The organism is Pseudomonas sp. Z2-11 (genome assembly GCF_054161305.1).
Map to the genome: position 1 here is coordinate 1,493,949 of NZ_CP096395.1, position 112,536 is coordinate 1,606,484.

General features: G+C 60.9%; 108 protein-coding genes, 2 tRNA genes, 3 pseudogenes and 1 riboswitch (1 of these 114 cut by a window edge). Of the genes and pseudogenes, 60 read left to right on the plus strand and 53 right to left on the minus strand.

Annotated elements, in window-relative coordinates:
- The 6 genes from M1E16_RS06625 to M1E16_RS06650 form a co-directional block, all read left to right on the plus strand.
- On the plus strand, positions 1–113 hold the final stretch of the coding sequence (locus M1E16_RS06625; RefSeq protein WP_458129490.1) for a phage tail protein. The gene continues 733 nt to the left of window position 1, outside the view; 113 of the gene's 846 nt are visible here — the last part of the coding sequence; its start codon lies off the left edge, out of view; its stop codon occupies positions 111–113.
- Positions 88–294: a tail protein X gene (locus M1E16_RS06630; RefSeq protein ID WP_135846590.1), complete on the plus strand. Its 207-nt coding sequence runs from the start codon at positions 88–90 to the stop codon at positions 292–294. The genes M1E16_RS06625 and M1E16_RS06630 overlap by 26 nt, the downstream gene beginning before the upstream one ends.
- Positions 295–357: 63 nt before the next feature.
- Complete coding sequence (locus M1E16_RS06635) at positions 358–1,404, plus strand: phage late control D family protein (RefSeq protein WP_458129491.1); 1,047 nt, start codon at positions 358–360, stop codon at positions 1,402–1,404.
- Positions 1,405–1,471: 67 nt separating this feature from the next.
- Positions 1,472–2,035, plus strand: a complete 564-nt coding sequence (locus M1E16_RS06640; protein WP_458129492.1) for a glycoside hydrolase family 19 protein — start codon at positions 1,472–1,474, stop codon at positions 2,033–2,035.
- Positions 2,017–2,559 carry a lysis system i-spanin subunit Rz gene (locus tag M1E16_RS06645; RefSeq protein ID WP_458129493.1) on the plus strand — a complete coding sequence of 181 codons (543 nt, stop codon included), beginning with the start codon at positions 2,017–2,019 and terminating at the stop codon, positions 2,557–2,559. Before M1E16_RS06640 ends, M1E16_RS06645 begins: the two co-directional genes overlap by 19 nt.
- A 149-nt stretch (positions 2,560–2,708) precedes the next feature.
- Entirely contained in the window at positions 2,709–3,503 is a 795-nt protein-coding gene (locus tag M1E16_RS06650; protein ID WP_458129494.1) for a DNA adenine methylase, read from the plus strand.
- 629 nt (positions 3,504–4,132) lie between these two features.
- On the opposite strand, the gene M1E16_RS06655 is transcribed toward M1E16_RS06650, so the two are convergent.
- Both M1E16_RS06655 and M1E16_RS06660 read right to left on the minus strand, forming a co-directional pair.
- Positions 4,133–4,828, minus strand: a complete 696-nt coding sequence (locus tag M1E16_RS06655) for an SOS response-associated peptidase family protein (RefSeq protein WP_458129495.1) — start codon at positions 4,826–4,828, stop codon at positions 4,133–4,135.
- Positions 4,829–4,848: 20 nt separating this feature from the next.
- On the minus strand, positions 4,849–5,136 hold the full coding sequence (locus tag M1E16_RS06660; protein ID WP_458129496.1) for a hypothetical protein: 288 nt from the start codon (positions 5,134–5,136) through the stop codon (positions 4,849–4,851).
- 226 nt (positions 5,137–5,362) lie between these two features.
- Between M1E16_RS06660 and M1E16_RS06665 the strand changes: the two genes are divergently transcribed.
- Both M1E16_RS06665 and umuC read left to right on the plus strand, forming a co-directional pair.
- On the plus strand, positions 5,363–5,788 hold the full coding sequence (locus M1E16_RS06665; protein ID WP_043041970.1) for a LexA family protein: 426 nt from the start codon (positions 5,363–5,365) through the stop codon (positions 5,786–5,788).
- On the plus strand, positions 5,781–7,052 hold the full coding sequence (umuC, locus tag M1E16_RS06670) for a translesion error-prone DNA polymerase V subunit UmuC (RefSeq protein WP_458129497.1): 1,272 nt from the start codon (positions 5,781–5,783) through the stop codon (positions 7,050–7,052). The genes M1E16_RS06665 and umuC overlap by 8 nt, the downstream gene beginning before the upstream one ends.
- A 17-nt stretch (positions 7,053–7,069) precedes the next feature.
- Here the strand turns inward: umuC and M1E16_RS06675 are convergent, their stop codons facing one another.
- Positions 7,070–8,326 (minus strand): hypothetical protein, encoded by a 1,257-nt coding sequence (locus M1E16_RS06675; protein WP_458129498.1) that lies wholly within the window; start codon positions 8,324–8,326, stop codon positions 7,070–7,072.
- A 146-nt stretch (positions 8,327–8,472) separates the two neighbouring features.
- Here M1E16_RS06675 and M1E16_RS06680 point away from each other — a divergent pair, with 146 nt between their 5' ends.
- Entirely contained in the window at positions 8,473–9,264 is a 792-nt protein-coding gene (locus M1E16_RS06680; protein ID WP_458129499.1) for a DUF2971 domain-containing protein, read from the plus strand.
- A 94-nt stretch (positions 9,265–9,358) separates the two neighbouring features.
- Here the strand turns inward: M1E16_RS06680 and M1E16_RS06685 are convergent.
- The 12 genes and pseudogenes from M1E16_RS06685 to M1E16_RS06740 form a co-directional block, all read right to left on the minus strand.
- Positions 9,359–9,432 (minus strand) — tRNA-Gly (locus M1E16_RS06685).
- A gap of 149 nt (positions 9,433–9,581) precedes the next feature.
- Entirely contained in the window at positions 9,582–10,466 is an 885-nt protein-coding gene (locus M1E16_RS06690) for an alpha/beta fold hydrolase (protein WP_434603036.1), read from the minus strand.
- 309 nt (positions 10,467–10,775) lie between these two features.
- On the minus strand, positions 10,776–11,468 hold the full coding sequence (locus M1E16_RS06695; protein ID WP_458129500.1) for a pseudouridine synthase: 693 nt from the start codon (positions 11,466–11,468) through the stop codon (positions 10,776–10,778).
- Positions 11,469–11,503: 35 nt separating this feature from the next.
- A complete protein-coding gene (locus M1E16_RS06700) occupies positions 11,504–11,722 on the minus strand; it encodes a cysteine-rich CWC family protein (protein ID WP_434625462.1) in 219 nt (72 codons plus the stop codon).
- Positions 11,715–12,332 (minus strand): annotated as a pseudogene (locus M1E16_RS06705) (GGDEF domain-containing protein); the annotation flags it as partial. The gene M1E16_RS06700 and the pseudogene M1E16_RS06705, both read right to left, overlap by 8 nt.
- A 281-nt stretch (positions 12,333–12,613) precedes the next feature.
- Entirely contained in the window at positions 12,614–14,392 is a 1,779-nt protein-coding gene (gene atzF, locus M1E16_RS06710) for an allophanate hydrolase (RefSeq protein ID WP_458129501.1), read from the minus strand.
- Between the two features lie 22 nt (positions 14,393–14,414).
- Positions 14,415–18,095 (minus strand): urea carboxylase, encoded by a 3,681-nt coding sequence (gene uca, locus M1E16_RS06715; protein WP_458129502.1) that lies wholly within the window; start codon positions 18,093–18,095, stop codon positions 14,415–14,417.
- A 288-nt stretch (positions 18,096–18,383) separates the two neighbouring features.
- Complete coding sequence (locus M1E16_RS06720; protein WP_434625456.1) at positions 18,384–19,025, minus strand: urea amidolyase associated protein UAAP2; 642 nt, start codon at positions 19,023–19,025, stop codon at positions 18,384–18,386.
- An 11-nt stretch (positions 19,026–19,036) separates the two neighbouring features.
- Entirely contained in the window at positions 19,037–19,762 is a 726-nt protein-coding gene (locus tag M1E16_RS06725; protein WP_458129503.1) for an urea amidolyase associated protein UAAP1, read from the minus strand.
- A 13-nt stretch (positions 19,763–19,775) separates the two neighbouring features.
- Entirely contained in the window at positions 19,776–20,564 is a 789-nt protein-coding gene (locus tag M1E16_RS06730) for an ABC transporter ATP-binding protein (protein WP_434625452.1), read from the minus strand.
- On the minus strand, positions 20,561–21,376 hold the full coding sequence (locus tag M1E16_RS06735; protein ID WP_024616101.1) for an ABC transporter permease: 816 nt from the start codon (positions 21,374–21,376) through the stop codon (positions 20,561–20,563). The genes M1E16_RS06730 and M1E16_RS06735 overlap by 4 nt, the downstream gene beginning before the upstream one ends.
- 15 nt (positions 21,377–21,391) lie before the next feature.
- Entirely contained in the window at positions 21,392–22,459 is a 1,068-nt protein-coding gene (locus M1E16_RS06740) for a putative urea ABC transporter substrate-binding protein (protein WP_458129504.1), read from the minus strand.
- Between the two features lie 60 nt (positions 22,460–22,519).
- A riboswitch (guanidine-I (ykkC/yxkD leader) is annotated at positions 22,520–22,621 on the minus strand.
- Between the two features lie 306 nt (positions 22,622–22,927).
- On the opposite strand from M1E16_RS06740, the gene M1E16_RS06745 reads away from it, so the two are divergent.
- Positions 22,928–23,347 carry a hypothetical protein gene (locus M1E16_RS06745; protein ID WP_458129505.1) on the plus strand — a complete coding sequence of 140 codons (420 nt, stop codon included), beginning with the start codon at positions 22,928–22,930 and terminating at the stop codon, positions 23,345–23,347.
- A 207-nt stretch (positions 23,348–23,554) separates the two neighbouring features.
- Here M1E16_RS06745 and M1E16_RS06750 read toward each other — a convergent pair whose 3' ends face one another.
- Positions 23,555–24,667, minus strand: a complete 1,113-nt coding sequence (locus tag M1E16_RS06750) for an enoyl-CoA hydratase/isomerase family protein (RefSeq protein WP_434569501.1) — start codon at positions 24,665–24,667, stop codon at positions 23,555–23,557.
- Positions 24,668–24,798: 131 nt separating this feature from the next.
- Here M1E16_RS06750 and ung point away from each other — a divergent pair, with 131 nt between their 5' ends.
- Positions 24,799–25,491, plus strand: coding sequence for a uracil-DNA glycosylase (gene ung, locus M1E16_RS06755; RefSeq protein WP_434653366.1), 693 nt, complete (start codon positions 24,799–24,801; stop codon positions 25,489–25,491).
- A gap of 110 nt (positions 25,492–25,601) precedes the next feature.
- On the opposite strand, the gene M1E16_RS06760 is transcribed toward ung, so the two are convergent.
- From M1E16_RS06760 to M1E16_RS06775, 4 genes are read right to left on the minus strand one after another with little or no spacing between them, the layout of a single operon-like run.
- On the minus strand, positions 25,602–26,645 hold the full coding sequence (locus M1E16_RS06760) for an AbrB family transcriptional regulator (protein WP_434653364.1): 1,044 nt from the start codon (positions 26,643–26,645) through the stop codon (positions 25,602–25,604).
- Positions 26,638–28,152, minus strand: coding sequence for a tripartite tricarboxylate transporter permease (locus M1E16_RS06765; RefSeq protein WP_434603045.1), 1,515 nt, complete (start codon positions 28,150–28,152; stop codon positions 26,638–26,640). The genes M1E16_RS06760 and M1E16_RS06765 overlap by 8 nt, the downstream gene beginning before the upstream one ends.
- Before the next feature lies 1 nt (position 28,153).
- A complete protein-coding gene (locus M1E16_RS06770) occupies positions 28,154–28,615 on the minus strand; it encodes a tripartite tricarboxylate transporter TctB family protein (protein ID WP_305496223.1) in 462 nt (153 codons plus the stop codon).
- 55 nt (positions 28,616–28,670) lie between these two features.
- Entirely contained in the window at positions 28,671–29,663 is a 993-nt protein-coding gene (locus M1E16_RS06775; protein ID WP_458129506.1) for a Bug family tripartite tricarboxylate transporter substrate binding protein, read from the minus strand.
- A 420-nt stretch (positions 29,664–30,083) separates the two neighbouring features.
- Here M1E16_RS06775 and M1E16_RS06780 point away from each other — a divergent pair, with 420 nt between their 5' ends.
- Positions 30,084–30,755 carry a response regulator gene (locus tag M1E16_RS06780; protein ID WP_305496222.1) on the plus strand — a complete coding sequence of 224 codons (672 nt, stop codon included), beginning with the start codon at positions 30,084–30,086 and terminating at the stop codon, positions 30,753–30,755.
- Positions 30,748–32,139 (plus strand): sensor histidine kinase, encoded by a 1,392-nt coding sequence (locus tag M1E16_RS06785; RefSeq protein ID WP_434625444.1) that lies wholly within the window; start codon positions 30,748–30,750, stop codon positions 32,137–32,139. The genes M1E16_RS06780 and M1E16_RS06785 overlap by 8 nt, the downstream gene beginning before the upstream one ends.
- A 54-nt stretch (positions 32,140–32,193) precedes the next feature.
- On the opposite strand, the gene M1E16_RS06790 is transcribed toward M1E16_RS06785, so the two are convergent.
- Entirely contained in the window at positions 32,194–33,015 is an 822-nt protein-coding gene (locus tag M1E16_RS06790) for an HDOD domain-containing protein (protein WP_434569494.1), read from the minus strand.
- A gap of 36 nt (positions 33,016–33,051) precedes the next feature.
- Positions 33,052–33,993, minus strand: a complete 942-nt coding sequence (gene ygfZ, locus M1E16_RS06795) for a CAF17-like 4Fe-4S cluster assembly/insertion protein YgfZ (protein ID WP_458129507.1) — start codon at positions 33,991–33,993, stop codon at positions 33,052–33,054.
- A gap of 149 nt (positions 33,994–34,142) precedes the next feature.
- Between ygfZ and M1E16_RS06800 the strand changes: the two genes are divergently transcribed.
- Both M1E16_RS06800 and M1E16_RS06805 read left to right on the plus strand, forming a co-directional pair.
- Positions 34,143–34,397: an FAD assembly factor SdhE gene (locus tag M1E16_RS06800; protein ID WP_039593311.1), complete on the plus strand. Its 255-nt coding sequence runs from the start codon at positions 34,143–34,145 to the stop codon at positions 34,395–34,397.
- A complete protein-coding gene (locus M1E16_RS06805; protein ID WP_458129508.1) occupies positions 34,381–34,833 on the plus strand; it encodes a protein YgfX in 453 nt (150 codons plus the stop codon). Before M1E16_RS06800 ends, M1E16_RS06805 begins: the two co-directional genes overlap by 17 nt.
- On the opposite strand, the gene nadB is transcribed toward M1E16_RS06805, so the two are convergent.
- Positions 34,802–36,418, minus strand: a complete 1,617-nt coding sequence (gene nadB / locus M1E16_RS06810; RefSeq protein ID WP_458129509.1) for an L-aspartate oxidase — start codon at positions 36,416–36,418, stop codon at positions 34,802–34,804. The two genes, M1E16_RS06805 and nadB, sit on opposite strands and share 32 nt — an antisense overlap.
- 559 nt (positions 36,419–36,977) lie before the next feature.
- Between nadB and rpoE the strand changes: the two genes are divergently transcribed.
- The 4 genes from rpoE (at position 36,978) to M1E16_RS06830 (ending at position 40,788) form a co-directional block, all read left to right on the plus strand.
- Entirely contained in the window at positions 36,978–37,559 is a 582-nt protein-coding gene (rpoE, locus tag M1E16_RS06815) for an RNA polymerase sigma factor RpoE (protein ID WP_003172477.1), read from the plus strand.
- A 30-nt stretch (positions 37,560–37,589) separates the two neighbouring features.
- Entirely contained in the window at positions 37,590–38,177 is a 588-nt protein-coding gene (locus M1E16_RS06820) for a sigma-E factor negative regulatory protein (RefSeq protein WP_305496216.1), read from the plus strand.
- 8 nt (positions 38,178–38,185) lie between these two features.
- Positions 38,186–39,133: a MucB/RseB C-terminal domain-containing protein gene (locus tag M1E16_RS06825; protein ID WP_434569490.1), complete on the plus strand. Its 948-nt coding sequence runs from the start codon at positions 38,186–38,188 to the stop codon at positions 39,131–39,133.
- A gap of 227 nt (positions 39,134–39,360) precedes the next feature.
- On the plus strand, positions 39,361–40,788 hold the full coding sequence (locus M1E16_RS06830; protein ID WP_458129510.1) for a DegQ family serine endoprotease: 1,428 nt from the start codon (positions 39,361–39,363) through the stop codon (positions 40,786–40,788).
- A 65-nt stretch (positions 40,789–40,853) separates the two neighbouring features.
- Here M1E16_RS06830 and M1E16_RS06835 read toward each other — a convergent pair whose 3' ends face one another.
- On the minus strand, positions 40,854–42,287 hold the full coding sequence (locus M1E16_RS06835; RefSeq protein WP_434569488.1) for a M48 family metalloprotease: 1,434 nt from the start codon (positions 42,285–42,287) through the stop codon (positions 40,854–40,856).
- A gap of 98 nt (positions 42,288–42,385) precedes the next feature.
- Here M1E16_RS06835 and M1E16_RS06840 point away from each other — a divergent pair, with 98 nt between their 5' ends.
- Together M1E16_RS06840 and M1E16_RS06845 are read left to right on the plus strand one after the other, a co-directional pair.
- The gene (locus tag M1E16_RS06840) at positions 42,386–42,625 is read left to right on the plus strand and encodes a sulfurtransferase TusA family protein (RefSeq protein ID WP_025212368.1); all 240 of its coding nucleotides are present in this window, start codon (positions 42,386–42,388) and stop codon (positions 42,623–42,625) included.
- A gap of 29 nt (positions 42,626–42,654) precedes the next feature.
- A complete protein-coding gene (locus M1E16_RS06845) occupies positions 42,655–43,725 on the plus strand; it encodes an AI-2E family transporter (RefSeq protein WP_305496211.1) in 1,071 nt (356 codons plus the stop codon).
- Between the two features lie 131 nt (positions 43,726–43,856).
- Here M1E16_RS06845 and M1E16_RS06850 read toward each other — a convergent pair whose 3' ends face one another.
- Entirely contained in the window at positions 43,857–44,330 is a 474-nt protein-coding gene (locus M1E16_RS06850; protein ID WP_434653354.1) for a peroxiredoxin, read from the minus strand.
- Between the two features lie 10 nt (positions 44,331–44,340).
- Entirely contained in the window at positions 44,341–44,901 is a 561-nt protein-coding gene (locus M1E16_RS06855; RefSeq protein ID WP_003184325.1) for a glycine cleavage system transcriptional repressor, read from the minus strand.
- Between the two features lie 316 nt (positions 44,902–45,217).
- Here M1E16_RS06855 and dapA point away from each other — a divergent pair, with 316 nt between their 5' ends.
- The 5 genes from dapA to M1E16_RS06880 all read left to right on the plus strand — a co-directional run bounded on the left by dapA (position 45,218) and on the right by M1E16_RS06880 (position 48,907).
- Positions 45,218–46,096 (plus strand): 4-hydroxy-tetrahydrodipicolinate synthase, encoded by an 879-nt coding sequence (gene dapA / locus M1E16_RS06860; protein ID WP_434603051.1) that lies wholly within the window; start codon positions 45,218–45,220, stop codon positions 46,094–46,096.
- A 17-nt stretch (positions 46,097–46,113) separates the two neighbouring features.
- Entirely contained in the window at positions 46,114–47,229 is a 1,116-nt protein-coding gene (gene bamC, locus M1E16_RS06865) for an outer membrane protein assembly factor BamC (protein ID WP_434673758.1), read from the plus strand.
- A gap of 4 nt (positions 47,230–47,233) precedes the next feature.
- Entirely contained in the window at positions 47,234–47,992 is a 759-nt protein-coding gene (locus M1E16_RS06870; protein ID WP_305496207.1) for an MBL fold metallo-hydrolase, read from the plus strand.
- 28 nt (positions 47,993–48,020) lie between these two features.
- Entirely contained in the window at positions 48,021–48,734 is a 714-nt protein-coding gene (gene purC, locus M1E16_RS06875) for a phosphoribosylaminoimidazolesuccinocarboxamide synthase (RefSeq protein WP_025212375.1), read from the plus strand.
- A gap of 83 nt (positions 48,735–48,817) precedes the next feature.
- Positions 48,818–48,907, plus strand: a tRNA-Ser gene (locus M1E16_RS06880).
- A 626-nt stretch (positions 48,908–49,533) separates the two neighbouring features.
- Here the strand turns inward: M1E16_RS06880 and M1E16_RS06885 are convergent.
- Positions 49,534–49,635: pseudogene (locus tag M1E16_RS06885) on the minus strand (short-chain dehydrogenase); the annotation flags it as partial.
- Between the two features lie 340 nt (positions 49,636–49,975).
- Between M1E16_RS06885 and M1E16_RS06890 the strand changes: the two are divergent.
- The 3 genes and pseudogenes from M1E16_RS06890 to M1E16_RS06900 form a co-directional block, all read left to right on the plus strand.
- Positions 49,976–50,752, plus strand: a pseudogene (locus M1E16_RS06890) (MCP four helix bundle domain-containing protein); the annotation flags it as partial.
- Positions 50,753–50,830: 78 nt separating this feature from the next.
- Positions 50,831–51,610, plus strand: a complete 780-nt coding sequence (locus tag M1E16_RS06895) for a methyl-accepting chemotaxis protein (protein WP_458130287.1) — start codon at positions 50,831–50,833, stop codon at positions 51,608–51,610.
- 13 nt (positions 51,611–51,623) lie between these two features.
- Complete coding sequence (locus M1E16_RS06900) at positions 51,624–52,370, plus strand: phytanoyl-CoA dioxygenase family protein (protein WP_458129511.1); 747 nt, start codon at positions 51,624–51,626, stop codon at positions 52,368–52,370.
- A gap of 11 nt (positions 52,371–52,381) precedes the next feature.
- On the opposite strand, the gene M1E16_RS06905 is transcribed toward M1E16_RS06900, so the two are convergent.
- From M1E16_RS06905 to M1E16_RS06915, 3 genes are all read right to left on the minus strand, one after another.
- A complete protein-coding gene (locus M1E16_RS06905; RefSeq protein WP_458129512.1) occupies positions 52,382–52,750 on the minus strand; it encodes a cupin domain-containing protein in 369 nt (122 codons plus the stop codon).
- Positions 52,751–52,850: 100 nt separating this feature from the next.
- Entirely contained in the window at positions 52,851–53,657 is an 807-nt protein-coding gene (locus M1E16_RS06910) for an AraC family transcriptional regulator (protein WP_434569480.1), read from the minus strand.
- Between the two features lie 123 nt (positions 53,658–53,780).
- Positions 53,781–53,972, minus strand: a complete 192-nt coding sequence (locus M1E16_RS06915; protein WP_305496199.1) for a YegP family protein — start codon at positions 53,970–53,972, stop codon at positions 53,781–53,783.
- Between the two features lie 164 nt (positions 53,973–54,136).
- On the opposite strand from M1E16_RS06915, the gene M1E16_RS06920 reads away from it, so the two are divergent.
- Both M1E16_RS06920 and M1E16_RS06925 read left to right on the plus strand, forming a co-directional pair.
- A complete protein-coding gene (locus M1E16_RS06920; RefSeq protein ID WP_458129513.1) occupies positions 54,137–55,072 on the plus strand; it encodes a LysR substrate-binding domain-containing protein in 936 nt (311 codons plus the stop codon).
- A 71-nt stretch (positions 55,073–55,143) separates the two neighbouring features.
- Positions 55,144–55,509, plus strand: a complete 366-nt coding sequence (locus tag M1E16_RS06925; protein WP_305496197.1) for a 5-carboxymethyl-2-hydroxymuconate Delta-isomerase — start codon at positions 55,144–55,146, stop codon at positions 55,507–55,509.
- Between the two features lie 3 nt (positions 55,510–55,512).
- On the opposite strand, the gene M1E16_RS06930 is transcribed toward M1E16_RS06925, so the two are convergent.
- Positions 55,513–56,448, minus strand: coding sequence for a LysR substrate-binding domain-containing protein (locus M1E16_RS06930; protein ID WP_458129514.1), 936 nt, complete (start codon positions 56,446–56,448; stop codon positions 55,513–55,515).
- 494 nt (positions 56,449–56,942) lie between these two features.
- Here M1E16_RS06930 and M1E16_RS06935 point away from each other — a divergent pair, with 494 nt between their 5' ends.
- The 6 genes from M1E16_RS06935 to M1E16_RS06960 all read left to right on the plus strand — a co-directional run bounded on the left by M1E16_RS06935 (position 56,943) and on the right by M1E16_RS06960 (position 63,448).
- The gene (locus M1E16_RS06935) at positions 56,943–58,325 is read left to right on the plus strand and encodes a glutamine synthetase family protein (protein ID WP_458129515.1); all 1,383 of its coding nucleotides are present in this window, start codon (positions 56,943–56,945) and stop codon (positions 58,323–58,325) included.
- 162 nt (positions 58,326–58,487) lie between these two features.
- Positions 58,488–60,137, plus strand: coding sequence for a phosphoethanolamine transferase (locus tag M1E16_RS06940; RefSeq protein ID WP_458129516.1), 1,650 nt, complete (start codon positions 58,488–58,490; stop codon positions 60,135–60,137).
- A 72-nt stretch (positions 60,138–60,209) separates the two neighbouring features.
- Positions 60,210–60,851, plus strand: coding sequence for a class I SAM-dependent methyltransferase (locus M1E16_RS06945; protein WP_434699714.1), 642 nt, complete (start codon positions 60,210–60,212; stop codon positions 60,849–60,851).
- Positions 60,852–60,972: 121 nt separating this feature from the next.
- On the plus strand, positions 60,973–62,106 hold the full coding sequence (rnd, locus tag M1E16_RS06950; protein WP_305496192.1) for a ribonuclease D: 1,134 nt from the start codon (positions 60,973–60,975) through the stop codon (positions 62,104–62,106).
- On the plus strand, positions 62,103–62,396 hold the full coding sequence (locus tag M1E16_RS06955; protein WP_030141193.1) for a YcgL domain-containing protein: 294 nt from the start codon (positions 62,103–62,105) through the stop codon (positions 62,394–62,396). The genes rnd and M1E16_RS06955 overlap by 4 nt, the downstream gene beginning before the upstream one ends.
- Before the next feature lie 119 nt (positions 62,397–62,515).
- Complete coding sequence (locus M1E16_RS06960) at positions 62,516–63,448, plus strand: D-2-hydroxyacid dehydrogenase (protein ID WP_458129517.1); 933 nt, start codon at positions 62,516–62,518, stop codon at positions 63,446–63,448.
- Positions 63,449–63,573: 125 nt separating this feature from the next.
- On the opposite strand, the gene M1E16_RS06965 is transcribed toward M1E16_RS06960, so the two are convergent.
- Positions 63,574–64,167 (minus strand): nitroreductase family protein, encoded by a 594-nt coding sequence (locus tag M1E16_RS06965; protein WP_434695576.1) that lies wholly within the window; start codon positions 64,165–64,167, stop codon positions 63,574–63,576.
- A 160-nt stretch (positions 64,168–64,327) separates the two neighbouring features.
- On the opposite strand from M1E16_RS06965, the gene M1E16_RS06970 reads away from it, so the two are divergent.
- On the plus strand, positions 64,328–64,777 hold the full coding sequence (locus M1E16_RS06970) for a YcgN family cysteine cluster protein (RefSeq protein WP_003184256.1): 450 nt from the start codon (positions 64,328–64,330) through the stop codon (positions 64,775–64,777).
- A gap of 30 nt (positions 64,778–64,807) precedes the next feature.
- Positions 64,808–66,037 carry a hypothetical protein gene (locus tag M1E16_RS06975; RefSeq protein ID WP_458129518.1) on the plus strand — a complete coding sequence of 410 codons (1,230 nt, stop codon included), beginning with the start codon at positions 64,808–64,810 and terminating at the stop codon, positions 66,035–66,037.
- 137 nt (positions 66,038–66,174) lie between these two features.
- On the opposite strand, the gene M1E16_RS06980 is transcribed toward M1E16_RS06975, so the two are convergent.
- The 4 genes from M1E16_RS06980 to M1E16_RS06995 form a co-directional block, all read right to left on the minus strand.
- Positions 66,175–66,552: a YgaP family membrane protein gene (locus tag M1E16_RS06980; protein ID WP_434603062.1), complete on the minus strand. Its 378-nt coding sequence runs from the start codon at positions 66,550–66,552 to the stop codon at positions 66,175–66,177.
- A 77-nt stretch (positions 66,553–66,629) separates the two neighbouring features.
- Positions 66,630–67,100: an RNA methyltransferase gene (locus M1E16_RS06985; RefSeq protein WP_264432809.1), complete on the minus strand. Its 471-nt coding sequence runs from the start codon at positions 67,098–67,100 to the stop codon at positions 66,630–66,632.
- 179 nt (positions 67,101–67,279) lie between these two features.
- Positions 67,280–67,654, minus strand: coding sequence for a YajD family HNH nuclease (locus M1E16_RS06990; protein ID WP_003184246.1), 375 nt, complete (start codon positions 67,652–67,654; stop codon positions 67,280–67,282).
- Between the two features lie 47 nt (positions 67,655–67,701).
- A complete protein-coding gene (locus tag M1E16_RS06995; RefSeq protein ID WP_458129519.1) occupies positions 67,702–68,388 on the minus strand; it encodes a spermidine synthase in 687 nt (228 codons plus the stop codon).
- A gap of 76 nt (positions 68,389–68,464) precedes the next feature.
- On the opposite strand from M1E16_RS06995, the gene M1E16_RS07000 reads away from it, so the two are divergent.
- Complete coding sequence (locus M1E16_RS07000) at positions 68,465–68,752, plus strand: hypothetical protein (protein ID WP_434695573.1); 288 nt, start codon at positions 68,465–68,467, stop codon at positions 68,750–68,752.
- A gap of 139 nt (positions 68,753–68,891) precedes the next feature.
- Here the strand turns inward: M1E16_RS07000 and M1E16_RS07005 are convergent, their stop codons facing one another.
- Positions 68,892–69,365, minus strand: a complete 474-nt coding sequence (locus tag M1E16_RS07005) for a cyclic nucleotide-binding domain-containing protein (RefSeq protein WP_434569467.1) — start codon at positions 69,363–69,365, stop codon at positions 68,892–68,894.
- A 210-nt stretch (positions 69,366–69,575) separates the two neighbouring features.
- Entirely contained in the window at positions 69,576–71,630 is a 2,055-nt protein-coding gene (locus tag M1E16_RS07010) for a S9 family peptidase (protein ID WP_458129520.1), read from the minus strand.
- Between the two features lie 159 nt (positions 71,631–71,789).
- Here M1E16_RS07010 and M1E16_RS07015 point away from each other — a divergent pair, with 159 nt between their 5' ends.
- The 7 genes from M1E16_RS07015 (at position 71,790) to M1E16_RS07045 (ending at position 77,652) form a co-directional block, all read left to right on the plus strand.
- Positions 71,790–72,284: an MFS transporter gene (locus tag M1E16_RS07015; protein WP_305496183.1), complete on the plus strand. Its 495-nt coding sequence runs from the start codon at positions 71,790–71,792 to the stop codon at positions 72,282–72,284.
- A gap of 31 nt (positions 72,285–72,315) precedes the next feature.
- Positions 72,316–73,092: a class II glutamine amidotransferase gene (locus tag M1E16_RS07020; RefSeq protein ID WP_305496182.1), complete on the plus strand. Its 777-nt coding sequence runs from the start codon at positions 72,316–72,318 to the stop codon at positions 73,090–73,092.
- A 12-nt stretch (positions 73,093–73,104) separates the two neighbouring features.
- Positions 73,105–73,647: a DUF2937 family protein gene (locus M1E16_RS07025; protein ID WP_458129521.1), complete on the plus strand. Its 543-nt coding sequence runs from the start codon at positions 73,105–73,107 to the stop codon at positions 73,645–73,647.
- 284 nt (positions 73,648–73,931) lie between these two features.
- On the plus strand, positions 73,932–75,218 hold the full coding sequence (locus M1E16_RS07030; protein WP_458129522.1) for an MFS transporter: 1,287 nt from the start codon (positions 73,932–73,934) through the stop codon (positions 75,216–75,218).
- A gap of 63 nt (positions 75,219–75,281) precedes the next feature.
- The gene (locus M1E16_RS07035; RefSeq protein ID WP_434569463.1) at positions 75,282–76,034 is read left to right on the plus strand and encodes a 5-oxoprolinase subunit PxpA; all 753 of its coding nucleotides are present in this window, start codon (positions 75,282–75,284) and stop codon (positions 76,032–76,034) included.
- Positions 76,031–76,735, plus strand: a complete 705-nt coding sequence (gene pxpB, locus M1E16_RS07040; RefSeq protein WP_434569462.1) for a 5-oxoprolinase subunit PxpB — start codon at positions 76,031–76,033, stop codon at positions 76,733–76,735. Before M1E16_RS07035 ends, pxpB begins: the two co-directional genes overlap by 4 nt.
- Positions 76,732–77,652, plus strand: a complete 921-nt coding sequence (locus tag M1E16_RS07045) for a 5-oxoprolinase subunit C family protein (protein ID WP_458129523.1) — start codon at positions 76,732–76,734, stop codon at positions 77,650–77,652. The genes pxpB and M1E16_RS07045 overlap by 4 nt, the downstream gene beginning before the upstream one ends.
- Before the next feature lie 119 nt (positions 77,653–77,771).
- Here M1E16_RS07045 and M1E16_RS07050 read toward each other — a convergent pair whose 3' ends face one another.
- From M1E16_RS07050 to M1E16_RS07060, 3 genes are all read right to left on the minus strand, one after another.
- Positions 77,772–78,950: a vWA domain-containing protein gene (locus M1E16_RS07050; protein ID WP_305496176.1), complete on the minus strand. Its 1,179-nt coding sequence runs from the start codon at positions 78,948–78,950 to the stop codon at positions 77,772–77,774.
- Between the two features lie 34 nt (positions 78,951–78,984).
- Positions 78,985–79,830, minus strand: a complete 846-nt coding sequence (locus tag M1E16_RS07055) for an AAA family ATPase (RefSeq protein WP_304550908.1) — start codon at positions 79,828–79,830, stop codon at positions 78,985–78,987.
- Between the two features lie 258 nt (positions 79,831–80,088).
- On the minus strand, positions 80,089–81,165 hold the full coding sequence (locus M1E16_RS07060) for a DUF748 domain-containing protein (protein WP_434603071.1): 1,077 nt from the start codon (positions 81,163–81,165) through the stop codon (positions 80,089–80,091).
- Positions 81,166–81,291: 126 nt separating this feature from the next.
- Here M1E16_RS07060 and cysK point away from each other — a divergent pair, with 126 nt between their 5' ends.
- The 3 genes from cysK (at position 81,292) to M1E16_RS07075 (ending at position 84,759) form a co-directional block, all read left to right on the plus strand.
- Positions 81,292–82,266 (plus strand): cysteine synthase A, encoded by a 975-nt coding sequence (gene cysK / locus M1E16_RS07065; RefSeq protein ID WP_434569459.1) that lies wholly within the window; start codon positions 81,292–81,294, stop codon positions 82,264–82,266.
- A gap of 356 nt (positions 82,267–82,622) precedes the next feature.
- Positions 82,623–83,561, plus strand: coding sequence for an aspartyl/asparaginyl beta-hydroxylase domain-containing protein (locus tag M1E16_RS07070; protein WP_458129524.1), 939 nt, complete (start codon positions 82,623–82,625; stop codon positions 83,559–83,561).
- A gap of 334 nt (positions 83,562–83,895) precedes the next feature.
- Positions 83,896–84,759: a DMT family transporter gene (locus M1E16_RS07075; protein ID WP_458129525.1), complete on the plus strand. Its 864-nt coding sequence runs from the start codon at positions 83,896–83,898 to the stop codon at positions 84,757–84,759.
- A gap of 118 nt (positions 84,760–84,877) precedes the next feature.
- On the opposite strand, the gene M1E16_RS07080 is transcribed toward M1E16_RS07075, so the two are convergent.
- Positions 84,878–85,768, minus strand: a complete 891-nt coding sequence (locus tag M1E16_RS07080; protein WP_434695564.1) for a DMT family transporter — start codon at positions 85,766–85,768, stop codon at positions 84,878–84,880.
- A gap of 131 nt (positions 85,769–85,899) precedes the next feature.
- Here M1E16_RS07080 and aceK point away from each other — a divergent pair, with 131 nt between their 5' ends.
- From aceK to M1E16_RS07105, 5 genes are all read left to right on the plus strand, one after another.
- The gene (gene aceK, locus M1E16_RS07085) at positions 85,900–87,621 is read left to right on the plus strand and encodes a bifunctional isocitrate dehydrogenase kinase/phosphatase (RefSeq protein ID WP_458129526.1); all 1,722 of its coding nucleotides are present in this window, start codon (positions 85,900–85,902) and stop codon (positions 87,619–87,621) included.
- Between the two features lie 218 nt (positions 87,622–87,839).
- Positions 87,840–91,751, plus strand: a complete 3,912-nt coding sequence (gene hrpA / locus M1E16_RS07090) for an ATP-dependent RNA helicase HrpA (protein WP_458129527.1) — start codon at positions 87,840–87,842, stop codon at positions 91,749–91,751.
- Between the two features lie 334 nt (positions 91,752–92,085).
- Entirely contained in the window at positions 92,086–93,207 is a 1,122-nt protein-coding gene (locus M1E16_RS07095) for a beta-ketoacyl-ACP synthase III (RefSeq protein WP_458129528.1), read from the plus strand.
- A gap of 327 nt (positions 93,208–93,534) precedes the next feature.
- Entirely contained in the window at positions 93,535–94,845 is a 1,311-nt protein-coding gene (locus M1E16_RS07100; RefSeq protein ID WP_434603077.1) for an OprO/OprP family phosphate-selective porin, read from the plus strand.
- Between the two features lie 139 nt (positions 94,846–94,984).
- The gene (locus tag M1E16_RS07105) at positions 94,985–96,109 is read left to right on the plus strand and encodes a GNAT family N-acetyltransferase (RefSeq protein WP_434625370.1); all 1,125 of its coding nucleotides are present in this window, start codon (positions 94,985–94,987) and stop codon (positions 96,107–96,109) included.
- A 165-nt stretch (positions 96,110–96,274) separates the two neighbouring features.
- Here the strand turns inward: M1E16_RS07105 and M1E16_RS07110 are convergent, their stop codons facing one another.
- From M1E16_RS07110 to M1E16_RS07125, 4 genes are all read right to left on the minus strand, one after another.
- Entirely contained in the window at positions 96,275–98,107 is a 1,833-nt protein-coding gene (locus M1E16_RS07110; RefSeq protein ID WP_434569451.1) for an ABC transporter ATP-binding protein, read from the minus strand.
- 85 nt (positions 98,108–98,192) lie between these two features.
- The gene (locus tag M1E16_RS07115; protein ID WP_458129529.1) at positions 98,193–98,756 is read right to left on the minus strand and encodes a peptidylprolyl isomerase; all 564 of its coding nucleotides are present in this window, start codon (positions 98,754–98,756) and stop codon (positions 98,193–98,195) included.
- Positions 98,757–98,760: 4 nt separating this feature from the next.
- The gene (locus tag M1E16_RS07120) at positions 98,761–99,564 is read right to left on the minus strand and encodes an alpha/beta fold hydrolase (protein WP_434673776.1); all 804 of its coding nucleotides are present in this window, start codon (positions 99,562–99,564) and stop codon (positions 98,761–98,763) included.
- Between the two features lie 14 nt (positions 99,565–99,578).
- Positions 99,579–100,502: a LysR family transcriptional regulator gene (locus M1E16_RS07125; RefSeq protein WP_305496160.1), complete on the minus strand. Its 924-nt coding sequence runs from the start codon at positions 100,500–100,502 to the stop codon at positions 99,579–99,581.
- A gap of 50 nt (positions 100,503–100,552) precedes the next feature.
- On the opposite strand from M1E16_RS07125, the gene M1E16_RS07130 reads away from it, so the two are divergent.
- The 3 genes from M1E16_RS07130 (at position 100,553) to M1E16_RS07140 (ending at position 102,827) form a co-directional block, all read left to right on the plus strand.
- Positions 100,553–100,867, plus strand: coding sequence for a 3-phosphoglycerate kinase (locus tag M1E16_RS07130; protein ID WP_305496159.1), 315 nt, complete (start codon positions 100,553–100,555; stop codon positions 100,865–100,867).
- Between the two features lie 150 nt (positions 100,868–101,017).
- Positions 101,018–101,617 carry an FMN-dependent NADH-azoreductase gene (locus tag M1E16_RS07135; RefSeq protein ID WP_434625363.1) on the plus strand — a complete coding sequence of 200 codons (600 nt, stop codon included), beginning with the start codon at positions 101,018–101,020 and terminating at the stop codon, positions 101,615–101,617.
- A gap of 343 nt (positions 101,618–101,960) precedes the next feature.
- On the plus strand, positions 101,961–102,827 hold the full coding sequence (locus M1E16_RS07140; protein WP_434603083.1) for a carboxylate/amino acid/amine transporter: 867 nt from the start codon (positions 101,961–101,963) through the stop codon (positions 102,825–102,827).
- Between the two features lie 109 nt (positions 102,828–102,936).
- Here M1E16_RS07140 and M1E16_RS07145 read toward each other — a convergent pair whose 3' ends face one another.
- A complete protein-coding gene (locus M1E16_RS07145; RefSeq protein ID WP_458129530.1) occupies positions 102,937–104,235 on the minus strand; it encodes a mechanosensitive ion channel family protein in 1,299 nt (432 codons plus the stop codon).
- A 191-nt stretch (positions 104,236–104,426) separates the two neighbouring features.
- On the opposite strand from M1E16_RS07145, the gene M1E16_RS07150 reads away from it, so the two are divergent.
- On the plus strand, positions 104,427–105,773 hold the full coding sequence (locus tag M1E16_RS07150; RefSeq protein WP_434673780.1) for a DEAD/DEAH box helicase: 1,347 nt from the start codon (positions 104,427–104,429) through the stop codon (positions 105,771–105,773).
- 224 nt (positions 105,774–105,997) lie between these two features.
- Here the strand turns inward: M1E16_RS07150 and M1E16_RS07155 are convergent, their stop codons facing one another.
- The 6 genes from M1E16_RS07155 to puuE all read right to left on the minus strand — a co-directional run bounded on the left by M1E16_RS07155 (position 105,998) and on the right by puuE (position 111,636).
- The gene (locus M1E16_RS07155) at positions 105,998–106,783 is read right to left on the minus strand and encodes an outer membrane protein OmpK (protein ID WP_434569445.1); all 786 of its coding nucleotides are present in this window, start codon (positions 106,781–106,783) and stop codon (positions 105,998–106,000) included.
- Positions 106,784–107,157: 374 nt separating this feature from the next.
- On the minus strand, positions 107,158–108,459 hold the full coding sequence (locus tag M1E16_RS07160) for a urate hydroxylase PuuD (RefSeq protein WP_458129531.1): 1,302 nt from the start codon (positions 108,457–108,459) through the stop codon (positions 107,158–107,160).
- A 51-nt stretch (positions 108,460–108,510) separates the two neighbouring features.
- The gene (locus M1E16_RS07165; RefSeq protein ID WP_458129532.1) at positions 108,511–109,014 is read right to left on the minus strand and encodes an ureidoglycolate lyase; all 504 of its coding nucleotides are present in this window, start codon (positions 109,012–109,014) and stop codon (positions 108,511–108,513) included.
- A 120-nt stretch (positions 109,015–109,134) separates the two neighbouring features.
- The gene (gene alc, locus M1E16_RS07170; protein ID WP_434699736.1) at positions 109,135–110,130 is read right to left on the minus strand and encodes an allantoicase; all 996 of its coding nucleotides are present in this window, start codon (positions 110,128–110,130) and stop codon (positions 109,135–109,137) included.
- A 67-nt stretch (positions 110,131–110,197) separates the two neighbouring features.
- Entirely contained in the window at positions 110,198–110,713 is a 516-nt protein-coding gene (gene uraD / locus M1E16_RS07175) for a 2-oxo-4-hydroxy-4-carboxy-5-ureidoimidazoline decarboxylase (protein WP_434625347.1), read from the minus strand.
- Positions 110,710–111,636: an allantoinase PuuE gene (puuE, locus tag M1E16_RS07180; protein WP_434625345.1), complete on the minus strand. Its 927-nt coding sequence runs from the start codon at positions 111,634–111,636 to the stop codon at positions 110,710–110,712. Before puuE ends, uraD begins: the two co-directional genes overlap by 4 nt.
- A 411-nt stretch (positions 111,637–112,047) precedes the next feature.
- Here puuE and uraH point away from each other — a divergent pair, with 411 nt between their 5' ends.
- Positions 112,048–112,401 carry a hydroxyisourate hydrolase gene (gene uraH / locus M1E16_RS07185; RefSeq protein WP_458129533.1) on the plus strand — a complete coding sequence of 118 codons (354 nt, stop codon included), beginning with the start codon at positions 112,048–112,050 and terminating at the stop codon, positions 112,399–112,401.
- The last annotated feature ends 135 nt before the right edge of the window (positions 112,402–112,536 follow it).

Here is a 112,536-nt window from a genome sequence, read left to right on the forward strand (position 1 = left end):
GCCTGCTCAACATCGAGGAAGATCAAAGCAACCTGCTCGCGGGTGGCATTCCGCGTAAGCAGTCCTTTTCACTGGAGTTTGTGAGCTATGGCGACGACCTGCAGAACGTCTGACGGGGATCTCTTAGACACCGTCTGTCATCACTATTACGGCCATCTGAATGGCACCGTGGAGGCTGTGCTTGCTGCCAATCAAGGCCTGGCCGATGAGCCTCAGCCATTTCGCGCTGGGGTGATCATCGTGCTGCCGGATCTGCCAGCGCAGACGCTGGAGGATATCCAGCTGTGGGATTAATCAGCACCGTCGCACGTCACAAGCCCCGCTCCGTGCGGGGTTTCTCTTTTCTGGAGTGTCATCATGAAGCCGACCTATCGCATCGTTGCGGACGGCAAGGACATCACCGCGTTGATCAATGATCGGTTGTTGAGTCTGCGCACCTCTGATAAGCCGGGCATGGATTCGGACGACTTCGAGTTACGGATCGATGATCGTGATCAAGCGGTTGCGCTGCCTACGCGGGGGGCGGGTATCGAGGTTTACCTGGGATATACCGGCCAGGCCCTGACCCGCCTGGGGCGCTACACCGTCGACGAGATAGAGTTGTCGGGCCCGCCTGACACGTTGGTGATTCGGGGTAAAGCCAGTGACATGCGCGGCAGCGGCAAGACCGTGCGCAGCGGGTCCTGGGAAAACGTGCCTCTGCAGCAGATTGTCCGCGACGTAGCCGCTCGCAATGGTTGGCAGCCGGTGTGCCCGGTGCAAACCAAGGTGCCTCGAGTCGACCAGCTCAACGAGTCGGATTACAACTTCATCACCCGCCTTGCCAAACAATATGACTGCACGGCTAAGCTGGCCGACGGCAAGCTGTTGGTTATGCCTCGGCAAGGTGGCCAGACAGCCAGCGGTAAGAACCTGAGCCCTGTGGTTCTGAGGCGCGCTGATTTGAGCCGCTATCAATTCCGTCTCGGCGACCGCAATACGCAAAAGGCAGTACGCACCAAGCACCAGGACAAAAAGTCCGGCGCGCTTAAGGTGGTCGAGCTGGACAACGACGACCTGCCGAACAGCCTGCCAGCGGTCCATACCGACCGGCATATCTACCCCAACAAGTCAGCCGCCGAGCAAGCCGCCAAGGCGCGCTTGGCCGCCTTCAATCGCAGCAGCGCCGGGGTTCGCCTGGAAATGGCCGGCCGCACCGATGTGTTTGCCGAACGGTCCATCATTGTCCAGGGCATCAAGCCCGGGCTTGATGGTGAGTATCTGGCTGAGGCGGTGGAACAAATGTTCACCTCCAGTGGCTGGACCACCACCGTCGAGTGCAACGGTGGCAAGAAGGGCAAGGCCAATGCCAAAGGTAAGAAAAAGAAGAAGGAAGCCAAGCCGGTCAAGGTCGTCCAGCTTTAGGCGCACTGAGCACCAGCCTCAAACACAACCGCAACCCGCCATCGAGCGGGCTTTTTTTGGAGCCCCCATGCCACTCACTGAGCAGCAACTACAGCGCATCATGCCCAACGCCCGCCGCCAAGCGGGCGTTTTTGTTTCGGCCCTGAACGCCGCCATGACCCACCGACAGATTGACACGCCCAAGCGGCAGGCCGCATTCCTGGCCCAGGTTGGGCATGAGTCCGGCCAACTGCAGTACGTGCGGGAGCTGGGCGGCGATCAATACCTCAGCAAATACGACACCGGTTCGCTGGCTTCGAAACTCGGCAACACCCCCGAGCCCGATGGAGATGGCCAGCGCTATCGCGGTCGCGGCTTAATCCAGGTTACCGGTGCCCACAACTACCTGCGCTGCAGCTTGGCGCTGTTCGGCGACGAGCGCCTGTTGCGCACGCCCGAACTGCTGGAGTTGCCCCAATGGGCCGCCGAGTCGGCTGCATGGTTCTGGTGGGTCAGGGAACTGAACGTGCTGGCTGATCGTGATGAGTTCGAAATGATCACCCGGAAAATCAACGGCGGGCTCAACGGTTTGCAGGATCGCCTGCAGCTGTGGGAGCGGGCGAGGGCGGTGCTATGCGTCTCGTCGACCTGATCCCGCTGCAATACCGCGTGCTGGCTGCCGGGATCCTGCTGTTTGCGTTGGTCGCCGTTTCGGCGGCCATCGCCTGGACGGTCCAGGGCTGGCGATACGGTCAGCAGCTAGAAAAACAAGCCCGGCTCCACACCGAAACCCTCAACCAAATCACCCTGGCCTCGGCCGCGCTGCAGCGTACCGAGCAGGACAAACGCCTGGCCCTGGAGCAGCGGCTGGCCGCCAAAGATCAAACCCACTATCGAGCCCTAACCGATGCCCAACGTGATCAGGATCGCCTGCGTGATCGTCTCGCTACTGCTGATGTCCGGCTGTCAGTCCTACTCGACGCCACCGATACCGCCAGCGGCTGTGCAGTGCCAGCCGCCACCGGCACCGGCGGCGTGGTTCATGGAGCCACACGCGCCCGACTTGACCCAGCGCATGCTCAACGAATTATCGGCATCACCGATGCCGGCGACCGGGGGCTGATAGCCCTGGCAGCCTGCCAGGCTTACGCCAAAGAAGTTTCAACACCGAAGTGAAAAGGAGCGACCGGGCCGGATGCGCCAACATCCGGCCCGGTCGCCGTCCCTGCAGATGTCCCTGCAAGTCCAGCCAAGGCTCCTGCTCCGTGCACAAAGCGCGGCGAGCCTAGCACCTGTTTATCCATACAGTAAAGGTCTTGCTTTCAATGAGTTCTCCCATCATCCCTTGGATGGGCGGCAAGCGCCGCCTAGCCGACCGCCTCATTCCGCTTTTTCCGCCTCACGAATGCTATGTCGAAGTCTTTGCCGGCGGTGCCGCGCTTTACTTCATGCGACCCCAGGCCGCTCCCGTTGAAGTCCTGAACGATATCAACGGCGATCTGGTGACGCTCTATCGCGTCGTGCAGAATCACCTGGAAGAATTCGTGCGCCAGTTCAAATGGGCGCTCAGTTCCCGCCAGGTGTTCGAGTGGCAGAAAATGACCCGTCCTGAAACCCTCACAGACATCCAGCGCGCCGCCCGGTTCTTCTACCTGCAGCATCATGCCTTCGCCGGCAAGGTCACCGGGCAGACGTTCGGCACCGCGACCACTGGCCCGGCCATCAACCTGCTCCGGATCGAGGAGAACCTCTCGGCCGCATGGCAGCGACTGTCCGGCACCTACGTCGAAAACCTCCCCTGGCTTGATTGTGCTGAGCGCTACGACCGCGCTCATACGTTCCACTACATGGACCCGCCGTACTGGCAGACCGCTGGATATGGCGTGGATTTCCCGTTTGAGAATTACGAGCGGATGGCTGACTTCATGCGCCGCTGCAAGGGCAAGGTCATGGTCAGCATCAACGACCACCCGGACATCCGTCGCGTGTTTGGAGGCTTTCACTTCGAGACGTTGGACATTCGCTACAGCAACACGAACCAGCGTCAGGGCAAGGCCGAGGTCAGCGGTGAACTGGTGATCATGAACTGGGAGCCTGCAGCCCTAGGAGGATTGTTCTGAGGGGACTCCTCAGCAGCGGCTCATGTCCTGTATCGCCCGGGCTGATCGCTCAAACTCTAAAGGAGCAGGCTGTCAGCCCCCCGGTTTGAAATCAAAAAAAGAAGCCAGGGCAGCCAATGCCCCAACGTTCCAAAAGTTCAGAGATCCGGATAAGCAATACAACAGTCGCCGTCAATAAAATAATTATGTTCATTTCTTCTTCTCGCAAAGAAACTCGCCACGCTGATAAGCGTGGTGTTTGTGGGCGGTGGGGTGGGGCTGTTAATAAACTAAATGTTTATCGGCTCGGTCGTCAACGGATGTTTGAAGAAAATAATTAAATGGGGCGGCGGCATACACCTTAAGCCCTCCTAGAAACAGAGGTGGCGTGCTGGTGGAAGGGTGTATACACCTTTACCCCTAGGGCAAAGATGTCGAGTGCTGGAGGAGATGCAATAGTATAATTCCGTAAGCTGTTAACTACACTTTAAGTGGAAATTTCCTACTCTGTTTTTGCGCTTAACATTTCGCATTATGTTGTTCTACGGAGTTTTAGTTTGTTGAACTGCCCGATTTGATTGGGTGCGGTAGCAGATGAGTGTAGGAACAAATTCCGTAGGAGGGGTATTACACGGAAAGTGTAAATAACACTATTGCTGTGGATCGATGAAGGGAAGAGGTTGGATAAGGGCTGCGCCCTGATTGCGAACATTCCCCACGACCTGGTCAACCCTGAACCACTCAAAGGCCTCGCTAGGTTCGCCCTGCAGCAGAACAATTTGTTCGGCGCGCTCTGTGGATGTGGCGGGGTCGATCCATTCCCGCGCTAGTTCCGCATTCAGCGCCACGGGGCGGCGATCATAGATGTCCACCATGCCTCCCTGGCTGTCAGCGGTGATGATCACGAAGCCGTCATGGTCCAGCGGCTCCCTGGCTCCAGTCGGGTACTGCCCGATGGCAGCGCACAGAATCGGCGCTTGGTCCTTTCGGCGGATCAGGTACGGCTGCTTCTTTGGCCCGCCTTCATCCACCCATTCGAACCAACTATTGATTGGGGCCAGTGCTCGATGCGGCCAGATCGACTTGTAGTAAGGACCGTGCGCAACTTTCTCGACCCTAGCATTCACCGGGGTTCTATCCTTCGCCCAATGCGGCTTCCAGCCCCAACGTACCAGGTCGATGTGTAGAACCTCACCCTCCTGATGTAAGAGCGCGAACTGATTCGAGGGCGCGCCGTTATAGCGCCCTAAGGGCTGGTCCCCAGCAGTATTGACCATGGCATTCGGCATGCTCAGTACTCGGGTGAACTCATGGATGCCGGTGTACTGGGAGATTCGTCCGCACATATGCCACCCTCTGGTTACGGTCAGCGTAGCCCAGTGTGGTGCACACTGACGAAGCTGCTCACCCCGTCGGCATCCAAGATGCCTTGCCCTGTCCTGTATTTCTGAACCTCTCGGACAAGCGCAACTCTCTCAGCAGATAGCTGTGCGTTCATCTCGATCAGGCCTGAGATATTCCTCTGTGCGTTACGGAGCAGAACGCGCAGGTCGGCCATTTCACCCTCCAGCATGTTCACGTAATGCGCACGCGTTTCTTCGAGTGTCGGCGAGCCGAGCCAGTGGTTTGTGTCTTCGATGTCGTACGGGTCCATGGCCGATACCTGAATAGCTGTTTGGATATACAGTAATCGAGGCCGTTAGCGCTGGGCGATAGCAAGCCGACGAAATGCAGATGCCGACCAAGGCAGTTCAGGACCACGACCTGTGGCAGGACGGTGCTACTAAGCCGCTTGTCCGAATACCCTTACAAAGAAATTGACCGCAAAACTTGTACAACGTTAACTGTATATCTGTACAGGTTTTTGGAAGTCGTACGTCATGAGCTTTTCGATTTTAGGCCCTATCGCTGAAGGCGGATTAAAGCTGCCTCTATGTTCGTTTCGAGTGCCCGCCGGGTTTCCGTCTCCGGCAGCGGACCACATCGAAGCGCATATCTCATTGGATGAGGTGCTCAACATACGCGCTCCGCATGTCTACCTGGTTTCCATCGCAGGGGAGAGCATGCAGGGCGCTGGGATCTTTGAAGGGGATTTAGCCGTCGTGGACCGCGCCATGGAACCTGCGCATGGCCACATCGTCGTGGCGCTGCTGAACAACGAACCCGTATGCAAACGCCTTTGCATCCGTGGGAAGGAGGTGATTCTCCTATCGGAGAACCCAAAGTACCCACCGAGGTACGTGCTCGAGGGCGATGAGCTGGTCATATGGGGCGTCATCACCTGCAGCGTGCGCAGCCATGTCTAAAGCCCAGCCAGTTTTTGCCCTGATCGATTGCAACAGCTTCTACGCCAGTTGCGAAAGAGTGTTCCGCCCGGACCTGGCCCGTGTGCCCATCGTGGTGCTGAGCAACAACGACGGCTGTGTGATCGCCCGAAGCTACGATGCCAAGCCCTACGTAAAAATGGGCGAGCCGTATTTTCAGATCAAGCACAAGCTGCAGAAGCACGGAATTGTCCCGTTCTCCTCGAATTACGCGCTCTATGGGGACATGAGCGAGCGAGTGATGACGCTCATTGAATCAATGGTGCCTGCCGTCGAGGTCTACAGCATCGACGAAGCCTTCGCGGATTTGACCGGCATCGACGGCCGGGACGCCCTCGGCCGCAAGATCCGCAGCCATGTGCTGCGCTGCACCGGCATCCCGGTTGGGGTAGGGATCGCTCACACGAAAACTCTGGCAAAGCTGGCGAATCACACGGCTAAGCGGCTTCAAGTGCAAACGGGCGGCGTGGTCGACATCTGCGACCCGTTTAAGCGCGACTGGGTGCTACGCAATACGGACGTGGCCGAGGTCTGGGGCGTCGGCCGTAAGATGAAACTGCACCTAGATGCCATGGGCATCAAGACGGCCATGGATCTGGCCCAGGCCGACCCTTGGACGCTTCGGAAGAAATTCAGCGTGGTGATTGAGAAGACGGCCCGCGAACTCTCCGGCACGTCGTGCCTGGAGCTGGATGAGCCGGACCTGCCGAAGCAGGAGATCTGCTGTAGTCGGATGTTTGGTAAGCGGCTCACGGAGCTGGCACCGATCAAGGAAGCGGTGGCTACCTACATGATGCGTGCCTCGGAAAAGCTCAGGGCGCAGAAGTCGCTGTGCAAGAAGATCCGCGTCAGCATCCGCACCGGCATGTTCAATCCGGAGGAGGCGAAATACGCCAACGGTGTTCTGATTGACCTGCCGTATCCCACCGATGATGTGCGGCTGCTGACTAAAGCAGCGGTGGATGCGCTCGACAGGGTTTTCCGGCCGGGGTTCAAGTACAGCAAGGCTGAGGTGCTGTTGATGAATATCTGCCAGCCTGGGGAATATACAGAGGATCTCTTTGCCGTCTCTCAACCTGATGACGCTACGAGCTTGATGGCGGTACTCGATCAGATTAACGGACGCTGGGGTAGGGGGACACTCCGGCCTGCGAGCGTGCCAGTCAATCCAGGTTGGGGAATGCGGCGGGAGATGATGAGTCGGAGCTATACCACCAAACTGGATCAGTTGTGGGTAGTCAATTGATGCGCCTGTAGGTGGAACTAAGAGCTAGATCTAAATCGGATAGCTTTTTTTAAAAAAAATATTTTTCTCTCTAGGTCCCCAGTAGCTAGGGGAGAGTCCAAAAACGAGTTGGCCTCTGGGACGCTTGCCAAATATTTACTTCCAACATAAAAAAATATCAGATGGCGGAAGATGCTGTGAAGCTGATATCCGATTTGGTCGGCAATGCTAGAGCTGAAATTGCCATGTACACTTCTGTTTCTGTAAACTTTCGCTACCTCAAGGACCTGCCTGACTAGTTCTTGGTCTTTGTATAAGTAGGTGCAACGTCTGATGATGATGTCACTATTGTCATTCTGTCCCACGGTTGCTTCAAATGCACCCCAAAGCTTTATGATTAAGTAATCTTTATTGGATTCGTCGAGGGCTCTGACATATCTAATGATTCCATCCTTAATTTTTTCTCCTCCATTAAGTTTCTCAATCCGGCTAATAATTTTTCGGATATTGGACGCAATAGATTTCAAATTGTTTGGGTCGAACATAAAAGGTATGCGGGACTCATAGTCAGGCTCATACCAATAATTTTCGCTAGTAAGATCGCCATGGTCATTATGAACGCTATGCAAGCCGCCAAGGCGGATTCGGTTGATGCCCTTATTCGGGCTTCCTGATAATGAAAGCGACATGCTAGGGTTTGCGAAAAAGGAGAGAATGCCGCGTATAAAATCAATTTCATCGATAGAGGCATGTATAGCATCATCGGCGCTGTGGGCGAGAGTCTGGGCGACTACTCCGGAATAGTTAGATGGAGTGTGGGGTGTGGTTGACTTCCACTTTTCATCGTACAGTTGTCGGCTTTTAAATTTCTTAGGAAGACCGTCTGGGTAAAAAGTAGTCTGTATGTTGCTGGTTGTGAATTTTTTAATCGGTAAAGAACCGGTTGTCGATATCGATGTCGCTACGAGAAAGGTAGTTTTGGGAGTGGCTAGATAAGCTTTGAGTCTCTTGTTTATAGCGGCTAGTAGTGAATCTTTTAAATTTGTATGGTTTGATTTATGAGATTTGGCGAAATCGGCAAAGCCGGAATTAAATATGTCTTCTTCCGTCTTGGGAGAAATAACCTCCTTTCCATTAAAAAGGATCATGCTTCTAAGCATTCCTTTGTTTTCGAAATATCTAAAACCCTCATACTGTAGTACTCCCTCAGAATTTAGGGATGTGCACTCAAGAATTAATTTTATGAATATTGTTGGATTGAAGTTTTTGCTTTTGTCGCTCCACTCAGCGTTCATTTTAAACTCCTTTTTTTAGGTCCGCTGCGATTCGTATATCGAATAGTAGCTAATCGGCATCATTGGCGCTAATCTCATTGAGACAGTGGTCGTAGAGATGCATTTGTGGGCGGTGTGCGCAGGGCTAGCAATCAAAGGGGGCAGAAATGATTCTTTACAAATACTACAGTGCGGAAAATGGCTTGAAGGCTATCGAGAGCCGACGCTTAGGATTTAGAACTCCTAAGCATTTCAATGACCCGTTCGAACTCACAGCCCTATCAAACGGTGATGGTCCCGGTACGAAGCTCGACACGCTCAGGAGCTTGGTAGAGAGCCTAAAGGAGCAGGTGGTGATACTAAGTCTTACGCGAAGCCCGCAGAATCCTCTGATGTGGGCTCACTATGGGCGGGAGCATTCGGGGATTGTCGTCGGCTACGACATTGAAGGACCATTTTTGAATTCACAGGAATATAGCTTGATTCCTGCTGATACAGGGGATGTGATTTACACCCATACCAAATCCCCGTTTAAGATGACGCCAGAAACAATGAGAGCTCTTCAGAGGGTCTACCAGTGGGGGTTTGGTTCCGGTGGGTCGCCTGTGTATGAACAGCAAGCTATTGCGCGACGACTCTTTTTAACCAAGCACGCCAGTTGGGTGTACGAGGAGGAGGTTAGGATCGTGAAAATCGCGGATAGTTTTTTTGAAGAAACATGTGATTTTCAAGCGGATCCGCTGCGGGCGATAGAGCAGAGTGACAATCTACCGGAAGGGCTGCACCTGTACAGCCACCAGGTTTCAATATGCGAGATATATCTTGGGGTTAAAAACAGAAGCCTAGACGATCCACTGGGAAAAATAGCTTTGGAGCGAGCAGGCTGCCCAATTTATAAGCTGCATGTGGATGATGCTTCGTGGCAGCTTGGGGCTGAGGTTGCACAAGCTGGTGGCTAGCCAAGCAGATGTGTCGGTTGAGGGGGAGAACAGCTAACAGACACCTTAACAGACACCTAGGTGAAGCGAGGTAGGCTGGAAGCCTTGAAAATAGTGGAGCGGGTGAAGGGAATCGAACCCTCGTTATCAGCTTGGGAAGCTGGAGTAATGCCATTATACGACACCCGCTCAGAGCGGCTGACTTTGTACCAGATGTGGCCTGGGATTTGAAGTTTTTCTTTCCGGACGGCGAGGTCATCCGTCTACGCAAGACTCAAACCAGAGCGGTCATTCGCGAGCAAGCGCCATTGCTGGAGGCTTGCCCGCGATGACTTTTCTCAGATGGCCACTGCATGGTAGTCCTGTACATAGCTGTAGCGCGGTCGGCTGGCGTGGTGGGTTGGCTTGAGGAAACCCAGCAACGCCTCGCGGCTGTCGCGGCAGGCGGCCTTGTGTTCCATGTCGAGGAAGTGCCCGGTGGCTTGCAGCGTGGTGAAGCTGCTGTGCTGGACATGGTTGGCGAAGAGCCTGGCGTCGGTGGCCGCGGTGTATTCGTCCCATTCGCCGTTCAGGAACAGCACCGGCACGTTGATCTTTTTCGCCGCGTTGACATAGCACTGCTGGTCACTGTGGAGCACGTCGTTGATGTGAAAGTGCATCTGTCCGTATTCATGCTCGGCCAGGTTGCTGACGTGGCGATAGTTGAAGCGCTTGAACAGCGGCGGCAGGTGCTTGCCGATGGTGCTGTTGACCAGGTGTCCGACACGATCGCCGTCCAGGCTGCTCAAGTAGTCCACGCCACGTTCCAGGTAGTCGCGCATCGGTGCGTTGAGCACCGGTGAGAAAGAACTGATCACGGCTTTTTCGATGCGCCGCGGGCGCTGGGCCAAGGCGGTCAGGGTGGCGGCTCCGCCCCAGGAAAACGACAATACGTGATCGGCGGCGAAGTGGTCGATCAGCTCCAGCAGGATCTGGCCTTCGACTTCCTTCGTCAGCATTTTCTCGTGGCGGTTGTGAGCCTTGGACTTGCCCGCGTAGGGCTGGTCGTACAGCACGACATTGAATTGCGGGTAGAGGTTTTTGGTGGTCTGTGCAAACGACGCGGTGGTGGCCATCGAGCCGTTGACCAGGATGATGGTCTTTTGCGCGGCGTCTGCGCGATAGAACTCCGTGTAAACCCGATACTGACCCTGTATATCCAGCACAGCGATTTCTGGCCTCATGTCATAAGACTCCTGGCAAGCGGGTATGCGCGCAATTAGATTGCACGGGCAATGTGACAGGTAGGCATACGCCTGGAAGATAGGGCCCATGTCGATCCGCGCAAGCCGGTCGACGGGTGTTGTTATGGCGGGCAATTTGCCGGCGAACGAGGCGGAACCTGAGGGTTCCAGCCGGCAAAAAGTTTCTTAGAGGTATGGGGTGACTCGTCGGTCACATTTCGGCCGACGGTTTGATTCAAGCAGGGGGGAGGCCGTTGCGCAAGTGCTCTTTGAAAATTGTCCGTCACTTCTGCCCAGCGGTCGTCTGGCTCAGATCAGGCCAACTTCTTCTGGGCTCAAGGCGCGGTATTGGCCCGGTGCGAGATCAGCGTCCAGCTGCAGCGGACCCATGCTTTCACGGTGCAGGCGCAGCACCTTGTTATTGAAGTGACCAAACATGCGCTTGACCTGATGATAACGGCCTTCAACGATGCTCAAGCGCGCCGATGTCGGCCCCAGTTGGGTCAGTTGCGCCGGTTGGGTGGTGAGGTCTTCGAAGGCGAAGTACAGGCCTTGGGCAAACGTGAAGGCGTACTCGGCGGTAATGGTTTGCTCGGTCTCGACGTAGTAGACCTTCGGCAGTTTGGTCTGCGGCTGGGTCAGGCGCCGCGACCAGCTGCCGTCGTTGGTGATCAGCATCAGCCCGGTGGTGTTGAAGTCCAGGCGACCGGCGATGTGCAAGTCGTCCTTGTCCGGTTCGTCCAGCAGATCGAGGACGGTGCGGTGCTGCGGATCGCGGGTGGCACTCACGCAGCCGGGCGGCTTGTGCAGCATGAAGTAGCGCGCTGGTCGGCCCGCTTGCAAAACTTCGCCGTCGACTTCGACGCGGCTGAATTCACGCACCTGTGCCTGTGGATCGATGACGGTCTGGTCGTCGATCCGTACGCGCCGTTCCACCAGCAGCAGGCGGACCTGTTGGCGGTTGAAACGCGGCAGGTTACTGAGGAAACGGTCAACGCGCATGGGTAGTTCGGGCAGGGGAGCTGGGGGCGGGCATCTTACGCGATCGGTTGGTGCTTGGCGCGCAACTGGTCATCGACCCGGGCGCATCGCGGGCACAGGCAGGATTGGTTGCGCAGCTCGGCCGGCAAATTTTCCAGCACCGCCGGGTCGATGCTCACGCCGTAGCACCAGCAGGCACGATCAACGGTTTTCGGATTGGCCAGGGTGCAGTCGTTGGTGGCGCCGCAGGCCGGGCAGAGATCGGGTTTATTCATAACTGGAATGAGGCATTTCCACGCAGGTTCGGTTGCTTCCGGTCTGTCGGGCGCGTTGCAGCGCATGATCGGCCCGGGACAGCAGGCTGTGCAAGGTGTCTTTGTCCTGCAAGGTGGTCAGGCCGATGCTGATGGTGATCCGCAATTGCTTGCCGCTGCAAAAGTAGCGCTGTTGCTCGATGCGCTGGCGAATTTTCTCGGCGATTTTCAGAGCGTTCTGTCCATCGGTGTCCTTGAGCAGCAGGACGAAGGCATCGGCGCTCCAGCGGCAGACAATGTCTGAATGGCGCAGTGTATCGGTCAGGTCGCGAGCGAAACCAGTGAGCAACTGATCACTGGCGATGTGGCCGTGGTTGGCGTCCAGTCGCTTGAAGTCATCCACCTCCAGCAACAGCGCGCTCAGTGGCCTGGGCTCGCGTTGGGCTTCGTGCAGGGCCTGCACCGCCAGGAGGTCGAAGCCCCGCCGATTGGGCAGCTCGGTGAGGCCGTCAAGAATCGCTTGGGCGTCGATCCGCCGCTGGTAGCTGACCATCAGCCGATGCAGTACCACGAGCGCGGCCACTGTTACCAGCAGGCCGATCAGCAGATTGAAATACAGCGTCTTGAGCACGTTGTCCCGCAGCGATGTGTTGGCGGCGTAGTAACCCAGCAGCGAGGTCACCAGGAAGCCGGCGCCGAGCAAAATGGCCAGGATGAGCACCGGCGAGCGCTGGGAATACAACGGCGAACGAAGCGACATGGCGATTCCCTTGGAGTGATCCGATGGAATCAGTTTAGTGGCCCTGTAAGAAAAGACATTCGGATTTACAGCTTTGCAAGATCGTGGCGAGGGGATTTAGCGAAACGTCGCGCCGCCCAGCGGGGATAAATCCCCTCGCCACAGGGTGCTGTTTACTGACGGGTACTCAGATAAGCCCGCCATCCGCCCAGATGACTGATGTCCTGCGCGCCGTCCAGACCATACGGCTCGCAAATGAAGCCGCTTTCCCAGCGTCCGTCGGCCAGTTGCACCTTACCCAGCCCCAGCGGTGCGGGGATACCGGTGAGGAACGAACCCAGCTCGCTGCTTGGCAATTCCCAGACTTCCACTTCGATCGCCACGCCTCCCTCGCCGACCCGAAGCATGCCAGGGCGCAGTGGCGGGCCGCCGGCCAAGGCGTAGAGGCGATAATCCGCTGAGCTTCGGGTGGCCTCGATCAGGCGGGCGCCACGTTGCTTGAGCTGCCAGTTCAACGCCAGCCCATCCAGGTGCGCGCCGCACACGACCAACCGTGCCCGATCATGGCGCGCCGGGTTGGCAGGCACTGGCAGATCAGGCGCTTGCTGACGCTGCAAGGCGTCGGCCACGCTCAGCAGGTACTGATCGGTGAAGGCGCGGCCGAACAGCGTCACGCCCCAAGGCAAGCCGTTGGCCATGAATGCGCTGGGAACGGCCACGGCGGCGTAGTCCAGCAGGTTCATGAAGTTGGTGTAGTAACCCAGTTGCGAATTGCGCAGGAGCGGTTCGGCGGCGAGTTCGGCGAGCGTCACCGGGCGCCCGATGGTCGGGGTGAGGACGCAATCGAGCGCTTCCATCGCGCGGTCGCATTGGGCCTTGAGCGCCTGCAAACGGTACTGGGCACGGAAGGTTTCCACACCGGTCACCGTCGGCGCTTGCGCCAGCACGGCGCGGATCACCGGCAGTACCGCGTCGGGTTCGCGTTCCATCAGTTCCCCGGCCACGCTGTAGCGCTCGGCAACCCACGGCCCCTCATAGAGCAGGCGTGCCGCTTCGAGGAAGGGTGACAAGTCCAACTCGACAGCTTCGCCGCCCAGGTGTTCGAGGCGCTCGATGGCATCGGCGAACAGCCGTGGGCCTTCGTCGCAGTCGAAAAACTCCAGGTCTTGCCGGCGGGGCACGCCGAAGCGAAAACGTCGTGGTGCGCCGAACGCCGCGCCGTCGTTCCATTGCGGGTTGGGGCGGCTGTATTCGTCGCGCGGGTCGAGACGCGCAGTCAATGCCAACAGCTGGCTGGCTTCGCGCGCCGTCGCGGTGAATGTGGTCACGCAGTCCAGCGTACGGCAGGCCGGCACCACGCCAGCGGTGGAGATCAGGCCCTTGGTGGCTTTCAACCCCACCAGGTTGTTCAGCGCCGCAGGCACGCGGCCGGAGCCGGCGGTGTCGGTGCCCAGGGCAAAGCTGGCCACGCCCAGGGCCACCGCCAGCGGCGAGCCCGCGCTGGAGCCGCCCGCCGGGTAGTCGGCCAGCACGCTGTTGCGGCAAGCTCCGTAGGGCGTGCGGGTACCGTTGAGGCCAGTGGCGAACTGGTCGAGGTTGGTCTTGCCAACAGGAACCGCACCCAGCGCCAGCAATTGCTCGACGATGCTCGCCGAACGTTGCGGCACGTAGGCAAACGCCGGGCAGGCGGCGGTGGTGGGAATGCCAGCCAGGTCGATGTTGTCCTTGATCGCGAATGGCACGCCATACAACGGCAGGCTTTCCAGGTCGCGGTTTTCTAGTGCCGAAAGGTAAGGTTCGAGTTCCTCGGGCGAGAGCAGGTGGATGAACAGGTGATAGTCCGGGTTGAGCGCAGCGGCTTTTTCCCGCAGGGCCAACAGCAGCTGACGCGGTGTGGTTTCACCCTTGCGGTAGGCGTCGCGCAGGTTGTCCAGGCGCAGAGAGAAGGTCATGGCGTTAATCCTTTGATTGAGTTCAGTCACGTTCCAGCACCACCACGCGTTGCCCGGCGCGCACCGCTGAACCGGGCTGGACGCGCACTTCTCGGACCACGCCGGCGATGGGCGCAAGCACCGGGATTTCCATTTTCATGGACTCCAGAATCACCAGCACGTCACCCGCGGCGACCCGCGCACCCACCTCCACCTGGACCTGCCAGAGGTTGCCGGCGATGTGGCTGTCGACGCTCAGTTGGCCCTCGTCCAGCACTGAATCTTCGCTCGGCGCGGTTGCCGGTTCCTCGCTGTCGAAATGCGCCTGGCCACTGGCGATCCAGCGCTCGCGCTCGGCACGGAAGGCACCTTGCTGCTGCTCGCGGAACGCGTCGATGCTGTCCGCTTCCCGGGCCAGGAAGCGCTGGTAATCAGCGAGGTTGAGTTGGCTGTGTTCGATCGCCAGGTCGAAGCGGCCCAATGGGAAATCCCGACGGATGCGCAGCAGTTCATCGGCGCTGACCGGGTAGAAGCGGATCTGGTCGAAGAAGCGCAGCAGCCAGGGCTTGCCGTCAAATGCGGCGACGTCCCGATAACGATTCCACATCTGCAACGTGCGGCCGACGAACTGATAGCCGCCGGGGCCCTCCATGCCGTACACGCACAGATAGGCGCCGCCGATGCCCACCGAATTTTCCGCGGTCCAGGTGCGGGCCGGGTTGTATTTGGTGGTCACCAGCCGGTGCCGGGGGTCCAGCGGCGTGGCGACCGGCGCGCCGAGGTAGACATCGCCGAGGCCCATCACCAGATAGCTGGCATCGAACACCGTGCGTTGTACTTCGTCGAGGTTGGGCAGGTCGTTGATGCGCCGGATGAACTCCAGGTTGCTCGGGCACCAAGGCGCGTCCTTGCGTACGGTGGTCATGTACTTTTCGATCGCCAGCTGGCAGGCCGGATCGTCCCAGGACAGCGGCAGATGGACGATGCGCGACGGCACCTGCAAGTCTTGCGCGGCGCACACGGCGTCCCACTCGCCGGCGACGATGGCCAGCAGATCGGCCAGGGGTAATTGTTCGGGCTGGTAATGCACTTGCAGCGAGCGAATACCCGGCGTCAGGTCGATCACCCCTTGCAGGTGTTTTTGCTCCAGGGCCTGCATCAAGGCGTGGGCGCGAAAACGCAGCACCAGGTCCAGTTCGGGAGCGCCGATTTCAAGCAGCAGATGGGTGTCGCCGGACAGCCGCGCGACCAGGCGGGTGTCGTCCTGGCCGATGTCCAAAACCACAGGCGACATCAATGTCTGTGTAATTCCCAAACCTGTGGCGAGCGAGCTTGCTCGCGCTGGGTCGCGCAGCGGCCCCAAATTTTCAGCACCAGGAATATTGTCTGGCGAGCGCTGCGCACTCGAGCGGGAGCAAGCTCCCTCGCCACGGGGGAAATCCATTGCCAGTGAGCGGGCAGTCTTCAGGTCCACCGGCACAAACCGCACCTTGTCCCCCGCCTTGAGCTGTCCCAGTTGCCACAGGTCCGCCTCGATCACCGTCACGGGGCAGACGAAGCCACCCAGGCTCGGGCCGTCGGGGCCGAGGATGACCGGCATGTCGCCGGTGAAGTCCACCGCGCCGATGGCGTACGGGTTGTCATGGATATTGGACGGATGCAGGCCCGCTTCGCCGCCGTCGGCACGTACCCATTCCGGCTTCGGCCCGATCAGCCGCACGCCGGTTCGGCTGGAGTTGAAATGCACTTCCCACGCGGTGTCGAAGAACGTCTGGATGTAGCGCTCGGTGAAATATTCCGGCGCGCCGTGGGGACCGTAGATCACACGGATCTGCCGCACGGCTGGCAACACCAGGGGCGGCTCTTCGATCGACGGCATGACGACGTGCTCATCCAACGCAGCCAGGTGCAGCACGTCGCCGGTGCACAATGCTCGCCCGCCGTGGCCGCCGAACTGGCCGAGGGTGAAGGTGCTTTTGCTGCCCAGGTAATCCGGTACCTGCAAGCCGCCATGCACACACAGATAACTCCGCGCCCCGGCGCCAGTAATCGTGCCGATGGCGAGGGTGGACCTTGCACCGATCGACAGCGGGGTGTCCATCGGCACCGTTTCGCCGTCCAGCGTCAGGGCGATTTCTGCGCCGGTCACCGCCACTCGCGCAGCGCAGTTGAAGCGCAGCAGCGGCCCGCTCATGGTGATTTCCAAGGCCGCTGCACCTTCCTCGTTGCCCAGCAGGCGATTGCCCAGGCGCAACGAACGGCTGTCCATCGGTCCCGACGGCGGCACGCCCACCGCCCAATAACCGAGGCGACCGGGGTAATCCTGAACGCTGGTCTGAGTGCCGGGGCTGAGCACTTCGACGGTGTTGGCGCGGTAGGCCAGGGCCTCCAGGCAGCGGGTCCAGGGCTGGCCATCGGCGAAGGGCGCGTCGAGCAGGATCTGTTGCAGGTAGACACGGTTGGTTTCCACGCCATAGAGCAGGCTTTCGTCCAGCGCTTGATGCAGGCCCAGGCGTGCCTGCTCGCGGGTCGGCGCCCAGCGAATGACTTTGGCGATCATCGGATCGAAGTACGGCGGGATCTGGCAACCGGCCTCGACCCAGGTGTCGATGCGCAGTTCCTTGCCGTTGGCCTGCGCAAATTCCACAGCAGTAAGCAGCCCCGGGCTCGGCTGGAAATCCCGGCCTGGATCCTCGGCATACAGGCGCGCCTGGATCGCGTGGCCCTCGGCTTTCAACCCTTGGCTAAGCTCGCCCAGTGGCGGCAGTTCGCCGGCGGCCAATTGCACCATCCAGCGCACCAGGTCCACGCCCCACACCTGCTCGGTGACGCCATGCTCCACTTGCAGGCGTGTGTTCACTTCCAGGAAATAGAAGCGTCCTGCCTCGCTGTCATAGACAAACTCCACGGTGCCGGCGCTGCGGTAGTCGACCGCCCGGGCCAGCTTGATCGCGGCAGCGCAAAGCGCGTCGGCCATGCCCTCGGGCAGGTTGGGCGCCGGGGTTTCTTCGATGACTTTCTGGTTGCGCCGCTGCACCGAGCAGTCGCGCACGCCCAAGGCGATCACCTGGCCCTGGCCGTCGCCGAACACCTGAACCTCGAGATGTCGCGCCCGCTCGATATACTTCTCGATGAACACGCCAGCGTCGCTGAAATTGTTCTGCCCGAGGCGCTTGACCGCTTCGAAGGACTCGCTCAATTCAGCGGCGCTGCGGCATACGCGCATGCCGATTCCGCCGCCGCCCGCCGTGCTTTTCAGCATGACCGGGTAGCCGACCTGCGCCCCGGCCAGTAGCGCGGCATCCAGGCTGTCGAGCAGCTCCGTGCCTTCGAGCAGGGGCACGCCGTGCTGGCGAGCCAGGGCGCGTGCGGTGTGCTTGAGTCCGAACACTCGCAACTGCTCCGGTGTCGGGCCGATGAAGGCAATGTTGGCGGCCTCGCAAGCTTGTGCGAAAGCGGCGTTTTCCGAGAGAAAACCGTAGCCGGGATGGATCGCGGTCGCGCCGCTGTCCTGGGCGATAGCCAAGAGCTTGTCCACGGCCAGGTAGGTGCCCGCCGCCGCGCCTTGGCCCAGGCAGTGGGCTTCGTCGGCCTGGAGGATGTGCAGGCTGGCTTCGTCGGCCTGGGAGTAAACCGCGACGCCTTTGACGTCCAGCTCGCGCAGGGTCCGCAGGATGCGGCAGGCGATGGCGCCACGGTTGGCAATCAGGATTTTTTCGAACATGGCATTTACCCCTCAGGCCGCAATGTCAGCCTGAATCGGGATGCGGGCCGTCCCGCAGTTTTCGATGGCCGACGGGGTCGTCCCCGTGGGCGGATACCTTCGAACACCACACAACCTCTGTGGGAGCGAGCCTGCTCGCGAAAACGGTACATCAGCTGCATGAAGGCTGACTGATCCGACTCCTTCGCGAGCAGGCTCGCTCCCATAGGGAATCAGGGCGTTATTTGATGCATTGCCCCGACCGGCTCTGGCACAGCGCGAACAGCCAGCGGCGCAGGCGCATGAGTTTCAGTTCCATATCAGCAGCTCCGCAGGGGTAGGGTTGTAGGCGTTGCACGGGTTGTTCAGTTGCGGGCAGTTGGAAATCAATACGATCACATCGATCTCGGCCCGCAGGTCGACGTATTTGCCCGGCGCCGAGATCCCGTCTTCGAAAGTCAGGCCGCCGTCGGCGGTCACCGGCACGTTCATGAAGAAATTGATGTTCGGTCCGATGTCGCCCTTGCCCAGTCGACCGTCGTGGGCGCAGGCCCGAAGGTAATTGTCGCGGCAGCTGTGCATGTAGCGTTTTTCCAGGGCGTAGCGCACGGTGTTGCTTTCCTGCGCGCAGGCGCCGCCGAGGGTGTCGTGGCGCCCGCAGGTGTCCTCGACGATGGTCAGCATCGGGCGGCCAAGGTTGGAATACAGCACGCTGCCGGTGCTCAGGTAGACGCTGTTCTGCCGGCGCAGTGTGCGTTGCACGTCGTAGCGTTCCTTGGGGTTGGCCAAGCTGTAGAACAACGTATCGACCGCCTGGTTGCCTTCCAGGTCGAGGATGCGCAGGGTCTGGCCGGCCTTGACCTCGGTCAGCCAGGGTTCGCCGGCTGGAATCGTGGAACGATAGACGGCGGTCTCGGGTTGCTTGTGTGCAGTGGCGATGGCGAGTGACATGGCGACGATCCTCAGGCGAACAGGCGGTCGGTGTTGATGAAGCCGCGCTGGTTTTCCGGGCGCGATTGGCGGCAGTGTTCGGCGACGCTGGGGTTGGCGTTCATCCAGCTGAGTTTGAGCGGCTGCGGCGCGTATAGCGGGTTCGGGTCCATCGGGTGTTGCAGCGCGGTCAGCACCACCAGGGTGTCCATCGGTGTGTACAGCTCGATGTAGTCGCCGGGCTTGGAATTGCCCTCCACGAAGTGGAAATGGCCGGCCTCGTCGACATCGACCCGGCTGAACAGGTTGAGGGTCATCAGCAGGTCGGACAGACCCAACCCCCATTTGCCCAGTTCTACCAACAGGTTGTCGGTGCCGTTGCGGAAGAAGCCGTTGCGCAGTTCCTGGTAACGGCCCTGACCATACTTTTCAGCGACTTCCTCGGCGCAGAGCACGCCGCCAAAACTATCGCTCCAGCCACAGGTATCCGCAGTGATTGCCGCCAGTACCCGGCCCATGTCCGAGTACAGGCAATGACCGGCGGTGAGCTTGGCGGTGTGTTGGCATTTGAGACTGTCCGGCAGGTTCAGGCGCTCGGTTTTTTCGTTGGCATTGAGCAAGGTAAGGCTCACGTTGGCACCGCCACGCACATCGGTCAGGCGCAGCAGCTGGCCGCGCTTGAGGACGAACGAGCGATGGCCGCCACCGGGCAGCAATTCTTCGGCGAAGGGGGGAAACAGCTGGATCGAATCGGTCATGGAATTTCTCCTTTCAAGCGATACGCAACGTGCCGGCCAGTTCGGCGGGCAGGGCGTCGACGGCGGCACGGGCGGTGCGGCGGTCGCTGTTCAATGGGATGTCGTAGGTGATGCGTGCGCCATAGGCGCCGGGGGCATGGGGATCGACGCGAACCTTGTCGAACACCAGCAGGCGGGTGCCAAGGCTGAAACCTTCGGACAGGTCATGGGTCACCATGAACACGGTCAGCCGGGTTTCCCGCCAGAGCTCCAGCAGCAGGGCATGCATGTCTTTGCGAATGCCGGGGTCGAGGGCGCCGAAGGGTTCGTCCAGCAACAACACCCGCGGCTTCATGATCAGCGCCTGGGCGATGGCCAGCCGTTGCTGCATGCCGCCGGAGAGCTGCGCGGGGTATTTGTCCAGCGCGTGGCCGAGGCCGACTTTGTCCAGCAGTTGTGCGGCGTCTTCGCGGGCCTGGCGTTTGGCGCCGCCGAACAGACGCCCCAGCAGCGGCGAGCGCGGCAATTCCAGGCCGAGGGCGACGTTGTCCAGTACCGTCAGGTGCGGGAATACCGAGTAACGCTGGAACACCACTCCACGGCTGGCATCCGGCTCGCCCGCCAAAGGCTCGCCGTCCAGCAGGATCTGTCCGCGGCTGGCGCGTTCCTGGCCCAGCAGCAGCCGCAGGAAAGTCGACTTGCCGCAACCCGAGGCGCCCACCAGGGTGCAGAACTCACCCTCGGCAACGCTCAGGTTCAAGCGCTCGAGCACCACTTGATCGGCATACTGCTGCCAGACGTTGTTCACGGTAATGAAGCTCATGCCTTCGCCCCCTCGTACCAGGGAAATGCCCGGCGGGTCAGGCGCTTGAGGCCCCAATCCATCAGCCAGGCGAGCAGGGTGATCCACACCACGTAGGGCAGGATCACATCCATCGCCAGGTAACGACGCACGAGGAAAATCCGATAGCCCAGGCCATCGGTGGAAGCGATGGCTTCGGCAGCGATCAGGAACAGCCAGGCCGAACCCAGCATCAGCCGCAGGGAAATCAACAGGCGCGGCAGCAATTGCGGCAGCACCACGCGCAACATCAGGGTCCAGGTCGAGGCACCCAGCGTCTGGGCCTTGATCAACAGCTCAGGCGGAATTTCCCGGGCACGCTGCTCCAGGTCGCGAGCCAGGCAGGGGGTGATGCCGATGACGATCAGCATCACCTTGGACAACTCCCCCAGGCCGAAGACGATGAACAGGATCGGCAGGATCGCCAGTGGCGGCACCATCGACACCACGGTGAGTAGCGGCGACAACGGCGCGCCGAACAGCGGCAGCGTGCCGGCGGCGATGCCCAGGCACAGCCCGGCCAGGGCGCTGATGCCCAGGCCGATCGCCAACCGGCGCAGACTCGACGCGGTGTCCTGCCAGAGCAGGTAATCGCCGCTGCGAGCGTCGGCGGTAAAGGCCAGGCGTTTGACCGCATCGGCCATCTGCACAGCGCTGGGCAGCAGCTTGTCATTGGGGTTGTCCGTCAGCCGTTCCGCCGAGCCCATGAAGTAGGCAAACAGCACCAGCGCAAATGGCAGGATCACCAGCAACAAGCGGCTGGGGCGATCGGGGTAGCGGTTGATCAGGCGCATGCCAGTCCTCCGGTCCTACAACTTGGCGTCGGCGGCCAGTTGCACGTAGGTGGGGTCGAAGCGCAGCTTGAGGTTGGTTTTGTCGCCCAGGGTCACGCCATTGGCGAACGCCATGCCCACTGCGTCGGCATCCTTGGCGCCTTCACCCAGCAGACCGTGGCGGAACGAGAACTCGGCGACCTTGCGCAGGGTGGCGGGCAGTTGTTCGCTGGTGGCGAAGGCGAGGGCTTCCTTGGGGGTGGCGAACAGCTTGGTAGTGTCCAGTTGCGCCTGGAAACCTTTGAGATCAGTACCCGACGCCTTGGCCATGTGTTCCAGCGCGGCATTGGCGGCTGCGTTCCTGGCGTTCATCAGCGCCACCACTTCGAACCAGGCGCCGGTCAGTGCCTTGCCCAGGGCCGGGTTGTCTTTGAGGGTCTGAGTGTTGACCACCATCATGTCCATGATTTCGCCGGGAATCTGGCTGGAGTTGAATACTTCGCTGACACCCGGCTGGGCCTTGATGTCCGAGAGCATCGGGTTCCATGTCGTGACGGCCTTGACCTGGTCGGTGTTGAAGGCGGCAGAAATATCGGCGTCGGAGGTGTTGACGACTTTCAGGTCTTTCTCGGCGAGGCCGACCGAATCCAGGGCCCGAGCCAAGAGGTAGTGGGACACCGACAATTCCACCAGGTTGACGTCCATGCCCTTGAGGTCGGCGACTTTCTTGCCCTCGCCCTTGAGGACGATGCCGTCGTTGCCGTTGGAGAAGTCACTGACGATCAGTGCGGTGCTGTCCACGCCGCCGGCGGCGGGAATGGTCAGGGCGTCCATGTTGGTCATGGTGCAGCCATCGAACTGACCGGCGGTGTACTGGTTGATGGATTCGACGTAATCGTTGAGCTGCACGACATCGATGGTGATGCCGTATTTCTTCGCCCATTTGTCAACGATGCCCTGGCTGCCGGCGTATTCCCAGGGCATCCAGCCGGCATAGATGGTCCAGCAGACGCTGAAATGGTCCTTGGGCGCGGCGTGGGATGGGATGCTCGCGAGGGCCGCAAGCGCGGCGAGGAGCAGTGAGGACAGACGAAGCTTGAGCATGGTGGTTCTCCAGTTGATCAAGGGCGGACAGGAGCAACGCGGCACCGCGAACGGTGGCTTGTCTCCCGGGCTTTTGTCCCGCCGTGTAACCTCAACTGGAGGTCGCCAACTCTCGGACCAGCCACTCGCCAGAGGCGAGCCGGAACCCTAGTCAGCCATTGCAAATTGTGGTGCCGCGAACCTGTGATGACTCCTGCACAAGGTTCGTTAAAGCGAGAGCCGTGCCAAGTACGCGCAAGCCCCGGCCCAGAGCGACCGCATGCCAGGAAGGCGCGTACCTCAAACGGATTCATGCGTTGTTGTGGTGCCGTGGCGCACCGCAATGAAGCAAAAGGCTACATGTTTCGAGTTATTGCAACGTCGCACCAGATTCCGATTTCGCTGTCAGATTAATCGTCAGTCACCCAATAGATGACTGCCGCCCGTCAGCGTCGCTGATGTGGCCCATCCGCGGTCCAGGAGGCCGCCATGTATCGACGACTGCTGCTCATTGCGTTTCTCGGTTTGACTCTTTCGGCCTGCGTGCCTTACTCCGACGGAGGCTCCAGCTACTACCGTTCCGAGGTCTACACCTCACCGGCGCCGGTCTATTACAGCGGCGGTGGAAGTTACTACTCGGCACCGCGTGGCTATTACGCACCACCACGGTACTACCAGCCGGCGCCGCGTTATTACTCGGCTCCACGCTACTACCAGCATGGCCCACGCTATTACTCGCCACCGCGAGCGGCGTATCGCCCCTATCCGCATCGGGGCGGTTGGGACGGCCGGGACCGGGGCGGCTGGAATGACGACCGTCGCGGCCGGGGCGGACGTGAACGTGGGCATGATCATCGGGGACGTGGCCATGATGGACGTGGTCATGACGGACGGGGCGGTCACCGCTGACGGATCGGCAGCAAAAAGCGGCGCATTGAGCGCCGCTTTTTTTGTGCCTGCGTAAAGCTAACCCTCTAAACCCTGTGGGAGCGAGCCTGCTCGCGAAGGCGGTATCCCCGACACAGCATTACTGTCAGGGCCGACGCCATCGCGAGCAGGCTCGCTCCCACAAGGAGGCGGGTTTCACCAAAGGTATGCCCACCAAAAGCAGGTCCGTTACTCATTGGACAAATCCGCCAACGGATGCCGCCCCTCCCATACCTTATGGAAATGCGCCTCGACCGCCGCTTGCGGCACATGATTGATATCCGGCCAATGCCAGCGCGGCTTGTGGTCCTTGTCGATCAACCGCGCCCGCACGCCTTCGCTGAATTCCGGATGGCGGCAGCAGTTGAGGCTCAAGGTGTATTCCATGCGGAACACACCGGCCAATGACAAAGGGCGGGCGCGGCTGATCTGCTCCCAGACCAGGTGCGCCGTCAGCGGCGAGCCTTCGGTCATGGTCCTGGCTGCCCGGGCGATCAATGGGTCCGGATGATCCACCAGCAGGCTGAGGGCTTTCCAGGCGCAGCGCACGTCGCTGACATCCAGCCACTCATCGATTTGCTGCCGACGCGGCAACCATTGGGCTTCGGGTTGTTGCGGCAGTGCTTCTTGCTGTAGAGCCTTGAGCAGGCTGTTGAGCTGCATCTCGGTCTGTTCTTGCCAGTTAAGCTGCAACAAGCCTTCGATCAGGTCATCCTGCTGCTCATCGAGCAGAAAGCGATCGGCCAGGCCCAGGTCGATGGCATCCCTGGCGTTCATGTGGGCGCCGGTAAGGCCGAGGAACAGGCCAAGCTTGCCCGGCAGGCGCGACAGGAACCAACTGGCGCCGACGTCCGGATACAAGCCGATGCTGATTTCCGGCATCGCCAGTCGACTGCTCGGCGTGACGATTCGCGTGCTGGCGCCTTGCAGCAGGCCCATGCCGCCGCCGAGTACATAGCCATGCCCCCAGCAGATCAACGGTTTCGGATACGTGTGCAGATTGAAGTCCAACCGGTATTCGGCAGCGAAAAACTGCGCCGCCAGCGGCGGCACTTCGCCAGGGTGGGCGCGACACGCTTCGACCAGGCTGCGCACCTCGCCACCGGCGCAGAAGGCCTTGGCACCATTGCCGCGTAACAGCACACAGACAATCTGCGATTCCCGGGCCCAGGCGTCGAGGCGATCACGCAGGGCGTTGATCATCGGCAGGGAAAGGGCGTTCAAGGATTTTTCGGCATCCAGGGTGGCGACGCCCAGGCGCGCCCCGTTGATGCCGGTCAGTTCTTCGAAGTGCAGATTCATCGTGACCTCGATCGGAAAATTGAATGATCAGTATGACTGCTGTGGGGGAAAGTGCCGGATTGACGTCAGATCAATTGACAAGCCCTGTAGGCTTTCCTAGGGTGCGCCCATTGTTTCTACCGGGTGCAACCATGACCGCTGACGACCGTATCAAACTCGAACCCAGCTGGAAGCAGGCACTGCGTGCCGAGTTCGACCAGCCGTACATGGCGGAGTTGCGCGAGTTCCTGCGCAGTGAATACGCCGCCGGCAAGGAAATCTATCCGCCGGCCCCGCTGATTTTTAATGCACTCAATTCCACGCCGCTGGACAAGGTCAAGGTGGTGATCCTCGGCCAGGACCCGTACCACGGCCCTGGCCAGGCCCATGGCTTGTGCTTTTCGGTGCAGCCGGGCGTGCCGACGCCGCCGTCGCTGGTGAACATCTACAAGGAATTGAAGCGCGACCTGAACATCGATATCCCCAACCATGGCTATCTGCAGAGCTGGGCCGACCAGGGTGTGTTGTTGCTCAACACGACCTTGACCGTGGAGCGCGCCAATGCCAATGCCCACGCTAAAAAAGGCTGGCAGCACTTTACCGACAAGGTCATCGAAGTGGTCAGCGAACACCAGCCGCACCTGGTGTTCCTGCTGTGGGGCGCTCATGCCCAGAGCAAGCAGAAGCTGATCGATGCGACCAAGCATCTGGTGTTGACCTCGGTCCACCCGTCACCGCTGTCAGCCCATCGGGGCTTTATCGGCTGCGGGCATTTCAGCCGGACCAACAAGTTTCTCCAGCAGCATGGCGAGCAGCCGATCGATTGGCGGTTGCCGTCGGTTTAGTGGTCGGCAATAAGGGCCCCTTCGCGAGCAGGCTCGCTCCCACAGGGGTTTGAGGACAAACACAAATCCCATGTGGGAGCGAGCCTGCTCGCGAAGAGGGCAACCCCGGTCTACAAGTCCGGATCCGGCCTGCGAACCCAATACCTGAACAACGGCTCCGCCAGAAACAGCACGAACAGCAACCGCATCACCTGCAGCGCCGTCACCAACGGCACCGACAGTTGCAGGGTCTCCGCCGTCAGGCTCATTTCGGCGATGCCGCCGGGCATCATGCCCAGGGTCAGCGAGCGCAAGTCCAGGTGGGTCCAGGTGCTCAGGCCCAGGGCCGCAAGCGTGGCGATCAGCATGGTCAGCACCGTGCCAATCAAGGTACGACCCATGAACGACGGTGCGCGGCGGAAGAACTGCCGGTTGAAATGACAGCCCAGGCCGCTGCCGATCAGCCATTGGCCGATCTGGCTGCCGCCGTCGGGCAGGCCGATGTGCAGGTCCCAGCCGATGCTCACCGCCGCGCTGACCAACAAGGGCCCGAACAGCCATGGATTGGGTTGGCGCAAGCGCTCCCAGATCCAGGCGAGCAGGGCACCCGCCGGAAACAGAACCGCCAGCCACAACCAATCCACCGCCGTGGCGTGTTGCACCGGCGTGCCGTCACCGAGCAGATACTTGAAGGCAGCCGGCACGCACAACACCACCACCAGCACGCGCAGGCTCTGGCCCGCGGCAACATGGCTGAGCATCGCGCCATTGCGGGCGCCGAGGTTGACCATCTCGCCGGAACCGCCCGGCATGCTGGAGAAAAAGGCCGTGGCGCGGTCTTCGCCGGTGCGGCGCATCAGCCAGACACTCACGATGCTGGACACGCTGGTGATCAGCGCGCCGAAGAAGATCAGGCCGAAGTGGCTGAGGACCTGTTCCATCACCACCGGCGTGAAGTGCAGGCCGATACCGATGCCCACCACCCATTGGCCGCATTTGCGGCCGCCGGGGATTTCCATCAGTTGCCAGGGAGTGAGACAGCGCACCAGGATGATCGCCAACAGCGAGCCGACCATCCAGGGCAAGGGCCAGCCGATCAGGCTGGCCAGATAACCGCCGGCCAGACCGACCAGCGGTGTTCCCCACCATTGTCTGAAAGTTGTCGCCTCAGACATTGGCCAGGGCACGACGCTGGGCACTGCGACGACGCCAGATGCGCAGCAGCGGCAGGAACAACATGATTGCCGTCAGGACCCAGCAGCCGAAGGTGATCGGGCTGGACCAGAGGATTTCCAACGCGCCATTGGAAATCGACAATGCACGACGCAGGTTCTGCTCCATCAGACCGCCAAGGATGAAGCCCAGCAGCACGGGCGACAGCGGGAAATCCAGCTTGCGCAGGATGTAGCCGAAGATACCGATGCCGATCATCAGGAACAGGTCGAATGTGGTCGCGTGCACGGCGTAAACGCCGATCCCGGTGATGATCGCGATGACCGGCACCAGCGCCCAGTTCGGCACGGCCAGGATGCGGGTGAAGATACGGATCATCGGGATGTTGAGGATCACCAGCATGACGTTGGCGACAAACAACGAAGCGATCAGGCCCCACACGATGTCCGGCTGTTGCTGGAACAGCAGCGGGCCGGGCGTGATGTTATAGAGCGACAGCGCGCCGATCATCACCGCCGTGGTGCCCGAACCTGGGACGCCGAGGGTCAGCATTGGCACCAGCGCGCCGCAAGCCGCGCCGCCGATGGCGGTTTCCGGCGCCGCGAGGCCACGCTTGTCGCCCTGGCCGAACGTCCCACTGGCTCCAGCCATGCGTTTTTCGGTCATGTAGGCCACGGCACTGGCCAGGGTTGCGCCCGCGCCAGGCAATACGCCCATGATGAAACCGAGCACGCCGCAGCGGATGTTCACCCAGAACACCGAGGCCGCTTCCTTGAAGTTGAACATCATCCGCCCGGTGGCTTTCACCGCTTCCTGGCCGCGATGGGTTTTTTCCAGCAGCAACAGAATCTCGCTGATGGAGAACAGGCCCAGCACCAGCACGACGAACTGGATGCCATCGGTCAAATGGATGTTGTCACCCGTAAAACGGTACACGCCGCTGTTCGCATCGATGCCGACGCAAGACAGGAACAGCCCGATCAGCGCAGCGATGAAAGTCTTGAGCGGTCGGTCGCCGGCCATGCCGCCGAGGCAGACAATGGCAAACACCATCAGGACGAAATATTCCGCTGGTCCGAAGGCGATCGCCCATTTGGCCAGCAGTGGCGCAAACAACACCATACCGCAGGTGGCAATGAACGCGCCGATGAACGAACTCCACGCCGACAGCGACAACGCCACCCCGGCCAGGCCTTGGCGGGCCATCGGGTAGCCGTCCAGGGTGGTCATCACGGTGGAGGCTTCACCCGGGATGTTAAGCAGGATCGAGCTGATGCGTCCGCCGTATTCGCAACCCAGGTACACCGCCGCCAGCAGGATCAGCGCCGACTCCGGCGGCAGGCCCAGTGCAAAGGCAATCGGGATCAGCAGCGCCACGCCGTTGATCGGGCCCAGGCCCGGCAGCAGGCCGACCACGGTACCGATCAGCGTGCCGCTCAACGCGGTGACGAGGTTGTACGGCGTCAGCGCAACGCCAAAACCCTGGCCGAGATAATTCAGGGTATCCATATCAATTCTCCAGGACGCCGAGCAGGCCCAGGGGCAGCGGCACGTCCATCAGCTTGTCGAACAACAGATAAAGACCAATGGCCATGAGGCTGATGATCACCACGCTCGGCACCCAGCGGCCGCCGTACAGACGTGCCATCGGCACGCCGATCAGAATGCTGGCGAGGATGAATCCCAAGGGCTCGAAGGTCCCGGCGAATACCAGCAGCAGCGCCACGCAGATACCGATCTTCTGCAGGGTTTCACGGTCCAGGTGCGGATCGTCTTCGCTGTGCACGACGGGCGTGGGACGAAACAGCATGTACAGCAGCGCCAGCCCCATCAGCCCGAGTATCAGCAGGGGAAAGGCACGCGGGCCAACCGGTTCATAGGAAAAGGCAGCCTGATAGGGCCAGGCCATCAGTGCCAGGCCGATGCAGGCCAGCAGCAGCACCGCGGCAATAATACGTTGGATGACGAGCATGACTAACTCCTGGGCGGCGCCGACTGTGCCGGTGCCGCCGCGAGAACAGAGGCGATTACTGGATCAGGCCGAATTCTTTGGCCAGCATCTTGTAGTCGGCCACTTGCTTCTTCACGTAGGCGTCCAGCTCCGGACCGGTCATGGCGAACGGGAACAGTTCCCGTTGGTCGCGCAGCTTGGCGAACTCTTCGGAGGCCAGCAGCTTGTCAAAGGCGTTTTTCCACCATTCGTATTCTGCATCGGTGACCTTCGGGCCCAGGTAGAAGCCACGGACTACCGGCCAACGGATGTCGTAGCCTTGTTCCACGGCAGTCGGGATGTCTTTCATCTCCGGCTCGTCCAGGCGTTTATCAGAGAACACCGCCAGCAAACGCATGTCGCCGCTCTGGATGTGTGGCATGGAGTCGGAGATGTCGGTACTGCCCACCTGGATATGGCCACCCAGCAGGGCGGTCGCGATTTCGCCGCCGCCTTCAAGGGCCACGTAACGCAGTTTGCGCGGGTCGATACCGGCGGCCTTGGCAATCAAAGCGGTCTGCATCCAGTCCTGGCTGCCGACGGTACCGCCGGAACCGATCACCACCGAGCCCGGATCTTTCTTCAGGGCCTGTACCAAATCGTCGAGGTTTTTGTAGGGCGAATCGCTTTTCACGGCGATGGCGCCATAGCTGGTGCCGACGGCAGCGAGCCAGCGGACATTGGTTTCGTCAAAACGGCCAAATTTGCCTTGCGCCAGGTTCAGCAACGAACCGCTTGACCAGGCCACCAGCGTGCCGGCGTCGGCCGGGCGTTGTGCGACGACTGCGTTGTAGGCCACCGCGCCGACACCGCCGGGCATGTAAGTGACGCGCATCGGCTTGGTCAGCAGTTTTTCGTTGACCAGCGCGCTTTGCGCCAGTTTGCAGGTCAGGTCGAAACCGCCACCTGGAGCGGCAGGGGCGATGCACTCGGGGCGCTTCGGCTCTTTGGATGCATCGGCGGCGAGCGTTTGCCCGGCGAGCATCAGGCATCCGACGGCAAGGGCTACTTTACGCAGTGCTAGGTTCATTTTTGTCTCCACAGGAGTTGTTGTTTTGTGTTTCAAATCAGGCTTCGCAGCGCTGTACGGCGCAGACCCGCAAACGCGTTTCAAAGACGCGGCAGTTCGGTCTGCGCAGCGGCACAGGCAAGGGTAGTCTGGTTGGGGCAGGAATGGCGGGTGGGCGTTGAAGCCAGAAGCTGTGTGGACAGCATGATGAATACTCCGCTTATTGTTTTTATTCGGCGAAAACGCTTCGAGGCGTTTTTCGTTTCGCGATGTGTTTCGCGACCGGCAGTCGAAACTGTCCGTGGAGCGACTCTAGCGGCCCAACCTTTCGCTAACCTTTCAAAAGCTGTCAGGATGATTTTGAGCTTCACAGTGGCGGATGCGGCTGTAAACTCCGCGCCAAAGAATGGCCCCGACCATCCCTGAATCGAGGAAAATCCCATGCGTGTCCTGCTCGTCGAAGACCATCTGCAGCTCGCCGAAAGTGTCGCCCAGGCCCTCAAGAGCACAGGGTTGACGGTGGATGTGCTGCACGACGGGGTGGCCGCCGATCTGGCCTTGAGCAGCGAGGAATACGCGGTGGCGGTCCTTGATGTCGGGCTGCCGCGCATGGACGGCTTCGAGGTGCTGGCGCGCTTGCGGGCGCGGGGCAAGACGCTGCCGGTGCTGATGCTGACCGCTCGCAGCGACGTCAAGGATCGGGTCCATGGCCTGAACCTCGGTGCCGACGATTACCTGGCCAAACCTTTCGAACTCACCGAGCTTGAGGCGCGGGTGAAGGCACTGCTGCGCCGTAGCGTGCTGGGCGGCGAGCGGCAGCAGCGCTGTGGTGGGCTGGTCTATGACCTGGACACTCGGCGCTTTACCCTCGACGAGGAACTGATGACCCTGACCTCTCGCGAGCAGGCTGTCCTGGAAGCGTTGATCGCCCGGCCCGGGCGGGTGATGAGCAAAGAACAACTGGCAGCCCAGGTGTTCGGCCTGGATGAAGAGGCCAGCCCCGACGCCATCGAAATCTATGTCCATCGCCTGCGCAAGAAGCTCGACGGCCATGCGGTGGCAATCGTGACATTCCGCGGGCTGGGCTATCTGTTGGAAAACCGCGATGCATAAGCCCGACAGCCTGCGCTGGCGGCTACTTCGCAACCTCGCTTCGTTGCTCGTGGTACTGATGCTCGCCAGTGGCCTGAGCGCCTACTGGAATGGCCGTGAAGCCGCCGATACGGCCTACGACCGGACGCTGCTGGCGTCGGCCAGAACCATCGCCGCCGGTCTTTCGCAGCGCGACGGTACCCTCAGCGCGGACGTACCTTATGTCGCTCTGGACACCTTCGCCTATGACAGTGCCGGACGTATCTATTATCAAGTCAACGACATCCACCAGAAGCTGATCTCCGGCTACGAGAATCTTCCCGGGCCGCCGCCCGGTACGCCGCGCACCGACGATTACCCGGCGCTGGCACGTTTCTACAACGCCAGTTACCAAGGGCAGAATGTGCGCGTGGTAAGCCTGCTCAAGGCCGTGAGCGAACCCGAAATGAACGGCATGGCGGAAATCCGCGTGGCGGAAACCGAAGAAGCTCGGGTCAGCATGGCCCGCGGCTTGATGGCCGATACCTTGTTGCGGCTGGGCATGCTGGCGGTGGGCGCGCTGTTGCTGGTGTGGTTCGCGGTCAGCGCGGCGTTGCGCCCGCTGGAACGCTTGCGCACGGCGGTGGAGGAACGCCAGCCGGACGATCTGCGGCCGTTGCCGCTGGTGGAAGTCCAGCACGAATTGTGGCCGTTGGTACGTGCCCTCAATCATTTCACCGAACGGCTGCGCGGCCAGTTCGAACGCCAGGCGCAATTCATTGCCGATGCCGCCCATGAGCTGCGCACGCCACTCGCGGCGCTCAAGGCTCGTCTGGAGCTGGGCTTGCGCGCCAGCGAACCGTCGACCTGGCGCGAAACCCTGGAAACCGCCGCCCAAGGCACCGATCGCTTGACCCATCTGGCGAATCAACTGCTGTCGCTGGCGCGGGTGGAGAACGGCGCGCGGGCAATTGCCGAAGGCGGTGCACAGTTGCTCGACCTGAGCCAGCTCGCCCGAGAACTGGGCATGGCCATGGCGCCACTGGCCCATGCCCGTGGGGTTGCGTTGGCCCTGGAAGCCGATGAACCCGTCTGGTTACGGGGCGAGCCGACTTTGCTCAACGAGCTGTTGAGCAACCTGGTGGACAATGCCTTGGCCCATACTCCTTCGGGCGGTAACGTGATCCTGCGGGTCACCGCGCCGGCGGTACTGGAAGTCGAGGATGACGGCCCGGGCATTCCCGAGACTGAGCGGGAACGGGTATTCGAGCGCTTCTATCGGCGCAACCAGCAAGTGGCCGGCTCGGGATTGGGGTTGGCAATTGTCGGAGAAATCTGCCGTGCGCATCTGGCGCAGATCACCCTGCATGATGGGCAGGAGGGCGGGTTGAAGGTGCGAGTGAGTTTTGCTCCTGGCTCAGAATGAGCCCGAGCCGAATGCCACAGATTTTGACCAACACACATTCATTGCCCGGCCTGCTTAATAAAACATCGACCGAGCCTCTTCGATATCCGCGCAGCGGTCCTTGTTGTCCAGGTCGATGCCCAGCTTCCTGATCGCCGGAACCCCGAACGCGTCAATCCTGCTCAGCGGATGGTCGGCATCCTTGTAGCAGTACAGCGCGGCAACCTGCACCAGGTCGACATAATCGAGTTGCTTCGAGTCTCGGGTGAAATCCAGGTACAGCCCCGGCAATTTCACTAACCGTTCCGGAAACTCCCAGACACTGAGCAGCTTGTCCCCCAGCACGGGATGGATCGTCTCGATGACGTGATTGAGGCTGACCGGGTCCGACAGCAGTTCATTGTTGTCCTCGGCGTACGTCAGGATCGGCAGCACGCCGATCTGATGGACCAGTCCACCCAGCGCCGCCTGATCGGGCTTGAGATGCGTGTAGCTGCGACATAACGCATAGCTGACGCCGGCGATCTCCAGGCTCTTGCGCCAGACTTCCCGCATCTTTTGCTCAACCACTTCGGAGCGAGCATGGAATATCTGCTCCATGACCAGCCCGATCGCCAGGTTGCTGCTGTAGTTGACCCCCAACCGCGTGATGGCCGTGTGCAGGTCCGTTACTTCCTGGGTGGCACGCAGCAGGGGGCTGTTGACTACTTTTATCAGGCGCGCCGAGAGGGCGGTGTCACGACCAATCACTTTACTCAGGTTGCTGACGCTGATTTCCGGGTCTTCGGCGGCCCGGCGAATCTGCATGGCCACTTCCGGTAATGTTGGCAGGACCAGGTCATCATTATCGATGGCCGCCACCAAATCCCGCTGGACCTTATCCGCCAAATCGCTCATTTCGGTTCTCTAGGGTGTTGCGACAAAATGTTGCGATCAACGCTGGATTTCGCGGTCGCGGTCCAGTTCGTAAGGCAAGTCCAGCAATTGTAGCGCGGGTCCTTCCAAAGCTCCGAGGTGCAAATTGCCATCTTCCGCTGCTTCGGCCTGCAACACCGCCAGCAGTTCAATGTTTTGTTCGGCGCGGGCAGCAATGACCACTTCGCCGATGGAACTGCCGTGAGTGGGGGAGAATAGTGGAGTGCCCGGCTCTGGCAGCTCGCCTGCCTCCAGCTGCAGGCGATACAGCCGGCGCTTGAGCTTGCCGAGGTACTGCATGCGCGCGACGATTTCCTGGCCGGTGTAGCAGCCTTTCTTGAAACTCACGCCCCCTACGGCCTGCAGGTTGAGCATCTGCGGAATGAACAGCTCGCGAGTAGCCGGCATGACCTGGCCAATGCCCGCGCGAACCTGGCCCAGCAGCCAGCGGTTGAGATCGCCTTCGGCCAGTTTCGCGCTCAGGCGAGTGCGCAGCGTATCGGCCTGTTCAGCGCGAGCCCAGAGTTCGGCGCGGCCTGGAGAGACGCGGATGGCGATCAAGGATTCATGGTGAACCACGCTGTCAGTATCGACCGGCAGTTCCAGGCCCAGGTCGGTGAGCGTGGCATCGGCGCGTTCCAGTCCGAAACGAACCCATGCGGCGCTCTCATCGGTGAGCTTGGATTTGGAGAACACTGCGTATTTTTTCAGGTCCGCCAGTTGCGGTTCGAGCAATTCGCTGGCCATTGCCAGGAGCACACCGTCGCCTTCAAGCAGGATCCTGAAGCTCGATTGCATCCGGCCCTTCTGGGTGCAACGGGCGCCGAGGCTGGCCCGGCTGTCGCTCAGGTAGTTGAGGTTGCAGGTCAATTGGCCTTGCAGGAATTTGCTTGCGTCCACGCCGCGGACCGCGAGAACGCCTTCGTGGGACAGGGTGCAGAAAAAAGCGGAATCAGCCATGGGTCATCGCAGGGTAAAAAGTCTGGCAGACATCATAAGGGGACGCCCTTGAAATGGGTAGTTCACAAAGGATCGGAGGCGCCCGACCAAAGCCGTCTGTTCCGCTACGGCCGGGCCTGTATACTTGCGCTCTATTTGAGGAGTGCTCCATGGTCGAAGATGTTGAACTGAATCGCCTCTACTGGCACAGCCGCCGCGGCATGCTTGAGCTTGACGTGCTGCTGGTGCCGTTCGTGAAGGAGGTCTACCCACACCTTGATGAAGTCGACCGTGCGTGTTACGTCCGTTTGCTCGAGTGCGAGGATCAGGACATGTTCGGCTGGTTCATGGAACGCAGTGAATCCGAGGATCCGGAACTGCAGCGCATGGTCCGGATGATCCTGGACCGTGTCCAGCCCAAGTAGCCGCTTCGAGTGCCGCTGGCGCGCCTCCCGGCAGCTGCTGGCGGCCTATCTCCTGGCCCAGGTGTTTGCCTTGGGCTCGTTGTTTCTGTGCTCGATTCCTCCCTGGCTCGCAGTCGTTGCTTCCATGTTGTGCCTGGGCCACGGCGCCTGGGTGCTACCGCGATATCTGTTGCTGAGCCATCGCCAGGCTTTTCGTGGTTTGCGTCGCGATGCCGACGGCTGGCAGCTCTGGAGCGAGGGCGGCGGCTGGCAGGCGGTGCAGTTGCGGCCGGACAGCCTGGCAATGCCGATGATCGTGGTGCTGCGCTTTCGCTTGCGGGGCGAGTGGTGGGTCCGCTCGTTGTGCGTGCCCCGCGACGCGCTGGCGCCGGATGTCCATCGGCGCCTGCGGGTCCGGCTCAGGTTCAGCCGGCGTAGGTGGGCGGCACCAGGATAGTGTCCAATGCCTCGGGCAGCAGGTCCGGGTAGTCGAGGGTGTAGTGCAGTCCTCGGCTTTCCTTGCGCTCCATGGCTGAGCGAATCATCAGTTCCGCCACCTGCGCCAGGTTGCGCAACTCGATCAGGTCGCGGCTGACTTTATAGTTGCTGTAGAACTCATCGATCTCATCGAGCAGCAAACGCACCCGATGCTGGGCCCGTTGCAGGCGCTTGTTGGTGCGTACGATGCCGACGTAGTCCCACATGAAGCGCCGCAGTTCGTCCCAGTTGTGGGCGATGATCACGTCTTCGTCCGAGTCGGTCACCTGGCTGGCATCCCAGGTGGGCAGGGTGGTGGGAATGGCGATCTGCGGCAACTGCTCCAGAATGTCCGCCGCCGCCGAGCGGGCATAGACGAAACATTCCAGCAGCGAATTGCTGGCCATGCGATTGGCTCCGTGCAATCCGGTGAAGCTGGTTTCGCCAATCGCATACAGGCCGGGTACATCGGTGCGGCCGTGCTGGTCGACCATCACCCCGCCGCAGGTGTAATGCGCCGCTGGCACCACCGGGATCGGCTGCTTGGTGATGTCGATGGAAAATTCCAGGCAGCGCTCATACACCGTGGGGAAATGACTTTTGATGAAGGCTTCGGGTTTGTGGCTGATGTCCAGGTACACGCAGTCGATGCCCAAGCGCTTCATTTCATGGTCGATGGCCCGCGCAACGATGTCCCGTGGGGCCAGTTCGGCGCGAGGATCGAAGCGCTGCATGAAGCGTTCGCCGTTGGGGAGCTTCAGATGAGCGCCTTCGCCGCGCAGTGCCTCGGTCACCAGGAAGCTCTTGGCCAAGGGGTGATACAGGCAAGTGGGGTGGAACTGGTTGAATTCCAGGTTCGCCACTCGGCAGCCTGAACGCCAAGCCATGGCAATGCCGTCACCGCAGGCACCGTCGGGGTTGCTGGTATAGAGATAGACCTTGGCCGCGCCGCCGGAGGCGAGGATCACGAAGCGCGCCCCGTAGGTGTCGACTTCGCCGGTGCCCCGATTGAGCACATAGGCACCCAGGCAGCGGTCACCTTCCAGGCCGAGGCGTTTCTCGGTGATCAGGTCGATCGCGACTCGCTGTTCCAGTAATTCGATGTTCGGCCGTTGCCGGGCCTGGGCCAGCAGGGTCTTGAAAATTGCCGCGCCGGTCGCATCGGCTGCATGGATGATCCGCCGGTGGCTGTGGCCGCCTTCGCGTGTCAGATGAAATTCAAAGCCGCCATCTTCGGTGCCCGATTGCTCGTCACGGGTGAAAGGCACGCCCTGGTCGATCAGCCATTGGATGGCTTCCCTGCTGTGCTCGACGGTAAAACGCACGGCTTCGCGATTGCACAACCCGCCGCCGGCGTTAAGCGTGTCGTCGACATGGGATTGGATAGTGTCCGCGTCATCCAGCACGGCGGCGACGCCGCCCTGGGCCCAGAACGTCGAGCCGTTGGCCAGGTCGCCTTTGCTCAGCACTGCTATGCGCAGGTTCGCGGGCAATGTCAGCGCAAGGCTCAATCCGGCGGCGCCGCTGCCGATTACCAGAACATCATGTTGAAACTGTTGGCTCATTCGAATGGTTTCCGCTCAAAGCGACCCGGGTCGGGGTGGGTGCCAGGCATCCGGTTCAATGGGGGCAGGCGACCGTGCAGCCCACTAGTATATAGAGGGGGGGATCGGCACAATAGCCGGGCGTTCATGGCAATATGGAACCAGTGCGACAGGGAAGCGACGCGCTTCGTCGGATCAAGGTTCTGCTGAAACGGCGACAACGCAGCCTTTTCGAGGACAGAACGCTGTTTATCTCGTCACGGTTGCTAAATTTTCGTTTCGAAGAGCTACAAATGGTGGGAACTTTTGCCAAGCGCCTAGGTTCAATAGACGGTTGTCTGCAAAAGGGAACAGCGTCGGGTTGGTGCAGGACTTCGATTCGAGTCCCATCCGACAGGCCCGACGACAGATTATTCGCGCGGCCGGGCAATCCCGTGCTGCGTTTTTCGTGCGTGCCGGATCAGAGCACGCCGGAAACTTGCTTGGAAGGGGGAGAACTTTTGCGAAAAGCCCGAGTCTATGGTTGCAAGCTTGGACGATTAGTAATGCAAGCCTCCTTCGAGCTTATCGAGGAGTGTTCATGCTAACCCAGGAAGAGGATCAGCAGCTGGTCGAGCGCGTTCAACGCGGCGACAAGCGAGCTTTCGATCTGCTAGTGCTGAAATACCAGCACAAAATTCTCGGGTTGATCGTGCGTTTTGTGCACGACACCCATGAAGCCCAGGATGTTGCCCAGGAAGCTTTCATCAAGGCGTACAGGGCACTTGGTAATTTTCGCGGGGATAGCGCGTTTTATACGTGGCTTTACCGCATCGCCATCAACACGGCGAAAAACTATCTGGTTTCACGCGGCCGCCGGCCGCCGGATAGCGATGTTAGCTCCGAGGATGCAGAGTTCTATGACGGCGATCACGGCCTCAAGGATCTCGAATCACCGGAACGTGCATTGCTGCGGGATGAGATCGAAGGCACTGTCCATCGAACCATTCAGCAACTGCCTGAAGATTTGCGTACGGCGTTAACTTTACGTGAATTCGACGGTCTGAGTTACGAGGACATTGCCAGCGTCATGCAATGTCCGGTGGGTACCGTGCGCTCCCGGATCTTCCGCGCTCGGGAGGCCATCGATAAAGCCCTGCAACCATTGTTGCAGGAAAACTGAGACAGCGGCGACAGCCAAGAGAGGAACGCCATGAGTCGTGAAGCCCTGCAGGAATCGCTGTCCGCAGTGATGGATAACGAAGCGGACGAATTGGAATTGCGTCGGGTATTAAATGCCTTTGACGATGTTGAAACCCGTGAGACCTGGGCTCGCTACCAGATTGCCCGGGCGGTGATGCACAAGGACTTGTTGCTTCCACGCCTGGATATCGCTGCGGCCGTTTCTGCTGCGCTGGCTGACGAAGCCGTGCCGGCAAAAGCCTCCCGCGGTCCATGGCGCAGCCTGGGTCGCCTGGCAGTTGCTGCCTCGGTTACCGTAGCTGTACTGGCAGGTGTGCGTCTGTACAACCAGGATGAGATTGCCGGCGTGCAAATGGCGCAGCAGTCCAATCAGCCTGGCCTGGCAGCACCACAGGTCAAGGGTCCGGCGGTACTGGCCGGTTACAGCGAAGGTTCGGAAGCTGCCGGTCCGATGGCCAACGGCGTCCTGCAAGGCCAGCCAGGCTGGCATGATCAGCGTTTGCCTAATTACCTGCGTCAGCATGCCCAGCAGGCTGCGCTGAAAGGTACTGAAAGCGCGCTGCCATATGCTCGTGCGGCCAGTCTGGAAAACCGTTAAGGAGGACCATGCGCGCCATACCTCTTTTCTCGCTTCTGGTAGGTGGCTGGTGCGTTGTTCCAGCCTATGCCGGTGAAGCTCAGGACTGGCTCAATCGTCTGAGTCAAGCCGAGCAGCAGCAAAGCTTCCAGGGCACTTTCGTTTACGAGCGTAACGGTAGTTTTTCTACCCATAACATCTGGCATCGCGTCCAGGATGGCAAAGTCCGCGAGCGGCTGCTCCAGCTCGATGGTTCGGCACAGGAGGTCATGCGCATTGACGGAAAGACTCAATGCGTCAGCGGCACCTTGATCGCCGGGCTGGGCAATACGCCAGATGGCACCGCACGTGCGCTCGATCCGCAGAAACTCAAGAATTGGTATGACCTTGCCGTTATCGGCAAGTCGCGCGTGGCTGGGCGTCAGGCTGTCATTGTCGCCCTGACCCCCAAGGATCAGCATCGCTATGGCTTTGAGCTGCATCTCGACAGAGAGACCGGCTTGCCGCTCAAGTCCCTGTTGCTCAGTGACAAAGGCCAGTTGCTCGAACGTTTCCAATTCACTCGCTTGAACATCGGTGAGCCTTCAGACGCTGATCTGCAGGCCAGTGTCGAATGCAAGGCTGTTGCGCAGGGGCCCGGTAAGGCCGCCACGGTGAAAACCGCCTGGCATTCCGACTGGCTTCCGCCCGGCTTTGAATTGACCAGTAGCGCTGCGCACAAGGACCCGGACACCAAGATCCAGGTCAGTAGCTTGATGTATGACGATGGCCTGGCCCGTTTCTCGGTGTTCCTGGAGCCGCTGAATGGTGCAACTGCCACCGACACCCGCACGCAGCTTGGCCCGACCGCAGCGGTATCGCGTCGGCTTACTACACCCCAGGGCGAGATGATGGTGACGGTGGTTGGCGAAATACCTATCGGTACGGCGGAACGGATCGCGTTGTCCATGCGTTCCGACGTCGCGGCAGCCCAATAACACGCTGCCCGGGTGGCTCGATTGCGCAAGAGGCGGGCAAGCGTGCTTGAGCAAAATGCTGAAACTTCCTGTCAGCATTTTCATTTGCAAAATAACCAGTTTTTTTCTATTAGGTCAGAGCCGCTCGGCTCTGGCCTTGTCTGTTTGCGGAACAAAAATACTGGCGTATCGTTCCCAGGTATTTCTGCTCCATATCGCTTAACCATGCTCGTCGTAACGGGAGCCGTATGTCGATACCACGCTTGAAAACCTATCTCTCCATTTTTGCCACCGTGCTGGTGCTCGGTCAGGCCGTTCCCGCTGTGGCGGTCGAGTTGCCGGACTTCACTCAACTGGTCGAACAGGCTTCGCCTGCCGTGGTGAACATCAGTACCACGCAGAAGCTGCCGGAGCGTCGGGTGATGGACCCGCAGATGCCGGACCTGGAAGGCCTGCCGCCTATGCTGCGCGAGTTCTTCGAGCGCGGGATGCCACAGCCGCGTTCGCCTGGCGGTGGTCGTCAGCGTGAAGCGCAATCCCTGGGCTCGGGCTTCATCATCTCGCCAGACGGCTACATCCTGACCAACAACCATGTGATTGCCGACGCCGATGAGATCCTCGTGCGCCTGGCAGATCGCAGTGAACTGAAGGCCAAGCTGATCGGCACCGACCCGCGTTCGGACGTGGCCTTGCTGAAAATCGAAGGCAAGGACCTGCCGGTGCTCAAGCTCGGCAAATCGCAGAACCTGAAAGCTGGCCAGTGGGTGGTGGCAATCGGTTCGCCGTTCGGCTTCGACCATACCGTGACCCAGGGCATCGTCAGCGCCATTGGGCGTAGCCTGCCAAACGAAAACTACGTGCCATTCATCCAGACCGACGTGCCGATCAACCCGGGCAACTCCGGTGGGCCGCTGTTCAACCTCGACGGCGAAGTGGTGGGTATCAACTCTCAGATTTACACCCGTTCGGGCGGTTTTATGGGGGTGTCCTTCGCTATTCCGATCGACGTGGCCCTGGATGTATCCAACCAGCTTAAAAGCGAGGGCAAGGTCAGCCGTGGCTGGCTGGGCGTGGTCATCCAGGAAGTGAACAAGGACCTGGCCGAGTCGTTTGGCCTGGAGAAACCTGCCGGCGCCCTGGTGGCGCAGATCCAGGAAGGTGGCCCGGCCGCCAAGGGCGGCTTGCAAGTGGGCGATGTGATTCTCAGCCTCAATGGGCAGCCGATCGTCATGTCCGCCGACTTGCCGCATCTGGTGGGCGCCCTCAAGGCCGGGGCCAAGGCCAGCCTGGAAGTGATTCGCGAAGGCAAGCGCAAGAATGTCGAGTTGACTGTCGGCGCGATCCCGGAAGAAGGCAAGGAACTGGATTCGCTGCCCAAGTCCGGCGTCGAGCGCAGCAGCAATCGCCTGGGTGTCGCGGTGGCCGAGCTGACCGATGAGCAGAAGCGAACCCTGGAATTGCAGGGTGGTGTGGTGATCAAGGAAGTACAGGACGGTCCCGCTGCGTTGATCGGCCTGCAACCTGGCGACATCATTACCCACCTGAACAACCAGGCCATCGGCTCGGCCAAGGAGTTCACCGACATCGCCAAGGCGTTGCCGAAGAATCGCTCGGTGTCGATGCGCGTCCTGCGCCAGGGGCGTGCAAGCTTCATTACCTTCAAGCTGGCTGAATAAGCCGGTATTCAGCTGAAAAAAAACCGCCTCGATATCGAGGCGGTTTTTTTATGCCTGGTAAATGCTCAGCCCATCATGTCCTTGACCATGCGCTCCTGCTCCATGAGTTCACGCTGGCGGGCGTCGATGCGCGATGACAAAGGAAAATTGCTCCCGGCGCGTCGTTTGGCAAAGTCCAGTTGCTGGATCGCCTGGCGATAGTCGCCAACCAACGCGAAGTATTCGGCGCGTGCCTGGTGCAAGCCAATGATATTGCCTGACAGGCCACGCGTTTCGGCCACCATGTACCAGATGTCCGGGTCGTCCGGGCGGCTCTTGAGCAGGGTTTCCAGGGCCTTTTCCGCATCGGCGGGGCGATTCTGCTTGAGCAACAGATCGACGCGCACCTGATTGAGTGGGTAGTTGCCCGGATATTGGCTCAGCAGTCGATCCACGCGAGATTGAGCGTCCGCCAGCTTGTTGCTGGTGATGTCCAGGTCTACCTGGGCGAGGTTGTAGATGATCTCGTTGGGCGCTTTGGCCAGCAATGGCTTGAGGTTCTCCCGGGCTTCATTCAGTTGGCCACCCTTGATCTGGGCGATCGCCAGTCCGTAGCGGGCCACGTCACTCTTCGGGTTCTCGTCCAGCTGTGCGCGGAAGCGCTTGGCCCCCAGGCCAGGGGTTTCTTCATAGGTCAACTGGACCCGCGCGCGGATCAGTTGGTAACGCATGCTGTCCTCGATTCCGCCCGGCTTGGCCTGTTCGGCGCGGTTGCGGGTGTCGGCGATGCGCGATTCGGTGACCGGGTGAGTCAGCAGGAACTCCGGGGGCTTGGCGTCAAACCGGTACTGGCGCATCAGGCGCTCGAACATGGTCGGCATCGACCGTGGATCGTAACCGGCCTTCTCCAGATTCTGGATGCCGATGCGGTCGGCTTCCTGTTCGTTTTGCCGCGAGAAACGCCGTTGCTCCTGGATGGCGGCGGCCTGGGTCCCGGCAATGGCGGCGATCCCGGCGTCACCGCCACCGGCGGCGGCAATCACGATGCCGGCCAGCAGCGCCGCCATCATCGGCACCTGCATGCGCTGTTGGGCTTCGACGCCGCGGGCAAAATGGCGTTGCGACAAGTGCGCCAGTTCGTGGGCCATGACCGAAGCATATTCGCCTTCGGTCTGGGCGTTGAGGAACAGGCCGCCGTTGACCCCGACGATCCCGCCGGGCGCGGCGAAAGCGTTGAGCTGGGGGCTGTTGATCAGGATGAATTCCAGGCGCCGGTCGTTGACCTGGCTGGTTTCCACCAGCTTGTAGACGCTGGTTTCGACATAGTCCTTGAGCTGCGGATCGTTGAGTTGCGAGACCTGGCTGCGCAACAAGGCCAGCCAGGCGCGGCCCAGCTGATGCTCCTGCTCCGGCGAGACGATGGCAGAACTGGCATCGCCAAGTGACGGCAGGTCGTCGGCGAAGCCCGGTGAGGCGAGCAGGCAAGCGAGCGTCAGCAGGGTGGGGCGCAGAAATGTCATGCACGAAGCCTTAGTCGACAAAGACCTTACTGTAGCCGGACAGCGGGTCCGGGACCAGATATTCTAGGCCGCTCGACGACCTGTTGCGGAGTGAAACAATGACCGATGCTGTAGCCCACGATGCCGAGCTGGACGCCAGTGGCCTGAACTGTCCGCTGCCGTTGCTCAAGGCCAAGCTGGAACTCAATCGCCTGGCCAGTGGCGCCGTGCTCAAGGTGACGGCCACGGATGCGGGCTCCCAGCGCGACTTTCGCACCTTTGCCCGCTTGGCCGGTCATACGCTGCTGCGCGAAGAAGACGATAACGGCGTCTACCGTTACTGGCTGAAAAAAGCCTGAAAACCGACAGCGTCTCCTAAGGATTTTTAATGTTCAAAGTGTTACGCGACTGGATTCAGCGCTACTTCTCCGATGAGGAAGCGGTGGTCCTGGCAGTGCTGCTGTTCCTGGCGTTTACGGCGGTCCTGACGCTGGGCGGGATGCTCGCGCCGGTCCTGGCGGGAATGGTGCTGGCGTACCTGATGCAGGGGCTGGTCACAGCCTTGGAACGCCTGCGTTTGCCTGGCTCCGTGGCGGTAGGGCTAGTGTTCGCGCTGTTCATGGGGCTGCTTGTGGTGTTCCTCGTGGTCATCGTGCCGTTGCTCTGGCACCAGTTGGTGACACTGTTCAACGAGCTGCCGGGAATGCTCGCCAAATGGCAATCGCTGTTGTTGCTGCTGCCGGAACGCTACCCGCACCTGGTCTCGGACGAGCAAGTGCTGCAGACCATCGAAGTGGTGCGTGGCGAGATCGGCAAGTTCGGCCAGTGGGCGCTGACGTTTTCGCTGTCCAGCCTGCCGTTGCTGGTGAACATCATGATCTATCTGGTGCTGGTGCCGATCCTGGTGTTTTTCTTTCTCAAGGATCGGGAAATGATCGGACGCTGGGTCCGAGGCTACCTGCCGCGCGAGCGGGCATTGATCACCCGTGTGGCCCAGGAGATGAACCGGCAGATCGCAAACTACATCCGTGGGAAAGTCATCGAGATTTTCATCTGCGGCGGCGTCACGTACATCGGTTTTGTGGCGCTGGGGCTCAACTATGCCGCGTTGCTCGCGTTGCTGGTGGGCATTTCGGTGGTGGTGCCTTACGTCGGCACTGTGGTCGTGACCGTGCCGGTGGCGCTGATCGCACTGTTCCAGTGGGGTTGGAGCGACCAGTTCATCTATCTGATGGCGGTGTACGGGATCATCCAGACGCTGGACGGCAATGTGCTGGTGCCGCTGCTGTTCTCCGAGGCGGTGAACCTGCATCCAGTGGCGATTATCTGCGCGGTGTTGTTGTTTGGCGGGCTGTGGGGCTTCTGGGGGGTGTTCTTTGCGATTCCCCTGGCGACGTTGTTCAAGGCGGTGCTGGATGCGTGGCCGAGCAAGGAGCCGGTGGTGGCGCCGTTGTTGTAGCTGAATAATCGGGTGAGGCTTAAGGCCCCTTCGCGAGCAGGCTCGCTCCCACAGGGGATTGATTAACGCCACAAATCCAGTGTGGGAGCGAGCCTGCTCGCGAATGAGGCCAGTGCAGACAACAAAGATCTTCAGGCTTGGTTGAGCGCCTGAGCCGCCGCCAGCACCGCATCCACATGCCCCGGCACTTTCACACCACGCCACTCCTGGCGCAGCACGCCATCCTTGTCGATCAAAAAGGTGCTGCGATCAACGCCCAGGTATTCCTTGCCATACAGCTTCTTCAGCTTGATCACGTCGAACAGTTGGCAGACCGTTTCGTCCTTGTCGCTGATCAGCTCGAAGGGGAACTCCTGCTTGCACTTGAAGTTCTCGTGGGACTTGAGGCTGTCCCGCGATACACCGAATATTTCGGTGTTGGCGGCCTGGAATTGCGCGTAGTGGTCGCGAAAACCCTGGCCTTCGGTGGTGCAACCGGGGGTGCTGTCTTTCGGATAGAAATAAATGACCACCTGTTTGCCTTTCAGGGCGGCGAGGCTGATGGTCTGCCCGCTGGTGGCGGGCGCCTGGAAATCGGTAACCGGCTGGTCGATGGCAACGGCCATGAACGCTTCCTTACATTGGGTTTTGTGGGCGCCACGGTTCGATCAGTGCGTCCAGGTTCATCGCGTCGGCGAAATCCAGGAACTGATCGCGCAGCCAGCTGATCTGGGTGCCGGCCGGCAATGTCACGGTGAACGTGGCGTTGAGCATGGTGCCGCCAGTCTGCGGGGCCTGATAGGTATCGCAGGTCAGGTTTTCCAACTCGACGTGATGGTCCATGAAGAACTGGCACAGTTCGTTGATGATGTCCGGGCGGTAGGCCGAACTCACATAAGCTACATAAGGCAAGGCCTGGGGACGATTTTCCAGGGCGGCGCTGCGCACTACGTTGACGGTGAAGGCGTGCTTCTTGGCCAGCACCGGCAGGCTGCCCTCCAGGCGCGCCAGGGCGTCCCAGCTGCCGGAAATCTCCAGCACGAGGGCGCTGCATTCGCCATGACGGGTCAGGCGTGAGGTCACGACGGCGCAGCGATTTTCATGGCTGGCGCGGCACAGGACGTTAGTCAGCTCCATGGGGTTTGCGCCAAGGGCACTGATAACAAGGAATTGTTCGCGGACTGTGGGGGTGGACATGCAGCATTCCTAAAGCGATGAGCGGTCGGTACCTTTGTGCCGCGCGGCACGGTAGCAGCCCTGCGAAAGCGAACGGTTCAAGCCCTCTGCCCGGGTTTCTGCTGCATTGCGGGATCAGCCAATGCTTCAGGACAAACGCAGGATCGGGGCTTGTAGCGACGAAAACGGAGGCTGGGAACCGGCGTGTGAGCTTATCGGTACCGATCAAAGCCTGAAGGGTAGCGAAAACCATCGCCAAGGGGAATGGGAGTTCGCTTGTACAAGCATCTTGGCGCCAGTACCATTACCGCTCTCTTTTTCCGGCAGGAGCGGTTTCATGATTGCGGGCAGTATGGTGGCACTGGTCACACCCATGGATGCACAAGGGCGTCTTGACTGGGCCAGCCTCAGCAAACTCGTGGACTTCCACCTTGAGAACGGCACCCACGCCATCGTCGCCGTCGGTACCACCGGCGAGTCGGCCACCCTTGACGTCAATGAGCACATCGAAGTCATCCGCGCCGTGGTCAAGCAGGTCAATGGCCGCATTCCGGTAATCGCCGGTACCGGCGCCAATTCGACCCGCGAAGCCGTCGAGCTGACCCGTAATGCCAAGGAAGCCGGGGCCGATGCCTGCCTGCTGGTCGTTCCGTACTACAACAGGCCGACCCAGGAAGGCCTGTACCAGCACTTCAAGCACATCGCCGAAGCCGTCGACATCCCGCAGATCCTCTATAACGTTCCCGGCCGCACCTCCTGCGACATGCAGGCCGAGACCGTGATCCGCCTGTCCACCGTGCCGAACATCATCGGCATCAAGGAAGCCACTGGCGACCTGACGCGTGCCAAGGCCATCCTCGATGGCGTGAGCGAGGACTTCATCGTCATGTCCGGCGATGATCCGACCGCTGTCGAGCTGATCCTGATGGGCGGCAAGGGCAATATTTCCGTCACCGCCAACGTCGCGCCACGCGCCATGGCCGACCTGTGCGAGGCCGCGCTCAAGGGCGACGCCGAGACCGCACGGGCAATCAACGAAAAACTGATGCCGCTGCACAAGGACCTGTTCATCGAAGCCAACCCGATCCCGGTGAAATTCGCCCTGGTCGAAATGGGCCTGATGCACGAAGGCATCCGCCTGCCGCTCACCTGGTTGAGCACTACCTGTCACGAACAGCTGCGGCAGGCCATGCGCCAGTCCGGCGTCCTGGTTTAATTGAGGAACTACACCGCATGAAGCGAATGGCCGGCCTTTCCGCACTTGCCTTGATTATCTCCAGCACCAGTGGCTGTGGATGGATCTGGGGCCCGGATGGTTATTTCCGCGACCGTGGTAGCGATTACCTCGAAGCGCAACAGACTGCACCGATGCAACTGCCACCTGATGTCAGCGTTGCCAAGCGCCTGGATCCGCTGCTGCCGATCCCGCGCAACGTCGCCGACGACAGCGTCAAGGGCGAATACGTTGTACCGCGGCCACAGCCGCTGTCGGCCGTGGCCGATGCCAGCGACTACACGCTGCAGAAGAGCGGTGATTCGAGCTGGGTCATGGGCCAGCATCCACCGGCCGAAGTCTGGCCCGTGGCTATCCAGTTCTTCCAGGACAACGGTTTCCGCCTGGACGAACAGCGCCCGCAGACCGGCGAGTTCACCACCACCTGGCAGCGCTCCGATGAACTGTCCGCGGCCATGGCCAAGCGCCTGAGCGCCGCCGGTGTCGCAGCCGACAGCGAAACCCGCGTGCGCGTGCGCATCGAGCCGGGCGTGCAGCGCAACACCAGTGAGATCTACGTGGTCAGCGCCGAGCGTCCCGCCGGCAGCACTGCCGACGTGGCTTTCACCAATCGTTCGGTCAATGGCAGTCTCGACGCCGCGCTGGTCGACGACATGCTCGCCAGCATGAGCCGTAACGCCGAGCAGGGCGGTTCGGTCTCGATGCTCGCGACCCGTGACTACGACACGCCGAGCCGGGTCAGCCTGAGCGAAGACGGCAGCGGCAACCCGGTGCTCAACGTCGGCTCCGACCTCGACCGCGCCTGGTCGAGCGTTGGCCGCGCGCTGGAGCAGGGCGAATGGCGGGTTGAAGACATCAACCGCAGCCTGGGCCTCTACTACATCAACCTCGCTGAAAAAGCCGAGAAGAAAGACGAGAAGCCTGGCTTCTTCAGTAGCTTGTTCGGCAGTGCGCCGGACAAGGAAGAAATCGAAGCCCGCGCCGAGCGTTACCAGGTTCGCCTGAGCAAGGTCGGCGACAACGTCCAGGTCACCGTCGAGAAAAACATCAATACCGTGGCGCCAGCCGATGTGGCTCGCAAGGTATTGGGTGTGATTCAGGACAACCTGGGCTGATCCGATGCGTTTTGCCGTTCTCGGCAGCGGTAGCCAGGGGAACGGCACGCTGATAGCCAGTGCTGGCACCTACGTGCTGGTCGATTGCGGTTTCTCCCTGCGGGAAACCGAGAAGCGCCTGTTGCGCCTGGGTGTGCATCCGGCGCAACTGAGCGCGATACTCGTGACCCACGAACATGCCGACCACGTGCATGGCGTGGGTTTGCTGTCTCGGCGCTACAATCTGCCGGTCTACCTCAGTCGCGGGACGTTCGGTGGCCTGCGCAAGCCCATCGAGCCGGCTGGTTTCGTGGCCGGTGGCGAGCAGTTGCGTATCGGTGCCCTGGACATCAGCGTGGTCAGCGTGGCGCACGATGCCCGCGAGCCGACGCAGTATGTGTTCAGTGATGGCGAGCGGCGCTTCGGATTGCTCACCGACCTGGGCTCGTACTGCGACAGGGTGATGGACAGTTATCGGGACCTCGACGCACTGATGATCGAGTCCAACCACTGCCGCGACATGTTGGCGCGAGGGTACTATCCCTACTTCCTGAAGCAACGGGTAGGCGGGGAGCACGGACATCTGAACAACCACCAGGCGGCATTCCTGGTGGCCGAGTTGGGCTGGCAAGGCCTGCAACACCTGGTCCTGGCCCATCTGAGCAGCAAGAACAACCTGCCGCAGCTGGCCCGGCAATGTTTCGTCGACACCCTCGGGTGCGACCCGGACTGGCTGCAACTGGCCGATCAAGATTCAGGGCTCGACTGGCGACATATCGCCTAGCCCATCTACTTAGCAAGCGGAGCCCATCATGGAAAAACGTGAAGAACTCTACCGCGGCAAAGCCAAGTCGGTTTACAAGACCGATGACGCTGACCGCTTGATCCTGCTGTTTCGCAACGACACCTCGGCGTTCGACGGTAAGCGCATCGAACAGCTGGACCGCAAGGGCATGGTGAACAACAAGTTCAACGCCTTCATCATGCAAAAGCTCGAAGCCGCCGGCGTGCCGACCCAGTTCGACAAGCTGCTGGGCGACAACGAATGCCTGGTCAAGAAGCTGGACATGATCCCGGTCGAATGCGTCGTGCGTAACTATGCCGCCGGCAGCCTGGTCAAGCGCCTGGGCGTGGAAGAGGGCATGAAGCTCAACCCTTACACGTTCGAGCTGTTCCTGAAGGACGACGCCAAGGGCGACCCGTTCATCAACGAATCCCACGTCGTGGCATTCGGTTGGGGCACCGCCGAGCAACTGGCGCGTATGAAGGAACTGTCGCTCAAGGTCAACGAAGTGCTGACCAAACTGTTCGACGACGCCGGCCTGCTGCTGGTCGACTTCAAACTCGAATTCGGCGTGTTCAGCGACGGCTCCATCGTCCTGGGTGACGAATTCAGCCCGGACGGCTGCCGCCTCTGGGACAAGGACACCAAGAAGAAGATGGACAAGGACCGCTTCCGCCAAGGCCTCGGTGACGTAATCGAAGCCTACGAAGAAGTCGCCCAACGCCTGGGTGTCCCGCTGTAATCGACGCAAGCATCTGATAGCACGGAAAAATTTTCGCTCGGGGGTTCGCTTCCGGCAAATGTGCTGGTATGATGCGCGCCACTGGAGAGATGCCGGAGTGGCCGAACGGGACGGATTCGAAATCCGTTGTACTGGCGACAGTACCTAGGGTTCAAATCCCTATCTCTCCGCCATATTAAAAAGCCCCGAACGCTTAAGCGTATCGGGGCTTTTTTGTGTTTGGGGATTTTTAGGCGAATGATCCGGATTCTTTAACCGTATCGAGCTTTTTATCTCCGCCAAGGTTGGCCGGAATCTCGCCGCACATTGTGTAGTTATAAAAGTGTGAGGCAATGTTTTTCCAGGTTCTTTGTTTCTTCAAAAAGTGCGGTATTTGAACGGCTGGAATCAGGCCTACTTTTTAATAGAAGGCTTGCCAGTGACTAAAAATTTATCGAATACTTTCTGAGCACCACGTGCAGTTTGTCGTACGTCGAGAAATGTCAGCTCTTCGTGAGTGGCTTTTCTGCTCATTTTTTCGACTTTTTTATGGTAGCCATCGGAGCCTCCGAGGTGTACGTATTCATGCTGATCAGCTTAGTGTGATTAGTTAGGTCAATCGACGAACCCGTGGCGAGGGAGCTTGCTCCCGCTGGGCCGCGAAGCGGCCCCAAAACCTGCCCAATACGTAATATCAGACACACCGCATCCGCCGGTTTACGACTGCTTCGCAGCCGAGCGGGAGCAAGCTCCCTCGCCACGGGTACATCATTTTTTCTTAAGTGATCCACATTACCCGTAAGGGGCCCTTTGAACTAGGCCTGTAGCCAGCCGCGTCAAGCAGAATATGCAAAGGCGCAGAAGTATCGACGAAGAGAGGTTGGTTGTCGGCATAGCTGGTAAGAGCCATATATCTATTCATTTAAAACTCCGTTTGATTGAGAGCCTACTTACCATTTGTCATTGAGTCGCCAAACCCAAGCCGCTCTTGTGAACGACGCCATGACTATGGGCTCACTCGTAGAAACCATCAATAAGGTAATGCGTAAGAAAATTCCCTGAGTTACGTGGGCATGAAATGTCAGAAAATTTCCCTCACAAAGCTCACGCGCACGTCACCATTCCATTGCTCCTGACCACTCCGAACCTATCTAGCCAAGGCATTTCGAGACCGCCAATCTTTGTAACAATTAGACTAATGGTCTATAGCTCAAGGCATGGCTGCCGATAGGCAGGTTATCCCCCATGTAAGGAGTGACACCATGCTGCGGTTCTTCGCCGACCTTGGCTTTCGTTGGAAAATCACTCTGCCGATTGCGTTCCTGGCGGTGCTGCTGGTGCTGATGGGGTGGACGGGCATGCGCGGCATCGGTCAGGTGACCGAGTCCAGTACGCAGTTGACCAAGCGCTATCTGCCGGCCATCAGCCTGTTGCTCAATGCCGACCGCGATCTTTATCAGGCCTTTGTGGCCGAGCGCAGCCTGCTTGATGGTCATGCGGATGAGCATATTCAAGCGCTGAGTGCCAGTCATGGCGAGAATGCCAAGCAGGCCTATGACCGTGTGCAGAAATATGCCGCGATGCAGCCCGGTGCAGAGACTCAGGCATTGGTCAGCCAGTTCAATGACAGTTTCGGGAAATGGATGCAGGTTTCGCGGCGGGTGGTCGAGCAGTCGGTAGGCGATCCGCAGGGCGCCAGCGCGCTGAGCTTTGGTGACAGCGAGCGCCTGTTCGAAACCATGCGTGATTCAATCGACAAGCTGGGTGATCTGGAAGATGCGGCGTCCCATCGCGAGGGCGATGCGGCCATCGCCAATGGCGAGGCGGTCGGCGTGCAGCAGGGCGTTATTCTGCTGGTTGGCCTGCTCGGTTGCATCCTGGTTCTGGTTGCCTTGCCGCTCGTGGTGCTGAGCCCGATGCGCCGTTTGTTGCACCGCGTCGAGCAGATTGCAGAGGGCGGCGGCGATCTCAAGGGGCGCCTTGAAGTGCGTTCGGCTGATGAGCTCGGGCAGCTTGGCAGCGCGTTCAACCGGTTCCTGGACAAGTTGCAGCCGCTGATTGCCGAGGTCGGACGGGTAACCGGGGAAGTGGACTCGGCAGCCCGGGCCATGGCTGCTATGGCTGCGACGAATGACCGGCTGATCAGCAGCGAGCACGCGGCGCTCGACCAGGTCAGCACCGCCGCGACGCAGATGAGCGCCGCTGTGCATGAAGTTGCTCATAACGCCGTGAGCGCCTCGGACGCCGCGCAGCAGGCCACCAGCCAATCCCGCGACGGCGCCGAGGTGGTCAGCAGCACGATCGAGTCGATCCGCCAACTGGCTCACGAAGTGGAAAGTGCCTCGGGCACGATCGAGGCATTGGCCCAGGAAACGTCCAGTATCGGTGCGGTGCTGGAGGTGATCCGTGGCATCGCCGAGCAGACCAACCTGCTGGCGCTGAACGCCGCCATCGAGGCTGCGCGAGCCGGCGAACAGGGCCGTGGTTTTGCGGTGGTGGCCGATGAAGTCAGGGCGCTGGCGGCACGTACCCAGGATTCGACCAAGGATATCCAGGTTCGCATCGAGCGCCTGCAGAGTGGTGTCGCCAAGGCCGTGCAGGCCATGCAGGTCGGCAGCAGCAAGGCGCGGGACAGCGTTGAGCGCGCCGCTGGTGTCGACCAGGTGCTCAGTGGCACTGGCGGGTCGATCCAGCGGATCAACGACATGGCCGCGCAGATCGCCAATGCCTGTGAAGAGCAGAGCAGCGTGACCGAGGAGATCGCTCGCAACATTTCCGATATTCGTGACCTGTCCAATGAGGCGGCAGCGAACTCCGCCCAAAGCATGCACGCCAGCCAGCAGCTGTCGAACCTATCGAGGAACCTGGCAGAGCTGACCGGTCGTTTCCGGACCTGAGCAGGTTGCGACCGTGTCCACCGCTGAGCTTTTGCAAGCATTGCATCAGGACGGTTTTGTCCTGATGCCCGGTGTGTTGACCGCCACGCAAATCACCGAAATACGCCAGGCCATCGACCAACTGAAACCCCACCACTGGGACTACAGCGGCGTCATCGATCATTACAAATGCGTCTTCAATCGAGACCCGTTCTGGCTGCCGTATCTGGAGGTGAGCGGGGTGATCGAGCTGGCCGAGGCGGCGTTGGGCGAGGATTGCCACATCATCGGGCAGACCGCCTGGCGCTGCCACCCCGGTTTTGTCGGCGCTGCGCTGCACCTGGATTACTTGCCGATGCAGCTGCCCCCCAGCCTGTTGGCCGAGCCTTCTTTTGAACTGCCGATGCAGGTTTTCACCGCACAGTTCTACCTTGATGACATCGACGCCGACTTGAGCCCGACGCGGGTCATTCCCGGCAGCCACAAGGCGGGGCGGGCGCCCATGGCCGGCGAAACCCAGTGGCAGGGCCGTTCGGCTAAACCGGTGCTGTGCCAGGCGGGTGATGTGCTGATATTGCGCAGCGAGTTGTGGCATGCCGGCAGTGACAACCGGACCGCCGACCGCACCCGCTACATGCTCCAAGTGCACTATGGTCGGCGGATGGTCGCGCAGAAGTTTTCACCTTACCTGCACTGGCAGTTCAATCCTGCGGTGCTGGCCGCCGCGACACCTCGCCAACGGCGGCTGTTGGGCGACCATCAGGAGGCGGAATACGATTGAGCCTGGCTCGGTCAGATCCAGACGTCATTGATCGCGGTTCGCGCATTCACTTGTTCGCCGGTGTTGATGACTCCCCGCGGTTCGATCAGCAACAGTTTCACTTCCTGCGCGGCACTGGGCTTGTGCTCGACGCCTTGCTTGACGACATACATCTCGCCCGGGCCGATCAGCACCGCGCCATCGCGAAAGTCGATACGAAGTTCGCCGTCCAGCACGATGAAGGTTTCATCCGTGTCGGCGTGGGTGTGCCAGATGAAATCGCCTTCGAGGCGGACGATCTTGAACTGGTAGTCGTTCATCTCAGCCACGACTTTCGGCGCCCACTGGTCATGGAACAGCGCGTATTTCTGCGCGAAATTGATGGGGGAATATCGAGTCATCTGGCGTGCTCCTCTGTGGTTGATGAGCATCACCTTAGCGCTGGAAATTGCGGGGGTATTGGATGATCGTGCAGCTTTTCGCGCTATGCGGTGGGTGCCGCTAGCGCAGCATTTTCAGCCAGCGTGCCGGTGAAATGCCAAAGGCCTGGGTGTGCAGCCGGGTCATGTGGCTCTGGTCGAAAAAGCCGCAGGCCAATGCGGCTTCGCTCAGTGGCATGCCATGCAGCACCAGACGACGGGCTTCATTCAGTCGACGCTGGGTGATGTAGCGATAGGGGCTGGTGCCGTACAGGGCGCGAAAGTCCCGGGACAGGCTCCATCGGTCCCGGCCACTGGCCTGCACGAGATCATCCAGGGTAATGGCCTGATCAAGGGCATCATGAATGAACAGGCGCGCGCGCTCCGCTGCCGGGTAGTCAAGCAGTCGGCGTCCGCGTTGGTTACCTGCCGCGTCAGCCAGTGCCTGGGCCACGTCGTAGAGGGCATCGTCTTCCTCCAGCGGATCGAGGTGATGCCCGAGACTGCCCAAGAGCCTGCGAGTCGCAACGTTGAGCCGGGGATCGTTCGACAACCCGCCTTCGATGAAAGGCAATGGCCGGCCCCCCAATACCTGCTGGATCAATGACGGTTCGATGTAGGACATTCGATAATGAAAACCATCGCTTGTCCCCGCCTCGCCGTCATGGACTTCGTCCGGGTGCAGCACGATGGTTCCGCCGGGCTGGCTATGACGTTTGCTCTGCCGGTAGTTGAAGCTCTGGACCCCGGCGAGCGTGAACCCGATGGCATAGGTGTCATGCCGGTGGGTGCTATAGCCGTGCCCACTGAAGTAGGCTTCGATGCGCTCGAGCTTCTTCGATTCAGGCGCGCGCAGCAGCCAGTCGCGACGGTTACCAGGTTGGGTCATGGAAGGTCGGCTCTCGCTTTTGTCTGCATACGATACCTGTCCGGCACGACCCATCACAGCGGCGGCTTGTAGTTAAGGGAAAGCTGCTCATCGAGCAGCTTCGAGTGATACGAATGGACGGCTTCAGATTTCCTTTACAGGCGTCTCGCATTGGGCGGTTTTGATCAATCCGATGACGTGAAGGCAGTCCGCCTTGTTCACGTAGGATTCACCGCTGGCGATGGTTTCGTGGTTGCCGGCTCGCAGGCGCCAGCGCCATTGGCCTTGTCCTGTGGTCGGGGTCCCTCGGGTCTGTCGATAGATTTCAAAGTACATCGGTTCGCTCCATGCGATTAACGGATTCAGGACATGCTTGAACATGTCCTGGCAAGCCTAGCCAAGCTGGAATTTTTCGCTAATGGGAATACGTTTCCAATGATTGTGAGATATTTCCGCAAATTGCAGCGCTTGCTTGATCCGACCGGAACCAGGAGCAATGGATGAACCGCAACGAATTGCGCAAGGCCGATATCAACCTGATGGTGGTTTTCGAAACGCTGATGCTTGAGCGCAACGTGACACGGGCGGCGGAAAAGCTGTTCCTCGGCCAGCCAACCATCAGCTCGGCCCTGAATCGCTTGCGCACGCTGTTCAATGACCCGTTGTTCATTCGGGTCGGGCATCGCATGGAGCCCACCGCGCGGGCCGAGGAAATCATCCAGCACCTGTCGCCGGCACTGGATTCGCTGTCGGTTGCCTTGAGCCTGACCCATGATTTCGATCCCTCCAGCAGTGCCATGACGTTTCGCATCGGGCTGTCCGACGATGTCGAGTTCGGCCTCTTGCCGCCGCTGTTGCGCAGCTTGCGGCAAGAGGCGCCGCAGATCGTGTTCGTGGTCCAGCATGTCGATTACTGGCGTATCCCCGATTTGCTGGCCTCGGGCGATATCACTGTCGGCATCAGCCAGACCCGTGGGCTGCCGGCCAATGCCAAGCGCAAGCTGTTGCGACATATCCAGCCCTGCGTGTTGCGCGCCGATGCCTCGGATACCCCGCTGACCCTGGATGAATACTGTTCGCGGCCCCACGTGCTGGTTTCCCATACCGCCAACATCGCCGGGTTTGCTGACGAATGGCTGGCCGAGATCGGTCGCAAGCGCCAGGTAGTGCTGTCGGTGCCGCAGTACAGCGCGCTGCCGGCGTTGCTGGCTGGCACTGACCTGATCGCCAGCCTGCCGGACTACACTGCCACCGCCATGGCCGCTTCCGGCCAGGTGTTCTGCGAACCCTTTCCCTTCCAGACACCGACCCTGGACCTCTCCATGGTCTGGCTGAGCCATGTCGACAATGACCCGGCCGAACGCTGGTTGCGGTCCCGCCTGGAGGCTTTCATGAGCGAGCGCGCCGGCGTGCTGGACGAAACAAAACCTGCCTGAAACTGCAAAGTCGAGGTATGGTTGCGCCGACTGTCATCCCAACATCATCTTTTCGAAACGGAGTCGAACACATGCCTCACTTGCACATGGAGTACACCGCCAACCTGACCGAGCTGAACGCCGACGTCGCGCTGTTGCGCATGAACAACGCACTGGTGGCATCCGGTCAGTTCGCCGCCGAGTTCGACATCAAGAGCCGGGCCGTGAAAATCGATACGTTTCGCGTCGGCACCGGCATGGGGGAGCGTGGGTTCGTGCATGTGAAACTGGCTTTGCTGAGCGGCCGTTCGCCGGAAATCAAGAAGCAGCTGGCCGATAGCCTGCTGGCGGTAATCCAGGATCTTGGCCCATGGCCCGTCGGCGTCAGCGTGCAACTGTGCGTGGAAGTCCTCGATATCGACCGCGGCCCCTACGCCAAGGCCGCCATCGGTCTTTGAGGTTCAAGCGAGGTCTTGCCCGGGACAGGCCTTGACGATCTGTTCACGCAGCCAGGCGTTGGCGCTGTCCTGATCGGCCGCAAGGCTCCATTGCATGTCCAGGGTAAATCCCGGCAAGCCCGCCGGCGCCGGGCAGTGCTGGAATGTCGCTGCGCTGGCCAGCAATTGCTGGATGCGACGGGGCAGGGTCAGGAGGAAATCGGTACCGGTGATCATCTTCAACGCCGCGCCGTAACTGTTGGCACGTGCGGCGATCTGCCGTTGCCGAGCCTGCCGCGTCAGCCAGCCGTCGACCATGTTGGTGGGCGACGCCCAAGGCGTGGGAAAAACGTGTCGACGCTGTACGAACGCTTCGATGCTCAACGGCGATTCCAGCGGAGCCGACCGTTTGTCTATCACGCAGACCAGTTCTTCTTCCAGCAGGCGTTGGGTCTTGAGATCGGCATGCCTGCTGTGGAAATGGGGGCCGAAACAAATCACCAGGTCCAGGCTGCCGTCACGCAAGTCATCAACGGGAATATCGGCTCCGAGCTTGTGCACGTTCACCACGACGGGCAGGTCTGCAAGATCGAAGCCTTGCAGCAGTTGTGGCAGGAGCAGCTGTTCAAAGTATTCCGGTGCGCAAATCTCGAAGGTCACGGCCTGCCGGGTCGGATCGAAGGCCGGCGTGCCGGCATGACAGAGGTTGATGCTTTGCAAGATGCTGCGCACATGCTCGTGCATGCCTTCGGCCTTGAAGGTGGGGCGCATGCCGGTCCGGGTGTTGATGAACAGTTCGTCGTCAAAGCAGGCCCGCAACTTTTTCAGGCTGTAGCTGACCGTTGACTGGCTGACGCAGAGGATTTCCGCCACACCGGTGACGCTGCCTTGCTCGAATACGGCGCTGAACACCATGAGGTCCTGCATGTCGAGCTTTCTGAGGGTGTTGCTGTTCAGCATCCGTTCTGTCTCTCGCTGTGCTCCTTGCGCGGGGCGTGCGCAAACAGGTTTTGATCCTAACGGAACGAGCGTGTGCAGAGAATGCCGACCGCTGCTTTTCCCGCTGGCAAGACGGTGTTCAGCCGGCATGGCGAAGACGATTGTTTAGCCGACGCCAACGCAGACTCCATCAAATCCTGGTTTAACGGCTCCTGGCGTCATGGGAGGCTCTTGTCGAATGTTTTTCCGTGATGCTCCTATGGACGGTTGGCCTGTCGCATTTCAATACCCGCCGTGCGCCGCCATCGTCCTGGTCGGCGCCCAACCGCCTGCCGTGCCTCCAGCATCCTTTGCGCTGCCCTGCGAACTGGCGTTCTGGGCCCTCTGGCATTGTCGCCACGCACGTCCTCCGGATGGCCGTATTTCCTGTTGATTCCTTGAACCGTGCTCGTTGATAGCGAGCACAGGATGACGGTGCCTGATCGCCCGTCCGACACGAAAATACGAGCGTTCCCATGAGTCTTGTCGAATCTTCTTTTGCCTCCGTGCAGCAAGCCCAGGCGTTCCTGGCACAGAATCCGGATATCGAGCTGTTCGAGTTGTTTATCGTGGATAACAACGGTGTGCCTCGGGGCAAGTGGCTGCATCGGGACGAACTGCTTGCGGTCTACCAGAGTGGCCGGCCACTGCCGAGCACGATCCTCGGGCTGACGCTCAATGGCGACGATGTTGAGAACTCTGGCCTGGTCTGGGACGTCGGTGATATCGATTGTCGTGCCTACCCCATCAGCGGCAGCTTGCAGCGCATGCCGTGGCGGCGGATTCCTACTGCCGCCGTGCAAGTCGGCATGCATCCCAGGGAGGGCATGCCGGCGGCCATCGCCGATCCGCGCTATCTGCTCAGTCGGGTGATCGAAGCCTTGCAGGCGCAGGGTTATTACCCGGTGATGGCGGCGGAGCTGGAGTTCTACCTGCTGGATGCGCAACGGGACAGCGAGGGGCGGCCGCAACCGGCGCGGGACGCAGATGGGAGCAGGCCGCGTTCCACCCAGGTCTATGGTTTGCGTGAGCTGGAGCAGATCGAGCCCTTCCTCGCCGATCTTTATGCAGCCTGCAAGCTGCAGGGGATCCCGGCCCGTACGGCCATTTCCGAATACGCGCCGGGGCAGGTCGAGATCACCCTTGAACACCGCACCGATGCCCTGCAAGCCATGGATGACGCAGTGCGCTACAAACGGCTGGTCAAGGGCGTGGCGCACCAGCACGGCATGGCGGCCTGTTTCATGGCCAAACCGTTCGATCACCTGGCGGGTTCCGGCATGCACATGCATGTCAGTCTCGCCGACCGGGAGGGCAATAACCTGTTTGCCAGCGAAGCTGCCGACGGCACGCCGTTGCTGCGTCATGCGGTGGGCGGAATGCTCGCGACCTTGCTCGATTCGCTGCTGTTGTTTTGCCCTAATGCCAATTCCTACCGCCGTTTCCAAAGCCACAGCTACGCGCCGCTGGCTGCGACCTGGGGCGTGGACAACCGCACCGTCAGCCTGAGAGTCCCGGGTGGCCCGGCCTTTTCTCGGCACATTGAACACCGTATCTGCGGTGCCGATGCCAATCCGTACCTGGCCGCAGCGGCGATCCTGGCCGGTATCCATCGGGGCATACGCGAACAGAGCGATCCCGGAGCGCCTGTCGAGGGCAACGGATACGCCCAGGCGAGCCAATTGTTGCCCACCGACTGGCTGACCACCTTACGTGCCCTTGAATCTTCGACATGGGCGCGGGACGCGTTGGGGGATGAATTCCTTGGCGTCTACCTGGCGGTCAAGCGCGCCGAATATCGCCAGTTCATGGGCGAAGTCGGCGAGCAGGATTGGCGTTGGTACCTGAACCAGGCCTGAAGTGTTTTGAAATGGCTGTTGAAAAATTATTTAACAGCAACTTTTTCACGAAAAATTGATGATGGACTGCCTAAAGTTTGTGTTGCCGTAGCAAATGAATTTTTCACATTTGCCTACGGCAGGTCTTTTTAAAGAGCAACTTTCAGGAAGTCTCCAACCCTCATGCTGACTATTAAAGCCGTGCGCCCCGAGTGGGTGACGCTGGTCGCCAGTGCCTTTTTGTTAGTGGGCTTCAACGCCATTCTCTGGGAGCACCTGCTCGCCATCACGGCGGCGGACGGACACGGTGTGTTGCTGTGCATCGCGTTTGCCGTGATGGTGTTCTGCGCGTTCAACCTGGTGCTGACACTGGTGGCGTTCCGTCCGCTGCTCAAGCCGTTGTTGATGCTGTTGTTCATGATCAGCGCCGGGGTCGCTTATTTCATGGCCCAATACGGTGTTTTGATTGATGCCGGCATGTTGCGTAACTTTGCCGAAACCAATGCCACGGAAGTGCGTGACCTGTTGTCGTTAAAGTTGTTTGGCTACCTTTTACTGTTAGGTGTACTGCCTGCATGGTTATTGTTCAAGACCCCGATAAGTTATCGTCGCTGGCCCAGGGAGTTGTTAAGCAAGTTGCTCGTCGGCGTCGTCTCGGCTGCGCTGTTGGGCGGGGTTGCCTTGATCAATTACCAAGGGTTGTCTTCGCTGTTTCGCAATCATCACGAGTTGCATCTGATGGTGGTGCCGAGCAACTACATCGGCGCCTCGATCGGCTACTTGCGCGAGCAGGTCGCCTCGGCCAAGCAGCCGTTCATTACATTGGGCGAGGATGCGCAGCGCAACCCGGCCTGGCAAACCCATGGGCGCAAATCCCTGACGGTGCTGGTGGTGGGCGAGAGCGCGCGTGCGGAGAACTTCGGCATTCTCGGCTATCACCGCGATACCACGCCGCAGTTGGATAAAGAGGCCGGCCTGATTGCCTTTACCGACGTGCATTCCTGCGGCACCGAGACCGCCGTGTCGGTGCCGTGCATGTTTTCCAACATGGGCCGCAAGAACTACGACGCGAGCAAGGCCAAGAACGAAGAGGGCCTGCTGGATGTGCTCAAGCGCGCCGGACTGGAAGTGATCTGGCGCGACAACCAGTCCGGCTGCAAAGGCACCTGTGATCGGGTTGCGGTGCAGGACGTCAGTAATCTCAAGGACCCGGCCCTGTGTGCCAACAGTGAATGCCGCGATGAAATCCTGCTCCAGGGCCTGCAGCAGTTCATCGATACCCTCGACAAGGACACCGTGCTGGTGTTGCACCAGATGGGCAGCCACGGACCGGAATACTTCAAGCGTTATCCCAAGGCGCACGAGCATTTCACCCCGGTGTGTGAAAGCAACGCGTTGAATAATTGCAGCCGCGAAAGCATCGTCAACGGCTACGACAATACGCTGGTATACACCGACCACGTGCTGTCGACCCTGATTGACCTGCTGCGGATAAATCAGGACAAGGTCGACACGGCCATGCTGTACCTGTCGGACCATGGCGAGTCGCTTGGCGAATACAACCTATTCCTCCATGGCACGCCTTATATGCTCGCTCCGGAGCAACAGAAACATGTGGCGATGCTGGCCTGGTTCTCCGACGGTTATCAGAAAGCCTTCTCGGTCGATACGCATTGCCTGCAACTGAGTCGGGACAAACCCCTCAGCCAGGACAACCTGTTTCATTCGATGCTCGGGCTGCTGGAGGTCAACAGCAAGGTCTACAACCAGGAGCTGGACATGTTTGCCGGTTGTCGCGGCGCAGTCATCGACGGCGTGCTGGCCCGTGAGTAGAAGTTTCCTACACCTTTTTTTCACGCGGCACTGTTTAAGCTGTTGCTCACTTATTTTTACTGAGCTGTGAGTATGCCCGGGCAATCCCCATCCACCGTCGAGCTTGAATTCACCCGACAGCACGAGCAGGAGCATGCGCAAACCTGCCATCAACCGGCGCCTCGGCGGTTGCGCCTGGTGTTCTGGCGTGACGAGCAGTTGGTGCGCAACGCTCTGAAGGCCGCCGGCGAGCCCGGCCTGGTGCTGGATGTGGCGTGCGGGGCAGGGCGCTTCTGGCCGGTGCTGGCCGAACATGCCAACCGGGTGATCCTGGCGGCGGACCCGTCGCCGCAAATGCTTGATCACGCGCTCGCCCACCACGAGCAAGCGTTGCTTGAGCGGGTCAGGACCTTCCCGAGTTCCGCGTTCACCCTCGGGCTATCCGCGAACGCGGTGGACTGTATTTTTTGTCTGCAACTGTTTCTGCATATCCAGGCCAGCGAGCATCGCCTGGCGTTGCTGCGCGAATTCCATCGGGTCAGCCGCGACACAGTGATCGTGTCGGTCCAGATCGAGGGCCGGCTGAGAACCGGCCAGCCGCCACCCAGGCGCCTGGTCGACCGGGCCCGGGTCGAAGCCGAGTTTATCGAGGCCGGTTTCAGCGTGCAGTGGTATCAGGATTTCCTGCCCGGTTTCGCCTTGAAGCGAGTTTATGTATTACGTAAGACCAGTTAACCGCTGATGTAGGACTATTCTTGCGTTTGCGCAGGCGATTTCTCTAAAGCTCTTGCTCCGTAGATGCTCGCAATCGCCGACGGCGATATATACTGCGCGCCATTCTTCAAGGGAGAGCCGTGTGGCCATCGATATTCACTGGATTCGCGACAACGATAGCCTCGGTCGGTTTTGCGCCGAATGGCAACAGTTGCCATTCGTCGCCCTCGACACCGAATTCATGCGGGTCGACACCTTTTATCCCATCGCCGGCTTGCTGCAGATCGGTGACGGTAAAAGCGCCTACCTGATCGACCCATTGACCATTGATGACTGGCAACCCTTGGCTGCGCTGCTGGAGAACCCGGCTGTGCTCAAGGTGTTGCATGCCTGCAGCGAGGATCTGGAAGTCTTGCTGCGCCTGACGGGCAGCCTGCCCGCGCCGCTGTTCGACACCCAGCTGGCCGCCGCTTACCTGAACCTGGGCTTTTCGATGGGTTACTCGCGGCTGGTGCAGGAAGTGCTGGGTATCGAGTTGCCCAAGGGCGAGACCCGTTCCGACTGGTTGCAGCGGCCCCTTTCCGAGACGCAGATCAGCTACGCCGCCGAGGATGCCGTGCACCTGGCGGAAGTTTTCGTCGAGTTGCGCCCGAAGCTTTCCGATGAAAAGTACGCCTGGGTATTGGAGGATGGCGCCGAGCTGGTGGCCAACCTGCGACGTGAAATCGACCCGTATGAGGTCTACCGCGACGCCAAGCTGGCCTGGAAACTCTCCCGTGCGCAACTGGCCGTGCTGCGCGAGCTTTACGCCTGGCGCGAACGCGAGGCGCGAGCCCGTGACCTGCCACGTAACCGCATCCTCCGCGAGCATTCGCTGTGGCCCCTGGCCCGCACGCAACCGGATAACCTCGGCGCGCTGGCAAAAATAGAAGACATGCACCCGCGCACGGTGCGTCAGGACGGCGAATTCCTGCTGGACCTGATCAAGCGTGCCGGCAGCGTGCCGCCCGAACAATGGCCGCCCGCCGTGGCCGAGCCGCTGCCCATCGAGGCCGCGGCGCTGCTCAAGCGCCTCAAGGCGCTGGGCCAGGCTGAAGCCGAGCGCCTGGGCATTGCTCCTGAATTGATGCTTCGCAAGAAAACCCTCGAAGCCCTGATCAAGAGCGGCTACCCCGAGGGACCTTACCAACTGCCCGATTCGTTGCGTGGCTGGCGCCGCGAGTTGATGGGCCAGGCGCTGCTCGACAGCCTGGCCACCGCCGGAGAACAGCCTTGAAACGTATCTGCTCCATCTACCGAAGCTCGAAGAAAAACGAGATGTACCTGTATGTGCTCAAGAGCGAGGCATTGGCCCGTGTGCCTGAGCCATTGATGGCGGCCTTCGGCAAGGCGATCCATGCCTTCGACCTGGTTCTGAGTCCAGAGCGGCAATTGTCCCGCGAAGACATCAACAAGGTGCTTGAGAACCTCGATACCCAGGGTTATCACCTGCAGATGCCACCGGCGGAGGACGAATACATCGAGCATTTGCCCGAAGAGTTGTTGCGCCGCAACGACCCGGTCTGATTGCCTTGGGCGTCCGTCCTGGGGGCTCTCGAAACACTGGAATGATTATCGGGATGGCCGCGAAGATGGAGCAACACTCTGTCGGCGGTCGTTTGCACTGTTTTTGAAAGGTTTGATCCATGCGCGTTCTGATTGCCGAACACGACCACGCGATGTATGCCCAGCTCCTGCGCCAGGCTGCAGCCGATATCGAAATCCTGACCAGCGGCGACTCCGCTGAGCTGTCACGCCTGGCCGCCGATTGCCCGGTCTGGCTCGGCCAGCCGGACTTGCTGGCGACCTTGTTGCGTCAGGGCCACAAGCCCCGTTGGCTGCAATCGACCTGGGCAGGCATCACGCCGCTGCTGGCCGAGGGCCTGACCCGTGACTACCGTCTGACCCGCGCGGTGGGCATTTTTGGCCAGGTCATGGCCGAATATGTGCTCACCTACATGCTCGGGCATGAGCGCGAAGTCCTGGCGCGCCTGGTCAGCCAGGTGGAGCGCAAATGGGATAATCGCCAGAGCCAGAGCCTGGCGGGCCGCAAGGTATTGATCGTCGGGACCGGCGATATCGGTCGCCGCGTGGCTGAGTTCCTGGTGCCATTTGGCGTGCAGTTGTACGGCATCGCCAGTGAAGCTCGGGAGTTGGCGCCGTTTATTGAAGTTGGCGCGTTGCAGGACTTGCCCCGTCTGGTGGGGGAGGTGGACTACGTGATCAACCTGTTGCCGAATACACCGGACACTCACGATATCTACGACGCGGCGTTGTTCAAGCAATTCAAACCCACCGGGCTGTTCATCAATGTCGGCCGTGGCGTGGCCGTGGTCGACGCGGACCTGGTGCAAGCGTTGCAGGACGGGCACCTGGCCGGTGCGGTAATCGACGTGTGCCGCCAGGAGCCGTTGCCACAGCGCCATCCGTTCTGGACCGCCTGGGGATTGTTGCTGACCGGCCACAGCTCCGCACCGACGTCGCCGCCGATGATGGTGCAGTTGTTCCTGGATAACCTGCGCGCCTATGAGGCCGGCGAAGCGTTGCGCGGGGAAGTGGATTTCAGTCGGGGCTACTGATCCGGGATTCAGCGCGGTCCATTGTGGGAGCGAGCCTGCTCGCGATAGCGGTGTGCCAGTCGACATCCCTATGTCTGACTGGGCGCTTTCGCGAGCAGGCTCGCTCCCACAGGATTGTGTCGAGATCAGAGGGTGAAATCACCCTCGGCCACCAGCTCGCTCAACGGCCGGCGCGGGCTCGGCACTTCGCGGGCCTGGAGGTAGTCGGCCAGCGTCGATTTGTCTCCCAGCTTGCCAATCGCCACGGCCGCGTGCAGAGCGTAGCCGTCGGGTATCTTCAGTTCCTTGCGGGTCAGCTCCTGGTCGAAGCCGGCCATGCCATGGGTGTGCCAGCCGCTGAGGCTCGCTTGCAACGCCAGGTGGCCCCAGGCCGCGCCCGTGTCGAAGGTGTGGCACTGGGCCGGGGTTTCCTCGGTGGCGCCGGGCACCGCGAAGGTGGTTTTCGAGGCGATGATCACCAGCGCCGAGGCGTGTTGGGCCCAGCCACGGTTGAATTCGTTGAGCAGGCCCAGGTAACGCTCCCAGTTCGGCGTGTCGCGACGGGCATACAGGAAACGCCACGGCTGCGAGTTGTAGGCCGAAGGCGCCCAGCGCGCGGCTTCGAAGAAGCTCAGCAGGGTTTCTTGGGAAATGCTTTCAGCGGTGAAAGCGCGGGGCGACCAGCGTTCGATGAATTGGGGGTGGATGGCGTATTCGGCGATGCGGGGATTGGCACTCATGGGCTTACCTTGGCTGGGATCGGGAACGTGATGAAGCAACCTACGTCCAGACATCCGGGCTGACAAGCCCCCTTGTACCGACAGTCGCCAATGCTTGGCCTCAAGAGGCCCCGGCACTAGACTGTCGGCCTTTTCACCACGTGATGTTGATGCTTGAGCCATGGCCGCCAAAGTCGAACCGTTCTGGATACGCAAAACCCTCGATCAGCTTGATTCACAAGAGTGGGAATCGCTGTGTGACGGCTGTGGCCTGTGCTGCCTGCAAAAGCTCGAAGACGAAGACGACAACAGCGTCTACTACACGCGCATCGCCTGCAAGTTGCTCGACCTGAAGACATGTCAGTGCACCGATTACCCCAATCGTCGCGACTTTGTTCCTGATTGCATCCAGCTCACGCCGGGCAAGGCCGATGAGTTCAAATGGTTGCCGCCAACCTGCGGCTATCGCCTGGTCAGCGAGGGCAAGGACCTGCCGCTGTGGCACCATCTGGTCTGCGGCGACCGTGACGCGGTGCACCACGAACGCATCTCCCAATCCGGGCGCATGCTCGCCGAAGGCAGCGTGGCTGAAGAGGATTGGGAAGATCACCTGATTTTCCGCGCCGGCTGAACCACCCGCCATCGCACCCCAGGAGAGCCCATGGCTGCAGGATTGAAATGGTTGCTGGCGGCCGGGCTGCTGGCAGTGAGCGGACCGCTGTGGGCGGCGCAGAAAGTCGATCTGGATTATCACGTCCACCTGTTGCCGCAGAGCGACCAGGCCGAAGTGCGCCTGACGCTGGCGCGGGGCTCGGCGGTGCGCAGCCTGGATTTCGATCTTGGAAGCGATGGTCGCTACAGTGATTTCAAAGCCGATGGCCAGTGGCAACTGACCCCCGGTCACGAAGCTCGGGGCGTCTGGCGCCCAGCTGCTGACAAGGCGAGCCTGACTTATCGCGTCCGCCTCAGCGAGTCGCGCAAAAACGGCTCCTTTGAGACCCGCATGACCCCCGGATGGGCGCTGCTGCGCGGTGATGATCTGGTACCGCCAGCCAGGCTGGATCAGCAGGACGGCACTGAGCTGGTTTCACGCCTGGAATTCGAATTGCCGGGTGGCTGGCAAAGCATCGAGACGCCCTGGCCGCGTATCGGCAAGCAGCGTTTTCGCATCGACAACCCTTCGCGCCTGTTCGACCGGCCGACGGGCTGGATGCTGGCCGGCAAGCTCGGCAGCCGCCGCACGCGCCTGGGCGAGACCGAAGTGACCGTGGCATCGCCGCGAGGCCAGGGCATGCGGCGGATGGACGTGCTGACGCTGCTGACCTTCGTCTGGCCGCAGGTGCAGGCAATCGTGCCGCGCCATCCGGCCAAGCTGTTGATCATTGGCGCGGGCGATCCGATGTGGCGTGGCGCCCAGGGCGGCCATGAATCGATTTACCTGCACAGCCGTCCGGCATTGGTCAGCGAACGGGGCAGCAGCCCGTTATTGCGGGAGTTGGTCCAGGTGCTGGCGCGCATCAATGATCATGATCGCAGCGACTGGATCAGCGAAGGGCTCAACGAGTATTACGCTATCGAATTGCTGCGCCGTGCCGGCGGCATGAGCGACGAGCGTTATCAGGCATTGAATGGTCGACTCGCCCGGGACAGCAAGGGCGTCACGACGTTGCGTGGTGAACAGGTAAGCCCGGCGATGGTGTCCAAGGCGGTGCTGCTGTTGCAGGAGCTGGACCGGGAAATCCGCCTGAAAACCCGCAACAAGCGTTCGCTGGATGATGTGCTGCAAGGGGTGATGCGGTTGGAAACCGTCGACACCGAAGAGTTTGTGCAGCTCAGCGAGAGCATCCTGGGCGGAGGCTCAACTGTCCTGGATACTCGGTTACTTCAGTAGTACCGCTTTCGCGAGCAGGCTCGCTCCCACACTGGATCTTCGGTTGACTTACCCTTTGTAATCAACCAACTCCCTGTGGGAGCGAGCCTGCTCCGGGCGGCGTTCCGACGAAGGGGCCATCAGCCTCACCGCAAAAATCAGAGCCCAGCCTTCGGCGAAACCAACGAATCATTCCCCGTCACCGTAGCGGTACCGGTAGCCGCCTCGGCATTGGTTTTCATGCGGCTCAGTTCATCGCCGGCCTGCTCGATCCGGGCGCGGGCGTCGTGCAGGTGCTGACGATTTTTTTCCAGCAGGGTCTTGGCCGAACAATGCCCGGTGATGCCGCGGGCCAGGGCCATGCCGCCGATTGCCAGTTGGGCCAGGCCGATCACACCGCCGCGGCGCAAGCCCTTGCCCATCATCAGCACCCCACCGGCCAGTGACCCAATGCGCTCCCAGCCGTGCACATTCTGCGGACTGCGGGTTTGGAAAGGGGTGGTCTCAACCGGCCCGAACGGATTGTTGTCGCTCATGATCTGTCTCCAGTGTGGGGATGTGTATAAAGCTGACTGCCAGAGCGAATCCGTCGTTCCATGGAATTTTCCGCCGGTCAGCGAAATTGCGGCCCCGAGCGGGTGTTGTTGCCTTTGGCCATGCGGTCGTAGAGCACGACGTTGACCGTAGCGGCCAGGTTCATGCAGCCGTTGGTGGGGATATAGATCACGTCTTCGCACCAGTCGCGGATGTCCTTGTCCAGGGAACCGTCTTCCGGGCCGAAGATGTACAGGGCCCGGTCCGGATGGGTGTATTCGGGCAAGGGACGGGCGCCGTCCACCAGCTCGACGGCCACCGGCACGCAGCCCAGGGGCAGGATTTTTTTCAGGTCGTCGATGCCGATCAGCGGGATGTCGTAGTGGACTTTTTTGGTGTCGGTAACGAAGTCGGCAGCGCGTTCGTAGCGCTTGCCGGTATAGAACACCGACGCGACGCCGTAGCAGCCGGCGGCACGCATGACCGAACCGACGTTTTCCGGCGACTTGGGGTTGAACAGACCGATGCAGCTGTAGCGTTTGTTGGCCACGGACGGGGTGCCTTTGGGAAAAGGCGCGATTATACGGGGAATGGGGGAGGGTGGTCAGGTTCGAGATGTGTGGTGGGCTGGTTGACCGCCTTCGCGAGCAGGCTCGCTCCCACAGCATTTTGTGAACAGCAAAAATCCAATGTGGGAGCGAGCCTGCTCGCGAAGGCGGCCTTGCGGGCTCACTCGTCTTTTTTCATCAACCCGGCCAACGCGGCGAAGGGGTTGTGCGTCGCCTTGGCGATCTTCGGCGTGCTCAGGGAGCCGTCGCCGAAGTATTGCTGGTCGGTGTAGCGCGAGTGCTCGTTGTCGTGGCAGTACAGGCACAGCAGTTCCCAGTTGGAACCGTCCTGCGGGTTGTTGTCGTGGTTGTGGTCACGGTGATGGACGGTCAGTTCGCTCAGGCGCTTGCCGGAAAACTCGCGGGCGCAGCGACCGCAGACGTGGGGGTACATTTTCAGGGCTTTGTCGCGGTAGCCCATTTCCCGGTCGCGCTGGGCGTCGGCGAGGATGCGGTCGAGCTTGGCGGTGTTGGACGGTGGGGTGGACGAACTCATGGGTTCACCTTTGTAAAAAGACTGATGACGGTTGGACAGAGTTTAGCTCAGCCCTTGAGCTTCTCGGCAATCCAGATGGTGTGGCGGGTGCCTTTGTTGCCATGGGCGAACACTTGCACCTCTTCGGCCTTGAAGCCGGCCTTTTTCAGCTTGTCGGAAAACTGCCGGTCAGCGCTGGCCGACCATACCGCCAGCACGCCCTTGGGGCGCAGGGCCTTGGCGCACGCGGCCAGGCCGCCGGCCGAATACAGCCAACTGTTGGCTTTCTGGGTAAGGCCTTCCGGGCCGTTGTCGACATCCAGCATGATCGCGTCGAACCCCTGCGGCTCGGCTTGCAGGACCTTGGCGACGTCTTCCATGCGGATCACGGTGCGGGGGTCCGACAGCGGTCGCCCGGCCTTTTCGCCGAGGGGGCCGCGGTTCCACTCGACCACCCCCGGGACCAGTTCAGCCACTACCACTTCGGCGCTCTTGCCCAGGTGTTTGAGGGCGGAGGCGAGGGTGAAGCCCATGCCGAGACCACCGATCAGCACCCGCGAGCCGGGACGGCCGGCGACCTTGCGACAGGGAATCTCGGCCAGGGCATCTTCGGAACCGTGCATGCGGGTATTCATCAACTGTCCGCCGTCACCGCCCTGGATCTTGATGACGAAGTCTTCGCCATACCCGAAAAGGCACAAGGCACCGCCGTTGTCGGGAATGGGCGTGGTGTCGAGCAGAACGAAACGTTTCATGGAAATCTCATGGGAATGGGGCAGACCGGCCCGGTTGGGACTAGCCTGAAAGCAGACAATAGCCACGGAGCCATTGATGAAGTGCACCATTCTAACGGCCATTGCCGTGGCGGCGCTCTCGATAAGTTGCGCCCAGGCCCAGCAGCCGACGATTCCTGTCAGCCCGCCGAGCATCCCCGGGGCGCCGGGCACCGCTACGCCGATGCCGTATCCGCCGGTCACGCCCAACGGCGTGCCCAAGGCTGCCCCACCGGGTGGCGGCCCGCCGCTGTTGCCGCCGATCGAAATGCCCAGGCCGCCGAAGGACCAGCCGATCCCGGGCATGGAGCCGAAGCCGCCGAAGGCCAAGTCGCCGGGGGGTTAGATTTTTAACTCGACGCCATAACCTGTGGGAGCGAGCCTGCTCGCGAAAGCGGTGTGTCAGGCAGCAGAGACACTGACTGATCTGACGCCTTCGCGAGCAGGCTCGCTCCCACAGGTTCTGTATTTAGAGATAGAAAGCGCTACACCTGCTGCGACAGCAACTGCCCGTCGGCCATGCGCAGGCGCTTGGACAGGGAGACGGCAAGGGCGCGGATGATCTTGGCGGCGATCTTCGGTGCGTCGTTGAGCATTTTTTCCAGGGAGTCCTTGCCCAGGTTCAACAACTGACATTCGGTGGCCGCGATGCAACTGGCCGAGCGTCGTTCGCCGTCGAGCACGGCCATTTCGCCGAAGGCGCGGCCGCTGCGCAGCGTGGCGATGGTCACGGGCTGGCCGTCGGGGCCGGTTTTCTGCACGGCCACCTGGCCGGTGTGAAGGATGCACATGAAACTGCCGGCATCGCCCTCGCGAAAAATCGCTTCGCCCTGGGCGACGGTACTGATGCTGAAATAGCCCGATGCCGCGGCAAAGTCGACGGGCAGCAGTTGGTCGAACAGACCACAGTCCATCAGCCAGTCGCGAATTTGGTTGTTCAGTAAGGTCGGTTCTGACATGTCGTCACGGTCTTTTCTTATCGTGTTCTGCGGTTTTGGATTGTCTTGAATTTAAGGCGATTCCCTGTGGGAGCGAGCCTGCTCGCGAATTCGGTCTGTCAGCCAACGTTGGGGCAGGCCGATCCACCGTCATCGCGAGCAGGCTCGCTCCCACATTTGATCCAGTCGAGCCAGGTATGGAGCTAAGACCCGGCCATCCCACAGAGTTCCTCAAGCGACGCCCAAAACCTTCAAGACAAATGCATATTCGAGCGCTACGTCACGCAATCCCTGGTAGCGGCCGCTCATGCCGCCATGGCCAGCGCCCAGTTCGGTCTTGAGTAGCAGCGGGTTTTCGTCGGTCTTGGTCGCGCGCAGTTTCGCCACCCATTTGGCCGCTTCCCAGTACTGCACGCGGCTGTCGTTGTAGCCGGCGATCACCAGCATTGCCGGATACGCCTGGGCGCGGACGTTTTCGTACGGCGCGTAGGCCCGGATCCGATCATAGACGTCCGGCTCCTCGGGGTTGCCCCATTCGTCGTATTCGGTCACGGTCAGTGGCAGTTCGGGGTCGAGCATGGTGTTGAGCACGTCGACGAACGGCACTTCGGCGATCGCCACCTTGAACAGCTCCGGGCGTTGGTTGAGGACTGCGCCGATCAGCAGGCCACCGGCGCTGCCGCCGCTGATCGCCAACTGATCGGCCGAGGTGAAGCCCTGGGCGATCAGGTATTCGGCGCAAGCGATGAAATCACTGAAAGTGTTGTGCTTGTGCTCCTGCTTGCCAGCGCGATACCAGGCCTCACCCAGTTCGCCGCCCCCGCGCACATGGGCGATGGCAAACGCTACGCCACGATCCAGCAGGCTCAAGCGCGAATGAGAAAACCACGGGTCGAGGCTTTCGCCATAGGCGCCGTAGCCGTACAAGTACAGCGGCACGGGCTTGCCCAAGGCCTCGCGCTTGACCACCAGGCTGATGGGAACTTGCGTACCGTCCGGTGCCGTCGCCCAAAGCCGTTGGCTGACATACGCATCGGCATCAAACGGACCCAGTACCGGGGTTTGCTTGAGTACGACCTGAGCACCGCTGGCCAGGTCCAGCTGGCGGATCTGCGCCGGACGATTCAGCGCTTCGTAGCGCAGGCGAATGCGCTCGCTGACAAACTCCAGGCTATTCTGCACGTGCAGGCTGTAGGCCGCGTCCGGCAATTGCACCCGATAGGCCGGTAAACCTTGTGGGTGGACTTCGATGATCGGCAGGCCGCCCTCGCGCAGGCTCAATGTCATGGCGCTGGCGTTCAGGCTCAGGCCGTCAATCATCACCGTGTCACTGTGGGGGATCAGGTTCTGCCAGTCGGCTTCGGCCGGCGCTTCGCCCATATCGGGCGCCTGGTACAGGGCGAAATTGATGCCGTCGCGGTTGCTGCGGATGAACCAGGTCCATTGCCCTTCGAGCAGGCCATGGTCGACATCGTATTCGTGGTTCTCTACCCGTGGCGCGACGCAGGTAAACGGTTGTTGTGGTTGCGCCGCGTCCAGCACCCAGACTTCGCTGGTGGTCTTGCTGCCCAGGGACAGGATCAACTGCCGCTCGGAGCTAGAACGGTAGCAATGCAGGAAAAAACGCCCGCCCGGCTCATGGAACACTTCTTCGGCGGCGGTGCCGTCCAGGCGATAGCGCAACAGCTTGTGCGGGCGGTGGGTATCGTCAAGTTCGCCGAAGAACAGCGTCAGGCTGTCGTTGGCCCAGGTCATGCTGCCGTCGCAGTTTTCGAAGGACAGCTCGCTGACCTTGTCGTTGGACAGTTCTTTGACGAACAGCGTGTAGATCTCATCGCCGCTGGTGTCCAGGCTGTAGGCCAGACGCTGATGGTCGGGGCTGATGCTGAACGCGCCGAGGGAGAAGAAACCGCCGTCGGCCAGCGCGTTCGGGTCCAGCAACAGCTGCTCACGACTTTCATCGACCGTCAGGCTGTCATCGGCCGGACGCGGGCAGCGGTAATGGCGAGCGTATTCATCACCCGCCGTGGTGCGGGTGTAATACAGGTAAGGGCCCCAGGGCGAGGGCAGGGAGAGGTCGGTTTCGAGGATTCGTCCCTTGATTTCCTGGAACAGCGTTTCGCGCAGTTCGGCCTGATCGGCGAGCCGGGCTTGCTGGTAGCTGTTTTCAGCCTTCAGGTATTCGAGCACGGCGTCGGTGTCGCGCTCCTGCAGCCAGGCGTAGGGGTCAACACCGGGGGCCTTGCGGGCAATCGGGGCGTCGGGAACGTGGGCGGATAGGGGCATGGAAAAACTCTCAAGCATGATACGAACAGGGACAAGTGGCCGACGGGGTCAGTTCGGTAGCTGGACCGAAAAACTCACCCCGCCGGGCACCCGGCAGATGCCGGGGCAGCCTGACGAGCGAAAAGCCGTTACTATAAGCGCCTCTTTGCCTGCCTTGCCATGGACACCATGACCGAGAACGATTATCTGATTGCCTGGGGTCTCTACGCCTTCGCCGCCCTCGGCTGCCTCCTGGTGTGGATGCGCATGACCCGCTTCATGTGGCGCTGGTTGCGCGAGCCGCTGCGGCTGCTGATGGCGGTGTTGCTGTTCAGCCCGACCATCGTCGACCCGGTGAAGGAAAAGGTCGCCCCGGCGCTGGCCATTGCCGCCCTGGACTTGCTCTTCAAGGTTGGCAACAACGTCTGGCGCGCAGCGTCCGACCTGCTCATGTACGCCATGATCGCCTTCGGCCTCTATCTGGTCCTGGTGCTGATCCGTATTCCTGTCGAACGCGCGGCCAAGGCTCGCCAGGAGCGGGCCGCCGCAGCCAAAGCGGCCGCCGCTGCCGAGCCTGACGACGAGCCTGCGTTCGGCGTGGCCGGTGATGACCGTTATGGTCGCCCACCCGTGCCGAGCAATCCCCAGCGTTCGCGTATCGAACCGCGCCTGTAACCGGGCTGCCCAATCAAACGAGGGTTCGAGCATGTGTGAGTTATTGGGCATGAGCGCCAATGTGCCGACCGATATCGTCTTCAGCTTCACCGGCCTGATGCAGCGCGGCGGCAAGACCGGGCCGCACCGCGACGGCTGGGGCATCGCTTTTTATGAAGGCCGTGGCCTGCGCCTGTTCCAGGACCCGGCCGCCAGCAGCGAGTCGGAAGTGGCGAACCTGGTGCAACGCTATCCGATCAAGAGCGAAGTGGTCATCGGTCACATCCGCCAGGCCAATGTCGGCAAGGTCTGCCTGTCCAACACCCACCCGTTCGTGCGGGAGTTGTGGGGGCGCAACTGGTGTTTCGCCCACAACGGCCAGCTCGCCGATTTCCAGCCGGGCGTGAGTTTCTACCGCCCGGTGGGCGATACCGACAGCGAGGCGGCGTTCTGCGACCTGCTCAACCGCGTGCGCCAGGCTTATCCTGAGCCGGTGGAGGTCGAGCAGTTGCTGCCGGCCTTGATCGAGGCGTGCAGCGAATACCGCAGCAAGGGCGTGTTCAATTGCCTGCTCAGCGACGGCGACTGGCTGTTCTGCTATTGCTCGACCAAACTGGCGCAGATCACCCGGCGCGCACCGTTCGGCCCGGCGCGGCTCAAGGATGTGGACGTGATTGTCGACTTCCAGGCCGAAACCACGCCCAACGACGTGGTCACGGTGATTGCCACCGAACCCTTGACCGAAAACGAAACCTGGACCCGCTACGAACCGGGCCAATGGAGCCTGTGGCGACGCGGCGAATGCGTCAGCCACGGCCGGACCGAATAAGGACGTCACGTTATGTTGCTCAGTTATCTACGGTTGGTGTTGTTCGCGGTGGGCCTGCTGGTTGGGGTCCAGGTGCCGGGCTTCGTCAATGATTACGCCAAGCGGGTCGAGGCCCACCTGATCGAGGCGCAGACTGGCCTGCAGGGGTTCCAGGGCACCGCCAACCAGTTCTTCAAGGGTGACATGCAGGCCCTGGTGGCGCATTACCGCGCCAGTGAAGACCCGATCTTTCGCAGCGATGCCAACAGCCTGAACACCTTGCTCGTGCGCCAGCAGGCTTTGGACAAGCAGTTCCAGGCAATGCAGGGCCCGTGGTACATCCGCCTGCTGCAGGTGGCCCTGGCCGCCGATCCGGACATCCGCAAGGAAACCTGGAACGGCTACAGCTACCAGATCCTGCTGACCCCCGAGGCGATGATCTGGGGCATCAGCGGCGCGATGTTGCTGTCGTTCGGCCTGGAATGCCTGTTCCGCCTGATCGACTGGGTGGTGCTGGGCGGCAAGCGCCTGCGCCAGAGCCGGCCGATCGAAGAGCGTGACCTGCGCGGGCTCTGACTCGATTGTTCAGTGAGCCTCCTGTGGCGAGGGAGCTTGCTCCCGCTGGGCTGCGGAGCGGCCCCAAGATTTTGCGAGCGCTACGCACTCGAGCGGGAGCAAGCTCCCTCGCCACAAAAGCGATCCGCCTTTCCTGGCGATGTGCTGCCCAATCAACTTTTTCTTATGACCCGGCCAAGGTTTTATTCGTTGGACGCGATCGACCGTGGGCTCAAGAATCGGGGCAACGGTCTCCACGCCAGCGTCGTCGAGACTCACAACAATAAAACCCGTGGAGAACCACCATGAGTGCACCCGACACGCTCGACGTCCCCCAACCCCAGGCCCGCTCCGGTCCGTTCGATTGGTATCGCAACATCAACCAGCAGGAACGGCGCACCTTCTGGAGCTGCAAGATCGGTTACGCCCTGGACGGCATGGACACCCAGATGCTCAGCTTCGTAGTGCCGACGCTCATCGCGATGTGGGGCATCAGCACGGGTGAAGCGGGGCTGATTCACACCAGCACCTTGATCGCTTCGGCCATCGGCGGCTGGGTGGCGGGCATTCTCTCGGACCGCATCGGTCGGGTGCGCACGTTGCAATTGACGGTATTGTGGTTCGCCTTCTTCACCTTCCTCTGCGGTTTCGCCCAGAACTACGAACAACTGTTGATCGCCCGCACGCTGATGGGCTTCGGCTTCGGCGGCGAGTGGACCGCCGGCGCCGTGTTGATGGGCGAAGTGATTCGCGCCAAGGACCGTGGCAAGGCGGTCGGCATGGTGCAATCGGGCTGGGCCCTGGGCTGGGGCATGACGGCGATTCTGTATGCGCTGCTGTTCTCGGTGCTGCCGCCGGAAGACGCCTGGCGCGCATTGTTCATCCTCGGCATCGTGCCGGCGGTGTTCGTGATCTTCGTTCGCCGGCTGGTCAAGGATCCGGAAGTCTATAACCAGACCAAGGCCCGGCTGACGCCCGAGAACCCGGCGAAGTTCTACGAGATTTTTGCCCCCGGCATTTTGTTCACGACGATTCGAGCCTCGCTGCTGACCACTGGCGCGCTGGGCGGCTACTACGCCATCACCTCCTGGCTGCCGACCTTCCTGAAAAACGAGCGCGGCTTGAGCGTCCTGAGTACCGGCGGCTACCTGGCGATGGTGATCGTCGGCTCTTACGTGGGTTACGTCATCAGCGCCTACCTGTCCGACATCCTCGGGCGCAAGAAAAATTTCGTCCTGTTTGCCGTCGGTTCCTTCACTATCGTGCTGCTGTATACCCAGGTGCCGGTGAGCAACAACGTGATGCTGTGGCTAGGGTTCCCCTTGGGCTTCTTCGCTTCGGGCATGTTCAGCGGCATGGGGTCGTTCCTCACCGAACTGTTCCCCACGCGCATCCGCGGATCGGGGCAGGGCTTCTGCTACAACATTGGCCGCGCGGTGGCGGCGCTGTTTCCGCTGTTGATCGGTATCCTGAGCCAGAAGGTGCCGCTGAGCGTCGGCATCGGAGCCTTCGCGGCGGTGTCCTATGGCGTGGTGATCCTGGCGGCCCTGAGCCTGCCGGAGACTCAGGGCAAGCAGTTGGAAGCCGACTGATTGATAACCTGTGGGGGTGCGATCCCCATGGTCCATAAGAAAGAATCCACAGGAGCGTTCACCGTGAACCGCCTGCTACTGAATTGCGACATTGGCGAAAGCTTCGGCAACTGGACCATGGGTCTGGACGCCGAGGTGATGCCCTTTATCGATTGCGCCAACATCGCCTGCGGCTTTCATGCCGGCGACCCGAGCATCATGCGCAAGACCGTCAGCCTCGCCCTGAGCCACGGCGTACGGATCGGCGCGCACCCGGCCTATCAGGACCTGGCGGGCTTCGGCCGCCGCTCCATGGCCTATGGCGCCCAGGAACTGCAAGACCTGCTGCACTACCAGATCGGCGCCCTGGACGGTATCTGCCGGGCCCAGGGTGGACAGGTCAGCTACGTCAAACCTCACGGTGCGATGTACAACGACATGATGGCCAACCCGGCGCAACTGCGTGCTGTTATCGAGGCCATCGCCGCGTATGACCGGCAGTTGCCGCTGATGCTGCTGGCGACCCGGGACAACAGCGCCGCCCAGGCCCTGGGCGACGAATACGGTGTGACCCTGTGGTTCGAAGCCTTCGCCGACCGGGCCTATGACAGCGCCGGTCGCCTGGTCTCGCGGCAGTTGCCGGGGGCGGTGCATCACGATTCCGAGGTGATCATCGGGCAGGCGCTGACCATTGCCCGCGGCGACGCGCTGACGGCCAGCGACGGCAGCGCCTTGAATCTGCACGCCGATACGTTGTGCGTGCACGGCGACAACGCCAGCTCCGTGGCGGCCGTGCAGCGTATCCGCGAGGCCCTCGACCGGCAGAGCGCGCCATGAAACCACGCGTGGAAGTGGTGGCGGTGGACTGCCTGATGGTGCGCCTGTTCGACGAAATCGCCGAGGCCAACATGCCGTGGATGCTCGCTGCCAGCGCGCGCCTGCGCGCGGTTTTCGCCGATGATCTGATTGATCTGGTGCCGTCCTACACCACCCTGATGGTGCATTACGATTTGCTCGCTCTGACCCCGACCCAGGCCCGCGAGTTGATCGGCGAAGCGCTGAACAACCTCTCGCCGGATGCCCGGTCCGCCGGGCAATGCCATGTGCTGCCGGTGTGGTACGACCCAAGTGTCGGGCCGGAGCTGGACCTGCTCGCGAGCCGCAGCGGGTTGACGGTGACGCAAGTCATCCAGCGTCACAGTGAGCGCGAATATCAGGTGTTCGCTCTGGGCTTCGCGCCGGGATTCGCTTTCATGGGGCTGGTGGACGAGGAACTGGCCGCACCGCGACTCGACACCCCACGCAAACGGGTCGCGGCGGGCAGCGTCGGGATCGCCGAGCGCCAGACCGCCGCCTATCCCGTGGTATCGCCTGGCGGCTGGAACCTGATCGGCCGCACCCCAACCAAATTGTTCGACCGCGAGCGCGATGGCTACAGCCTGATGCAGCCCGGCGACACGGTGCGTTTTGCCGCTGTCGGTCACGCTGAGTTCATTGCCCTGGGCGGCGACGACACACCGTTGGAGGCACAGGCATGAGCCGTCTGTTGATCGAGGCCAGCACAGCGCTGTGCCTGTTGCAGGACACTGGCCGCTTTGGCGTCAGGCACCTGGGCGTGACCCAGGGCGGCGCGGCGGACTGGCTGTCGATGAGCTGGGCCAACTGGATGCTGGGCAACGCCCCGGATGCCGCAGTGGTGGAAATCACCCTCGGCGGTTTTACCGTGGTGGCCGAGGAGGATTGCGTCCTGGCGCTGGCCGGTGCGGACCTGGGCGCGAGGATAGACGGCCAGGGCGTGGCGTCGTGGCGCTTCTTCAGCCTGCGCCAAGGCCAGACGTTGGCGCTCACTCAGCCGGTGCTCGGTGCCCGCGCCTACCTGGCGGCTCCCGGCGGCTTTAATGCGCCCGCGGTGCTGGGCAGCCGGGCGACGGTGGTACGCGAGGAACTCGGTGGCCTGGATGGGCGGGGGCGGGCGCTGAGTCGCGGTGAGCAGCTGAGTTATTCAGGCTCGGCAACGCCTCGGCCGATGCCCCACAGGCGGATTCCGGACTTTCAGCAACTGCAGCCGCTGGATCTGATCCTCGGCGCGCAAAATGGCGCGTTCAGCGGACGCAGTCTGTTCGATGCCTTCAATACACTGTGGACGCTGGACAGTCGCGCCGATCGCATGGGCATGCGCTTGCTCGGCCCGGCGCTGGAGTACCAGGGCCCGGCGATGATTTCCGAAGGCATTCCGCTCGGCGCCGTGCAGGTGCCGCCGGACGGCCAGCCGATCGTGCTGCTCAATGATCGGCAGACCATCGGCGGTTATCCGCGCCTGGGCGCCTTGACGCCGCTGTCCCTGGCCCGGCTGGCGCAATGCCTGCCAGGGACGCAGCTGCGGTTGCGGCCGGTGGTGCAGGCCGTTGCGCATCGGCAGCAGGTTGAGTGTATGCGGGGGTTGTTAAACCGCTAAAAGCTTCGTCGGATCGCCGCCCGGAGCAGGCTCGCTCCCACAGGGGATCTTATGTGTGACGAAGATCCAGTGTGGGAGCGAGCCTGCTCGCGAAGAGGCCCTGAAAGGCACCAAAAATCTTACTTGGAAAGAAACCGCATCCCTTCCTCCAACCCTCGCAACGTCAGCGGATACATCCGGTCTTCCACCAACTCACGGACGATATTGGTCGAGGCGGTGTAGCCCCAGGTGTCCTTCGGGTACGGATTGATCCAGATGAGCTTCTTGTACTTCTCCATGAAGCGCTGCATCCACACATAACCGGCTTCTTCGTTCCAGTGCTCGACGCTGCCGCCGGCCTGGGTGATCTCGTAGGGGGCCATGGCCGCGTCGCCGATGAAGATCACTTTGTAGTCAGCGCCGTATTTGTGCAGCAGGTCCTGCGTCGACGTGCGCTCCGAGGTGCGACGCAGGTTGTTCTTCCACACCGATTCGTAGACGAAGTTGTGGAAGTAGAAATACTCCAGATGCTTGAACTCGGTCTTGCAGGCCGAGAACAGCTCCTCGCAGATCTTCACGTGGGCGTCCATCGAGCCGCCGATGTCGAACAGCAGCAGGAGCTTGACGGTGTTGCGTCGCTCCGGGCGCATCTGGATGTTCAAGAGGCCAGCGTCCCGGGCGGTGTGATCGATGGTGCCGTCGATGTCCAGCTCTTCGGCCGCGCCCTGGCGGGCGAACTTGCGCAGGCGGCGCAGGGCGATCTTGATGTTGCGGGTGCCCAGTTCGACCTGGTCGTCGAGGTTCTTGTACTCGCGCTGGTCCCAGACTTTCACGGCCTTGCCCTGGCGCTTGCCAGCGTCGCCGACCCGGATACCTTCGGGGTTGAAGCCGCCGGAACCGAACGGGCTGGTGCCGCCGGTGCCGATCCACTTGTTGCCGCCGGCGTGGCGTTCCTTCTGTTCTTCCAGACGCTTCTTGAACTCTTCGATCAGCTTGTCCAGACCGCCCAGGGACTGGATCTGCGCCCGTTCCTCATCGGTCAGGGAGCGCTCGAACTCCTTGCGCAACCAGTCCTCGGGAATCAACGCCTGCAGATGATCATCAAGTTTTTCCAGGCCATTGAAGTAAGCGCCGAACGCTCGGTCGAACTTGTCGAAGTGCCGTTCGTCCTTCACCAGGATGGCCCGGGACAGGTAATAGAACTCGTCCATGTCGGCGAAGATCACCCGCTGTTTCAGCGCGTTGATCAGGTCCAGCAGTTCACGTACCGACACCGGCACCTTGGCGGCGCGCATCTCATTGAACAGGTTAAGCAGCATGGCTATCGCCCTCGCTCTTGTTGGACGAAGAGGATCAGCGAGTGCCGCGACGGCTCATGAACGCCAGGCGCTCGAGCAATTGCACGTCCTGTTCGTTCTTGACCAGGGCGCCGGCCAGCGGCGGGATAGCCTTGGTCGGATCACGCTCGCGCAGCACCGCTTCGCCGATGTTGTCGGCCATCAGCAGCTTGAGCCAGTCCACCAGTTCGGAGGTGGAGGGTTTTTTCTTCAGGCCCGGTACCTTGCGCACGTCGAAGAACACGTCCAGCGCTTCGCTGACCAGGTCTTTCTTGATGTCCGGGTAGTGCACGTCGACGATTTTCTGCAGGGTGGCGCGGTCGGGGAAGGCGATGTAATGGAAGAAGCAGCGGCGCAGGAAGGCGTCCGGCAGTTCCTTTTCGTTGTTGGAGGTAATGATGATGATCGGCCGTTGCTTGGCCTTGATGGTTTCGTCCGTCTCGTAGACGTAGAACTCCATCTTGTCGAGTTCCTGCAGCAGGTCGTTGGGAAACTCGATGTCGGCCTTGTCGATTTCGTCGATCAGCAGGATGACCCGCTCTTCGGACTCGAACGCTTCCCAGAGCTTGCCTTTCTTCAAGTAGTTGCGCACATCGTGGACCTTGTCCACGCCCAGCTGTGAATCCCGCAGGCGGCTGACCGCATCGTATTCGTAGAGGCCTTGGTGGGCCTTGGTCGTGGACTTGATGTGCCAGGTGATCAGGCGCGCGCCGAAGGACTCCGCCAGTTGTTCGGCCAGCATGGTCTTGCCGGTGCCCGGTTCGCCCTTGACCAGCAACGGCCGTTCCAGGGTGATGGCGGCGTTCACCGCCAGTTTCAGGTCATCGGTGGCCACGTAGGCGCGGGTGCCTTCGAACTTCATCTGCATATCCTCGAACGGTGTCGCCGGCCCGGCGAGGCGGGGGGGCGCGAAATAAATGTCGTGCCCGACTATAACGCGCGGCCCCGCCGACTGTGAACGCAGACGCTGTATTCAGTCTCTGAATGGGGCGTCACATGTTGACTCAGTCTTGTGGCGAGGGAGCTTGCTCCCGCTCGAGTGCGCAGCGCTCGCAGGCTTTTAAGGCCCGCTTCGCGGCCCAGCGGGAGCAAGCTCCCTCGCCACTAAAAGCCGCAAATCTCAGTCCTTCGAGGGCGGTGGCTGTTCATAACGGGCATTGAAGGCCTGGACGAAACCGTTGCGCAGAATTTGCAGGAAGGCTTCGAAGGCGCTGATGTTCTGCTGGTGCACGTTGCCGCTGAGCTCCACGCGAGTGGCGAACTGGTTCTTGCTCTGGTTTTTCAGGGCGGTTTCGCCCGTGCCGACCAAGGCTTCCCAGACCGAACGGAAGATGTTCTTGTTCTTGTTTTCGACGTCCTGTTGCCAGTCGAACACGTCCACATCGCGAAGCAGTGGCTTGATGTAACCGCTGAGCCGGGCGTTGTCGGCTTCGGCCTCGACTACAAGGTCGCCGTGGCCGGCGTTGAAGTCGAACTTGCCATAGGCCGCGGCAAAGTCGTTCAGGCGCTTGAGCTCGATGTTGGTGGCGCGCAGGCGGAAATCGAAATCCTCGAAGTCGCTCAATGGGTCGAAGGTTGCCTGGACTTCCAGTGGCGCATGCTCGGCCACCAGGGCCTTGCCTTCGAAACGGGCGTCGCGCTTGCCTTCGGTGTCGACCACATTGGTCAGGTTATAAAAGCTGGCGTTGACGTTGGTAGCTCGCAGATTGACCGGTGGTTTGGAGTTGAAGTTGCGAAACGTGGCCTTGCCGTCGCTGATCCGCACCTCGTTCAGGGTGATGGGCATCAGTTTGCTCAATTGTTCACGCCAATTGGTACCCCGGCCGGTCTGGGAATTCTGCCGGTTGGGCCCGCCGTCAACGAAGTTGACCTCGGGATGGGTGAACTCCACGGCGGCGACCACCGCATGGTCATACCAGAGCGAGTGCCAGCTCACGGACAGGTCGACCAGCGGCGCGTCGACGAATGGCACCGGGATCTTGCCATCGACCTTGACGATTTTCAGGCCATTGATCCGGTAGGCGCCGCGCCAGAGCGCGAGGTCGACATCGCTGACCTGGCCACGGTAGTCGCCCATGTCCGCCAATTTATCGTTCAGGTAGTCGCGCACCAGATAAGGCAGCGCGAAATGCACGGCCACCAGCAGTGCAACGATGGCGACGAAGGCCCACAGTGGCCAACTGTATCGACGCTTCATGTCAGTAGTCTCCGTTGTTAAAGCCATTGACTCTCGTAACAACTGGAACGTTCGCTGCAACTGGACGCCCTTTGGCAACAGGCTTACCTTTAAGCGCTAAATTCCCTCTGCATTAAGGACCCGGTCATGAGTCGTATATACGCTGACAACGCCCATTCCATCGGCAATACGCCACTGGTGCAGATCAACCGCATCGCCCCGCGCGGCGTGACCATCCTGGCGAAGATCGAAGGGCGCAACCCGGGTTATTCGGTCAAGTGCCGGATCGGCGCAAACATGATCTGGGACGCTGAAAGCTCAGGTCGTCTCAAGCCCGGCATGACCATCGTCGAGCCAACCTCGGGTAATACCGGCATTGGCCTGGCGTTCGTCGCCGCCGCCCGTGGCTACAAGTTGATGCTGACCATGCCGGCGTCCATGAGCATCGAGCGGCGCAAGGTGCTCAAGGCGCTCGGCGCGGAGCTGGTGCTCACCGAGCCGGCCAAGGGTATGAAGGGCGCCATCGAGAAGGCCGCCGAGATCCTCGCCAGCGACCCGTCGAAATATTTCATGCCGCAGCAGTTCGATAATCCGGCGAACCCGGCGATCCATGAAAAAACCACCGGTCCGGAGATCTGGAACGATACCGATGGCGCGGTGGACGTGCTGGTCGCGGGCGTGGGCACGGGTGGAACCATTACCGGGGTCTCGCGGTATATCAAGAACACCTGTGGCAAACCGATCCTGTCGGTGGCGGTGGAGCCCGAGGCGTCGCCGGTGATTACCCAGGCGATGGCGGGGCAGGAGATCAAGCCGAGCCCGCACAAGATCCAGGGGATCGGTGCGGGTTTTGTACCGAAGAACCTCGATCTGTCGATTGTCGACCAGGTCGAGCGAGTGACCGATGAGGAGTCCAAGGCCATGGCCCTGCGCCTGATGCAGGAAGAGGGCATCCTTTGCGGCATTTCCTGCGGCGCGGCCATGGCCGTGGCGGTGCGCCTGGCGGAGAAGCCGGAAATGCTGGGCAAGACGATCGTGGTGATCCTGCCTGATTCGGGCGAACGGTACCTGTCGAGCATGTTGTTCAGTGACCTGTTTACCGAGCAGGAGACTCAGCAGTAACTGAACGCTGGATTTAGCGGGGGAAGGCTCTTGTGGCGAGGGAGCTTGCTCCCGCTCGACTGCGAAGCAGGCGCCCGGGATTGAGGCGTGCCGCCGATTGCAGGGGCGCGCTTCGCACGCCAGCGGGAGCAAGCTCCCTCGCCACAAAAAGATCTCGCCCTCTGGAGGGCAGGTGGAAGATCGTTCGATGCGTCAGCCAAGGTTCAGCTGACGCATGTTAACAAGGGCTTTGTTGCGTAATCCTCAACAGTGAATGTCGCGTCTGCCGATGTTTCATCTGGACGAAGATATCTAACATGGCCAGCCGCCGCGTCGGGCTGATGGCGCTGCGCAATTCAAACAAGGAGTTGAAAGAAATGAGCGTTTCGTTTGTCGCCAAGGCCTCGGTGTTGCTGCTGTTTGTGGGCAGTACGCTTTTTGTGCATTTGCGTGGCAAGGCGCGTCTGCCGGTGTTGCGCCAGTTCGTCAACCACTCGGCGTTGTTTGCCCCTTACAACGCCTTGATGTACTTGTTTTCCAAGGTGCCCTCCAAACCCTATCTGGATCGCCGCGAGTTTCCTGAGCTGGACGTCCTCAAGGAAAACTGGCAAGTGATCCGCGACGAAGCCATGCATCTTTTCGACGAGGGTTATATCCGCGCCGCCGAGAAAAACAACGACGCCGGTTTCGGTTCGTTCTTCAAGAAAGGCTGGAAGCGCTTCTACCTCAAGTGGTACGACAAGCCGCTGCCATCGGCAGAGTTGTTGTGCCCCCGGACCGTCGAGCTGGTCAATCGGATTCCCAACGTGCGGGGCGCGATGTTTGCCCTGTTGCCGGGGGGCAGCCATCTCAATCCCCATCGTGACCCATTCGCCGGTTCCCTGCGTTATCACCTGGGGCTGTCCACGCCCAATTCCGACGATTGCCGGATCTTCGTCGACGGGCAGGTCTACGCCTGGCGTGACGGTGAAGACGTGATGTTCGATGAAACGTATGTGCACTGGGTCCGCAATGAAACAGACCAGACGCGCGTGATCCTGTTCTGCGATATCGAGCGTCCCCTCAAAAACCCATTGATGACTCGTTTCAATCGCGCCATAAGTGCCTTCCTCGGCCGCGCCACCGCGCCGCAGAACCTGGATGACGAGCGCGTCGGCGGCATCAACCGCGCCTATGCCTGGAGCAAGACGTTCAGCGACGGTATCAGCGGCCGAGTCAAGCAATTCAAGCGTCGGCATCCCAAGGCCTATCGGGTGATGCGACCGGTGTTGGCGGTGGCTGTGTTGACGGCGCTGGGCTACTGGTTGTTCGTTTAAACATTGCGTTACACATCGGCCGCTGGTTATAGTCGGCGCTCGGTCTTCGGACCCATCCCTCAAGAGATCGGCTCATGCCTGCATTCCAGATCACCGCGGTTGTGGTTCCAGCGTTCAACGCTGGCGTCGTGCCGTGCGGGAATCCGCAGCCTGAGCAGATCGGTCAATACCCTCCACCTGTCAGTCGCTCACCGGTATACGCCTGCGTATCACCGCCGGGTGTTGGCGTTCGGGGCTGATCGGCAACGGTTGCCGTCCCCTGTGCCTGCCTGAAAAAACGACTGGATTTCAGCTTCGGCTGAGTTGGCTTTTTGCCTGACTACAGGTGGTTTTCATGTTTTCCTTTTCCAAGAACGCCTTATTGGCGACGGCTTCCACGAGCCTGTTCGTTTTGTTGTGGAGCAGCGGAGCGATCTTTTCCAAACTGGGCCTGGCCCACGCGTCACCCTTCGCTTTCCTGCTGATCCGTTTTGCGCTTGCGCTGTGCGCGCTGGTACTGTTGATCCCGCTGTTGAAGTTCAAGCTGCCGAAGGCTGGCAAGCCGATGCTGTACGCGGCGGCGACCGGCCTGGTGTTGTTGGGTGCCTATCAGATTTTCTATCTGCTGGCGCTGCAATTGAACGTTACGCCCGGCGTGATGGCCACGTTGATGGGCGTACAACCGATCCTCACCGTGGTGCTCATGGAGCGCCAGCGTTCCTGGCAACGGATGTTCGGCCTGGCGCTGGGCCTGGTGGGCTTGATCATGGTGGTGTACCAAGGCATTGGCCTGGCCGGCATGTCGTTGACGGGCATGCTGTGCGGGTTGCTGGCGCTGGTGAGCATGACGGCAGGTTCGATCATGCAGAAGCGCATCACCGACAATCCCCTCGGTACATTGCCGGTGCAGTACCTGGCCGGGCTCGTGCTGTGCATGGTGTTCGTGCCGTTTCAACCGTTTCACTTCGAGCACAATGCGGGGTTCATCGTGCCGGTGTTGTGGATGGGGCTGGTGGTGTCGGTGTTGGCGACCTTGTTGCTTTACCGCTTGATCGCCCGGGGCAACCTCGTCAACGTCACCAGCCTGTTCTACCTGGTGCCGGCAGTGACGGCGATCATGGACTACCTGGTGTTCGGCAACCGGCTGGCGTTATTGAGCCTGCTGGGCATGGTGCTGATCATCGTCGGGTTGGTGTTTGTGTTCCGTAAGAGCCGCTAGCCGATAGATATCTATTGATTGCACCACTGCTTTCGCGAGCAGGCTCGCTCCCACAAGGATTGCAATTGACCTGTGGGAGCGAGCCTGCTCGCGAAGCTTTTTTGGCCACACCGATGAATTACCGGCTAGACGCCCCAGGCTTCAACACCAGCCACAACGCCGCCGCAATCAACACCCCGCCATACAAATGCGCCATCCCCAACGGCTCATCCAGCAGTAACGCGCCCCACAGCACGCCGAACGGCGGGATCAAAAAGGTCGTTGTCATGGATTTGACCGGACCGATAGAGCTGAGCAAGCGGAAATACAGGATGTACGCCAGCGCGGTACACACCAGGCCCAGCCCAAGCAACGATAGCCAGACGCTCCAGCCGCCCCAACTGGCCGGCGGTTGGCTGATGACGCTGTAACCGAACAACGGCAGGAGGAAAACCGTGGCGCCGAACATACTGCCCAAGGCGGAGAGGCGGCTGTCCAGCCCACCTTGATGGTCGAGCCAACGACGGGTGAGGAAGCCGGCAAAACCATAGCAAGTGGTGGCGAGCAGACAGGCGAGGGCGCCCATCAGTAACTGGTGGTCGAATGCCACCGGGCCGGCACCGGTCAGGATGCCAACGCCGAACAGGCCGAGGAACACCCCGCTGACCTTGGCCACGGTGAGTTGCTCGCTGAAAAACAACCCGCCAATCAGCACGCCCATCAACGGTGTGGTGGCGTTGAAGATTGCTGAATAACCGGCCGGCAACACCTGGGCGGCAAGGGAATAGAACGTTGCCGGAATGCCCGAGTTGATCAGGCCCAGCACCATCACCGCTTTCAGCTTGCCGCGAAAATTCCAGTCGATACGCATCAGCGCAAGAATGACCAGCAGGCCGACGAAGGCAATGGAAACGCGGAAAAAAGCCGTAGGAATCGTGCCAATCACCGGGGCGATGATGCGCATGAACAGGAAGCTGGCCCCCCAGATGGCGGCCAGCGACAGCAAGCGCAGGGTGTCGACGAGATTCACGAGATGCGTCCTTCCTTGATCGGGCCGCAAGTGTCGCCCCGCCAAACACCGATGGCAATGGTTGCGTTGCCGCTTGATTGGCCTCTAAGCTCAGTCGCCAATAACAAGCATGACCCGCCGAGGTTTTCCCTATGTCGCAGCCATGGCCCGCCACCGATATCGCCCGTTCGATTCTCGACGGCTTCGACGATTACCGTGAGCAATTCCGGCACATCACCGATGGCGCCCGCGCCCGGTTCGAGCAGGCGCAGTGGCAGGAGGCGCAAGCGGCGTCGGCGGCGCGCATCAACTTGTATGAAGAAAAAGTCTTCGAAACCGTGGCCAGGCTGCGCAACACCTTCGATGCCGAGGCCTTGATGGATGTCGGTTGCTGGCCGCTGGTGAAAAGCGCCTATATCAGCCTGATCGACCTGCGTTTTGACGATGAGCTGTCGGAGACCTGGTACAACTCGATCTTTTGCGGCCTGTTCAGCCATGACCTGATCAGCGACGGCACCATGTTCATCCACACCACCCGGCCGAGCCTGCGCCGTGCCCGTGCGGCCCAGACTCGGACCTACAAACCCCAGGGGCAACTGGACAGGATGCTGGCGGCGATTTTCGCCGACTATCGCTTCAGCGAGGACTACGCCGACCTGCCCGGCGACCTGCAACGCCTCGAAAGCCAACTGCGCGAGAACCTGCCGGATTGGGTCTGCAAGGATCCGGAACTGACGGTGGAGTTGTTCTCCTCGGTGCTCTACCGCAACAAGGGCGCCTACCTGGTGGGGCGCATCTACACCCGTGACGACCAATGGCCGCTGGTGATCCCGCTGCTGCATCGTGAAGGGCGTGGCATCCAGATCGACGCGCTGATTACCGACGAGGCGCAGGTGTCGATCATCTTCTCGTTTACCCGCTCGTATTTCATGGTGGATGTGCCGGTGCCCGCGGAATTCATCGGCTTTCTCAAGCGCATCCTGCCGGGCAAGCACGTCGCCGAGTTGTACACGTCCATCGGTTTCTACAAGCACGGCAAATCGGAGTTCTACCGGGCGCTGATCAACCACCTGGCGAATACCGACGACCAGTTCATCATGGCCCCGGGCGTGCGCGGCATGGTCATGAGCGTGTTTACCCTGCCGGGCTTCAACACGGTCTTCAAAATCATCAAGGACCGCTTCTCGCCGTCGAAAAACGTCGACCGGGCCACAGTGATCGAGAAGTATCGACTGGTGAAAAGCGTCGACCGGGTCGGGCGCATGGCCGACACCCAGGAGTTCGCCGACTTCCGTTTTCCCTTGAGTAAATTCGAACCGGCCTGCCTGGAAGAATTGCTGGAAGTGGCGCCGTCCACGGTGTCGGTGGAAGGCGACACGGTGCTGATTCGCCACTGCTGGACCGAACGCCGGATGACGCCGCTGAACCTCTATCTGGAAAACGCCAACGAGGCCCAGGTACGCGAGGCGCTGGAGGACTATGGCCTGGCGATCAAGCAACTGGCGGCGGCCAATATCTTCCCCGGCGACATGCTGCTGAAGAACTTCGGCGTCACTCGCCATGGTCGCGTGGTGTTCTACGACTACGATGAAATCTGCTTCCTGACCGAAGCCAATTTTCGTCACATCCCGCAGCCGCGCACACCGGAAGACGAAATGGCCTCCGAGCCTTGGTATTCCATCGGCCCGCTGGACGTCTTCCCGGAAGAATTCCCGCCCTTCCTGTTTGCCGATGCCGGGCAGCGCAAGCTCTTCGACCAGTTGCACGGCGAGTTGTACAACGCCGACTACTGGAAGGGCCTGCAAGAGGCGATTCGGGCGGGGAAGGTGATCGATGTGTTTCCGTATCGGCGTAAGGACCTGGACAGCGAATAACTGGGTGGCTGAGCGAAATCCCCGTGGCGAGGGAGCTTGCTCCCGCTGGTGTGCGAAGCGCACCCCGGCGATTTGGTGACCGACATTAAACCCAGGCGGCTGCTGCGCACCCCAGCGGGAGCAAGCTCCCTCGCCACAAAAGCGCTAGCGCTCGGCGTCCGGTGCGCAAATCTGCGACAATCGCCCCCTTGCTCAAACCGACGACCCCTGCGTACCTGATGACTGACCAAGCCCCCGCTATCGACAAACTGCTGAAGAACCTCGATCACGCCATGCTCGCCGACCGTCACCGGTTGCGGCGGCAGTTGCTCGAGCTGCGCAAGAAACCCGACGAGGCCAAGCTGGCCCAGTGGGTGACGCGCATGCAGGCATCGTGCGACCAGGTGCTGGCGCGCAAGGCGAGCGTGCCGTCGATTCGCTACGATGACAACTTGCCGATCGCGGCCAAGCGCGACGAGATCAAAGAGGCGCTGCTCAAGCATCAGGTGTTGATTATCGCCGGCGAAACCGGCTCGGGTAAAACCACCCAGTTACCGAAAATCTGCCTGGAAATCGGTCGCGGCCAGCATGGCTTGATCGGCCACACCCAACCACGCCGGATCGCCGCCCGCAGCGTGGCGAGCCGGGTCGCCGAAGAGCTTGGCACGCCGTTGGGGGCATTGGTGGGTTACCAGGTGCGCTTCGAGGACCAGAGCGATGCCAACACGCTGATCAAACTGATGACCGACGGTATCCTGCTGGCCGAGACCCAGAACGATCGCTACCTCGAACGCTACGACACGATCATCGTCGACGAGGCCCACGAACGCAGCCTCAACATCGATTTCCTGCTCGGCTACCTCAAGACCCTGTTGCCGCGCCGTCCGGACCTGAAGGTGATCATCACCTCGGCGACCATCGACCTGGAACGCTTCTCCAAGCACTTCGATGACGCGCCGATCGTCGAAGTCTCGGGCCGTACCTTTCCGGTGGAGACCTGGTATCGTCCGTTGACGCTGGAGCAGGACGAGGAGGGCAATCGGGTCGAGGACGACTTGACCGTCGACCAGGCGATCCTCGCCACCCTCGATGAAATTGCCGCCCATGAACGCAGCGAGCGCCGCAGCCCCGGCGATGTGCTGGTGTTCCTGCCGGGCGAGCGGGAGATTCGCGACGCGGCGGAGATGCTGCGCAAGGCCCAGCTCAAGCACACCGAAATCCTGCCGTTGTACGCGCGGCTGTCGCCGGCCGAACAACAGCGGATCTTCCAGTCGCACCCGGGACGGCGTGTGGTGCTGGCAACCAACGTCGCCGAAACCTCGCTGACCGTGCCGGGCATCCGCTACGTGATCGACAGCGGCACCGCGCGCATCAGCCGCTACAGCTACCGCGCCAAGGTCCAGCGTCTACCCATCGAAGCCATTTCCCAGGCCAGCGCCAACCAGCGCAAGGGCCGCTGCGGACGAGTCGAGCCGGGGATTTGCGTGCGCTTGTACAGCGAAGAGGATTTCCTTGGCCGGCCGGAGTTTACCGATCCGGAGATCCTGCGCACCAACCTGGCGGCGGTGATTCTGCAGATGCTGCATCTGCGCCTCGGCGAGATCACTGACTTTCCGTTTATCGAGCCGCCGGATGGCAAGGCCATCAGCGACGGTTTCAACCTGCTGCAAGAGCTTTCGGCGGTGGACCGCAACAGCCAGTTGACGCCGTTGGGGCGTCAACTGGCGCGCTTGCCGGTGGACCCGCGCATGGGCCGCATGTTGCTGGAAGCGGCGAAACTGGGCAGCCTCCAGGAAGTCCTGATCGTTGCCAGTGCCATGTCGATCCAGGATCCGCGCGAACGCCCGCCCGAGCGCCAGCAGGCCGCCGACCAGGCCCATGCGCAATGGAAGGATGCGGATTCGGACTTCGCCGGGCTGGTCAATCTGTGGCGCGGCTTTGAAGAACAGCGCCTGGCCCTGACCGCCAGCCCCCTGCGTAACTGGTGCCGCAAGAACTTCCTGAATTACTTGCGCCTGCGCGAATGGCGCGATTCCCATCGCCAGTTGAGCCTGATCTGCCGCGACATGCAGTTGAGCCTCAATAAGGAACCGGCCGACTATCCGAAACTGCACAAGGCGGTGCTCTCGGGCCTGTTGAGCCAGATCGGCCAGAAAACCGAGGACGGCGATTACCTCGGTGCGCGGCAGCGACGCTTCTGGGTCCATCCCTCGTCCGGGCTGGGCAAGAAGCGCCCGCAGTGGCTGATGACCGCCGAGCTGGTGGAAACCACCAAGTTGTATGCGCGCATGGTGGCGAAAATCGAACCGGACTGGATCGAACCGCTGGCCGGGCACCTGATCAAGAAGAACCACTTCGAACCCCATTGGGAGAAGAAGCGCGGGCAGGTGGTGGCTTACGAGCAGATCACCTTGTTCGGGCTGATCGTGGTCGGTCGCCGGCCGGTGCACTACGGGCCGGTGGACCCGGTGGTGTCCCGCGAACTGTTCATCCGCGAGGCGCTGGTGCGTGGCGAAATCCAGTCCCGGGCCAAGTGCCTGAGTGCCAACACCCGATTGCTGGAGCAGCTTGACGAGCTCGAGGCCAAGGCTCGTCGCCGCGACATCCTGGCAGACGAGGAAACCCTCTTCGCCTTCTACGATGCACGCCTGCCCGCCGAGATCCACCAGACCGCGACGTTCGATAGCTGGTACCGGATCAACAGCCAGAAAGACCCGCAGTTGTTGATCATGCGCGAAGAAGACGTGCTCGCTCGCGAGGCCAGCGAGGTGACGGCCAATCTGTATCCCGACACCTTGCGCGTCGGCGACCTGACCTTGCCGTTGAGCTATCACTTCGAGCCCAACCACCCGCGCGATGGCGTGACGCTGCGGGTACCGGCACCGCTGCTGCCGATGTTGCCGCCGGAGCGCCTGGAATGGTTGGTGCCGGGGATGATCGAGGCCAAATGCATCGCCCTGGTGCGCAACTTGCCCAAGGCCTTGCGCAAAAACTTCGTGCCGGTGCCGGACTTCGTCAAGGCGGCGTTGCAGCGCATCACGTTTGCCGAGGGCTCGCTGCCGCAGTCCCTGGGGCGTGAGCTGCTGCGCATGACCGGCGCGCGGGTCAGCGACGAAGCCTGGGCGGAAGCGGCGCTGCAAGTGGAAAGCCATTTGCGCATGAACCTGGAAATCGTCGACGGCCAAGGCAAGTTCCTCGGCGAAGGCCGCGACCTGGCCGAACTGACCGCGCGTTTTGCCGAAGCCAGCCAGGCGGCCCTGGCCGTGCCGCAAACGGCGAAGAGCCAGGAACCGGTGGAAGCGAAAATCTTCGCGCCAGTGGCGGAAAAAACCCAGCAGAAGATCGCCGGGTTGTCGATGACGGTGTACCCGGCGCTGGTGGAAGAGGGCGGCGTGGTCAAGGAAGGGCGTTTCCCGACCCCGGCCGAAGCCGAGTTCCAGCATCGCCGCGCCTTGCAGCGGCTGCTCATGCAGCAACTGGCCGAAACGGCGAAATTTCTTCGCGGCAAGCTGCCGGGCCTGACCGAACTGGGCCTGCTGTATCGCGAACTTGGGCGCATCGACGGTCTGGTGGAAGACATCCTGCTGGCGAGCCTCGACAGTTGCGTCCTCGAAGGCGAGCCGAGCCTGCCACGCGACGGCGCCGCGCTGGCGGCCCTGGCCGAACGCAAGCGTGGCGGCTGGACCGAGCATGCCGAACGCCTGGCCAGGCTGACCCTGGATATCCTGAAACTCTGGCACGGCCTGCAAAAACGCTTCAAGGGCAAGATCGACCTGGCCCAGGCCGTGGCGCTGAACGACATCAAGCAGCAGCTCAGCCACCTGGTGTACCCGGGCTTTGTGCGTGAAACCCCGCATCAATGGCTCAAGGAACTGCCGCGCTACCTCAAGGCTATCGAGCAACGCTTCGAGAAGCTCGGCAGCCAGGTGCAAAAGGACCGGGTCTGGAGCGGCGAGCTGTCCAACCTCTGGGCGCAATACCAGGCCCGCGCCAGCAAGCATGCCCAGGAAGGCAAGCGCGATCCGCAGCTGGAACTGTACCGCTGGTGGCTGGAGGAATACCGCGTATCGCTGTTCGCCCAGCAGCTGGGCACCAAGGTGCCGATTTCCGACAAGCGCCTGAGCAAGCAGTGGGGGTTGGTGGAGGCTTAGAGTCGGCGTACGACCTGTGGGAGCGAGCCCGCTCGCGAAGGCGGTGGTCCAGCCGGCATTGAAGGTGACTGACACTCCGCTTTCGTCGGATCGCCGCCCGGAGCAGGCTCGCTCCCACAGGTTTCATGCCTGGTGAAAGGGAGAATGGGCCAAACGCCAGCGTTTATGGCAAACTTCGCGCCTATAAATGCCGGTCCCGTGGTTTTGGCTTCATTGCCACGGGCGGATCGGAATAAAGCGATGCCAGGTCTGCTCCCACGGGATGGGAAAGACCCTTTGCGTGTTGGTACGTCGGTGCCAATACTTTCTGCCTGAACAGATCAGAGACACGACCATGCATAACGTCGTCATCAGCGGCACCGGCCTGTATACCCCAGCCAACAGCATCTCCAACGAAGAGCTGGTGCAGTCTTTCAATACCTATGTCGCGCAGTTCAACGCCGACAACGCCGAGGCCATCGAGCGCGGCGAAGTCGAGGCATTTACCGAGTCCAATGCGGCCTTCATCGAAAAGGCTTCAGGCATCAAGAGTCGTTTCGTGATGGACAAGGACGGTATTCTCGATCCCAAGCGCATGACGCCGCGCCTGCCGGAGCGCTCCAACGAAGAATGGTCGGTGCTCTGCGAAATGGCCGTCGGCGCCGCGAAACAGGCGCTTGAGCGCGCCGGTCGCAGCGCCGCTGACATCGACGGCGTGATCGTTGCCTGTTCCAACCTGCAGCGTCCCTATCCGGCCATTGCCATCGAAGTCCAGGAAGCTTTGGGTATCGAAGGGTTCGGTTTCGACATGAACGTGGCCTGTTCTTCGGCGACCTTCGGCATCCAGGCCGCCGCCAACAGCGTACAACTGGGCCAGGCCCGGGCGATCCTGATGGTCAATCCGGAAGTGTGCACCGGCCACTTGAATTTCCGTGATCGCGACAGCCATTTCATCTTCGGCGACGCAGCCACGGCGGTGATCATCGAGCGGGCGGACCAGGCGACATCGCCGTACCAGTTCGACGTGGTCAGCACCAAGCTGCTCACCAAGTTCTCCAACAACATCCGCAACAACTTCGGCTTCCTCAACCGCGCGGCGGAAGAGGGCATCGGCACGCGGGACAAACTGTTCGTCCAGGAAGGCCGCAAGGTGTTTCGCGACGTCTGCCCGATGGTCGCTGAATTGATTGGCGCTCATTTGCAGGAAAACCAGCTGAACGTCGGCGAAGTGAAGCGTTTCTGGCTGCATCAGGCCAACCTGAGCATGAACCAGCTGATCGTCCGCAAGCTGCTCGGGCGCGAAGCCAGCGAGGAAGAAGCCCCGGTGATTCTCGACCGCTACGCCAACACCAGCTCGGCGGGTTCGGTGATTTCCTTTCACCTGTACCAGGACGACTTGACCAGCGGCTCGGTCGCGGTGCTCAGCTCGTTTGGCGCCGGTTACTCGATCGGCAGCGTGATATTGCGCAAGCGTTGATCCGGACTGCTTGATTCGTGGCGAGGGAGCTTGCTCCCTCACCATGCAATAAACCTAACTTCATGTGGGAGCGAGCCTGCTCGCGAAGGCGGCGGACCAGTCAATGCAACGTTGACTGACTTACCGCTTTCGCGAGCAGGCTCGCTCCCACAGGTTTTGCAGAAAATCTGTTATTCCCTTTCGAAGTAAAAAGTTCCGCTGTCATAAAATCTTTATGTGATAGCAACTCGCCTGACACAACCCATCGCCAAGATCCCCTCCCAACACCAGCGGGCCCAGTTCCGCGTGTTTTCTAACGCATAGACTACCAACTAGGGGAATTCTTCGATGATCCGTAAGCACTTCGCAGGTTTTGCCGCCAGCGCTCTGGCAATGGCAGTAACCGCCCAGGCTTTCGCCGGCACCGTAACCACCGACGGCGCCGATATCGTGGTCAAGACCAAGGGCGGCCTGGAGGTCGCTACCACTGACAAAGAGTTCAGCTTCAAGCTCGGCGGTCGTTTGCAGGCTGACTACAGCCAGTTCGACGGGATCTACACCGACAATGGCAATTCGGCAGACGCCGCCTATTTCCGTCGTGCTTTCTTGGAACTGTCCGGCGTGCTGTACACGGATTGGGCATACACCATCAACTACGACATGTCCCATAACACCGGCGATTCCGATAACGGCTACTTCGACGAGGCGTCTCTGGCCTATAACGGTTTCAAACCGGTTTCCATCAAGGTTGGCCGTTTTGACCCAGACTTTGGCCTTGAAAAAGCCACCAGCTCCAAATGGGTCACCGCGCCTGAGCGAAACTCCGCCTACGATCTGGTCGATTGGGCCATGGACAAGCAGAACGGTATGGGTATCCAGGCATCCAGCACTTTCGCTGATTCGTTCTATGCTTCGGCCGGCGTGTTCAGCAAGGACAATGACGATGCTGACGGCGACAGCGTCAAGCAAGTCAACGGTCGCTTTGTATTCGCGCCGATGCACGAAGCCGGCAACGTGCTGCACTTCGGTTTGAGCGTGGCCTCCCGTGACGTCTCCGACACTGCGTTCGATGCTCGTTATCGCTCCCGCCTGGGCATGCGTGGCGTTGAAACCCTGGGCGGCAACGATGCCGGTCCTAACGGCAACCGTCCGGTCCTGGGCGGCGCGAACAACTCGCCGGCCGGTTCGTACGACACTGACACCGCCTTCGGCCTGGAAGCCGCTTTCGCTATGGGGCCAGCGTCGATCCAGGGTGAATACATCTCGCGCAAGACCAAGGCTGACAGCGACGCCTTCGAAGACCTCAAGGGCCACGGCTTCTACGTCCAGGGTGCCTACACCCTCACCGGCGAGTCCCGTGGTTATAAAGTCGGCAAGTTTGACGCGATCAAGCCACAGAACAAATCCATCGGTGCCTGGGAAGTGTTCTACCGCTACGACAGCATGACCGTCGAAGACGACAACATCACCACTGCCTCGGCGACCCGCGAAGTGGGCGATGCCGAAGCCAAGGTGCACAATCTAGGTGTGAACTGGTACGCCAACGAAGCGGTGAAAATCACCGGTGCCTACGTCAAGGCCAAGACCGACAAGGTCACCAACGTCAACGGCGATGACGACGGCGATGGTTTTGTTGTCCGCGCTCAGTACGTGTTCTAAATCGCTTTGACTTGATACACCGCTCCACTTTCATCCGTTACGCTCCTTTGAACCCCGCCTCTGGCGGGGTTTTTTTATGCCCGACCGGCCTGGATCGGCGATACTCGGGTAATCCGCCGCCTGGATATCGAGGAACCGCATGCCGCTTCACGTCCTGGACAACCTGTCCGCCATCGCGTCACCCGAGTGGGACGCGTTGGTGCCCGCCAATCAACCGTTCCTGCGCCACGCTTTTTTAAGCACCCTTGAAGACAGCGCCAGCCTGGGTGCGCATTCCGGTTGGCAGCCCGAGCACCTGTTGCACATGGAAGACGGACGGCTGCTGGCGGCCCTGCCCAGTTACCGCAAGTGGCATTCCTACGGCGAGTACGTGTTCGATCATGGTTGGGCCGACGCCTGTGCCCGAGCGGGCATCGACTATTACCCCAAGCTGTTGACAGCGGTGCCGTTCAGTCCGGTCAGCGGGCCGCGGCTGCTGGCGGCGTCATTGGAGGACGGTCTGGAATTGCTCGGCAGCCTGCCGGGTTATCTGGAAATCGAAGGGCTTTCCAGCGCTCACATCAACTTCACCGATGCCTTTACCGATGCGGCGCTGGCCGGTCAGGACGGTTGGCTGCAGCGGATCGGTTGCCAGTATCACTGGCAAAATCGCGGCTATCGGGATTTCCAGGATTTCCTTGATGCGCTCAGTTCCCGCAAGCGCAAGCAGATGCGCAAGGAGCGCGAGCAAGTGGCAGGGCAGGGCATCGAGTTCGAGTGGCTCGAAGGCCATCAACTGGACGAGGCGCAATGGGATTTTGTCTACGCCTGTTACGCCAATACCTATGCGGTGCGTCGGCAAGCACCTTATCTGACCCGGACATTCTTCAGCCTGCTGGCCGAGCGCATGCCCGAAGCCATTCGCGTGGTGCTGGCCAAGCAAGGTTCGCGGCCGGTGGCGATGGCATTCAGCCTGGTCGGTGGCGACAGTTTTTACGGCCGTTACTGGGGCTGTCTCGCGGAGTTCGATCGCCTGCACTTCGAGACGTGTTTCTACCAGGGCATGGACTATGCGATCGCCAACGGCCTGCAGCGCTTTGACGCCGGAGCCCAGGGCGAGCACAAATTGATTCGCGGGTTCGAGCCGGTGATTACCCGCTCGTGGCACTACTTGCGCCATCCGGGCCTGAAGGCGGCGGTGGCGGATTTCCTCGTGCGTGAGCATGAGGGCGTGCTGGCGTATGCCGAAGAAGCCAGGACAGCACTGCCGTATCGGCAGTGCTGAGGATGTTATGAAACCCCGTGGCGAGGGAGCTTGCTCCCGCTGGGCTGCGCAGCAGCCCCAAAAAATCTGAATCCAACCATGAAGCTGGACCGGGCCCCAAGGGGGGCGCTGTGCACCCCAGCGGGAGCAAGCTCCCTCGCCACGGGTTTTGTGCGGACTCCGGAGTCAATCAATCCCGACAAATCCACCCGTCTGATGCTGCCAGAGCCGCGCATACAGCCCGCCATGGGCCAACAGCTCGGCATGACTGCCGGTCTCGGCGATGTGGCCGTTTTCCAGTACTACCAGTCGGTCCATCCGGGCGATCGTCGAGAGGCGGTGGGCGATGGCGATCACGGTCTTGCCTTGCATCAGCGTCTCGAGACTTTCCTGGATCGCCGCCTCGACTTCCGAATCCAGCGCGGAGGTCGCTTCGTCCATGATCAGGATCGGCGCATCCTTGAGCAATACCCGGGCGATGGCGATGCGTTGGCGCTGGCCACCGGAGAGCTTCACGCCGCGCTCACCGACGTGCGCATCGAAACCGCTGCGGCCTTCGGCGTCCGACAGTAACGGGATGAACTGATCGGCACGGGCCTTGTGCACCGCTTCCCAGAGTTGCGCGTCGGTGGCGTCGGGCTTGCCGTAAAGCAGGTTGTCGCGGATCGAGCGGTGCAGCAGCGAGGTGTCCTGGGTGATCATGCCGATGCGTTCGCGCAGGCTTTCCTGCCCGACATGGGCAATGTCCTGGCCGTCGATGAGGATGCGTCCGCCCTGCACGTCATAGAGGCGCAGCAGCAGGTTCACCAGCGTGGATTTACCCGCGCCGGACGGCCCGATCAAGCCGATTTTCTCGCCGGGCCTGATGGTCAGGTTCAGGTCGCTGATCACGCCGCTTTTCTTGCCGTAGTGAAAATCCACATGTTCGAAACGCACCTCGCCACGGGCCACCGCGAGCGGCTTGGCCTGCTCGCGGTCGGTGACGCTGACCGGCTGGGAGATAGACTGCAAGCCGTCCTGGACCATGCCGATGTTTTCGAAAATGCCGGTGACCACCCACATGATCCAGCCGGACATGTTGACGATGCGGATCACCAGGCCGGTGGCCAGGGCAATGGCGCCGACGCTGATGAGCGATTGCGTCCACAGCCACAGCGCCAGGGCGGTGGTGCCGACGATCAGGAGCCCGTTCATGCTGGTGATGACCACGTCCATGCTCGTCACCACGCGGCCGGCCAACTGGGCTTTCTCGGTCTGTTCCTCGATGGCTTCGCGAGCGTATTGCTGTTCGAAGTTGGTGTGGGCGAACAGCTTCAGGGTGGTGATGTTGGTGTAGCCGTCGACGATCCGGCCCATGAGCTTGGAGCGCGCATCGGAGGACACCACGGAGCGTTCCTTGACCCGTGGCACGAAGTAGCAGAGCGCGCCGATGTAGGCGGCGATCCAGGCCAGCAGCGGGATCATCAGGCGCCAGTCGGCTTCGGCGAACAGCACCAGTGAGCTGATGGCATAGATCAGCACGTGCCACAACGCATCCACGGCCTGTACCGCCGAGTCGCGCAGGGAGTTGCCGGTCTGCATGATGCGCTGGGCGATGCGCCCGGCGAAGTCGTTCTGGAAGAAGTTCAGGCTCTGCTTGAGCACGTAGCTGTGGTTTTGCCAGCGGATCAGGCTGGTCATGCTCGGGCTCAGGGTCTGGTGCACCAGCAGGTCATGCAGGGCCACGAAGATCGGCCGGAACACCAGCGCGACCACCGCCATCCAGGCCAGCTCGAGGCCGTGCAGCTTGAAGAAGTCGGTGTTGGGCGTGGCCTGGGTCAGGTCGATGATGCGGCTCAGGTAGCTGAACAGCGCCACTTCGATCAGCGCGCCGATCAGGCCGACCACCAGCAGTGCGGCGAAGCTGGGCCAGACCTGTTTCAGGTAATACGTGTAGAAGGGCAGGACGCGGTTCGGCGGGGCCGAGGTCGGGGCGTCGCGGAAGATGTCGATCAGTTTTTCAAAACGGCGGTAAACCATGGGGTACATAGCCCGGGCGGGGGCTCTCCTTTTTTGCGGTGGGCGGCGCGGGTTTGCCGGCGCCGCTCAGGCTTGCCCTGTGGGTTCAGTCGATGCGCTTGGCCGACTTGATGATCACAGGATCGACCGGCACGTTTTGCATGCCTTGTTTGGTGGTGGTCTGGGAGTTGACGATGATGTCCACCACGTCCATGCCCTTGACCACCTTGGCGAATACCGCGTAGCCGGCGTCGCGGCCCGGGTCGAGGAAAGCGTTGTCGGCCACGTTGATGAAGAACTGGCTGGTGGCCGAATCCGGGTTGGATGTGCGGGCCATCGACAAGGTGCCGCGAACGTTATGCAGGCCATTGCTGGCTTCGTTCTTGATCGGTGGCTTGGTGTCTTTCTGCTGCATCTGCTGGGTGAAACCGCCGCCCTGGGCCATGAAACCCGGGATCACGCGATGGAAAATCGTGTTGTTGTAGAAGCCGCTGTCGACGTACTCAAGGAAGTTCTTGGTACTGATGGGCGCCTTGACCGGGTCCAGTTCGATTTCGATCTGGCCGTTGGTGGTGTCCAGCAGGACGTGTGGTGCCTTGGCCGGCGTGGCAGCCATCAGGTTGGCAGCAAACAGTACGGTGCCGGCGGCGAGGGCGATTTTTTTCAGCATGGGTTCAGTGATCCTGGGTAGTGAAGTCGGTTGCGGTCAAGAATTCGAGCAGGGTCTGGTTGAAGCGTTCGGGTTGATCCAGGGGCGTAGCGTGCCGTGAATCGGCGATGACTGCCAGTCGTGCGTCAGGCAGCAGTTTTACATAGGCCTCTTTCAGCGCCACCGGGGTGTAGTCGTGGTCGGCGCAGATAATGAGGGTTGGACAGGCAATTTGCGCCAGGTGTTCCTGCACGCCCCAGCCGACAATGGCGTCGAAACTGGCGAGATAGGCACGTTTGTCGTTCTCTGCCCAACGCCGGGCCATTTCCAGGCGCAGTTCGGTTTGTTCGGGCTTGGGAAACAACTTCTCGCCGAGGGCCTTGCCGATGGTTTCCAGGCTCAGCAGGCGCATCAGGCTCCAGCGCTTGAACCATTGCCAGCAATCGTCGGGCGTACGGACTTTGACTTCAGGGGCACTGTTGACGATGCACAGGCTCCTGACCCGTGCGGGTTCGTCCACGGCCAGCTGGAAACAGATCATGCCGCCCATGGACCAGCCCACCAGGTGCACCGGGCCGAGATCGAGGTGCTCGATCAGGGCGCCCAGGTCGGCGCTGAAGCCCGCGATGCTGTAGTGCTCGCGCGGCTTGTCGGAGCGGCCGTGGCCGCGCACATCCATCACGATCAGGCGGTAGTGGCGCGACAACACGGGAATCTGCTTTTCCCAGTCGCGAGTGCTGGAGCCCAACCCGTGGACCAGCACCAACGGTGTGCCGTGGCCATATTCCTCATAGTGCAGGTTGCAACCTTCATGTTCGAAAAAGGCCATCGGCGAGATCCTTGTCAGGCTTGTTCAGGGGCAGCGAACGGCGCATCCAGCGGCGCGGTATCGAAGGTGCGCAGCAGCTCGATGAGAATCTGCGTGGCCGGTCCCAGGGGCTTTTCCTTGTTCGAATACAGGTAGAAGCTCGGGTTGCGGCTGGCGCCCTGATCCAAGGGTAGACGTTTGAGCGTGCCCTCCCTGAGTTCTCGCTCGATCATGTGCCGGGGCAGCCAGGCAAAGCCCAGGCCGCTGCCGACGAATGTCGCGGCGGTGGCCAGGCTTCCGACGGTCCAGCGCTGTTCGGCGCCGAGCCAGCCGACATCGCGGGGCTGCTGGCGGCCGGAGTCGCGGATCACCACTTGCAGCTGGCTTTCCAGGTCCTGGAACGTCAGCTCGCGGTTGAGTCGGTGCAGAGCGTGCTCGGGATGGGCCACCGCGACGAATTCGACATCGCTCAGTTCCGCGCCCAGGTAACCGGGAATGCTGAAGCCGCTGATGGCAAGGTCGGCGACGCCTTCGAGCAGCACCTCTTCGACGCCGGACAAGACTTCTTCGCGCAGCCGCACCCGGCAGCCCCGGCTCTGCGGCATGAATGCGGTCAGGGCGCGGACGAGGCGGGCAGTGGGGTAGGCCGCGTCGACCACCAGGCGCACTTCAGCTTCCCAACCCTGCTCCATGTGGTGGGCCAGGTCTTCCAGCTGGCTGGCCTGTTTCACCAGTTGCCGGGAACGGCGCAGCAGCACGCCGCCGGCTTCGGTCAGCACGGCCTTGCGTCCGTCGATACGCAGCAACGGCACGCCGAGCTGATCCTGCATGCGGGCCACGGTGTAGCTCACCGATGATTGAGAGCGGTGCAGTACTTCGGCGGCCTGGGCGAAACCACCATGGTCCACCACCGCCTGCAACGTTCGCCATTGATCAAGGGTCACGCGGGGCGCTTTCATATTGAGCTCCTCTTGTCCTAAGCTGGCGGTCCCCTCGTGGAGACTGCCGAATGAAAAAAATCTGTTGTGCGCTGCTGGCCCTGCTGCCGCTGAGTGCCTTTGCCTACCCGATCGACGTGGAAAAACACCTCAACGGCTTGAGCATCGACTACACCGCCTACGACACCGATGCCGACATCGGCTCGATCCAGGTCAACAACTACGGCAGCACCGACGCGGCGTGCAGCGTGGTGTTTCGCAACGGCCCCGAAGCGCCGCGAACCCGCAAGATCGAAGTCGCCGCCGGCAAGTTCAAGAACGCCACCGCCAAGTTCAACCGCAACATCATCAAGCTGCGCATCGAGCTGACCTGCAAGCCGAAATAACCAGCGGCGGGGCAGCGTCACAAGGCGTGCTCCGCTTATAAACGAAATAATCGATGTTTTGCAGCAATTATTTGCGCTTTTTCATCGATATGATCGCGCTTAACCTTCACTCCATCGACTTACAACATTCTCAGATGGAGCCTACAAGCCATGTCCCGCGTTCTGATCATCGAAAGCAGTGCCCGCCAACAAGACTCGGTTTCCCGTCAACTGACCCAGACCTTCATCAGCCAGTGGAAAGCCGCGCATCCGGCCGATGAGATCAGCGTTCGCGACCTGGCAGTCAACCCTGTTCCGCACCTGGACGCCCATCTGCTGGGGGGCTGGATGAAACCGACCGAGCAGCGCAACGACCTCGAGAACGCCTCCCTGGAGCGCTCCAACCAGCTGACCGATGAGCTGCTCGCCGCCGATGTTCTGGTGATGGCCGCGCCGATGTACAACTTCGCCATCCCGAGCACCTTGAAAGCCTGGCTCGACCACGTGCTGCGCGCCGGCGTGACCTTCAAGTACACCCCCACCGGTCCCCAGGGGCTGTTGACCGGCAAGCGCGCTTTCGTGCTCACCGCCCGCGGCGGCATTCACGCCGGTGGCAGCACCGATCACCAGGAACCGTACCTGCGCCAAGTCATGGGCTTCATCGGTATCCACGACGTGACCTTCATCCATGCCGAAGGCATGAACCTGGGCGGCGACTTCCAGGAGAAGGGCCTGAACCAGGCCAACGCCAAGCTATCCCAAGTGGCCTGAGCGTTAATCCTCGGGTAATCGCCAGGTGTTCTAGTGACTTGGCGCTTCCCTTCAAACCGTTTTGCGCATCGAACCTCCCTTGGCACTTATTGCTCCTGAGTGCAGCCGCCCGATTGAACGCTGAAGCGAGATCGGGCTTTTTTTTGCCTGCGATCTGGTGACCGCTACACATCCCCTGTGGGAGCGAGCCTGCTCGCGAAGGCATCCTGTCAGTCAATACATCTGTTGCCTGATACTCCGCTTTCGCGAGCAGGCTCGCTCCCACAAGGTTCCCGGTGTTGGGGTAACTCGCGACAAGCCCCAAAAACCGCTATCTTCGCCGCCATTCGAAACGAGGGGCGGTATGGGCTATCTACTTTTTGTGACCTTGATCCAGGCGTTTTCCTTCAGCCTGATCGGCGAATACCTGGCCGGGCATGTCGACAGTTATTTCGCGGTGCTGGTGCGCGTAGTGTTGGCGGGGCTGGTGTTCATTCCACTGACCCGCTGGCGCCAGGTTGAGCCGTCGTTCATGCGCGGCATGCTGCTGATCGGTGCCCTGCAGTTCGGCGTGACCTACGTTTGCCTTTACCTGAGTTTCCGCGTACTGACGGTGCCGGAAGTGCTGCTGTTCACCATCCTCACGCCCCTGCACGTGACCTTGATCGAAGATGCACTCAATCGGCGTTTCAACCCTTGGGCCTTGATTGCGGCGCTGGTGGCGGTGGCCGGCGCGGCGGTGATTCGTTATGACCGGATCAACCCGGATTTCTTCATGGGCTTTTTGCTGCTGCAACTGGCGAACTTCACCTACGCGGCCGGGCAAGTGTTGTACAAGCACCTGGTGGCACGGCACCCGAGCGACCTGCCGCACTATCGGCGTTTCGGCTATTTCTACCTCGGCGCGCTGATGGTCGCGCTGCCGGCCTTCCTGCTGTTCGGCAAGGCCGATTTCTGGCCTGAAGCGCCGTTGCAATGGGGCGTGCTGGTATTCCTCGGCCTGGTCTCCACCGCGCTGGGGCTGTATTGGTGGAATAAGGGCGCATGCCTGGTGAACGGCGGGACATTGGCGGTAATGAACAACCTGCACGTGCCGGTGGGGTTGCTGGTGAACCTGCTGATCTGGAACCAGCATGAGGCGTTGGGTCGGTTACTGCTGGGTGGGTCGGTGATATTGGCGGCGGTGTGGATCAGTCGGTTGGGGATACGCCAGCCTCAGCCTTCACACTGAACCCTTGTGGGAGCGAGCCTGCTCGCGAAGGCGTCGTGTCAGATAATAATCTGCTGCCTGACACTGTGCTTTCGCGAGCAGGCTCGCTCCCACCGGGGGCCATGGTGGATCAGACCACCTGCTTTTCCGGCTCCGGAATATGGCTTGCGCCCAACACCGCCGGCAGCAACCCCGCCCGCAGATCCGTACCGCTCGGCTGTTGGTACAAGCCCAGCCCGAACTCTGGCATCACCGCCAGCAGGTAATCGAAGATATCCCCCTGGATGCGCTCGTAGTCGGCCCACACGGTGGTGCCGGTGAAGCAGTAGATTTCCAGCGGGATACCCTGGGCAGTGGTCTGCAGCTGGCGGACCATGCAGGTCATGTTCGGCTGGATCTCCGGGTGGCTTTTCAGATAGGCCAGGGCATAGGCGCGGAAAGTGCCCAGGTTGGTCATCCGCCGGCGGTTGGCCGCCATCGCCGCGACGTTGCCCTGGGCTTCGTTCCAGGCCTTGAGCTCGGCCTGCTTGCGGCCGATGTAATCGGTCAGCAGGCGCACCTGCGTCAAGCGCTGTTCTTCCTCGTCGTGCAGGAAGCGCACGCCGCTGGCATCGATGAACAGGCTGCGCTTGATCCGCCGTCCGCCGGATTGCTGCATGCCGCGCCAGTTCTTGAACGATTCGGACATCAGGCGCCAGGTGGGGATCGAGACGATGGTCTTGTCGAAATTCTGCACCTTCACCGTGTGCAACGTGATGTCCACCACATCACCGTCGGCGCCGACCTGGGGCATTTCGATCCAGTCGCCGACCCGCAGCATGTCGTTGCTGGTCAACTGCACGCTGGCGACAAACGACAGCAGCGTGTCCTTGTAGACCAGGAGGATCACCGCCGACATCGCACCCAGGCCCGACAGCAGCAACAGCGGTGAACGGTCGATCAGCGTGGCGACGATGATGATCGCGCCGAACACGTAGAGGACCATTTTTGTCAGTTGCACGTAGCCCTTGATCGAGCGGGTGCGGGCGTGTTCGGTGCGAGCATAGACGTCCAGCAGCGCAGTGAGCAGGGCACTGACGGCCAGCAGCATGAACAGGATGGTGAAGGCCAGCGCGACATTGCCGAGGAAGACCGTGCTGGTCTTGCTCAGCCCCGGCACCAGGTGCAGGCCGAACTGGATGATCAGCGACGGCGTCGTCTGCGCCAGGCGATGAAAGACTTTGTTCTGGCGCAGGTCGTTGACCCAGTGCAGGGCCGGTTGGCGGCCGATCAGCTTGGCGCCGTGCAGGATCAGGTAACGCGCCACGCGCCCGAGCACCAGCGCGATCGCCAGCAGCAGGGCCAGGGCGAGACCGGAATGCAGGAGCGGGTGCTGATCCAGGGCCCCCCAGAAATCCTGAAGGTTGAGCCAGAATTGTTTGATATCCATGGACGAGACGGTCTTCTAATGAGCGCGATGGGCGAATTAGAGCATTTAAGCGTGGCGAAGTGACCGTTGATGACAAATCCGGTCTTGAAAACACACTGATTTGCAGCCGTTTGTATAAAGAAACTCGGCCTGCGCGCTCGAAACCGGTAACCTATGCAGCTGTTTTTTTGCATTTCTTCGAGGTAGCACCCGTGTTTTCCCAATTCGCCCTGCACGAACGCCTGCTCAAAGCCGTGGCCGAGCTTAAATTTGTCGAGCCAACGCCGGTGCAGGCAGCGGCTATTCCGCTCGCGCTCCAGGGGCGTGACCTGCGGGTGACGGCGCAGACCGGCAGCGGCAAGACCGCTGCGTTCGTGCTGCCGATCCTCAATCGCCTGATCGGCCCGGCCAAGGTCCGCGTCAGCATCAAGACCCTGATCCTGCTGCCGACCCGCGAACTGGCCCAGCAGACCTTGAAGGAAGTGGAGCGCTTTTCGCAGTTCACCTTCATCAAGTCCGGCCTGATCACCGGCGGGGAAGATTTCAAGGTCCAGGCCGCCATGCTGCGCAAGGTGCCGGATATCCTGATCGGCACGCCGGGGCGGATGATCGAGCAACTGAACGCCGGCAACCTCGACCTCAAGGAAGTCGAAGTGCTGGTGCTGGACGAAGCCGACCGCATGCTGGACATGGGTTTTGCCGAAGACGTGCAGCGCCTGGTGGATGAATGCGTCAATCGCCAGCAGACCATGCTGTTCTCCGCCACCACTGGCGGTTCGGGCCTGCGCGAGATGATCGCCAAGGTCCTGAACAACCCTGAGCACTTGCAGCTCAACGCGGTCAGCCAGCTGAACTCCACGACTCGCCAGCAGATCATCACCGCTGACCACAACCAGCACAAAGAGCAGATTGTGAACTGGTTGCTGGCCAACGAGACCTACGAAAAAGCCATCGTGTTCACCAACACCCGGGCCATGGCCGACCGTATCTACGGTCGTCTCGTCGCCCAGGAATACAAGGCGTTCGTGCTGCACGGCGAGAAAGACCAGAAGGACCGCAAGCTGGCCATCGACCGCCTCAAGCAGGGCGGTGTGAAGATCCTGGTTGCCACCGATGTCGCGGCCCGTGGCCTGGACGTCGACGGCCTGGACATGGTCATCAACTTCGACATGCCCCGCAGCGGCGACGAGTACGTGCACCGCATCGGCCGCACCGGTCGCGCCGGCAACGATGGCCTGGCGATCTCGCTGATCTGCCACGGCGACTGGAACCTAATGTCGAGCGTCGAGCGCTACCTCAAGCAGAGCTTCGAGCGCCGTACCATCAAGGAAGTCAAAGGCACCTACGGCGGACCGAAAAAGGTCAAGGCGTCGGGCAAAGCCGTTGGCGTGAAGAAGAAAAAGGTCGACGCCAAGGGCGACAAGAAAAAAACCGGCGCCAAGGCCCCGACCAAGCGCAAGACCGCCAACCGCCCGAAGAGCGACGCGCCATCGCTGGTCAGCAAGGACGGCATGGCCCCGCTCAAACGCCGCAAGCCCGAGGCGCCGGCGGCTGAATAAGCCCATGAACGAGAACCCGGGTGGAAACAGACCCGTGGCGAGGGAGCTTGCTCCCGCTTGACCGGGCTGGCGCTCCAGCGCGAAGCGCTCACAAAAAAGGGCCGCTACGCAGCCCAGCGGGAGCAAGCTCCCTCGCCACGGTGCATGGTTGTATCTACACGGTGTATCGTTCTATCCAGATGAAAACCGGACCTTGGGTCCGGTTTTTTTATGGGTACGCCGAGTCAGAAATGGTATTTGACCAACAGGCTGGTATTGCTCTGGTTGGTCTTGAAGCTTTCACTGTCCTCGATGGCGTACTTGTTCTTCCAGTAGTCGTATTCCACGCCCACGTACAGCTGCTTGGCGCCGAGCTTCAACGCCTTGCCCAGGTCATATTTGATCTGCGGGACGATATGCAGGTTGGCGTGGTACGTGCCCTTGGCGTTGCTGTCGTTGTCGACGACCCAGTCGATGAACCCATCGAACAGAATGTCGGATGAACCCACCGGGACGGTGACGGCCCAGACCGGGGTGATCTGCCAGACGTTGTCGCCCGCCCGCGAGCCTTCGGTCTGGCGGTTATAAAAGTTCAGCTGGAAGTAATCGAAGCCGGGAATCGCCAGGTCGAAACCCGGGCCGATCAGGTAGGACTCGTTGTCACCTTCGCCAAACTCATAGGTCATCGCCAGCAGCACGTCCTTGACCGGGCCCAGTTCCAGCTTCTGATCAAAGATCTTGCCGAACGACAGGCGCGGACTGAACTCGCCGTAGTAGGTGTTCGGGCCGGAATTGCTGTCGTCCTCGCCGTTGTAGAAGATCCGGTCGAGGAAGAAGAAGTTGTCGCCGTAGGTCCAGGCATCGGCGTGTTCGAACGTCACGGTCTGCTGGATACGCGGATTGATCTGGAAATCCTTGCCGTAGAGGTAACTCAGGCTGTTGTTCTGCCACTGCAACAGATCGCCGGCCATGGCTTGGCTGCCGGCGAGCAACGATCCTGCGAGTATCAGGCTGGTGCACGTACGTTTCATTCGGTTTGCTCCCAAAGGTAAGTAGTACCGCGTTGTTGTCGTCAGCGCTCTGGTGTGGCGCCTTTTTCCACGGACAAAACATCCGTTCGGTCAGCTTTTTGTTTGTGGCAGTGGCTGAAAGTCGGTGGGTCGCTCAGGACCTGATGATTATTTTGAGGTGTCCGGGTTTGAACGGCCGCGCAGGATACGGACTTGCCTGGAGCGACTCAAGTGCGCTGCGACGGCGCATCTGGAGGCGTGACGATGGAGCGCATGCATAAAGCTTTCCTCTTGTTCTTATTGTTGAGGCGCAGGCGGCCGCTGACAGGCGACCGGTCGTGTGCCGGCCTGCCTGTCTGCGGTATTGCGGGTGGAGCGGGGTGTGTCTGGCCGGACTAGTTGGTGCGTGCGCCCTGGGTGATCCAGGCGCCGATCAGGTCACGTTCCTGCTGGGTCATCTGGGTGATGTTGCCCAAGGGCATGATCTGGGTGGTCACGGCCTGGGCCTGGATGCGTGCGGCCTGTTGCTGGATCTGCTGCGGCGTATCGAAGATCACCCCGCCTGGCGCGGCGCTGAACAGCGGACTGGTGGGCTTGGCCGAATGACAGACCGAGCAGCGCTCCTGGATCACGCTGTGGACCTTTTCAAATGACGGGCCCTGCGCAGTGGACGCCTGGGCGGGCGCCGTTGCCGGAGCGGCTGGCGCCGTGGCCGGTTTGGCCCCGCCGCCCACTGCCGTTTCCGGCAACGGTTGATACTCGATCACGCCAGGAGCCTTGGCGACTTCCGGTGCCGTTGGCATTGGCTTGGGCCCGGTGACGTAAGCCAGGCAGATCATCGCCAGGGCGCCGACCGGCAGCGTCCAGGCGAACCGGTTGCTGTCATGGCGGGTGTTGAAGTAATGACGCACCAACACGGCCGCCACGGCGATCCCGGCCAGGATCAGCCAGTTGTACTGGCTGCCGTAGGTGCTCGGGAAGTGGTTGCTGATCATGATGAACAGCACCGGCAGGGTGAAGTAGTTGTTGTGGCGCGAACGCAACAGGCCCTTGGCCGGCAACGCCGGGTCAGGTGTGCGGTTCTCGGCGATGGCCGCCACCAAGGCGCGCTGTGCCGGCATGATGATGCGGAACACGTTGCCGACCATGATCGTACCGATGACGGCGCCGACATGCAGGTAGGCGCCGCGACCGCTGAACACCTTGCTGAAGCCGTAGGCCGCGGCGATCAACAGCACGAACAGAATCAGGCCGAGCAGGACGGGGCGCTTGCCGAGTGCCGAGTCGCAGAGTGCCGAATAGACGAACCAGCCAACGAACAATGAACCGATGCCCAGGGCAACACCCTCAGCGCCGCTCAGGCTGCTGCCGGGAGCCAGCAGGTAGACGGTCGGGTTCCAATAGAACACCAGGCACAGCAGGGCGATGCCCGACATCCAGGTGAAATAGGCTTCCCATTTGAACCAGTGCAGGTTGTCCGGCATGGACGGGGGCGCGAGTTTGTATTTTTCCAGGTGGTAGATGCCGCCACCGTGGATGGCCCATAAATCACCGGCCAGGCCGCTCCGGGGATTGACGCGATTGAGGTTGTTTTCCAGCCAGACGAAGTAGAACGACGCGCCGATCCAGGCCACGCCAGTGATCATGTGAACCCAGCGCACGCTCAGGTTCAGCCATTCCAGCATATGTGCTTCCACAGTCTTTACCTCTCGCCCGTCACCCTTGTCTTCGGGTGATCGGACCTTCTCTTATTGGTGGGGGGCGAGGATCAACAGCTCATCCTCTTGGAAAAAATGTTCATCGCAGTTGTTGCCTTTGCCACTGCGATCAACCACCAGGAAGTCATCCCGCTTTTCGATCGTCAGCACCGGGTGGTGCCAGACGCCGCGATGGTAATTGATGCCCTGCCTGCCGTTGGTGACGAAGGCGCGGACCAAGCCTGATACAGGTGCATCGCCAAGTGGCGCGACCACGATCAGAAAGGGGTTGCCGAGCAGCGGAATGAAGGCCTGGCTGCCCAGCGGATGGCGCTCCAGCATGCGCACGGTCAACGGCATCTGCAGCGCGTCGGCGCGGAAGATGCTGATGATCGCCTGGTCGTCCGGCGTGGCGGTCTCGACCGTCGCCAGGCGGTGGAAGCGCATGGTCGAACCGTTGTTGATCATGAAGTGATCGCTGCCGTCGGTTTCGATCACGTCACCGAACGGGGCGAAGGCTTCTTTGGTCAATGGCTCGATGTTGAGTGTGCGCATGCTGGTCTTCTTAACCTTGAATTCGTTGTTGTCTGTTCTATTGCTATCGCGAGCAGGCTCGCTCCCACATTTGATCGCATACCCCTGTGGGAGCGAGCCTGCTCGCGATTGGCTTCACTGCTATTTAGCGACCTTGCCCAATACCCGCAGGCGGCTCACGCCACCGTCCGGGAACACGTTCAGACGGATGTGCGTGATCGGCCCCAGTGCCTTGATCTGCTCGGCGAAGGTGTGTTCGGCGTGCATTTCCAGCTTCTGGCTCGGCAGCAGTTCACGCCAGAATAACGACTGGGTTTCGATCTGGCTGTCGGTGCCGCCTTTGACGAACGCGCCCTGGATCGAGCAGCTGTCCGGGTAGTTGCCCTTGAAGTGCAGGGTATCGACGACGACTTTCTCAACAATGCCGGCATGGCCCAGGGCGACGATTACCCAATCATTGCCGGGGGTGCGCCGACGGGCGGTTTCCCAGCCGTCGCCCATGTTCACGCCACGGCCCGGGTTGAGGATGTTGCTCATGCGGCCGAAGTGCTCGTCGGAGCAGGCCAGGGCACGGCCACCATTGAGGGCGGCAGCCAAGTCAATCTGTTCGTTGTCGCCGACCGCGGACCAGTCGCGGTATGGAATGCCGTAGACCCGCAGGCGGGCCACGCCACCGTCCGGATAGATGTTGAAGCGCAGATGGCTGAACGCCTGGTCATTGCTGATTTCGTGGTAGTGGTGGCTGTCGCCCTTCAGCTCGACGGCCGACAGCACTTCGGTCCACTGGGTGTTTTCATCCGGCTCGCCTTCAGCCAGGAAACAGGCTTCCAGGGAGGCCGACGGTGGGTAATTACCGGTGAAGAATGAGGTGTCGATATCCACGCCCTTGATCGAGCCCGGCACGCCGAGGCGGATCACCGCGCTGTCGTAGCCTTCGAAACGCTTGCGGCGCGACTCCCAGCCGTCCATCCATTTGCCGTTATCGTCGAACACACCCTCCTTCCATACGGCCGGGGTCGGCTGGAACAGGCGGTTGGCATCGGCGAACCAGTCATCGGTCACCGAAATGATCCTGGTGCCCAGGCGGGCGTCGGCCAGGTTGACGAATTTCTCGAACGGTACGGCGTAAGCTTTCATTCTTCTTGTCTGCCTTTGATAAGTTGGCTGGGGATGCTTGCAGGACCTGATCTTGAGGTGCTGCTCGCTAAAGGGTCAGTAATCGGAACAACGCGATCTTGTTGATCTCTGCCAATGCGCATTTGAATTCGGCATCCGCCGAGTGGTGAATGCGCGTTTCGAACGCGGCAAGGATCTGGTGCCGGTTGCTGCCTTTTACCGCCATGATGAAGGGAAACTTGAACTTGGCCTTGTAGGCCTCGTTCAGCTCGGTGAAGCGCTGGAACTCTTCGGCCGTGCATTGGTGAATACCGGCGCCAGCCTGTTCGTTGGTGCTGGCTTCGGTCAGTTGGCCCTGGACGGCGGCTTTGCCGGCCAGGTCCGGGTGAGCGTTGATCAGCGCCAGCTGGCTGGCGTGGTCGGCACTCAACAGGATGTCGCTCATGCGCTGGTGCAGGGTTTCGATCTGGTCGATCGAGGGATCCTGGCCCAGGTCGAAGGCCTTTTCGGCCACCCATGGCGAATGTTCGTAGATGTCGGCGAAGGCTTTGACGAACGCTTCGCGGCTCAGGCTGGAAGGCTTGAGGGTCTGGAAGGCAGTCATTTCGAAACTCCCGGATACGGGTGGGTCTGCTGCCAGTGGCGTGCAATGTCGACCCGGCGGCTGAACCACACCTGTTCGTGGCCCTTGACGTATTCCAGGAAACGCTTGAGGGAGGCGAGGCGGGCAGGGCGGCCGATCAGGCGGCAATGCAGGCCGATGGACAACATCTTCGGTGCTTCGGCGCCTTCGGCATACAGTACGTCGAAGGCGTCCTTGAGGTACTGGAAAAAATCGTCACCCTTGTTGAAACCCTGCACCTGGGTGAAGCGCATGTCATTGGTATCGAGCGTGTAGGGGATTACCAGGTGCGGCTTGCCGGTGGGGTTGTTCGGCTCCCAGTACGGCAGGTCGTCGTCGTAGGTGTCGCTGTCATAGAGAAAGCCGCCTTCTTCCATGACCAATCGCCGGGTATTGGGGCCGGTGCGGCCGGTGTACCAGCCCAACGGCCGCTCGCCGGTAAGTTCGGTGAGGATGCGGATCGCTTCGAGCATGTGTTCGCGCTCCTGCGCTTCATCCATGTACTGGTAGTCGATCCAGCGATAGCCGTGGCTGCATATTTCATGGCCGGCGGCGACCATGGCGCGGATCACGTCCGGATGGCGCTGGGCGGCCATGGCCACGGCGAAGATAGTCAGCGGGATATCGAATTGCTTGAACAGCTTGAGGATCCGCCAGACGCCGGCACGGCTGCCATACTCGTATAGCGACTCCATGCTCATGTTGCGCTCGCCCAGCAACGGTTGCGCCGAAACCATTTCCGAGAGGAACGCTTCGGACTCACGATCGCCGTGCAGGATGTTGCGCTCGCCGCCTTCCTCATAGTTGAGTACGAAAGACAGGGCGATTCGGGCATTGCCCGGCCATTGCGGGTGGGGAGGGTTACTGCCGTAACCGATCAGGTCGCGTGGGTAGTCAGCGCTCACTGCAGTCTTCCTTCTTCTTCGAACCATGTAGGTGGCGCCTTGGGGGTGGATCACAGGCTGGCGTCACGACGATGGGCTGATTGTATACAACTTTATACTCGACTTGTAAGCCTGTTTTTTGCATTTTTCACCGCGACCGTCGGTTTGTCTACACTGCAAGAAATCTGCCCACTTGGTCAATTTACCCTTCACAAGCCTTTGTCGAAGCAGGGGCGGATCGGGAGTCGGGCGGAACCATCGTCAGGCGGCGTGCACCAGAAAAATTCATTTTTTATTGTGTACAATTTATGTTTAAACTGTCTTAATTCGAGAATTGCCGCAGCGTTAATGCTTCAGAATGGTGCGGCCTGTCTTTCAACTGACTCAGGAGGCGCCGTGCCTGGTCGCCTTGCGGCAAGGCACGCACAATCAATGGGACGTCTGACTACACACGTTTTGGATGCTGCACACGGTTGTCCGGGCAGCTCGATCAGGATCGAGCTGTACCGCGTCGAAGGTTCGCAATTGCAGCTGGTCGCCAGCGCATTGACCAACAGCGATGGCCGTTGCGACGCACCGCTTCTGCAAGGGAATGACTACCGCAGCGGGGTCTATCAGATTCAATTCCACGCCGGCGACTACTACCGCGCCCGTGGCGTGCAATTGGCCGAGCCGGCGTTCCTTGATGTGGTGGTGCTGCGCTTCGGTATTTCGCAGGAGCAGGAGCATTACCATGTGCCCCTGCTGATTTCGCCTTACGCCTATTCAACCTATCGAGGCAGCTGAGCCCCCAAGCAGCTGCCTTGCCCTGGAAGCGACTGCGCATAGAGCTTCTTTGGTTTTTAGCCCGCTCACACTGCGGGCTTTTTTTGGCCTTGAAAAAGAGCTTGCCTTCGAGAGGCCGCCTTCGCTCGCTCCCAC

Bases quoted from the DNA above. Each gene is read 5' to 3' on its own strand.
- M1E16_RS06630 (WP_135846590.1), top strand. From the start codon at position 88: ATGGCGACGACCTGCAGAACGTCTGACGGGGATCTCTTAGACACCGTC.
- M1E16_RS06635 (WP_458129491.1), top strand. From the start codon at position 358: ATGAAGCCGACCTATCGCATCGTTGCGGACGGCAAGGACATCACCGCG.
- M1E16_RS06640 (WP_458129492.1), top strand. From the start codon at position 1,472: ATGCCACTCACTGAGCAGCAACTACAGCGCATCATGCCCAACGCCCGC.
- M1E16_RS06645 (WP_458129493.1), top strand. From the start codon at position 2,017: ATGCGTCTCGTCGACCTGATCCCGCTGCAATACCGCGTGCTGGCTGCC.
- M1E16_RS06650 (WP_458129494.1), top strand. From the start codon at position 2,709: ATGAGTTCTCCCATCATCCCTTGGATGGGCGGCAAGCGCCGCCTAGCC.
- M1E16_RS06655 (WP_458129495.1), bottom strand. From the start codon at position 4,828: ATGTGCGGACGAATCTCCCAGTACACCGGCATCCATGAGTTCACCCGA.
- M1E16_RS06660 (WP_458129496.1), bottom strand. From the start codon at position 5,136: ATGGACCCGTACGACATCGAAGACACAAACCACTGGCTCGGCTCGCCG.
- M1E16_RS06665 (WP_043041970.1), top strand. From the start codon at position 5,363: ATGAGCTTTTCGATTTTAGGCCCTATCGCTGAAGGCGGATTAAAGCTG.
- umuC (WP_458129497.1), top strand. From the start codon at position 5,781: ATGTCTAAAGCCCAGCCAGTTTTTGCCCTGATCGATTGCAACAGCTTC.
- M1E16_RS06675 (WP_458129498.1), bottom strand. From the start codon at position 8,326: ATGAACGCTGAGTGGAGCGACAAAAGCAAAAACTTCAATCCAACAATA.
- M1E16_RS06680 (WP_458129499.1), top strand. From the start codon at position 8,473: ATGATTCTTTACAAATACTACAGTGCGGAAAATGGCTTGAAGGCTATC.
- M1E16_RS06690 (WP_434603036.1), bottom strand. From the start codon at position 10,466: ATGAGGCCAGAAATCGCTGTGCTGGATATACAGGGTCAGTATCGGGTT.
- M1E16_RS06695 (WP_458129500.1), bottom strand. From the start codon at position 11,468: ATGCGCGTTGACCGTTTCCTCAGTAACCTGCCGCGTTTCAACCGCCAA.
- M1E16_RS06700 (WP_434625462.1), bottom strand. From the start codon at position 11,722: ATGAATAAACCCGATCTCTGCCCGGCCTGCGGCGCCACCAACGACTGC.
- atzF (WP_458129501.1), bottom strand. From the start codon at position 14,392: ATGACCTTCTCTCTGCGCCTGGACAACCTGCGCGACGCCTACCGCAAG.
- uca (WP_458129502.1), bottom strand. From the start codon at position 18,095: ATGTTCGAAAAAATCCTGATTGCCAACCGTGGCGCCATCGCCTGCCGC.
- M1E16_RS06720 (WP_434625456.1), bottom strand. From the start codon at position 19,025: ATGTCACTCGCCATCGCCACTGCACACAAGCAACCCGAGACCGCCGTC.
- M1E16_RS06725 (WP_458129503.1), bottom strand. From the start codon at position 19,762: ATGACCGATTCGATCCAGCTGTTTCCCCCCTTCGCCGAAGAATTGCTG.
- M1E16_RS06730 (WP_434625452.1), bottom strand. From the start codon at position 20,564: ATGAGCTTCATTACCGTGAACAACGTCTGGCAGCAGTATGCCGATCAA.
- M1E16_RS06735 (WP_024616101.1), bottom strand. From the start codon at position 21,376: ATGCGCCTGATCAACCGCTACCCCGATCGCCCCAGCCGCTTGTTGCTG.
- M1E16_RS06740 (WP_458129504.1), bottom strand. From the start codon at position 22,459: ATGCTCAAGCTTCGTCTGTCCTCACTGCTCCTCGCCGCGCTTGCGGCC.
- M1E16_RS06745 (WP_458129505.1), top strand. From the start codon at position 22,928: ATGTATCGACGACTGCTGCTCATTGCGTTTCTCGGTTTGACTCTTTCG.
- M1E16_RS06750 (WP_434569501.1), bottom strand. From the start codon at position 24,667: ATGAATCTGCACTTCGAAGAACTGACCGGCATCAACGGGGCGCGCCTG.
- ung (WP_434653366.1), top strand. From the start codon at position 24,799: ATGACCGCTGACGACCGTATCAAACTCGAACCCAGCTGGAAGCAGGCA.
- M1E16_RS06760 (WP_434653364.1), bottom strand. From the start codon at position 26,645: ATGTCTGAGGCGACAACTTTCAGACAATGGTGGGGAACACCGCTGGTC.
- M1E16_RS06765 (WP_434603045.1), bottom strand. From the start codon at position 28,152: ATGGATACCCTGAATTATCTCGGCCAGGGTTTTGGCGTTGCGCTGACG.
- M1E16_RS06770 (WP_305496223.1), bottom strand. From the start codon at position 28,615: ATGCTCGTCATCCAACGTATTATTGCCGCGGTGCTGCTGCTGGCCTGC.
- M1E16_RS06775 (WP_458129506.1), bottom strand. From the start codon at position 29,663: ATGAACCTAGCACTGCGTAAAGTAGCCCTTGCCGTCGGATGCCTGATG.
- M1E16_RS06780 (WP_305496222.1), top strand. From the start codon at position 30,084: ATGCGTGTCCTGCTCGTCGAAGACCATCTGCAGCTCGCCGAAAGTGTC.
- M1E16_RS06785 (WP_434625444.1), top strand. From the start codon at position 30,748: ATGCATAAGCCCGACAGCCTGCGCTGGCGGCTACTTCGCAACCTCGCT.
- M1E16_RS06790 (WP_434569494.1), bottom strand. From the start codon at position 33,015: ATGAGCGATTTGGCGGATAAGGTCCAGCGGGATTTGGTGGCGGCCATC.
- ygfZ (WP_458129507.1), bottom strand. From the start codon at position 33,993: ATGGCTGATTCCGCTTTTTTCTGCACCCTGTCCCACGAAGGCGTTCTC.
- M1E16_RS06800 (WP_039593311.1), top strand. From the start codon at position 34,143: ATGGTCGAAGATGTTGAACTGAATCGCCTCTACTGGCACAGCCGCCGC.
- nadB (WP_458129509.1), bottom strand. From the start codon at position 36,418: ATGAGCCAACAGTTTCAACATGATGTTCTGGTAATCGGCAGCGGCGCC.
- rpoE (WP_003172477.1), top strand. From the start codon at position 36,978: ATGCTAACCCAGGAAGAGGATCAGCAGCTGGTCGAGCGCGTTCAACGC.
- M1E16_RS06820 (WP_305496216.1), top strand. From the start codon at position 37,590: ATGAGTCGTGAAGCCCTGCAGGAATCGCTGTCCGCAGTGATGGATAAC.
- M1E16_RS06825 (WP_434569490.1), top strand. From the start codon at position 38,186: ATGCGCGCCATACCTCTTTTCTCGCTTCTGGTAGGTGGCTGGTGCGTT.
- M1E16_RS06830 (WP_458129510.1), top strand. From the start codon at position 39,361: ATGTCGATACCACGCTTGAAAACCTATCTCTCCATTTTTGCCACCGTG.
- M1E16_RS06835 (WP_434569488.1), bottom strand. From the start codon at position 42,287: ATGACATTTCTGCGCCCCACCCTGCTGACGCTCGCTTGCCTGCTCGCC.
- M1E16_RS06840 (WP_025212368.1), top strand. From the start codon at position 42,386: ATGACCGATGCTGTAGCCCACGATGCCGAGCTGGACGCCAGTGGCCTG.
- M1E16_RS06845 (WP_305496211.1), top strand. From the start codon at position 42,655: ATGTTCAAAGTGTTACGCGACTGGATTCAGCGCTACTTCTCCGATGAG.
- M1E16_RS06850 (WP_434653354.1), bottom strand. From the start codon at position 44,330: ATGGCCGTTGCCATCGACCAGCCGGTTACCGATTTCCAGGCGCCCGCC.
- M1E16_RS06855 (WP_003184325.1), bottom strand. From the start codon at position 44,901: ATGTCCACCCCCACAGTCCGCGAACAATTCCTTGTTATCAGTGCCCTT.
- dapA (WP_434603051.1), top strand. From the start codon at position 45,218: ATGATTGCGGGCAGTATGGTGGCACTGGTCACACCCATGGATGCACAA.
- bamC (WP_434673758.1), top strand. From the start codon at position 46,114: ATGAAGCGAATGGCCGGCCTTTCCGCACTTGCCTTGATTATCTCCAGC.
- M1E16_RS06870 (WP_305496207.1), top strand. From the start codon at position 47,234: ATGCGTTTTGCCGTTCTCGGCAGCGGTAGCCAGGGGAACGGCACGCTG.
- purC (WP_025212375.1), top strand. From the start codon at position 48,021: ATGGAAAAACGTGAAGAACTCTACCGCGGCAAAGCCAAGTCGGTTTAC.
- M1E16_RS06895 (WP_458130287.1), top strand. From the start codon at position 50,831: ATGGCTGCGACGAATGACCGGCTGATCAGCAGCGAGCACGCGGCGCTC.
- M1E16_RS06905 (WP_458129512.1), bottom strand. From the start codon at position 52,750: ATGACTCGATATTCCCCCATCAATTTCGCGCAGAAATACGCGCTGTTC.
- M1E16_RS06910 (WP_434569480.1), bottom strand. From the start codon at position 53,657: ATGACCCAACCTGGTAACCGTCGCGACTGGCTGCTGCGCGCGCCTGAA.
- M1E16_RS06915 (WP_305496199.1), bottom strand. From the start codon at position 53,972: ATGTACTTTGAAATCTATCGACAGACCCGAGGGACCCCGACCACAGGA.
- M1E16_RS06920 (WP_458129513.1), top strand. From the start codon at position 54,137: ATGAACCGCAACGAATTGCGCAAGGCCGATATCAACCTGATGGTGGTT.
- M1E16_RS06925 (WP_305496197.1), top strand. From the start codon at position 55,144: ATGCCTCACTTGCACATGGAGTACACCGCCAACCTGACCGAGCTGAAC.
- M1E16_RS06930 (WP_458129514.1), bottom strand. From the start codon at position 56,448: ATGCTGAACAGCAACACCCTCAGAAAGCTCGACATGCAGGACCTCATG.
- M1E16_RS06935 (WP_458129515.1), top strand. From the start codon at position 56,943: ATGAGTCTTGTCGAATCTTCTTTTGCCTCCGTGCAGCAAGCCCAGGCG.
- M1E16_RS06940 (WP_458129516.1), top strand. From the start codon at position 58,488: ATGCTGACTATTAAAGCCGTGCGCCCCGAGTGGGTGACGCTGGTCGCC.
- M1E16_RS06945 (WP_434699714.1), top strand. From the start codon at position 60,210: ATGCCCGGGCAATCCCCATCCACCGTCGAGCTTGAATTCACCCGACAG.
- M1E16_RS06960 (WP_458129517.1), top strand. From the start codon at position 62,516: ATGCGCGTTCTGATTGCCGAACACGACCACGCGATGTATGCCCAGCTC.
- M1E16_RS06965 (WP_434695576.1), bottom strand. From the start codon at position 64,167: ATGAGTGCCAATCCCCGCATCGCCGAATACGCCATCCACCCCCAATTC.
- M1E16_RS06970 (WP_003184256.1), top strand. From the start codon at position 64,328: ATGGCCGCCAAAGTCGAACCGTTCTGGATACGCAAAACCCTCGATCAG.
- M1E16_RS06975 (WP_458129518.1), top strand. From the start codon at position 64,808: ATGGCTGCAGGATTGAAATGGTTGCTGGCGGCCGGGCTGCTGGCAGTG.
- M1E16_RS06980 (WP_434603062.1), bottom strand. From the start codon at position 66,552: ATGAGCGACAACAATCCGTTCGGGCCGGTTGAGACCACCCCTTTCCAA.
- M1E16_RS06990 (WP_003184246.1), bottom strand. From the start codon at position 67,654: ATGAGTTCGTCCACCCCACCGTCCAACACCGCCAAGCTCGACCGCATC.
- M1E16_RS06995 (WP_458129519.1), bottom strand. From the start codon at position 68,388: ATGAAACGTTTCGTTCTGCTCGACACCACGCCCATTCCCGACAACGGC.
- M1E16_RS07000 (WP_434695573.1), top strand. From the start codon at position 68,465: ATGAAGTGCACCATTCTAACGGCCATTGCCGTGGCGGCGCTCTCGATA.
- M1E16_RS07005 (WP_434569467.1), bottom strand. From the start codon at position 69,365: ATGTCAGAACCGACCTTACTGAACAACCAAATTCGCGACTGGCTGATG.
- M1E16_RS07010 (WP_458129520.1), bottom strand. From the start codon at position 71,630: ATGCCCCTATCCGCCCACGTTCCCGACGCCCCGATTGCCCGCAAGGCC.
- M1E16_RS07015 (WP_305496183.1), top strand. From the start codon at position 71,790: ATGGACACCATGACCGAGAACGATTATCTGATTGCCTGGGGTCTCTAC.
- M1E16_RS07020 (WP_305496182.1), top strand. From the start codon at position 72,316: ATGTGTGAGTTATTGGGCATGAGCGCCAATGTGCCGACCGATATCGTC.
- M1E16_RS07025 (WP_458129521.1), top strand. From the start codon at position 73,105: ATGTTGCTCAGTTATCTACGGTTGGTGTTGTTCGCGGTGGGCCTGCTG.
- M1E16_RS07030 (WP_458129522.1), top strand. From the start codon at position 73,932: ATGAGTGCACCCGACACGCTCGACGTCCCCCAACCCCAGGCCCGCTCC.
- pxpB (WP_434569462.1), top strand. From the start codon at position 76,031: ATGAAACCACGCGTGGAAGTGGTGGCGGTGGACTGCCTGATGGTGCGC.
- M1E16_RS07045 (WP_458129523.1), top strand. From the start codon at position 76,732: ATGAGCCGTCTGTTGATCGAGGCCAGCACAGCGCTGTGCCTGTTGCAG.
- M1E16_RS07050 (WP_305496176.1), bottom strand. From the start codon at position 78,950: ATGCTGCTTAACCTGTTCAATGAGATGCGCGCCGCCAAGGTGCCGGTG.
- M1E16_RS07055 (WP_304550908.1), bottom strand. From the start codon at position 79,830: ATGAAGTTCGAAGGCACCCGCGCCTACGTGGCCACCGATGACCTGAAA.
- M1E16_RS07060 (WP_434603071.1), bottom strand. From the start codon at position 81,165: ATGAAGCGTCGATACAGTTGGCCACTGTGGGCCTTCGTCGCCATCGTT.
- cysK (WP_434569459.1), top strand. From the start codon at position 81,292: ATGAGTCGTATATACGCTGACAACGCCCATTCCATCGGCAATACGCCA.
- M1E16_RS07070 (WP_458129524.1), top strand. From the start codon at position 82,623: ATGAGCGTTTCGTTTGTCGCCAAGGCCTCGGTGTTGCTGCTGTTTGTG.
- M1E16_RS07075 (WP_458129525.1), top strand. From the start codon at position 83,896: ATGTTTTCCTTTTCCAAGAACGCCTTATTGGCGACGGCTTCCACGAGC.
- aceK (WP_458129526.1), top strand. From the start codon at position 85,900: ATGTCGCAGCCATGGCCCGCCACCGATATCGCCCGTTCGATTCTCGAC.
- hrpA (WP_458129527.1), top strand. From the start codon at position 87,840: ATGACTGACCAAGCCCCCGCTATCGACAAACTGCTGAAGAACCTCGAT.
- M1E16_RS07095 (WP_458129528.1), top strand. From the start codon at position 92,086: ATGCATAACGTCGTCATCAGCGGCACCGGCCTGTATACCCCAGCCAAC.
- M1E16_RS07100 (WP_434603077.1), top strand. From the start codon at position 93,535: ATGATCCGTAAGCACTTCGCAGGTTTTGCCGCCAGCGCTCTGGCAATG.
- M1E16_RS07105 (WP_434625370.1), top strand. From the start codon at position 94,985: ATGCCGCTTCACGTCCTGGACAACCTGTCCGCCATCGCGTCACCCGAG.
- M1E16_RS07110 (WP_434569451.1), bottom strand. From the start codon at position 98,107: ATGGTTTACCGCCGTTTTGAAAAACTGATCGACATCTTCCGCGACGCC.
- M1E16_RS07115 (WP_458129529.1), bottom strand. From the start codon at position 98,756: ATGCTGAAAAAAATCGCCCTCGCCGCCGGCACCGTACTGTTTGCTGCC.
- M1E16_RS07120 (WP_434673776.1), bottom strand. From the start codon at position 99,564: ATGGCCTTTTTCGAACATGAAGGTTGCAACCTGCACTATGAGGAATAT.
- M1E16_RS07125 (WP_305496160.1), bottom strand. From the start codon at position 100,502: ATGAAAGCGCCCCGCGTGACCCTTGATCAATGGCGAACGTTGCAGGCG.
- M1E16_RS07130 (WP_305496159.1), top strand. From the start codon at position 100,553: ATGAAAAAAATCTGTTGTGCGCTGCTGGCCCTGCTGCCGCTGAGTGCC.
- M1E16_RS07135 (WP_434625363.1), top strand. From the start codon at position 101,018: ATGTCCCGCGTTCTGATCATCGAAAGCAGTGCCCGCCAACAAGACTCG.
- M1E16_RS07140 (WP_434603083.1), top strand. From the start codon at position 101,961: ATGGGCTATCTACTTTTTGTGACCTTGATCCAGGCGTTTTCCTTCAGC.
- M1E16_RS07145 (WP_458129530.1), bottom strand. From the start codon at position 104,235: ATGGATATCAAACAATTCTGGCTCAACCTTCAGGATTTCTGGGGGGCC.
- M1E16_RS07155 (WP_434569445.1), bottom strand. From the start codon at position 106,783: ATGAAACGTACGTGCACCAGCCTGATACTCGCAGGATCGTTGCTCGCC.
- M1E16_RS07165 (WP_458129532.1), bottom strand. From the start codon at position 109,014: ATGCGCACACTCAACATCGAGCCATTGACCAAAGAAGCCTTCGCCCCG.
- alc (WP_434699736.1), bottom strand. From the start codon at position 110,130: ATGAAAGCTTACGCCGTACCGTTCGAGAAATTCGTCAACCTGGCCGAC.
- uraD (WP_434625347.1), bottom strand. From the start codon at position 110,713: ATGACTGCCTTCCAGACCCTCAAGCCTTCCAGCCTGAGCCGCGAAGCG.
- uraH (WP_458129533.1), top strand. From the start codon at position 112,048: ATGGGACGTCTGACTACACACGTTTTGGATGCTGCACACGGTTGTCCG.